The sequence below is a fragment of the Marinomonas sp. AWM4_232 genome, assembly GCF_056158325.1.
Map to the genome: position 1 here is coordinate 2,683,445 of NZ_JBSWTA010000001.1, position 115,343 is coordinate 2,798,787.

95 protein-coding genes, 1 other RNA gene and 1 pseudogene (1 of these 97 cut by a window edge) are annotated in these 115,343 nt (G+C 45.1%); 62 read left to right on the plus strand and 35 right to left on the minus strand.

Annotation, left to right across the window (positions count from 1 at the left end):
- The first annotated feature begins 77 nt into the window (after positions 1 to 77).
- Positions 78 to 353: a putative quinol monooxygenase gene (locus tag ACXAC1_RS12770; protein WP_475061870.1), complete on the plus strand. Its 276-nt coding sequence runs from the start codon at positions 78 to 80 to the stop codon at positions 351 to 353.
- Positions 354 to 425: 72 nt separating this feature from the next.
- Here ACXAC1_RS12770 and ACXAC1_RS12775 read toward each other — a convergent pair whose 3' ends face one another.
- Positions 426 to 1,304 carry a LysR family transcriptional regulator gene (locus ACXAC1_RS12775; RefSeq protein ID WP_475061872.1) on the minus strand — a complete coding sequence of 293 codons (879 nt, stop codon included), beginning with the start codon at positions 1,302 to 1,304 and terminating at the stop codon, positions 426 to 428.
- 95 nt (positions 1,305 to 1,399) lie between these two features.
- Here ACXAC1_RS12775 and ACXAC1_RS12780 point away from each other — a divergent pair, with 95 nt between their 5' ends.
- The 7 genes from ACXAC1_RS12780 to ACXAC1_RS12810 all read left to right on the plus strand — a co-directional run bounded on the left by ACXAC1_RS12780 (position 1,400) and on the right by ACXAC1_RS12810 (position 5,708).
- On the plus strand, positions 1,400 to 2,128 hold the full coding sequence (locus ACXAC1_RS12780; protein ID WP_475061874.1) for an NAD(P)-dependent oxidoreductase: 729 nt from the start codon (positions 1,400 to 1,402) through the stop codon (positions 2,126 to 2,128).
- A 105-nt stretch (positions 2,129 to 2,233) separates the two neighbouring features.
- Positions 2,234 to 2,713 carry a P-loop nucleotide/nucleoside kinase family protein gene (locus ACXAC1_RS12785; RefSeq protein WP_475061875.1) on the plus strand — a complete coding sequence of 160 codons (480 nt, stop codon included), beginning with the start codon at positions 2,234 to 2,236 and terminating at the stop codon, positions 2,711 to 2,713.
- Positions 2,710 to 3,408 (plus strand): helix-turn-helix transcriptional regulator, encoded by a 699-nt coding sequence (locus ACXAC1_RS12790; protein ID WP_475061877.1) that lies wholly within the window; start codon positions 2,710 to 2,712, stop codon positions 3,406 to 3,408. Before ACXAC1_RS12785 ends, ACXAC1_RS12790 begins: the two co-directional genes overlap by 4 nt.
- Before the next feature lie 76 nt (positions 3,409 to 3,484).
- Positions 3,485 to 3,850 (plus strand): VOC family protein, encoded by a 366-nt coding sequence (locus ACXAC1_RS12795; RefSeq protein WP_475061879.1) that lies wholly within the window; start codon positions 3,485 to 3,487, stop codon positions 3,848 to 3,850.
- A gap of 134 nt (positions 3,851 to 3,984) precedes the next feature.
- Positions 3,985 to 4,554 (plus strand): DJ-1/PfpI family protein, encoded by a 570-nt coding sequence (locus ACXAC1_RS12800; protein WP_475061880.1) that lies wholly within the window; start codon positions 3,985 to 3,987, stop codon positions 4,552 to 4,554.
- A 151-nt stretch (positions 4,555 to 4,705) separates the two neighbouring features.
- Positions 4,706 to 5,065 (plus strand): ribbon-helix-helix domain-containing protein, encoded by a 360-nt coding sequence (locus tag ACXAC1_RS12805; RefSeq protein WP_199462480.1) that lies wholly within the window; start codon positions 4,706 to 4,708, stop codon positions 5,063 to 5,065.
- Between the two features lie 214 nt (positions 5,066 to 5,279).
- Entirely contained in the window at positions 5,280 to 5,708 is a 429-nt protein-coding gene (locus ACXAC1_RS12810) for an MAPEG family protein (protein WP_133563136.1), read from the plus strand.
- A gap of 58 nt (positions 5,709 to 5,766) precedes the next feature.
- Here the strand turns inward: ACXAC1_RS12810 and ACXAC1_RS12815 are convergent, their stop codons facing one another.
- Positions 5,767 to 7,272 carry an adenylyltransferase/cytidyltransferase family protein gene (locus tag ACXAC1_RS12815; protein ID WP_199462479.1) on the minus strand — a complete coding sequence of 502 codons (1,506 nt, stop codon included), beginning with the start codon at positions 7,270 to 7,272 and terminating at the stop codon, positions 5,767 to 5,769.
- A 335-nt stretch (positions 7,273 to 7,607) separates the two neighbouring features.
- Between ACXAC1_RS12815 and ACXAC1_RS12820 the strand changes: the two genes are divergently transcribed.
- The 3 genes from ACXAC1_RS12820 to ACXAC1_RS12830 all read left to right on the plus strand — a co-directional run bounded on the left by ACXAC1_RS12820 (position 7,608) and on the right by ACXAC1_RS12830 (position 9,632).
- Complete coding sequence (locus ACXAC1_RS12820) at positions 7,608 to 8,009, plus strand: ASCH domain-containing protein (protein ID WP_475061881.1); 402 nt, start codon at positions 7,608 to 7,610, stop codon at positions 8,007 to 8,009.
- 135 nt (positions 8,010 to 8,144) lie between these two features.
- Positions 8,145 to 8,681: an NADPH-dependent FMN reductase gene (locus ACXAC1_RS12825; RefSeq protein ID WP_199462478.1), complete on the plus strand. Its 537-nt coding sequence runs from the start codon at positions 8,145 to 8,147 to the stop codon at positions 8,679 to 8,681.
- Positions 8,682 to 8,783: 102 nt separating this feature from the next.
- Positions 8,784 to 9,632, plus strand: a complete 849-nt coding sequence (locus ACXAC1_RS12830; RefSeq protein ID WP_199462477.1) for a CE1 family esterase — start codon at positions 8,784 to 8,786, stop codon at positions 9,630 to 9,632.
- A gap of 58 nt (positions 9,633 to 9,690) precedes the next feature.
- On the opposite strand, the gene ACXAC1_RS12835 is transcribed toward ACXAC1_RS12830, so the two are convergent.
- Both ACXAC1_RS12835 and ACXAC1_RS12840 read right to left on the minus strand, forming a co-directional pair.
- Positions 9,691 to 9,948 carry a hypothetical protein gene (locus ACXAC1_RS12835; protein WP_475061883.1) on the minus strand — a complete coding sequence of 86 codons (258 nt, stop codon included), beginning with the start codon at positions 9,946 to 9,948 and terminating at the stop codon, positions 9,691 to 9,693.
- A complete protein-coding gene (locus ACXAC1_RS12840; RefSeq protein ID WP_475061884.1) occupies positions 9,927 to 11,102 on the minus strand; it encodes an FAD-dependent oxidoreductase in 1,176 nt (391 codons plus the stop codon). The genes ACXAC1_RS12835 and ACXAC1_RS12840 overlap by 22 nt, the downstream gene beginning before the upstream one ends.
- A gap of 325 nt (positions 11,103 to 11,427) precedes the next feature.
- Between ACXAC1_RS12840 and ACXAC1_RS12845 the strand changes: the two genes are divergently transcribed.
- Both ACXAC1_RS12845 and ACXAC1_RS12850 read left to right on the plus strand, forming a co-directional pair.
- Positions 11,428 to 12,174, plus strand: coding sequence for a tetratricopeptide repeat protein (locus ACXAC1_RS12845; RefSeq protein WP_475061885.1), 747 nt, complete (start codon positions 11,428 to 11,430; stop codon positions 12,172 to 12,174).
- Positions 12,175 to 12,226: 52 nt separating this feature from the next.
- On the plus strand, positions 12,227 to 13,258 hold the full coding sequence (locus ACXAC1_RS12850; protein WP_475061887.1) for a DUF2157 domain-containing protein: 1,032 nt from the start codon (positions 12,227 to 12,229) through the stop codon (positions 13,256 to 13,258).
- 30 nt (positions 13,259 to 13,288) lie between these two features.
- On the opposite strand, the gene ACXAC1_RS12855 is transcribed toward ACXAC1_RS12850, so the two are convergent.
- Positions 13,289 to 14,194: a LysR family transcriptional regulator gene (locus tag ACXAC1_RS12855; protein ID WP_475063827.1), complete on the minus strand. Its 906-nt coding sequence runs from the start codon at positions 14,192 to 14,194 to the stop codon at positions 13,289 to 13,291.
- A gap of 133 nt (positions 14,195 to 14,327) precedes the next feature.
- On the opposite strand from ACXAC1_RS12855, the gene ACXAC1_RS12860 reads away from it, so the two are divergent.
- Both ACXAC1_RS12860 and fghA read left to right on the plus strand, forming a co-directional pair.
- Positions 14,328 to 15,446, plus strand: coding sequence for an S-(hydroxymethyl)glutathione dehydrogenase/class III alcohol dehydrogenase (locus ACXAC1_RS12860; protein ID WP_475063828.1), 1,119 nt, complete (start codon positions 14,328 to 14,330; stop codon positions 15,444 to 15,446).
- Positions 15,447 to 15,511: 65 nt separating this feature from the next.
- On the plus strand, positions 15,512 to 16,345 hold the full coding sequence (fghA, locus tag ACXAC1_RS12865; protein ID WP_475061889.1) for an S-formylglutathione hydrolase: 834 nt from the start codon (positions 15,512 to 15,514) through the stop codon (positions 16,343 to 16,345).
- Between the two features lie 109 nt (positions 16,346 to 16,454).
- Here the strand turns inward: fghA and ACXAC1_RS12870 are convergent, their stop codons facing one another.
- Entirely contained in the window at positions 16,455 to 18,077 is a 1,623-nt protein-coding gene (locus tag ACXAC1_RS12870; protein ID WP_475061891.1) for a methyl-accepting chemotaxis protein, read from the minus strand.
- Between the two features lie 164 nt (positions 18,078 to 18,241).
- Here ACXAC1_RS12870 and ACXAC1_RS12875 point away from each other — a divergent pair, with 164 nt between their 5' ends.
- On the plus strand, positions 18,242 to 19,075 hold the full coding sequence (locus ACXAC1_RS12875; RefSeq protein WP_475061892.1) for an SDR family NAD(P)-dependent oxidoreductase: 834 nt from the start codon (positions 18,242 to 18,244) through the stop codon (positions 19,073 to 19,075).
- A gap of 15 nt (positions 19,076 to 19,090) precedes the next feature.
- Here the strand turns inward: ACXAC1_RS12875 and ACXAC1_RS12880 are convergent, their stop codons facing one another.
- The 3 genes from ACXAC1_RS12880 to ACXAC1_RS12890 all read right to left on the minus strand — a co-directional run bounded on the left by ACXAC1_RS12880 (position 19,091) and on the right by ACXAC1_RS12890 (position 21,627).
- Positions 19,091 to 20,074, minus strand: a complete 984-nt coding sequence (locus ACXAC1_RS12880) for an alpha/beta hydrolase (protein ID WP_475061893.1) — start codon at positions 20,072 to 20,074, stop codon at positions 19,091 to 19,093.
- Between the two features lie 9 nt (positions 20,075 to 20,083).
- A complete protein-coding gene (locus tag ACXAC1_RS12885) occupies positions 20,084 to 20,371 on the minus strand; it encodes an HlyU family transcriptional regulator (protein WP_199462468.1) in 288 nt (95 codons plus the stop codon).
- A gap of 71 nt (positions 20,372 to 20,442) precedes the next feature.
- Positions 20,443 to 21,627, minus strand: a complete 1,185-nt coding sequence (locus ACXAC1_RS12890) for an MFS transporter (protein WP_475061895.1) — start codon at positions 21,625 to 21,627, stop codon at positions 20,443 to 20,445.
- Positions 21,628 to 21,801: 174 nt separating this feature from the next.
- On the opposite strand from ACXAC1_RS12890, the gene ACXAC1_RS12895 reads away from it, so the two are divergent.
- Complete coding sequence (locus ACXAC1_RS12895) at positions 21,802 to 23,157, plus strand: ribonuclease J (protein ID WP_475061897.1); 1,356 nt, start codon at positions 21,802 to 21,804, stop codon at positions 23,155 to 23,157.
- Positions 23,158 to 23,240: 83 nt separating this feature from the next.
- Here ACXAC1_RS12895 and argC read toward each other — a convergent pair whose 3' ends face one another.
- The 3 genes from argC to ACXAC1_RS12910 form a co-directional block, all read right to left on the minus strand.
- Positions 23,241 to 24,176: an N-acetyl-gamma-glutamyl-phosphate reductase gene (gene argC / locus ACXAC1_RS12900; RefSeq protein WP_133563112.1), complete on the minus strand. Its 936-nt coding sequence runs from the start codon at positions 24,174 to 24,176 to the stop codon at positions 23,241 to 23,243.
- 160 nt (positions 24,177 to 24,336) lie between these two features.
- A complete protein-coding gene (gene sbmA, locus ACXAC1_RS12905; RefSeq protein ID WP_475061899.1) occupies positions 24,337 to 25,608 on the minus strand; it encodes a peptide antibiotic transporter SbmA in 1,272 nt (423 codons plus the stop codon).
- 190 nt (positions 25,609 to 25,798) lie between these two features.
- Positions 25,799 to 26,221 (minus strand): NlpC/P60 family protein, encoded by a 423-nt coding sequence (locus ACXAC1_RS12910; RefSeq protein WP_475061901.1) that lies wholly within the window; start codon positions 26,219 to 26,221, stop codon positions 25,799 to 25,801.
- Positions 26,222 to 26,459: 238 nt separating this feature from the next.
- On the opposite strand from ACXAC1_RS12910, the gene ACXAC1_RS12915 reads away from it, so the two are divergent.
- On the plus strand, positions 26,460 to 27,803 hold the full coding sequence (locus tag ACXAC1_RS12915; protein WP_475058283.1) for an IS1182 family transposase: 1,344 nt from the start codon (positions 26,460 to 26,462) through the stop codon (positions 27,801 to 27,803).
- A 213-nt stretch (positions 27,804 to 28,016) separates the two neighbouring features.
- Here ACXAC1_RS12915 and ACXAC1_RS12920 read toward each other — a convergent pair whose 3' ends face one another.
- A complete protein-coding gene (locus tag ACXAC1_RS12920) occupies positions 28,017 to 29,237 on the minus strand; it encodes an aspartate aminotransferase family protein (protein ID WP_228189920.1) in 1,221 nt (406 codons plus the stop codon).
- Positions 29,238 to 29,288: 51 nt separating this feature from the next.
- Positions 29,289 to 34,106, minus strand: a complete 4,818-nt coding sequence (locus ACXAC1_RS12925; RefSeq protein WP_475061903.1) for an NAD-glutamate dehydrogenase — start codon at positions 34,104 to 34,106, stop codon at positions 29,289 to 29,291.
- A gap of 288 nt (positions 34,107 to 34,394) precedes the next feature.
- On the opposite strand from ACXAC1_RS12925, the gene ACXAC1_RS12930 reads away from it, so the two are divergent.
- The 5 genes from ACXAC1_RS12930 (at position 34,395) to ACXAC1_RS12950 (ending at position 38,643) form a co-directional block, all read left to right on the plus strand.
- Positions 34,395 to 35,420: a GlxA family transcriptional regulator gene (locus ACXAC1_RS12930; protein ID WP_475063829.1), complete on the plus strand. Its 1,026-nt coding sequence runs from the start codon at positions 34,395 to 34,397 to the stop codon at positions 35,418 to 35,420.
- Between the two features lie 125 nt (positions 35,421 to 35,545).
- Positions 35,546 to 36,313, plus strand: a complete 768-nt coding sequence (locus ACXAC1_RS12935) for an ABC transporter ATP-binding protein (RefSeq protein ID WP_133563104.1) — start codon at positions 35,546 to 35,548, stop codon at positions 36,311 to 36,313.
- 98 nt (positions 36,314 to 36,411) lie between these two features.
- Positions 36,412 to 37,167, plus strand: coding sequence for a transporter substrate-binding domain-containing protein (locus ACXAC1_RS12940; protein WP_475061905.1), 756 nt, complete (start codon positions 36,412 to 36,414; stop codon positions 37,165 to 37,167).
- A 65-nt stretch (positions 37,168 to 37,232) separates the two neighbouring features.
- The gene (locus tag ACXAC1_RS12945) at positions 37,233 to 37,922 is read left to right on the plus strand and encodes an ABC transporter permease (protein ID WP_228189922.1); all 690 of its coding nucleotides are present in this window, start codon (positions 37,233 to 37,235) and stop codon (positions 37,920 to 37,922) included.
- Between the two features lie 4 nt (positions 37,923 to 37,926).
- Positions 37,927 to 38,643 carry an ABC transporter permease gene (locus ACXAC1_RS12950; protein WP_475061906.1) on the plus strand — a complete coding sequence of 239 codons (717 nt, stop codon included), beginning with the start codon at positions 37,927 to 37,929 and terminating at the stop codon, positions 38,641 to 38,643.
- Between the two features lie 85 nt (positions 38,644 to 38,728).
- Here ACXAC1_RS12950 and glnK read toward each other — a convergent pair whose 3' ends face one another.
- On the minus strand, positions 38,729 to 39,067 hold the full coding sequence (glnK, locus tag ACXAC1_RS12955; RefSeq protein WP_055463653.1) for a P-II family nitrogen regulator: 339 nt from the start codon (positions 39,065 to 39,067) through the stop codon (positions 38,729 to 38,731).
- A 132-nt stretch (positions 39,068 to 39,199) separates the two neighbouring features.
- Between glnK and ACXAC1_RS12960 the strand changes: the two genes are divergently transcribed.
- The gene (locus tag ACXAC1_RS12960; protein WP_475061908.1) at positions 39,200 to 39,574 is read left to right on the plus strand and encodes a hypothetical protein; all 375 of its coding nucleotides are present in this window, start codon (positions 39,200 to 39,202) and stop codon (positions 39,572 to 39,574) included.
- A gap of 43 nt (positions 39,575 to 39,617) precedes the next feature.
- Here ACXAC1_RS12960 and hemE read toward each other — a convergent pair whose 3' ends face one another.
- From hemE to ACXAC1_RS12975, 3 genes are all read right to left on the minus strand, one after another.
- Positions 39,618 to 40,724 (minus strand): uroporphyrinogen decarboxylase, encoded by a 1,107-nt coding sequence (hemE, locus tag ACXAC1_RS12965; RefSeq protein ID WP_475061909.1) that lies wholly within the window; start codon positions 40,722 to 40,724, stop codon positions 39,618 to 39,620.
- Between the two features lie 123 nt (positions 40,725 to 40,847).
- Positions 40,848 to 41,609: a DUF2927 domain-containing protein gene (locus ACXAC1_RS12970; protein ID WP_475061911.1), complete on the minus strand. Its 762-nt coding sequence runs from the start codon at positions 41,607 to 41,609 to the stop codon at positions 40,848 to 40,850.
- Positions 41,610 to 41,649: 40 nt separating this feature from the next.
- Positions 41,650 to 42,183 carry an NUDIX hydrolase gene (locus ACXAC1_RS12975; RefSeq protein ID WP_475061913.1) on the minus strand — a complete coding sequence of 178 codons (534 nt, stop codon included), beginning with the start codon at positions 42,181 to 42,183 and terminating at the stop codon, positions 41,650 to 41,652.
- A 202-nt stretch (positions 42,184 to 42,385) separates the two neighbouring features.
- On the opposite strand from ACXAC1_RS12975, the gene astE reads away from it, so the two are divergent.
- From astE to ACXAC1_RS13035, 12 genes and pseudogenes are all read left to right on the plus strand, one after another.
- Positions 42,386 to 43,387: a succinylglutamate desuccinylase gene (gene astE / locus ACXAC1_RS12980; RefSeq protein WP_475061915.1), complete on the plus strand. Its 1,002-nt coding sequence runs from the start codon at positions 42,386 to 42,388 to the stop codon at positions 43,385 to 43,387.
- A gap of 92 nt (positions 43,388 to 43,479) precedes the next feature.
- Positions 43,480 to 44,559, plus strand: a complete 1,080-nt coding sequence (gene znuA, locus ACXAC1_RS12985) for a zinc ABC transporter substrate-binding protein ZnuA (RefSeq protein WP_475061917.1) — start codon at positions 43,480 to 43,482, stop codon at positions 44,557 to 44,559.
- An 89-nt stretch (positions 44,560 to 44,648) separates the two neighbouring features.
- Entirely contained in the window at positions 44,649 to 45,626 is a 978-nt protein-coding gene (locus ACXAC1_RS12990) for a KpsF/GutQ family sugar-phosphate isomerase (RefSeq protein ID WP_228189929.1), read from the plus strand.
- 22 nt (positions 45,627 to 45,648) lie between these two features.
- Positions 45,649 to 46,506 carry a 3-deoxy-8-phosphooctulonate synthase gene (gene kdsA / locus ACXAC1_RS12995; protein ID WP_475061919.1) on the plus strand — a complete coding sequence of 286 codons (858 nt, stop codon included), beginning with the start codon at positions 45,649 to 45,651 and terminating at the stop codon, positions 46,504 to 46,506.
- Positions 46,507 to 46,530: 24 nt separating this feature from the next.
- Positions 46,531 to 46,893, plus strand: a pseudogene (locus ACXAC1_RS13000) (DAHP synthetase I family protein); the annotation flags it as partial.
- Positions 46,893 to 47,480 carry a KdsC family phosphatase gene (locus ACXAC1_RS13005; protein WP_475061921.1) on the plus strand — a complete coding sequence of 196 codons (588 nt, stop codon included), beginning with the start codon at positions 46,893 to 46,895 and terminating at the stop codon, positions 47,478 to 47,480. The pseudogene ACXAC1_RS13000 and the gene ACXAC1_RS13005, both read left to right, overlap by 1 nt.
- A 2-nt stretch (positions 47,481 to 47,482) precedes the next feature.
- Positions 47,483 to 48,256, plus strand: a complete 774-nt coding sequence (kdsB, locus tag ACXAC1_RS13010) for a 3-deoxy-manno-octulosonate cytidylyltransferase (RefSeq protein WP_475061923.1) — start codon at positions 47,483 to 47,485, stop codon at positions 48,254 to 48,256.
- Between the two features lie 137 nt (positions 48,257 to 48,393).
- Positions 48,394 to 49,023, plus strand: coding sequence for a hypothetical protein (locus ACXAC1_RS13015; RefSeq protein WP_475061925.1), 630 nt, complete (start codon positions 48,394 to 48,396; stop codon positions 49,021 to 49,023).
- A gap of 187 nt (positions 49,024 to 49,210) precedes the next feature.
- Positions 49,211 to 50,506, plus strand: coding sequence for a conjugal transfer protein TraF (gene traF, locus ACXAC1_RS13020; RefSeq protein WP_475061927.1), 1,296 nt, complete (start codon positions 49,211 to 49,213; stop codon positions 50,504 to 50,506).
- 92 nt (positions 50,507 to 50,598) lie between these two features.
- The gene (locus tag ACXAC1_RS13025) at positions 50,599 to 51,747 is read left to right on the plus strand and encodes a paraquat-inducible protein A (RefSeq protein ID WP_475061928.1); all 1,149 of its coding nucleotides are present in this window, start codon (positions 50,599 to 50,601) and stop codon (positions 51,745 to 51,747) included.
- A gap of 1 nt (position 51,748) precedes the next feature.
- Positions 51,749 to 53,407, plus strand: coding sequence for an intermembrane transport protein PqiB (gene pqiB / locus ACXAC1_RS13030; protein WP_475061929.1), 1,659 nt, complete (start codon positions 51,749 to 51,751; stop codon positions 53,405 to 53,407).
- Positions 53,404 to 53,940 (plus strand): PqiC family protein, encoded by a 537-nt coding sequence (locus ACXAC1_RS13035; RefSeq protein ID WP_475061930.1) that lies wholly within the window; start codon positions 53,404 to 53,406, stop codon positions 53,938 to 53,940. Before pqiB ends, ACXAC1_RS13035 begins: the two co-directional genes overlap by 4 nt.
- Positions 53,941 to 53,967: 27 nt before the next feature.
- Here ACXAC1_RS13035 and ACXAC1_RS13040 read toward each other — a convergent pair whose 3' ends face one another.
- The 3 genes from ACXAC1_RS13040 to ACXAC1_RS13050 all read right to left on the minus strand — a co-directional run bounded on the left by ACXAC1_RS13040 (position 53,968) and on the right by ACXAC1_RS13050 (position 55,138).
- Positions 53,968 to 54,537, minus strand: a complete 570-nt coding sequence (locus tag ACXAC1_RS13040; RefSeq protein ID WP_475061932.1) for a 5-formyltetrahydrofolate cyclo-ligase — start codon at positions 54,535 to 54,537, stop codon at positions 53,968 to 53,970.
- Between the two features lie 6 nt (positions 54,538 to 54,543).
- Positions 54,544 to 54,721: non-coding RNA, 6S RNA (gene ssrS / locus ACXAC1_RS13045), on the minus strand.
- A 123-nt stretch (positions 54,722 to 54,844) separates the two neighbouring features.
- Positions 54,845 to 55,138: a cell division protein ZapA gene (locus tag ACXAC1_RS13050; protein ID WP_133563067.1), complete on the minus strand. Its 294-nt coding sequence runs from the start codon at positions 55,136 to 55,138 to the stop codon at positions 54,845 to 54,847.
- A gap of 142 nt (positions 55,139 to 55,280) precedes the next feature.
- Between ACXAC1_RS13050 and prfB the strand changes: the two genes are divergently transcribed.
- The 4 genes from prfB (at position 55,281) to ACXAC1_RS13070 (ending at position 60,990) form a co-directional block, all read left to right on the plus strand.
- Positions 55,281 to 56,376, plus strand: a protein-coding gene (gene prfB / locus ACXAC1_RS13055; protein ID WP_475061934.1) for a peptide chain release factor 2 whose coding sequence is annotated in 2 segments (ribosomal slippage) — positions 55,281 to 55,352 and positions 55,354 to 56,376 — 1,095 coding nt in all. Because the reading frame shifts where the segments join, the coding sequence is not laid out codon by codon here.
- A gap of 38 nt (positions 56,377 to 56,414) precedes the next feature.
- Positions 56,415 to 57,917: a lysine--tRNA ligase gene (lysS, locus tag ACXAC1_RS13060; RefSeq protein WP_475061936.1), complete on the plus strand. Its 1,503-nt coding sequence runs from the start codon at positions 56,415 to 56,417 to the stop codon at positions 57,915 to 57,917.
- 90 nt (positions 57,918 to 58,007) lie between these two features.
- Positions 58,008 to 59,063, plus strand: coding sequence for a histidinol-phosphate transaminase (hisC, locus tag ACXAC1_RS13065; protein ID WP_475061938.1), 1,056 nt, complete (start codon positions 58,008 to 58,010; stop codon positions 59,061 to 59,063).
- 436 nt (positions 59,064 to 59,499) lie between these two features.
- Entirely contained in the window at positions 59,500 to 60,990 is a 1,491-nt protein-coding gene (locus ACXAC1_RS13070) for an acetyl-CoA hydrolase/transferase family protein (protein WP_475061940.1), read from the plus strand.
- A 35-nt stretch (positions 60,991 to 61,025) separates the two neighbouring features.
- Here the strand turns inward: ACXAC1_RS13070 and ACXAC1_RS13075 are convergent, their stop codons facing one another.
- The 5 genes from ACXAC1_RS13075 to ACXAC1_RS13095 form a co-directional block, all read right to left on the minus strand.
- Positions 61,026 to 62,957, minus strand: a complete 1,932-nt coding sequence (locus ACXAC1_RS13075) for a sensor domain-containing protein (protein WP_475061942.1) — start codon at positions 62,955 to 62,957, stop codon at positions 61,026 to 61,028.
- A gap of 160 nt (positions 62,958 to 63,117) precedes the next feature.
- Complete coding sequence (locus ACXAC1_RS13080) at positions 63,118 to 63,816, minus strand: SDR family oxidoreductase (protein ID WP_475061944.1); 699 nt, start codon at positions 63,814 to 63,816, stop codon at positions 63,118 to 63,120.
- A gap of 145 nt (positions 63,817 to 63,961) precedes the next feature.
- Positions 63,962 to 65,845 carry a 1-deoxy-D-xylulose-5-phosphate synthase gene (dxs, locus tag ACXAC1_RS13085; RefSeq protein WP_475061946.1) on the minus strand — a complete coding sequence of 628 codons (1,884 nt, stop codon included), beginning with the start codon at positions 65,843 to 65,845 and terminating at the stop codon, positions 63,962 to 63,964.
- Positions 65,846 to 65,893: 48 nt separating this feature from the next.
- Positions 65,894 to 66,775 (minus strand): (2E,6E)-farnesyl diphosphate synthase, encoded by an 882-nt coding sequence (gene ispA / locus ACXAC1_RS13090; RefSeq protein WP_475061948.1) that lies wholly within the window; start codon positions 66,773 to 66,775, stop codon positions 65,894 to 65,896.
- Positions 66,772 to 67,014 carry an exodeoxyribonuclease VII small subunit gene (locus ACXAC1_RS13095; RefSeq protein WP_133563050.1) on the minus strand — a complete coding sequence of 81 codons (243 nt, stop codon included), beginning with the start codon at positions 67,012 to 67,014 and terminating at the stop codon, positions 66,772 to 66,774. Before ACXAC1_RS13095 ends, ispA begins: the two co-directional genes overlap by 4 nt.
- A gap of 170 nt (positions 67,015 to 67,184) precedes the next feature.
- Between ACXAC1_RS13095 and pomA the strand changes: the two genes are divergently transcribed.
- The 3 genes from pomA (at position 67,185) to dapB (ending at position 69,902) form a co-directional block, all read left to right on the plus strand.
- Positions 67,185 to 67,940, plus strand: coding sequence for a flagellar motor protein PomA (gene pomA / locus ACXAC1_RS13100; RefSeq protein WP_273103438.1), 756 nt, complete (start codon positions 67,185 to 67,187; stop codon positions 67,938 to 67,940).
- A 32-nt stretch (positions 67,941 to 67,972) separates the two neighbouring features.
- Positions 67,973 to 68,983, plus strand: a complete 1,011-nt coding sequence (locus ACXAC1_RS13105) for a flagellar motor protein MotB (RefSeq protein ID WP_475061950.1) — start codon at positions 67,973 to 67,975, stop codon at positions 68,981 to 68,983.
- Positions 68,984 to 69,098: 115 nt separating this feature from the next.
- Entirely contained in the window at positions 69,099 to 69,902 is an 804-nt protein-coding gene (dapB, locus tag ACXAC1_RS13110) for a 4-hydroxy-tetrahydrodipicolinate reductase (RefSeq protein WP_475061952.1), read from the plus strand.
- Positions 69,903 to 70,001: 99 nt separating this feature from the next.
- Here the strand turns inward: dapB and ACXAC1_RS13115 are convergent, their stop codons facing one another.
- The 4 genes from ACXAC1_RS13115 to ACXAC1_RS13130 form a co-directional block, all read right to left on the minus strand.
- Complete coding sequence (locus tag ACXAC1_RS13115; RefSeq protein WP_475061953.1) at positions 70,002 to 70,484, minus strand: MarR family winged helix-turn-helix transcriptional regulator; 483 nt, start codon at positions 70,482 to 70,484, stop codon at positions 70,002 to 70,004.
- 148 nt (positions 70,485 to 70,632) lie between these two features.
- Positions 70,633 to 72,042 (minus strand): cryptochrome/photolyase family protein, encoded by a 1,410-nt coding sequence (locus ACXAC1_RS13120; protein ID WP_475061956.1) that lies wholly within the window; start codon positions 72,040 to 72,042, stop codon positions 70,633 to 70,635.
- Positions 72,043 to 72,044: 2 nt separating this feature from the next.
- The gene (locus ACXAC1_RS13125; protein WP_475061958.1) at positions 72,045 to 73,025 is read right to left on the minus strand and encodes a YbgA family protein; all 981 of its coding nucleotides are present in this window, start codon (positions 73,023 to 73,025) and stop codon (positions 72,045 to 72,047) included.
- 9 nt (positions 73,026 to 73,034) lie between these two features.
- Positions 73,035 to 74,000 (minus strand): NAD(P)/FAD-dependent oxidoreductase, encoded by a 966-nt coding sequence (locus ACXAC1_RS13130; RefSeq protein WP_475061960.1) that lies wholly within the window; start codon positions 73,998 to 74,000, stop codon positions 73,035 to 73,037.
- A 108-nt stretch (positions 74,001 to 74,108) separates the two neighbouring features.
- On the opposite strand from ACXAC1_RS13130, the gene ACXAC1_RS13135 reads away from it, so the two are divergent.
- Together ACXAC1_RS13135 and ACXAC1_RS13140 are read left to right on the plus strand one after the other, a co-directional pair.
- A complete protein-coding gene (locus tag ACXAC1_RS13135; protein ID WP_475061962.1) occupies positions 74,109 to 74,972 on the plus strand; it encodes a MerR family transcriptional regulator in 864 nt (287 codons plus the stop codon).
- 98 nt (positions 74,973 to 75,070) lie between these two features.
- Complete coding sequence (locus ACXAC1_RS13140) at positions 75,071 to 75,304, plus strand: DUF2061 domain-containing protein (protein ID WP_475061963.1); 234 nt, start codon at positions 75,071 to 75,073, stop codon at positions 75,302 to 75,304.
- A gap of 53 nt (positions 75,305 to 75,357) precedes the next feature.
- Here the strand turns inward: ACXAC1_RS13140 and ACXAC1_RS13145 are convergent, their stop codons facing one another.
- The gene (locus tag ACXAC1_RS13145; RefSeq protein ID WP_475061965.1) at positions 75,358 to 76,707 is read right to left on the minus strand and encodes a sodium-dependent transporter; all 1,350 of its coding nucleotides are present in this window, start codon (positions 76,705 to 76,707) and stop codon (positions 75,358 to 75,360) included.
- A 452-nt stretch (positions 76,708 to 77,159) separates the two neighbouring features.
- Here ACXAC1_RS13145 and ectA point away from each other — a divergent pair, with 452 nt between their 5' ends.
- The 5 genes from ectA to ACXAC1_RS13170 all read left to right on the plus strand — a co-directional run bounded on the left by ectA (position 77,160) and on the right by ACXAC1_RS13170 (position 81,981).
- Positions 77,160 to 77,648, plus strand: a complete 489-nt coding sequence (gene ectA, locus ACXAC1_RS13150) for a diaminobutyrate acetyltransferase (RefSeq protein WP_228189951.1) — start codon at positions 77,160 to 77,162, stop codon at positions 77,646 to 77,648.
- Between the two features lie 58 nt (positions 77,649 to 77,706).
- A complete protein-coding gene (ectB, locus tag ACXAC1_RS13155) occupies positions 77,707 to 79,017 on the plus strand; it encodes a diaminobutyrate--2-oxoglutarate transaminase (protein ID WP_475061967.1) in 1,311 nt (436 codons plus the stop codon).
- Positions 79,018 to 79,085: 68 nt separating this feature from the next.
- Positions 79,086 to 79,475, plus strand: a complete 390-nt coding sequence (locus ACXAC1_RS13160; protein ID WP_133563026.1) for an ectoine synthase — start codon at positions 79,086 to 79,088, stop codon at positions 79,473 to 79,475.
- A 25-nt stretch (positions 79,476 to 79,500) separates the two neighbouring features.
- Complete coding sequence (thpD, locus tag ACXAC1_RS13165) at positions 79,501 to 80,430, plus strand: ectoine hydroxylase (protein ID WP_475061969.1); 930 nt, start codon at positions 79,501 to 79,503, stop codon at positions 80,428 to 80,430.
- Positions 80,431 to 80,538: 108 nt separating this feature from the next.
- On the plus strand, positions 80,539 to 81,981 hold the full coding sequence (locus tag ACXAC1_RS13170; RefSeq protein ID WP_475061971.1) for an aspartate kinase: 1,443 nt from the start codon (positions 80,539 to 80,541) through the stop codon (positions 81,979 to 81,981).
- A gap of 71 nt (positions 81,982 to 82,052) precedes the next feature.
- Here the strand turns inward: ACXAC1_RS13170 and ACXAC1_RS13175 are convergent, their stop codons facing one another.
- A complete protein-coding gene (locus tag ACXAC1_RS13175) occupies positions 82,053 to 84,266 on the minus strand; it encodes a bifunctional diguanylate cyclase/phosphodiesterase (protein ID WP_475061973.1) in 2,214 nt (737 codons plus the stop codon).
- A 616-nt stretch (positions 84,267 to 84,882) separates the two neighbouring features.
- Between ACXAC1_RS13175 and ACXAC1_RS13180 the strand changes: the two genes are divergently transcribed.
- Complete coding sequence (locus ACXAC1_RS13180) at positions 84,883 to 87,237, plus strand: sensor domain-containing protein (protein ID WP_475061975.1); 2,355 nt, start codon at positions 84,883 to 84,885, stop codon at positions 87,235 to 87,237.
- On the plus strand, positions 87,237 to 87,875 hold the full coding sequence (locus tag ACXAC1_RS13185; RefSeq protein ID WP_475061977.1) for an HD domain-containing protein: 639 nt from the start codon (positions 87,237 to 87,239) through the stop codon (positions 87,873 to 87,875). Before ACXAC1_RS13180 ends, ACXAC1_RS13185 begins: the two co-directional genes overlap by 1 nt.
- Here ACXAC1_RS13185 and ACXAC1_RS13190 read toward each other — a convergent pair.
- Together ACXAC1_RS13190 and ACXAC1_RS13195 are read right to left on the minus strand one after the other, a co-directional pair.
- Positions 87,865 to 88,314: a MarR family winged helix-turn-helix transcriptional regulator gene (locus ACXAC1_RS13190; protein WP_475061979.1), complete on the minus strand. Its 450-nt coding sequence runs from the start codon at positions 88,312 to 88,314 to the stop codon at positions 87,865 to 87,867. The genes ACXAC1_RS13185 and ACXAC1_RS13190 overlap by 11 nt on opposite strands.
- 59 nt (positions 88,315 to 88,373) lie before the next feature.
- Complete coding sequence (locus tag ACXAC1_RS13195; RefSeq protein ID WP_475061981.1) at positions 88,374 to 88,715, minus strand: Rieske (2Fe-2S) protein; 342 nt, start codon at positions 88,713 to 88,715, stop codon at positions 88,374 to 88,376.
- A gap of 226 nt (positions 88,716 to 88,941) precedes the next feature.
- Between ACXAC1_RS13195 and ACXAC1_RS13200 the strand changes: the two genes are divergently transcribed.
- Positions 88,942 to 91,122, plus strand: a complete 2,181-nt coding sequence (locus ACXAC1_RS13200) for a transglycosylase domain-containing protein (RefSeq protein ID WP_475061983.1) — start codon at positions 88,942 to 88,944, stop codon at positions 91,120 to 91,122.
- Between the two features lie 127 nt (positions 91,123 to 91,249).
- On the plus strand, positions 91,250 to 92,086 hold the full coding sequence (locus tag ACXAC1_RS13205) for a substrate-binding periplasmic protein (protein ID WP_475061985.1): 837 nt from the start codon (positions 91,250 to 91,252) through the stop codon (positions 92,084 to 92,086).
- A 61-nt stretch (positions 92,087 to 92,147) separates the two neighbouring features.
- On the opposite strand, the gene glgA is transcribed toward ACXAC1_RS13205, so the two are convergent.
- Positions 92,148 to 93,581, minus strand: a complete 1,434-nt coding sequence (glgA, locus tag ACXAC1_RS13210) for a glycogen synthase GlgA (protein WP_475061986.1) — start codon at positions 93,579 to 93,581, stop codon at positions 92,148 to 92,150.
- Positions 93,582 to 93,678: 97 nt separating this feature from the next.
- Here glgA and glgC point away from each other — a divergent pair, with 97 nt between their 5' ends.
- The 8 genes from glgC to ACXAC1_RS13250 all read left to right on the plus strand — a co-directional run.
- Positions 93,679 to 94,944: a glucose-1-phosphate adenylyltransferase gene (glgC, locus tag ACXAC1_RS13215; protein ID WP_475061988.1), complete on the plus strand. Its 1,266-nt coding sequence runs from the start codon at positions 93,679 to 93,681 to the stop codon at positions 94,942 to 94,944.
- Between the two features lie 250 nt (positions 94,945 to 95,194).
- Positions 95,195 to 95,776: an OmpA family protein gene (locus tag ACXAC1_RS13220; protein WP_475061990.1), complete on the plus strand. Its 582-nt coding sequence runs from the start codon at positions 95,195 to 95,197 to the stop codon at positions 95,774 to 95,776.
- 53 nt (positions 95,777 to 95,829) lie between these two features.
- Positions 95,830 to 97,410, plus strand: coding sequence for a TolC family protein (locus ACXAC1_RS13225; RefSeq protein WP_475061992.1), 1,581 nt, complete (start codon positions 95,830 to 95,832; stop codon positions 97,408 to 97,410).
- A gap of 3 nt (positions 97,411 to 97,413) precedes the next feature.
- On the plus strand, positions 97,414 to 98,151 hold the full coding sequence (locus tag ACXAC1_RS13230; protein WP_475061994.1) for an efflux RND transporter periplasmic adaptor subunit: 738 nt from the start codon (positions 97,414 to 97,416) through the stop codon (positions 98,149 to 98,151).
- Complete coding sequence (locus ACXAC1_RS13235; protein WP_475061995.1) at positions 98,148 to 98,657, plus strand: adenylyl-sulfate kinase; 510 nt, start codon at positions 98,148 to 98,150, stop codon at positions 98,655 to 98,657. The genes ACXAC1_RS13230 and ACXAC1_RS13235 overlap by 4 nt, the downstream gene beginning before the upstream one ends.
- 32 nt (positions 98,658 to 98,689) lie before the next feature.
- A complete protein-coding gene (locus ACXAC1_RS13240) occupies positions 98,690 to 99,526 on the plus strand; it encodes a sulfotransferase family protein (RefSeq protein WP_475061997.1) in 837 nt (278 codons plus the stop codon).
- A 64-nt stretch (positions 99,527 to 99,590) separates the two neighbouring features.
- Complete coding sequence (locus ACXAC1_RS13245) at positions 99,591 to 114,647, plus strand: DUF4347 domain-containing protein (RefSeq protein ID WP_475061999.1); 15,057 nt, start codon at positions 99,591 to 99,593, stop codon at positions 114,645 to 114,647.
- Between the two features lie 3 nt (positions 114,648 to 114,650).
- On the plus strand, positions 114,651 to 115,343 hold the 5' portion of the coding sequence (locus ACXAC1_RS13250) for an efflux RND transporter periplasmic adaptor subunit (RefSeq protein ID WP_475062001.1). The gene runs 654 nt beyond the window's last position; the window shows 693 of its 1,347 coding nt (coding positions 1-693); it begins with the start codon at positions 114,651 to 114,653; its stop codon lies beyond the right edge, outside the window.

The window sequence follows — 115,343 nt, forward strand, 5'->3', positions numbered from 1 at the left end:
TTATCTCGGATATGCAGTGGCCCGTTGCGCTCCATCTGTACCGGTCATTTACCACTTCACACTCCACAAGGAAGCCCATGTCAAAAGTAACATTAAAAGGTTTTATTCTAGTCCCTGAGTCGGATCTTGAATTAGTACAAACTGAATTGGTAAATCACACACGCCTTACACTCGAAGAAACCGGCTGTATTACGTTTAGTGTTATTCAAAATTCAGATAATCCTCTTCGTTTTGACGTTTACGAAGAGTTCGCGGATAAAGAATCATTTGAACTCCACCAGCAACGAGTGAAAGCATCCTATTGGGGGAAGGTGGCAGTATACGTTGAGCGGCACTATGAAATTCTAGGGTGAGTGTATTCATAGCTGTTCAACTCAGTGACTCGCTTCACCTTTTTAGTTTGAGAGCTGCTTGGCGTAAGGATGTTACGTAAAGTCTTCATTTAGTCCATCCGCAAGAAGATCAAATACAAAACGCACTCGAGGGTTGGTACGTAGCTCACGATGACTAACTAACCAAACTGGTAATTCAAGTAAAGGATTAGCAGTTCGGCGTATCGCTTTGAGTCCGAGGCGTTTTCCGATGTCTGTTGGCAAGATGATCAAACTGTTGCCTTGTTGTGCAAGTAACACATGGAGCCACTGAAAATTAGTGGTCACTTGAAAGTTCTCAAGACCCACTGACCAATCGCGCTGCTGCAAAATTTCAATCACTTTTTCTTGTTGATCAAAGCCAATTATTTGGACATTTTTATATCCGTTGCATTCTAGTTTGGATACGTATTCTGGTGTGCCAAATAAATCAATTGATTCCACGCCTATTTTGCGGGCGATCAAGTCAGTTTGTTCAGGGCGTTTATTACGTAATGCGATGTCGGCATCACGCGCCTTGAGGTTAGTAATGGCATTAGATACTTCAATATTTATTTGTAGCTCTGGTGCTTGTTTACGAATACGCTGCAATATCGGGGGCAAGCGAAAAGCTGCATCCAATTCGCTGACAGCTATGGTGACGGAGCCATACAAGCTTTCAGAGTGACCTTTTGCACTCAGTGATACTTGCATCGCTGCTTCTTGCATGACTTCGATGTGGTGAATTAATTGATACCCTGCGTCTGTTATTTGAATGCCTCGCCCCATGCGTGCGAATAAGGTAAGTCCGAGTTGGGTTTCTAGAGTGTTCATTTGTCGACTGAGAGTAGACTGGCTGAGATTAAGCGCTTCCGCTGCTGCGGTTAATGACCCTTTTTTGGCGACAGTAAGAAAGACTCGCGCGTGATTCCAATCGAATGTGTTTTTATTCATTCGTAAATGCATACCTTGTAGTTGTTTTTGCCATATATCTTTCATTTATGCATTTGTATAGTGGGCAAATCGCTATTAAGAGACAAGTGATTCGAATGAAAATTTTTGTTGCAGGTTTGACAGGCGCTACGGGGAGGTTGCTTGCTTCACAACTCCTTGCAAGCGGACATACGGTATTTGGTTTTGTTAGGACAATAGAAGCTTTGCCTGTATCAATTTTTTCTCATCGGAATATAAGAATTCAACAGGGGAGCTTGCTGGAAGTATCGGATAGTGAGCTGAGCTCGGTATTAGATGAAGTGGATGGTATGGCATGCTGTTTGGGACACAATCTAACACTGCAGGGTATATGGGGGCAGCCGCGGACTCTAGTTCGAGACGCAGTACAACGATTGGTTGAATTGACTCAACACAAGCCGATACGCTTAGTGTTAATGAGTAGTAATGGCGTGGTAAATGCTCGTAATAATGAGCAATTGAAGGGAGTGGACCGAGTCGTAATTTCAGTATTACGTAAAATTTTGCCGCCCCAGAGAGACAATGAACTAGCAGCCGCTTTTTTGCAAAACCAAACCTACCCGAATCTGACGTGGAGTATTGTTCGACCGGATAACTTGGTTGATCACGATGAAGTTACCAATTACAAAGTTTTTTCCTCACCTCAATTGGGTGTGATTATAGATACAGGCCAAACAAGCCGTATAAACGTAGCGCATTTTATGAGCACTTTGTTAACGGACGATATTGTTTGGAGTAACTGGCAAAACCAATGGCCTGTGTTGTATAACGCTACTGCATTGAATAAAAAATGCGGTTCGGCTTAATCGGTTTAATGAACTGAAGAGCAACTTTTGCATGGTTGGTTTTATTTTTAATCTAAGACAATATGCGAGCAAGGCGGTAAGTTGTTAAGAATGACTGGAGGAGAGATGGATAATCAGGGAGTGTTGTTTTTTTTCTGCGGTAAGATGGGGGCGGGCAAGTCCACGAAATCCAAAATTATTGCGGCTGAGAATCATGCTGTTCTCGTCTCAGAAGATGAATGGTTAGCGGCCCATTACCCTTCACAGATTAACACGTTTGATGACTACATTAAGTTCTCAAACCTCATCAAACCGTTTGTCAAAATGCACGTTCAAAGTCTGCTCAATCTTGGTGTGAATGTAGTTATGGACTTTCCTGCAAACACAGTGAAGCAAAGAGCATGGTTTGTATCGCTATGTCGCGAAGTGAATTGTCGCCACGAACTGTGGTTTTTAGACGTGACAGATGAGCAATGTTTGTCTCAAATTGCACAGCGTCGTATTGAATCTCCTGAACGAGCACAGTTTGACACGGAAAGCGTTTTTCATCATGTAACTCAGTACTTTGAAGCGCCGACGGCTGATGAAGGTTTAACGATAAAGTGAGTCGATCAAAGCGCTTGTTATTCTTACTGGACTTGTTACGTCAAAGTCGTCGTCCGGTCTCTGCAAGTCAACTCGCGCAGCGGCTCAATGTCAGTGTGCGCAGTATTTACCGCGATATTGCAACGCTGCAGGAGCAAGGGGCTCAAATCGAAGGCGAAGCAGGCGTTGGCTATCAAATGGTCTCGGGATTTTGGTTACCTCCCTTAAATTTCACATCGCAAGAACTAGAGGCACTGGTATTAGGCATGCGCTGGGTCACTCGTCAGGCGGATCCTGCACTGGCACAGAGTGCAGAGTCGTGTTTGGGGAAAGTGCTGTCTGAGTTGCCAGCCGATTTGGCAGATGAGGTGACACACAATACTCTCTTGGTTGGACCCACTGCGTCGCTTGGTGATGATATCAATGTGGCCCGTTTACGAGCTGCACTACAAGCTGAGTTCAAAGTCGAGTTTAAGTATCAAGATAAAGTAGGGCATAACAGCCAACGAGTGGTTTGGCCGATGGCATTGGGCTACTTCCAAACAGCACTCGTGTTGATTGCTTGGTGTGAGGTGCGCCAAGACTTTCGACATTTTCGCGTTGATCGATTAAACGAGTTAGTCATCAAGGATGAGGCACGTTATCCAACGCCCCGGCGTACTCTGATGAATCAGTGGTATGAGCAACAACAGATTTCTAAGCCGTTACCATTTTAATCAACCGCTACTGACAAAAACTGACGTACAGGTAATTTATGCTGGACTTCTTCTTAACACAGAATGGAGTTTCAGTATGATATTAAATGGCTTTGTGCTTTATGTTGCGTCCCTTTCAAAAAGTGTCACCTTATATAGCGAACTTCTAGAACAACCGCCTATCAGGCAGTCCGATGACTTCGCGTTGTTTGTCACGCCCAATGGGCAATCTCTGCGTTTGTGGCAACAGGATAAAGTTATTCCCTCAACCAATGGTGTGGTCGGTGGTGTTGAAGTAATTCTACATGTCGATAGCCTCGATGAGCTAAATACTCAATGGCTCCGCTGGCAATCACTCGATTTGCAGCCTATCCAACCCATTGAAACGTTGAGTTTTGGAGAGACCTTTACGGTGATTGATCACGATGGACATCGTTTACGCCTGATAAGGCTTTCTGTATGAGCGGGCGGTTCTGGATATAGAAGGTTAGCTCTCATCATAATACCTTCAACCCATGTAACAACCCGTTAATACCTCCCGCGCCACTCTAACTGTTACAACTTACCTCTGTTGGAAACACAATAAGAGGAAGCATTATGTCTAATAAGAAAATCTTAATGATCACGGGTGATTTCACGGAAGACTACGAAACCATGGTGCCGTTTCAGGCGTTGTTAAGTGTCGGTCATCAGGTGGATGCGGTCTGTCCTGATAAGAAAGCAGGTGACTCTGTTGCAACGGCGATCCATGATTTTGAAGGGGATCAGACCTACACCGAAAAGCCCGGTCACCGTTTCGCGTTAAATGCGACCTTTAGTGAGATTAAGGCGGAAGACTATGATGCTTTGGTGATTCCTGGCGGTCGTGCACCGGAGTATTTGCGCTTAAATAAAGACGTGATTGCCATGGTGCAGCATTTCTTTAAAGCGGATAAGCCAGTTGCCGCGATTTGTCACGGTGCTCAGTTGTTGGCGGCGGCGGGTGTGTTGGAGGGCAAGCAATGTTCCGCTTACCCTGCGTGTCAGCCAGAAGTAGAGCTTGCCAAAGGTGTCTACGCTGATATCCCAGTGGATCAGGCGGTGACCGATGGTAACTTAGTCACAGCGCCTGCGTGGCCAGCGCACCCTGCGTGGTTAGCGCAGTTTTATGTTTTGCTAAACCGCTAACCTGATCTTTACTCTGCGATGTTGGGGGAGTGGATAGTCACTATTGCGTAAATTAGTGCGCCATTCCTCTGACTTTCCGAAAAATTCAGCTAACCTATTTTGTCTGCGTTTGTTCTTTTGCGTTGTTAAGGGATTTTAACAGGATGATTTTATGTGCAAGCTGTTTGTGAACTCAGACCCCAGCCTATGGCAAAACGTCACGCGCTCTGTGCGTATTGATGGCATGGTCACCAGCATTCGATTGGAAAATATCTTCTGGTTTACCTTAGAGGAAATCGCTCAGCGGGATAAGCTATCGCTGGCGCAGATGATTGTGAAGCTTAACCATGAGGCATTGGCAGCGGGTCATGATTTGGATAATTTCACTTCTTTCTTGCGCGTTTGTGCCATGCGTTATCTGCATTTACAAACCATCGGTATGTTGCCTAACTCACCTGATATCAGCCTTGCTTCATTAAATAGCGAGCGCATTTTAGAGCAGGAAAAGCGTTACTTTGAGACGCATCAGTAGCGTTAATTAGTTGTTTGGCAGGAGCTTGAACGTGAAGGCAATTACAAGCTCAGACCGTGTTGTTTTGTCACGTCTCTTTAAACCTCCCCCAGCTTTGTTCAATAACCATGCAAAGCCTGCGTTAATCCTTTGCAGATGTCTTTTAGCAGAGTGCATGTAGCGCTTTGCTGTGCGACGTTATTCATATCACTCTAATGAAAAAGGAGAATATGTAATGGAATTAACGACGATATACGGCACTGCATTTTGGGGCATGTTTGTGATTCTTGTGACTTGGATGGCGCAGTGGTTTGTTGCAGCAATTTCTAAAGCACGTAAGGAAGGAGCTGTTCCAGGTAAAGTGGACGAGTCACTTGGGCATGAATCGTTCACATTCAGGGCACATCGAACGTTTATGAACTCGATAGAAAATGTACCAATCATGCTTGGTATGATTTTACTGGCTATCTTGATTGGTGCCGATGCCTTTTGGTTAATGATCTGTATTTGGAGCTTCGCTGTAGCGCGTATTATTCACATGCTGCTTTATTACGCAGTGGCGACTAACGAAAACCCAAGCCCACGAAGCTACTTTTTCCTAATGGGGCTTTTATCGAACATCGCATTACTCGCGTTGTGTGCTAAGACTTTAATTAATTTATAGTCCTGCATATAAAGTTAATGGTCACAATTTGGCAGCAGGTAGCTATACCTTCCCAAACCTAATGTTTCTTAGTGTCAGTTTGAGATATGACCTTTTGTTTAATTGAAGTAGTCGAAACTCCTTCTGTTTTTGGAGCATAGGTTACATCAATATTGTGGTGGGCAAGGGCTTTTTCTAGCTTCTGCCAACGCTCTGAGCCTTGCCACTCTTTACCACAAACAACTTTGTTGATATTGAGTGAGTGTATCCATTCCGTAGCGGCTTGAGTGTGTGATATGGGGTTGGCGACAAAATGGGTTTCATCAACGATCGATAGAGCAGTGATAAGCATTTTTCGCTGTGTTTCATTCATGATTGGTTGATAGCCTTTACTTTGCTGACAAAAGCTATCTGGAGCAATGCCCACGACTAATACGTCTCCCTGTTGCCGAGCGAATTCAAGGTAGTTCAAATGACCCTCATGCATCAGGTCGAAGTAACCTAGAGCCAAGATTCGCTGTTGGCTATTTTGTTGAGAAGATATTTGCTCAAACTGCCGCTTAATTTGATTTAGTACTTTGTCTTTTGGACGCTGAGCAAGGAGTACATCAAGGATACGTTTAGCTTTGGTTGTATTGCCTCTAAGCCATTGCCCATACAAACGTGAGTAGGCGTAACAATATGTGAGCCAAGAGAAATGTTTTAGATTCTGTGCGCAGATAATGGTATCGAAATCCGCGTCAGGGATACGCCAATCTTGGCCATACAGTGCATTTAACATCAATTCTGGTTGGCTTAAATACCATACTTCACCAGCAGGTGAAGGGCGGCTGGTTAGTTCGATTTTAGGAAAGACTGTAATGCGGTTCCAATGAAATGGTACGTCTTCGATCCATAGGCCGCAAATGGCTTCACCACTTTTACTATCGGTGCCAAAACCACATAGATCCAGCGTAATGCCTGTTGCCTTATGTTTTAAGCAACGTGGGTTGATTAAATCGTAGGAGCGTGACGCCTCGGCCCAACCGTTTTTTTCCAATACCTCAATGGCTTTATTCATTTGGAGCCAATCTATCCCAATATCCAAGTCTTTGTCATTGATAAGCAAATGACCTTCTCGCTCCAAGCCTAAAAGAGTGCCTGCACAAGCAAAAGCATAGACTTCATGCTGCTTTAGCAAAGATAAGGTTTGCCAAAGCAGAGCCTCGCCTTGATCAGGTTTAAGAGATGTTGTGTTCGGTTTAACACAAGAAGGAATCCCTTCCTGCTCTACTTGAAAGTAGGCGAGTGTTAATGCGGTATGAAACGTCGCTGCAGCTTGAGGTAGTTGCTTTGCTTGCTGCAGGCATTGCCCTAACACGTGGTAGGCTTCGTGGAAATGAGGTATCTGAATAATCAGTTCTTGCAGAGTAGCTATCCACTGTTCACCTTTTCCTGATAGGAGATCAATTTGAGCCAAATAGAGTTGCGCCATGACGAGTTCAGGAGCAGCTTTTCTGACTTCCTCCAATAAAGTCTTTGCATTGTCATAATGCCCCAAGTGGAATTGTTTGATGGCGGCGTTGAGTTGATCTAGCGGGGACATATGGCTCCAATCAGGCAATAAACTGAGCGAGTGTTATGCTCACGATTAGAACATTATAAATTGAGAATAACCAGGCTCTTGATGATACTTCTACCAAAGTGATTTTTCTGAGAACGCTTAAATAGAACAGCATAGAAGAGATCCGATCTCTGCGGCCTCTAGTTTTGACTTGGAAGCGTTAAAGGAAGTGTATTAAGATCAATATGCAACCAATACCATAGGCTGAAGACAAATCACCAAACGCATAAGTTTGATTTCATGTTTTGGCTTGCTAATGAATAAACGAGCATCTATCGCCTTAAAAGGCGGTTTTCTTAATCAAATTCGAGGTTTTCATGGAAGAAAGAAGTAGGGCCTATTTAGAGAGTTATCTGAACTCATTGCCACTTAAAACCGCAGAAAAATGTACTTCTTTCAGTTCAGATTATTTTTGCTCTGATGAGTACAACGCTAATGTTTGCGCTGAATTGATTCTTAGAGGTGAAAAACGGGCGTCCTGTAGCATGGAGTACTGGTACAGCCATGAAGGTGAAGAGCGTCCTGAAGTCGGTCATCTTCAAGTCGTCACGGATTGGAGTGGTAAGCCAGTCTGTATCATAGAAATCAGTTCAGTTTCTACGTGCAAATATAGGGATGTGAGTGCTGAGTTCGCCGCGGCCGAAGGTGAGGGCGATAAAACCTTATCGTGGTGGAGAAAAGCTCACTGGGCGTTTTTTCAAACGAGTGTGAAGAGTTAGGTATTACTCCAACTGAAGATATGTTGTTAGTTTTAGAGCATTTTAAGGTCGTTCATAAATAAAAAAGATGATCTCTGCTGCACGATGCTTGATACACATCAGTAACGTGAACTAGCCTACGACAAGGAATGTTTTATGAAGATTCTTGCTATCTCCGGTAGTGCCCGTAAGGCCTCGACCAATACAGCTTTGCTTTCGGCAATTCAATCTAGAGTGCCAGAAGGCGTTGAGGTGTTTATTTTTGATCAGCTCCATACGCTACCAGTGTTTTCTCCTGACTTAGAGGGTGAGTCGACCCCTCTTGCTGTACGTAATTTTATTGACCTCATTGCCACGGCGGATGGCATTATTATTTCAAGTCCTGAGTATGTTCGAGCGATTCCCGGTGGCCTTAAAAACGCGATAGATTGGATGGTGTCTCGCTATGAAGTGATCGGGAAAAACATTGCGTTGGTCCATGCATCTCATCGAGGCGATGATATGCTGGCTTCCTTACGACTCGTATTGGCAACGGTCAGCGAGAATTTTCAAGAAGATATTTTTTTACGGGTGCCTCTGATCGGCAAGTTACCTAAGGAAATTGACACGTTTATTCAGGAGACTGATTACGAGAAAGAAGTCATGACATTTATTAGTCGGTTTATGGATAGTGTTAGTGGTTTTGACCAATGATGCTCGAGCCTGTATTTCTTTCTGATCGAACTTTTGCCTAACATCGTACCGTTAGATTAAAGCTTTATTACGGTGATTCGCTTATAAGAGAGGGTAGGAATAATGCAGGGACTTTACCTCATTAAATGGCTACAGACATTGCTCTATTACCTGATAGGGAGTGGTGTTTGGCTGGCTTTGAGCTTGCCCGTACAAGCCGAGGGGCGTTATCAAACAGAGTCATTTAATGAGCGAGAATGGCTGCTTTATGTACCTGATCGGTTCTCTGAAAAGGCTCATCTATATTTGCTGATAGTCCTACATGGTGGTGCTGGTAATGCTCAGTTCATACAAAGAAAATTAGCGTTTGAGCAGGCTGCCGATCAGCTCGGAATGGTTGTAGCGTATTTAAATGGTAGTGCTGCCGCGCGTTTGGGAGGTGCTAAATTTAAAGCATGGAATGCAGGTAGAGGTTGCTGTGGTAAACCCTACCGAGATCAGGTGGATGACATAAGCTACATTTCTGAGGCGGTAGAAACTTTGCAATCGCGTTATCACGTCAGTGATGTTAATAAGTTAGCTGTTGGTCATTCGAATGGTGGAATGATGCTGCAGACAATGGTGTGTACGACCGAGACATTTCAAAAGGTGGTAACACTCTCAGCCACTTTAATGGTCGATCCCAAACAGTGTGCAAAGGCCGTAAATAACACCATTATTAATATTCATGGTGAGTTGGATGAAAATGTACCTATAGCCGGAGGGATAGGGGAAAAAGGCTTTTTGGACATTCCATTTACTTCGCAAAAAAATGCCCAGCATATTTTCGAAAGTGCTGGAGGACGCTATCAACTGGTGGTCTTACCAAAAGCAGCGCATTCACTCAAAGATCTAGATGGCTCGGCTCGGAAATTTAGAAAGCAGCCGCTGGTTGAGTTGATTTTAGAGCAATTCTCCCTGACTGCCCGGTAAATATTGGCAACCTTATTCTTAAGATTGATTAAGGTTGCCAGAGTGAGGGTGTTGTTCCTTAAGCGCCAATAACTTCTTCCACTGGTTTATCGTAAAGTTGCTTTGCTAACTCCCTAAGTGCCATGCGAACACCCTCTTCGATATTGGGGTGATAGAACGGCAAGCGTAGGATCTCGGCTATTTCGACATTAAGCTGATGAACCCAAGCCAGTTGATGCAGTAAGTGTTCACCTCGTGGGGCGATCATTTCACCACCAACCAAACATTTGCTGGTTTTATCAGCATAAAGGCGAATTAAACCCTCAAATTCCTGCATGACTCTTGGGCGACCGAGCATATTAAAGTTGTAGCTGCCGACCACAATTTTGTCAGGATCAAGCTTGTAAAATGTTTACCAAAGAAACCGATATTTGGATGAGTAAAGGCCATGCCAAGTTCGGTGCGTGCTTGGTAGTGTTTTGCTTCACCTTGTTGTAATCCTTGGATCACATTGTAGGCGGCGATACGCCCTTCATCCGCTGCTTCGTGGAGGATGGCTTTTTGTCCTGTAGCATCACCAGCGACAAATATCTCTGTGCCTTGGATACGCATGGTGCTGGGATCGATCTTTGGCATGCCTCGATGATTTAAAGCAATACCTGTATTGGCAAGGTTTAGGGTATCAAGGTTTGGGCGACGACCTAGAGCTGCCAATACTTGATCCACTTCGATGCTTTGCTCACCGAAGCTGACTTTTATGCCCTTGTCGGTTTGCTCCAATTGCGCCGCTTGCCCGAGATAAATTGGGAAATCATGGCCGATCAGTTCAAGAGCTTTGGTGCGAACTTCAGGGTCGCTAATACCTGCGATCGTATCGGCCATTTCAATACCCACGACTTCTACACCTAGTCTTGCCATCGCCTGCCCCAGTTCTAAGCCAATTACTCCTAAACCAATGACGGCTACTTTTTTTGGTAATGTAGTTTGCTCAAAGAAAGTATCCGATGTAACCACGCCTTTGATGTTTTGCCAAAGGTCGGGTAATACAGGGCGGGAACCAGGTGCGAGGATAATGTATTTCGCTTGCAGCTGTTCAGTATGACCATTCTCGTAGCTGATTTCTAAGGTATTCGCATCCACAAAGGCTGCGCGGCCATTTAAGTTTTTCTCCGCTGGAAGTTGCTGCCAAGGGGCAATGGTTTTCTCGACAAAGCCGTCGCGCATAGACTGTACTCGTTTCATCACGGTTTCACCATTTACTTGTGCTTGGGCTACCCCTTCGATGCCTTCTACGGGCAGCTTTTTCAAGCGGTCAAAATCATCGGCAATTTGAATCAGCACCTTCGACGGCATGCAGCCCACTTTGGCGCACGTCGTGCCATACCAACCTTCATTGATTAGCACATAATTATTGGTCACTTTTTTTATCAGTCCGAGTGCGGTTAAGCCCGCAGAGCCTGCTCCAATGATCGCAACATCTACTTGACGCATGATAAATCCTTAAATAATTATTAGATTTTTCTAATGTAATAAGCAGATGTTATTTCTGCAAGTAAGTAATGGATAGAAAGCGACTTAGATCAAATTAGAGAATGTAGAGGTATTTATTTGAGAAGTCTGGGGGAACTGGACTAGTCGCTAAGCGATTTAGACATGCGTCTTTTGTGTGATGTTTAACTATCTTGGTGCACTGCTTGATATTTAAAATATTCTTTGTTAAAAATAAAAATCATTCTCAATATAGTGAAAAAACGAAGAGAGAATGAAGCGATTTTTATTAGGATCTTATTGATCCCTTCAACAAGGATGTCCAATTATGAAAAGTCGAAGTGGCATGTATGCTGTGAGCTGGACTTTGTCTTACAAGCCTTCATTGAGTAATCTGAAACCTAAAATCATTGCCTCGTTGTTTTGTTTTTTTCAGTTTATTGCTAACGCTTCTTACGCAGAGATGTACGGTAATTACGATGTGAAGAAGATTTTAATCGTTACGGAAACTGAAAACGGTCAAAAGAAAGGCGTTGATTTACGATATTTAGATTCAATCATTAATGACCTTGGGAAACATGCGAGTGTTTATCCTCCTAGGTTTGACAATGCTGCGGACTTGCAACGTGCTAAAGCTGACGCACGGTCGCTTTCAGGAGTGATGGATATTCTTGTGGATACGCCGACAGTATCTACTGATCTTTTAAAACGCAGCAGCCTTATAAACAGTATTGGATTCATGCTAGATATTCCTGGTTCGGCGGATAAGGCGGATCGAGATTTTAGAAACCTACTTAATCAGATGCCAGATGATACCTTTGCAAATTATAGGTACGGTGTTTTCCTAGCTGATAGTAATCAAGGCAGCAAAGCATTGCCGTATCTAGAAAAATCAGCAAAAGCAGGGGTGAAGCAAGCTTACTATTCGCTAGGTATGGTCTATTTATCGCAGCAAAACATGGAGTTGGCTGTGAAAAATCTTGAGATCTACAAAGGCCTAACGCCCAATAATGGGCACATTGAAGATTTACTAGATGCCATCAAAAGCGGCAATGTAGAATTTAAAAAGCATTAACGCTTATTGGGTTACACTGCTTTATTTCGTTCCTTGGGTTTTGGGGTGTTAAATGGACGTAACAAAGAGACAACTGAAAGCCGCTGCGAACGAGGGGATTATTTCCACTGAGCAGTCTGAAGCATTGTATGAGTTCTTGTCGCATCAGTCGCAGAGCACTCCGACATTCAATTTCACAAATACCCTGTATTACCTTGGCGGTATGATGGCCATCGGGGCGATGTCGCTGTTTATGAATTTAGGGTGGGAATCCTTTGGCGATGCTGGGATATTCTTTATTTCACTCTTGTATGCTGTGCTCGGGCTTTGGGTATGCCATGTGTTCGCCACTAGAAACTTAAGTATTCCTGCTGGTATATGTGCGACCTTTGTGGTTTGTATAACACCGCTCGCGGTTTATGGGCTGCAAAAATGGTTAGGCGTTTGGCCTGATGAAAGCCTTTATAAAAGCTTTCATAGAACCATTAAATGGCATTGGATTTATATGGAAGTTGCTACTCTTGTCGTAGGTGGTTTGCTGGCTTGGAAGTATAAATATCCGTTTATGGTCATGCCCATCGCCGTCACGCTTTGGTATATGTCGATGGATGTTGCATTGATGCTAGCGGGGGATCGATCTGCCTATGAACTTAGAGCCTTAATTTCTATGTACGTTGGTTTGATTATGATTGTCTTGGCTTTTGTAGTTGACCTAAAAGCCCATAAAATCGCTGACTACGCATTTTGGCTGTATCTTTTTGGTGTCCTTACTTTTTGGGGGGGCATGAGCAGTCAGCATTCTGATGATGAGCTTTCTAAATTTATCTACTTCAGCATTAACCTGGTGATGGTTGGTCTTGGTGTATTGCTGATGCGGCGAGTGTTTGTAGTATTCGGAGCATTAGGCTGTTGCACTTATTTCGGTCATCTAGCGTCTAGTGTCTTCAAAGACAGCTGGCTTTTTCCAATGGCCTTGGTGTTGATAGGACTCGGTATTATTGCTCTTGGTGTGATTTGGCAAAAGAATGAGCAAAATATTTCGAGAGCCGCTAGGGAAAAAATGCCTTTACCGCTCAGAGAGTTATTGGAGTTTAGAGAGAGCTAACAAGCTTTGTTAGCTCTAGTTCGCTTAGTATCAAAGCTGTTTACTCCAATTTGCGAAGATATCTTCCTTCTCAAAGCGCTCAATCAAGTAATCGCAAACGGCTTTGAGTTTCGGTGACGGCTGTTGGGCGCGCGGGTAGACAAGCCAAACACCGGTATAGGGGTACTGATATTGTGGGAGCAATGAAATCAGTCGCCCTGACGCTAAGTCTTCTTTTACATAGTAATCAGGCAATTGCGCTATACCGAGGCCTCGGCGGATGGCGTCTAGCAGGGCTGGGCCTGAGTTACTGCGCCAATGGCTGGAGACTTTGACTTCTTTACGTTGGCCGTTTTGACTGAATACCCAGTGAGTTTTAGAACCCATTAAGCATTTGTGTTTGCTCAGTTCTGCTAGGGTGTGAGGCACGCCATGCTGGTCAACGTATTCCCGAGAGGCGCACAGATATTCGGCGCGATCACACAGCCGTCTTGATAACAGACTGGAGTCACGCAGTGCTCCCATGCGGATGGCGAGGTCATAGCCTTCTTCCACTAAGTCGACTTCGCGGTTGGTTAGATGAAAGTCTAAATCGACTTGTGGGTTTTGCATTAAAAAATCATTGAGCAAGGGCGCGAGGTAGCGCTCGCCAAAGGTGGTGGCGCAGGTAATACGCAGTGTGCCCATGGGGGCTTGGGTGAGGGCGCTGACGGCTTCTTCTGCGCTGGCGAGAGCATTCGGCAGTTCACGACAGTGTTGGTAAAACTTCTCGCCTGCTTCACTGAGTCGGATGCTGCGCGTGGTGCGAAATAACAGCGTGGTGTTTAAACGCTCTTCTAAATGGGTAATCAAGCGACTGATGTGTGAAGCCGAAACATTTAACCTGCTTGCGGCTTTGGAAAAGCTCCCCTGATGCACAACTTCGACAAAGGCTTCCATGGCTTCCCAGTGTTTCATGACGTTATTACTCACTATTGTTGCCGTATGACAATAATGATTTGTCAAAATGACTATTATCGCAATAGTTTTTTGCGTCTACACTTAGCCCACTTGTTTCATTAACGGTTATGTTAGAACGGAGTTCACTATGTTGAAATGTAAAGCAGCGGTCGCTTGGGGGCCAGGTCAGCCTCTTAAAATCGAAGAAGTTGAAGTACAAGATCCGCAGGCAGGTGAAGTGCTTGTGCGTATGGTTGCAACAGGTGTTTGTCACACTGACGCATTCACGCTTTCAGGTGAAGACCCAGAAGGTATTTTCCCGGCGATCCTTGGTCACGAAGGTGCTGGTATCGTTGAAGCCGTTGGTGAAGGTGTCACAACACTTAAGCCTGGTGATCACGTTATCCCTCTTTACACGGCAGAGTGTGGCGAGTGTAAATTCTGTAAATCTGGCAAAACGAACCTATGTCAGGCCGTTCGTGCAACGCAAGGTAAAGGTCTTATGCCAGATGGCACAAGCCGTTTTAGCATCAACGGTGAGCCGATCTTCCACTACATGGGCTGTTCTACTTTCTCTGAGTACAGCGTTGTACCTGAAATCTCTTTGGCGAAAGTCAATGAAGAAGCCGCTATGGACAAAATCTGTCTACTTGGCTGTGGCGTAACAACAGGTATCGGTGCGGTGCTTAACACGGCAAAAGTAGAAGCAGGCGCGACGGTTGCTGTCTTCGGTCTAGGTGGTATCGGTCTTTCTTGTATCCAAGGTGCGCGTCTAGCGGGTGCTGGTCGTATCATCGCGATCGACCTAAACGAATCTAAATTCGAAATGGCGGAGCAGTTCGGTGCGACGGATTTCGTCAACCCATCTAAATTCGACAAGCCAATCCAAGAAGTGATCGTTGAGATGACGGATGGCGGTGTGGATTACTCTTTCGAGTGTATCGGTAACGTCAACGTGATGCGCGCAGCACTTGAGTGCTGTCACAAAGGTTGGGGTGAGTCGATCATCATCGGTGTAGCGGGTGCAGGTCAAGAAATCTCTACTCGTCCATTCCAGCTAGTGACGGGTCGTGTATGGCGCGGTTCTGCGTTCGGTGGCGTGAAAGGTCGTACTGAACTTCCAGGTTACGTAGAAGATTACATGAGCGGTAAGATCGAAATCGATCCATTCGTGACGCACAAAATGAAGCTTGAAGACATCAACGAAGCTTTCCACCTAATGCACGAAGGTGAAAGTATCCGTACGGTTATCGAGTTCGACGCAAAATAAGCGTTAATCATCTTAAAAAGCCCATCTCTAGGATGGGTTTTTTTTACAGATACGAAGAGGGAATTATGGAACTTTTATCGAGCACGAAAGTAAGCGGCGGTTGGTTGAAGCGCTACCGTCACGAAAGTTTGTCTGTAAAAGGTGACATGGTATTTGCCATCTTTTTGCCAGCACAAGCTGAAAGCGCAAATGTACCTGTGTTGTACTGGTTGTCAGGTTTGACTTGTACAGACGAGAACTTCTCACAGAAAGCCGGTGCATTCAAAAAAGCGGCGGAGCTAGGTCTTGCGATCGTTATGCCTGACACGAGCCCACGTGGTACCGATTACCCAGCAGAGCATGAAAGCTACGACTTTGGTTCTGGTGCAGGTTTCTATGTGAACGCAACGGTGGCGCCTTACTCAAACACTTACCACATGTATGACTACGTGGTTAAAGAGCTGCCAACGCTGGTGGAAGAACACTTCCCAGTCACAGACAAGCGTTCTATCTCAGGTCACTCTATGGGCGGTCACGGCGCGCTAATTTGTGCGCTGAAGAACCCAGGCCGTTACCAATCAGTATCAGCGTTTGCACCGATCACGAACCCAACGCAATGTCCTTGGGGCGAGAAGGCGTTTGCAGGTTACTTAGGTGACGATCGTGAAGCGTGGAAAGCGTGGGATACCTGTGAGTTGATCGCGACAGCGGAAGAGCGTCTACCGTTATTGGTTGACCAAGGTGAAGCGGATAACTTCCTAGAAGAACAGCTTAAACCTGAAGCGCTTGAGCAAGCCTGTGAAAAAGCAGGTCATGAACTGACGTTACGTCGTCAGTCTGGCTACGATCACAGCTACTTCTTTATCTCTAGCTTCATAGATGATCATCTAGCGCATCATGCTAAAGCCCTAGGTCTATAATCTAGCGCGCATTGCAAATGCAGGATGTTAAAAAGGCGAGTGACCGTTTAGGTGACTCGCCTTTTTTGTTGTGATCGCTTTAGCTAATGGCTTGGGTTAAATGCAATATTTAGTTAAAACGGAATTGGTTGATTTGTACACGCAGGGCATCAGCCATTTTAGCGATCATTTCAGAGCCTTGTGAGACTTCGTCCGCTTCTTGTAACACGCGTTCAGAGACTTCACGAATGCCCATCAAGTTGCTGTTGATCTCTTCGGCGACTTGGCCTTGTTGTTCTGCGGCAGAGGCGATTTGTACGCTACTATCGGACACTTCATCCACTTGCTGAAGCATTTTGGCTAAGTTGTTGGCTGCATTGCGCATGCGCTCCGCACCTTTCTCGGCTTGTTCTGTGCTGGTCGCCATAGATTGCGAAGCATTAGAAGACTGCTGTTGAAGTTTTTCAATGATGTTACGAATTTCAACGGTTGAGCTTTGCGTACGGCTAGCAAGGGTACGAACCTCATCAGCCACCACGGCAAACCCTCGGCCCTGCTCCCCAGCACGTGCGGCTTCGATCGCAGCGTTTAGTGCAAGCAAGTTGGTTTGCTCTGAAATATCACCAATAACACCTAATACTGACTCAATTTCTTGGGTCTGGCTCAATAACTCAATGATAACGGTGTTGGCACCTTCAACATGATGGGTCAGCGTTTGAATGTTCTGATTGGTCTCGCTGAGATCTTTGCTAGAAGATCGAGTCGTTTCTTGCACTACTTGCGTTGCGTTGGCTGTGTCTTTGGCATTGTTTGCTACATCGCGAATGGAGTAAGACATCTCATTCATGGCAGTCGCCAGTTTTTCCACTTCGTTAAACTGAGCATCCATACCACCTTTGGTATTCGCAGTATTGGTACGCATCTGCAGTGACACGGCCTGCAATTCCTGAATAGCATTCGATACGCTACCTAAGGTGTTCCCCAGTGCCAGTGACATCTGGTTAGCAGAATCTGCGAGGATGCCCAATTCATCTTTGCGATTGAGCTCTAAATGCTGTGTCATGTCACCACTGGCGACGGTTTGAAGGTGAGCGGTGACGGCTTTTAAAGGCCTGACTATGCTACGCACTACAAAGCAGCTCACGGTGAGGGCGGCTAAAACCAATAGTGTTTCGATGATAAGTGATACTTTTACAATTGACCAAAACGCAGCCTTTACATCGGTGTAAAACACACCTGAACCAATGATCCAGTTCCAGTCTTTTAGGCCTTTAACGTAAGAGACTTTTTCTTCTGGTGTGTCGACTTGTGGGCCTTTGTATGTGTATTCCACAAAGCCTTCGCCTTGCTGTTTAACGGTTGTAACCATTGCTTGCCAGTGGTGATTGCCGCTAGCGTCGGTTTTGTTTGTAACATCTGATCCATTAAGCTGAGGCTTTAGTGGGTGCATCAAAAGAGTGTGCTGGTAATCATTGATCCAGAAATAGCCACCTGATCCATAGCGGAGTGCTGCGACCGCTTTCAGAGCTTGTTCTTTGGCTGTTTCTTCGCCGATCACCGAGGCTTGGTCGTGGTAGTATCGAATGAGAGAGTAGGCATTCTCGACCTGCTCTTTGACTTGTTGCTTTCGCGCCTTCAATGATTCGTTGTATTGATTGTAATAAGCGTCAAACTCAAAAATAACAAGCAAACTGACAAGAATCGCAATCAAGCCCCAAAGCTTGCGACTGACTTTTACATTGGTTAACTTCATTGGACTCCTCCTTGAATTTTAATAAGCAGGGATTATGAATGCTAGTGGCTGCCTTGGAACTGATTCAGGTCAATTTCTAGCCATACTGAGGCGTAATACTTTAGCCTTGGATAGAAGCGAAATTCTAAGTACTCATCTTTTTATTGTTTTGAATGGGAAACCCTATGCGTTATTCAGTTCTGATTACCGGATGTAGCAGTGGCATTGGCCTAGCTGCTGCGCTAACTCTGCAAACAAAGAACTTTCAAGTGGTGGCTAGCTGTCGTAAACCAGAAGATGTTGAACGCTTGCGAGAGTTAGGTGTTAAGCATGTCGTGCAGTTGGACTTAGCGGATCCTGAATCGATTGAGCGAGGTTTGGCGCAAACCTTGGAAATAACGGGAGGTAGTTTGTTTGCTTTGTTTAATAATGGAGCTTACGGACAGCCTGGTGCAGTCGAGGACTTACCCGTCGATGTGTTACGCAAACAGTTCGAAAGCAACGTGTTTGGTACACACGATTTAACCACGCGAGTGATTAAGCTGATGCTGGCGCAGGGTTATGGTCGTATTGTACAAAATAGCTCGGTATTAGGTCTGGTTGCGGCACCTTTCAGAGGCGCATACAACGCCAGTAAGTTCGCCCTAGAAGGACTAACGGATACCATGCGAATGGAGCTGAGTGATACACCGATCAAAATCAGTACCATTGAGCCGGGTCCTATCGAAAGCCGTTTCCGTGCCAATGCCTTAACCGCTTTAAAAGCTCATATTGATATAGAGTCGAGCCGTCATCAGAAAGGCTATCAAGAAGCGGTTGCTCGGCTGGAAAGCGTTGGTCCTGCTTCCAGTGGTACACTCCCAGCCTCTGCAGTGGTTGATAAGCTACTGCATGCATTGTCTTCAACACGACCAAAGCCTCGTTACTATGTGACTTGGCCTACTTATGCGGCTGGCTGGATGCGCCGTTTACTGCCAACCTGTTTGCTTGATCGAATAATGATTTCACGTGGCAATTAGTATGAAAAATAGATGTTAGAGGCGTGACGCTAGCCATTTATCTATGGCGGCCAGATAGTGTTGACGTGATGGAGGGGGGGATAAGTATAGGTCATGGAATCCTCCCTCAATGCGTTCGATTTGCAAATCTTTAAAGGTCTGCTGCGCCGCAAGAGTCATGCTTTCCACATCCAGTACACCATCCCCTTGCTTTATGCGCTCTAGGTCACGCTCGTGACGAGTAGTGGCGTTTGAGCAGCACATCAATGTGGGTAACGCGAGTCCCAGTTGTTTTACTTGTTTTTGTGCCAATAGAATTTGTTTGAGCCAATTAAAGGACAATGGAAAGCCTTTGGCTGGCTTCCAGTCTAGACGATATTCCCATTCACCACAGAAGTGCTTGTGCAATGTTTTTGCGTACAAGCTGATGTCTTTTTCTCTAATGGAATGAAAAGGCAGTAATGACACGGTGAGCCAAATGGGCCAACTGACACGTTTGGTCACTTCTGGGGAAAAGGGTAAGGCTAGAAAAGGACTGTTCAAAATAAGCCCAGTGACCTTTGCCATATCAAGCGTTGAGTCGGCTGTGCTATTTCTGGCAAGATGGGCTAGGAAATGCGAGGCGATCAATCCACCTGTGGAATGCGCCAACAGCACCACTTCTTCAATTCCTCTCTGTCTTAATTCACATAGTGCGATGCGCAAATCACCATGATATTGCGTCATGTTCTCACACCAATTAGGGCGACTATTAGGGCGAATAGAGCGACCATAGCCCTGCAGATCGAGTGCGTAAAATTGCCATTCTTGTTCATCGAAGTGTCGTGCTAGATCGGCTTGAAAGAAGTAATCGGTATAACCGTGCAGATATAAGATGGCACGTTTTTTCGGTGTGCGAGTCTCATATTCGACCAATGTTGTGACGACTTGAGTCGCCACACCTTGAAAAGCAAACGTATGCGCAATAAAAGGCGAACCAAGTAAATCTTCCTTACTATGTAAATGTTGCCAAGTCAGCACACATCGCTCCTAGAAGATCTGCTCGCCCATTTGATCAATGGTCATTTTGGCTTTGCGAACGGTTAATTCAATGCACTCATCGCGGCTGGCAACAAGGTCTGAGCGAATAAAATTGTGCTGCTTTTGTGTTTCGCCTTCGCCTTTTGTGATGATGGCGCAGACACGATATTGGCCTTGATCAGACTGTGGCGTAGGGGTAATGGTGAAGCCATTGTGCTCGACCGGATCGGCTGCTGGTGCGCTATTATCGGTGCCTGAACCAGAAAATAGATTGGCGATGCTTGAGAAAATACCCATGACAATAGAAGTCCTTGCTAAGAATGAATAACCTTCATTGTCATGGATTTTGGCGCTGAGTCAAATTTTGCTTACAAAGCCGCACGATTGGCAATGATCACCGCGCGTTTTTGACTCGACATCAATGTAAACATGGCCAGCATGACTGCTGGAATCATCAGTAAGTTTAAAATTTCCCAACCAAAAATAGAGTGCCAGTAGCCTGAAAGCAGGCTGGCTGCTGCAGCGCTGGTGAAAACGACCAAATCATTGAGCCCCTGAACACGCGCTTTGTCTACTGGTTCATAAGTTTTGGTCAAAAGTGCTGTGGCTCCGATAAAGGTAAAGTTCCAGCCAATGCCTAACAAGACTAAAGCACTAAAGAAGTGCCAGTAAGACACACCAAATTGATTCAAGAAAATACAGCCAAGCAACATGAGGCAGCCCAGTTGAATAATTCGGTAAGTACCGAATTTCATAATCAAACGACCAGTGAAGAAAGAGGGTAGGAACATGCCTAATACATGCCATTGGATGACAGAGGCTGTGCTACCAAAGTTAAAACCACAAGCCTGCATAGCAAGAGGTGTTGCCGTCATAATAAGAACCATCACGGCATAACCAATAGAGCCGGCAATGATGGCACCCATCAGATCAGGCTGCTGTAACAATGCTCGATAAGGCCTAGGAGTGCCTTGGCGCTCTTCTTCGCTAGGCGGTTTTAGCGGAAGTAGTGCAATCAAAACGGTATTTGCAACATACAGGGCAATCAATGCCACAAAGGCTCCAAGGTATTGAGTGTCAGGGGCCCAATGTTCAAACCATATTGCCATGTTTGGGCCTAGGACGGCAGCGATCACACCTGCGCCCATGATCATACTGATGGCTTGAGGTGCTTTTTCTTTAGCTACGTTTTCGGTTGCCGCAAATCGGTACTGTTGGCCGATGCCGATAGCCATACCTAACAAAAACGTGGCACAGCAAAAGAGCGGAAACATGCCATGTTTCACACCATAGTAAGCAAGAAAAGCTCCGAATACGCCAATAAGGTTGCCAATTAAGAAGCCTTTTTTTCGACCAAACCAGCCCATCAACAGAGCGGCTGGTAGGGTGACTCCCATAAGACCAATAAATTGTAAGGCAACTGGAAGCGTGGCCAAGCTGAAGCTCGGCGCTAAACTTTGCCCAATTAATGCTGTCACAGAAACCAATAGAATATTGCCTGTGATCAGTAATGCTTGTCCGAGCGATAGTCCCCAAACCGTTATATTAAGCATGCTAAATACCTTATCTAGCTTTCATAGTATGTCACGAGGCTATGGGACAACTCCGCTTCGCCAACATAGTAGTCGAGCAACTTGAACATTTATTGCATTAATATAGTGATCTCATGAACTAAGTTCAATTTGAATCGCGTAAAATAGGCAGGGTTAGACGAGAAGGAGAGATGTGTGGAGTTGTTGGTGCCAACGCGAAATGATCTGTGGTTTTTACCCTTAGGGGGCACAGGCGAGATAGGGATGAATCTGAATTTATACGGTCATGATGGGCAGTGGCTGATGGTTGATTGCGGCGTCTCGTTTAATGAGCCAATTGATGAAAATAGCGCCCGCACTCATGAGTTAGTATGCGCCGATCCCAGCTTTATCGCACAGCAGCGCCACCGCTTAGCCGGCATTGTTATTACTCATGCCCATGAAGACCACATTGGTGCATTACCTTTTCTTTGGCGCCGCTTCCAAGCGCCAGTTTATTGTACCCCTTTTACCGCTGAAATCTTGCGTCGAAAACTAGCGCAAGTCGGCTTATTAGGGGAGGTGGAAATTCATGAACTGAATATGGGCAGTCAGTTTCGAGTGGGGTGTTTTGATTTACAGTGGGTAACGCTGACTCACTCCATACCTGAGCCAAGTGGATTGATGATTGAAACTCCGGCTGGCAATGTCTTTCATACAGGTGATTGGAAAATTGATCACAGCCCAGTGATTGGTGAGCGTTTCTCACCAGCGGTGTTAACCACATTACGACAACGTAATGTTCAAGCATTGGTTTGCGACTCGACGAATGCGTTGAAGTTTGGTCACTCGGTATCGGAGTATGACTGTTATAAAGCCTTATTAGAGGTTATTAAGGACGAATCAGGGCGAGTGGTCGTAGGCTGCTTTAGCAGTAATATTGCCCGCCTAGTATCGCTTGCCAACATCGCTAAAGAAACAGGACGTTACCTAGCTCTGATCGGGCGCTCTTTACAAAATATGGTCAGCGCTGCGCGTGTAGCCGGTTATTGGCCTGAAGATGCGCCATTGATTGACTCGAGCCACTTAGGCTACTTGCCTGCAAATGAAGTGTTGGCAGTTGCCACAGGCAGTCAAGGCGAGCCGAGGGCTATGTTAAACCGCTTAGCTCGTGATGATTGCTTTGATTTAACCCTCGAAAAAGGCGACTTAGTGTTGTTTAGTGCCATGATTATTCCTGGCAATGAGATGGCCATTGAACGGTTGGTGAACGCTTTTAAAGCTCAAGGAATTCGAACGTTACAAAGTCATGATATTGATCTGCCTATTCATGTGAGTGGTCATCCTTATGCGGATGAACTGACAGCAATGTACGATTGGGTGAGACCGCAAGTGGCTATCCCAACCCATGGTGAGCCTGAGCATATGGCTGCTAATGCCCAGATTGCTAAAGAGGCTCATGTGCCGAGACAGCTAACAGGGTTAAACGGTGATTTGTTTACCATTGCACCAGAAGTTGGTGTGCGAAAAGGCGTGGTATCGGCTCGTCGTATGGCGATTGCCAGAAATTAACTCTCTGAGAAATTGCGCTTCTCATAAAAAAGCCCATGAGCATAAGATCATGGGCTTTCTAATCTGTTTACAACGGTTGAACGTTACAGAACAACAGCCGTATCTTCTGCACAACCAAGCATCAGGTTCAGGTTCTGAACGGCAGCGCCTGAAGCGCCTTTGCCAAGGTTATCAAGCTTCGCGGATAGAACAACAGATTGGCCGTCTTCTGAAGCGAACACAGCGAGCTCTACTTGGTTCGTGTTTTCCAAGCCATGAGGGGTTAGGAAAGGTGCATGACTGTCTTTCACTTCATTGAATGGATGAACGGTCACGAAGTCTTCTTCTTCGTAAGTTGAAGCAAGGGCAGCGTGAAGTTTCTCACCAGTCATAGCGCCTGATAAGGTCACAGGAATGCTAATCAACATGCCTTGAGCGAAATTACCAACACTTGGGATAAAGATTGGTGTGTTATCTAACTGTGACCATTTTTGGATCTCAGGGAGATGCTTGTGCTTGAAGTTTAGGCCGTAAGTGCCGTAAGTCGCAGCATCTGGGTTACCTTCGTACTTTTCGATCAGTTGCTTACCACCACCGGTGTAACCTGAGATCGCATTCACGGTGTAGTGGCCATCTTTTGCTAGCAAACCTTGTTCAACCAGTGGCTTGAGTAGCAAGATAATGCCTGTTGGGTAGCAGCCTGGGTTAGAAACAAATTGTGCTTCTTGGATTTGCTCACGTTGGCTAGCATCGAGTTCAGCCAGGCCGTATACCCAGCCTTCTGCCACACGGTGAACAGAGCTCGCATCCAGAACGCGGCAACCTTCTTCTTTCGCCAAGGCTACAGTGTCTTTAGCGGCTTCATCAGGTAAACAAAGAACCGTCACATCTGCTTCTTTCATCAGACGACGCTTTTCTTCCACATCGCGTTTTTTGGCTTCATCAATGCTGATGACTTCAATGTCAGGATGGTTTACTAGACGTTCGCGTACCTGCAGGCCTGTGGTACCGGTTTCACCGTCGATAAATACTTTTTTCATTCGTGTCTCCAAGCAACGGCCAACGTGATAGGGGGAGCAGCCGTTCATTCATAGTTCGGACAATCATAGCACTGGCAAATGCGAGAAAAAATAAGGCGCCCACTTAGAAAATGAAATATTTAAGTGGGCGCCCTATTTGAAAATCAAGAAGAGATGAGGATCAAGAAGAAATCTTGTCTTCTAATACGTCGTCTGGCACTTCAGCAATGGCGGACTCAAACGCTTTTAGACGTTTGTAGATGGAAAGCAGTTCAACAATGGTGGTCCAGGAGTTCACTAGGAACTGGAAAGAGCTTTCAACCTGATTAAAGGCATTGGAGATACGTTGCATCACGCCCAATGTAAATGCCCCCGCAACAATCGATGGGCCAAGTGCAATCAGCGGCACCAGCACACCTGCCTGCAGGTAACCGTAGCGTACCACGTTAAAATATAGGTAGTGGAAGTAAAGGCGGAAGTAGTTTTTTCGGACGTTATCAAACAGTTCCGCGAGTTTTACTGGTTCGGCACGGTCGGCGTAGTCTTCCCCATAAACAAGCTCTTTTCGGTAAGCTGCTTCGACTTTTTGGTTTTTGAACTCAAGACCAGGCAGTTTAATCCCTGCGGTTGCAAGCAAAACGGTACCTATAATCGACCAAAGAATGGCAACAAATACTAGTGCCTGAGGTACTTCACCAATTAATGGTAGCTCAGTGACGTAGCCAGACAGTCCCCACAATACCGGCAAGAATGCTAGCAAGGTCATGATCGAATCTAAGAAGCGCACACCAAGGCTTTCGACAATGCTGGCAAAGCGCATGGTGTCTTCTTGAATACGTTGCGATGCGCCTTCGATATGGCGTACTTTAGGCCAGATTGACGTGTAGTAGTTGTTCATGGCGGTACGCCAGCGGAAAACGTAGTGACTAACAAAGAAGTTGTTAAACACCGCCACGGTGATGGCAACCAGCGCTATGGTGGCAAAGGTTACAAGCTGGCCGTAGAACTCGCCAAGAGTGATGGTGTTGGGAGCGGTGAGGGCCTTTTGAATCAAGTCATAGAAGCTACCGTACCATTCGTTGATCATGACGCTGACTTGTACTTGGAACCAAGTAATGAACACAATCAGCGCAGATCCCATAACAGACCATTTTGCCCACTTTTGTCCGCCGTACATCATCCAAGCGCCGACGAAGAGTCCATAGCACACGAACATATATTGGTAGAGCCAAACGTCACTGGCAAACCCGTAGGACTCTTGATAGGCCATTTGTGCTGCTTGCTCAGCCCCTTCTGCCAATGGAGTAGGGAAATCGACGCCAAAGAATTGGCCTAGACTGAGGCTTGAGCCCAGATCCTGACCAAAGGTGTACCAGCTAATCACACAAGCAAGTGCCCAGAGGGCAAAGGTCAAAAAGAACAGTTTGGGTTTCGGGAAAAAGGATAAAAACACAGTTTATCTCTCTCTGTCAGATGTTGAGTAGATCGCAGCAGGACATTGATCTGAATGAAAAATTAGCAAAACTTTTTAGAGCTTAAACTAGCAAGGGAGCTTCGACAACGCGCTTGTCTAAAGGATCTTGCAAATAAATAGACAACCGTAATATTGCAATGGATTTGTTATTAAATAATGAATACGCCGTTCAATAAAGGCGACGGGCATGCCAGTAATGCTTTTTCCAGTAAACATTATCGAGCCTGGAGATAATAACGCCTTTTGATGTTGAGGCGTGTAGGAAACGTCCATCCTCAATATAAATACCCACATGACGTACTTTAGAACCGGTTTTGAAAAACACTAAGTCGCCAGCTTGAAGTTCAGAGGGTTCGATAGCATAGCCTGTTTCTGACTGCTTTAGCGTTGTTCTGGGAAGGTAAGCGTCAAACTGGTCTCTAAGTGTGATCATCACAAAACCCGAGCAGTCGACACCTTTGCGGCTCATTCCTCCCCAAGCGTAGGGGGTGTCGCGCCAAATGTTGTATTGATCATAAAGTCGTTGAGTAATATCAGATGCGCTCTCACTTGTTAGAGCGCTTGGCGAAAGTTGAATAGTTTGCTTCGGCACGCTGCTGCAGGCACTGAGTATTAGCGCCAGAAGGAGTGTTATAACGCGGATAATAATGGATGAGTGCAATGCAGATCCCGCCAATTTAGTTAGAGCCTTTATCTTAAGAGCTTTACCAAGAATTGACAAAATATTGGGATCAAAAAATGAATACAGATGAGCAAAAAAACCGCACATTGTGCGGTCAGACTGCTGATAAAGTCCTCGCCTTCGTGCGGGGACTTTTTATAATAACCTCATGCTAAAAGAACGCCCCCAAACCCAATCGACTCTAGAGTTTGTCTCCATTGATGAACTCGTTCCAAGTGATCATCTTCTTCGTAAGATTGATCGAACTATCGACTTTACCTTCCTACATGACTTAGTGAAGGAATTTTACTGTGCAGACAACGGTCGTCCTGCCCTTGATCCCACACTTATGTTCAAGTTGTTGTTCATCGGCTACCTCTTTGGAATACGTAGTGAGCGTCAGCTCATTCGTGACGTTCAAGTCAATGTAGCTTATCGTTGGTTCCTTGGTTTAGGTCTAACGGACAAAGTACCCGATGCTTCAACCCTGAGTGCCAATCGAACTCGGCGTTTTAAAGAGTCTGATATCTACCAAAAGATCTTTGATGAGATCGTTCTTCAAGCCATGAAAGAAAAACTCGTCAGTGGTCATACCTTCTACACCGACTCCACACACCTAAAAGCTAATGCCAACAAAAAACATTTTCAAAAAGTGTTGGTTGAGCAATCTCGTCAGGCGTATATGGATGAATTGGATCAAGCGGTTGAGGAGGACCGAATTGCTCATGGAAAAAAGCCTTTACCCCCAGAAAAGGCAAAAGATAAAACACGAGAGATAAAGCAGAGTACGACCGATCCTGAAAGTGGCTACATGGTACGTGATACTAAGCCGAAAGGGTTCTTCTATCTTGATCATCGAACCGTTGATGCGCGTTGCAACATCATTACCGATGTCCATGTCACAGCAGGCAATGTGCATGATGCCGTACCATATTTAGAACGGCTGGATCGAATGAAAGATCGCTTTAAGTTCTTCATCACATCGGTTGGTCTAGATGCAGGCTACTTTACTGCGGCAGTTTGCCATGGGCTCGAAGAGAGACACATTTATGCGGTGATGGGCTATCGACGGCCCACTCATAAAAAGGGCTTCTTCTATAAGCGAGAGTATCAATACGATGCTACGAATGATGTATATATCTGTCCACAAAGCCAGTCACTGATTTACAAAACCACATCGCGAGAAGGCTATCGTCATTACGGCTCAGACAGCAAAATCTGTCAGGGCTGCCCAGAGAAGAAGCGCTGCACAACCAATAAAGACTCCGTGAAAACCGTCACCCGGCATGTCTGGGAAGACAGCAAAGAGCGAGTGAATGCACACCGTTTAACACCTGCAGGAAAGATTATTTATGCAAGGCGAAAGGAAACAGTAGAACGAAGTTTTGCGGACGCGAAAGAACTACACGGGTATCGCTATGCGAGATTTAGAGGAATAGACAAGGTCTCTTCGCAGTGTCTACTGACAGCGGCTGCTCAGAATATGAAAAAGATCGCCCTAATGCTTAGTTAAGGGTCTATCTTGCTTAAAAAGCCGTTTGAAATGGACTTTAAGTGCTCCGACACCTCTCAGAGATGGATTAGAAGAGACACAGACTAAATCCAGCGATCAAGTGCTCGCTTTTAAAATTCAATGCCATAAAAACAAAACCCCAGCAAAAAACTGGGGTTTATCGATACTCTGAAACCGCGCAAGTTGCGCGGTTTCTTTGTAAGAACGAACGTTCTACTTTTTCAGGTCTGCTGCAGTTTTCGCTACTGCTCGCTCAAAGCGCTCGAAACCTTCTTTGATATCGGCTTCTGGAACGATTAGTGATGGCGTGAAACGGATAACATTAGGTCCTGCAACCAGAACCAATAAGCCTTCTTGAGCGGCATTTGCTAAGAAATCTTTGGCATGACCTGCCAATTCATCTTTCACTTCTGCCCCCACTAGTAAGCCCATGCCACGAATGTCTTTGAACACATCGTACTTTTCATTGATGGCTGTTAGGGCATCAACAAATAGCTGGTGACGCTTGTTAACACCTTCTAGCACTTCAGGTGTGTCAACAATATCGATAACTGCTTCAGCAATGGCAGCCGCCATTGGGTTACCGCCATAAGTGCTACCGTGTGTACCAAAAGCTAGGCTTTTCGCTACTTCTTCGGTTGCAATCATTGCGCCCACAGGGAAGCCATTACCTAATGCTTTCGCAGTAGTTAGGATATCTGGCGTCACGCCAGTTTGCTCGTAAGCGTAAAGCGTTCCAGTACGGCCTACACCGGACTGTACTTCATCGAATACAAGCAGTGCTTTATGCTCATCACACAGTTCACGTACCGCTTTGGCAAACGCTTTGTCTGCAGGAATGATACCGCCTTCACCTTGGATTGGCTCCATAACAACGGCACATGTCTTATCAGAAATAAGCGCTTTTAATGCTTCGATGTCATTGTAAGCACAGTGCTTGATGCCACCAGGAGTTGGCTCAAAACCTTCTTTGTACTTCGCCTGTCCACCAACGGATACGGTGAACAAAGTACGGCCGTGGAACGACTGGTAGAAAGAAATGATTTCATTCTTTTCTGGACCAAAGTGATCAAACGCGTAACGGCGAGCCAATTTGAATGCCGCTTCGTTGGCTTCAGCACCACTGTTAGCAAAAAACACACGATCAGCGAATGTTTTTTGTGTCAGTTTTTGTGCCAATCGAAGTGCAGGCTCATTCGTCATGACATTGGATAGATGCCATAGTTTGCCTGCTTGCTCACGCATTGTGTCAACCAAAACTGGGTGGGAGTGTCCCAATGCAGTCACGGCAATACCGCCTGCAAAGTCGATGTACTCTTTACCTTCCTGATCCCACAAGCGAGAGCCCTCACCGCGCACTGGGATGATTGCCGCTGGTGCGTAGTTTGGAAACATTACTTCGTCAAATGTTGCTCTCGTTACTTGTTCAGTCACTTTACTAATACCTCTTAAAATGGAGCGGCCCGAGTTGGGCCGCTCGGGGTTTTATATCAGATTTCTCAACTCTCGAATAGCAACACTTACCATAGATAGGGATAGCTCAGTTTCGGCTTTAATTTCCCCAAAAGTACTGTGGTAGTGGTTGATATTGTCTTGGTTGAGTTCTTGCCAATGAGCAAGACGTTTTTCCAGATCGTTAATCTCAATACTTGATTGAATCACTTCTTGAGTAATGGTGCGCAATGCGTTGTCGACTTCATCGCCAAGGCCTGCTTTGGCACGACGCTCCCACATATCGTCAGCTGGAAGCTTACGAATGCTTTGACGTAGCCAGTACAGACCAAGATCCATCTCTAGAGCGAAGTAAGTTTGAGCAGTATCCAATACTTCTTTCTCTGTGTTAGCTGCTACGCGGATAACATCCAATCCGTAGAATAGGAATGGTAGAGCGCACAACTTATCAGCGATTTCAGCCGGGACGTTTTGCTCTTGCAACTGTTGGCTAGTTTCAGCCAAGTAGTCACTGGTTGGTTTCGTCAATACCGCATCAAGGTTGCTGCGGATGATGTCGATACCAGGCTTGTACGTATCGGTCAGCTTTTGGATAGCCAATGCTTCACGAGTGTTACGAATCAGCCATAGCGTTGCTTTTTCAAGCAGGCTTTGGACCTGAATAAACAGTTGGTTTTGCAGGCTGTTTTCTACTTTGAAATCCAACTCGTTGATCGCATCCCATAGCGCTGGGATATCAAACATCTGCTCAGCGGCCATGTAGGCACGAAGAACGTTTAATGCTGATGCGCTAGTTTCTTCCTGCACGTAAGTAGTGAAGGTAGACCCCATGCGGTTGCCGACATTGTTCGTTACGTGTGCAGCAATGATTTCTTGCGCCAATGGGTGCTCGATCATGTGCTCAGAGAAACGTTGTACCAGCGGTTTCGGGAAGTAATCTTTGATTTGCGCACGCAAATCTGGATCTTCACCAATGCCGTCATCGACTAACTGCTCAGCAAACTTGATTTTTGAATACGCTAATAGCACAGAGATTTCTGGACGCGTTAGACCTTGACCTTTGCTCATGCGTTTTTTCATTTGCGCATCAGTTGGCAAGAACTCGATCTCACGGTTCAAACGACCTTCACGAACCAATGACAGCATTAAGCGCCAGTGATCAGCAATACGCTCAGGTGCACGAGAGTTCACTAGCGATAGCAGGTGGCTTTGACCTTCGTTGTGACGCAGTACTAGGTGTGCCACTTCATCTGTCATCTCTGCCAGTAGCTTATTACGTTGCTTCTCTGTCATGTCACCGTTTTCAACGATACGGTTCAACAGGATCTTGATGTTTACTTCGTGGTCAGAGCTGTCTACACCAGCAGAGTTATCGATGGCGTCAGTGCTAACCAAGCCGCCTTTTTGAGCGAATTCGATACGACCACGCTGTGTGAAGCCCAAGTTACCGCCTTCACCGATGATCTTACAACGAAGCTCTTTACCATTAATACGTAGTGCATTGTTGCCGTTATCGCCTACATCCGCATGCGTCTCAGACTCTGCTTTAACGTAGGTACCGATACCGCCGTTCCACAGTAGGTCAACAGGTGCTTTCAAGATGTGTGAAATCAGCTCTGTTGGCGCTAGGGACTTCACATTGCCTTCGATGTCTAGGGCTTTGCGAATATCCGCGTTAATTGGAATAGACTTCGCACTACGGCTAAAGATACCGCCGCCTTTAGAGATCAATTCTTTGTTGTAATCTTCCCAAGATGAACGTGGTAGATTGAACAAACGTTGGCGCTCTGCAAACGATGATGCTGCATCCGGTGTTGGGTCGATAAAGATGTGCATATGGTTAAACGCAGCGACTAGGCGAGTGTGTTTTGATAACAGCATACCGTTACCAAATACGTCGCCAGCCATGTCACCAATGCCGACAGCAGTGAAATCGGTAGATTGGCAATCAATGCCCATTTCTTGGAATTGACGCTTAACAGATTCCCAAGCACCGCGTGCTGTAATACCCATTTTCTTATGGTCGTAACCGTTTGAGCCACCTGACGCAAAAGCGTCTCCTAGCCAGAAGCCGTATTTCTCAGAGATGCTGTTGGCTAAGTCAGAGAAGGTAGCAGTACCTTTATCGGCTGCAACCACTAGGTACGGATCGTCTTCGTCGTAACGTTTAACCGCTGTTGGTGGCACAAGCTCTTGTTTCACCAAGTTGTCGGTAATGTCTAACAAACCAGAAATGAAAGTGGTGTAACAACGAACCACTTCTGCTTGCGTTTCCTCACGAGAAGACGCTTTCTTAAGCTGCTTAGCAACGAAGCCACCTTTCGCACCTGCTGGTACAATGACGGCGTTCTTAACCATTTGCGCTTTAACAAGACCCAGTACTTCAGTACGGAAGTCTTCCATACGGTCAGACCAGCGTAGACCACCACGAGCAACTTTACCGCCGCGCATGTGGACACCTTCTACCCATGGTGCGTAAACGAAAATCTCGAATTTCGGACGTGGTAGTGGCACCGCTGGAATCATGCTTGGATCAAGCTTGAACGATACGTAATCTTTGCTTTCGCCTTCTGGAGAAGGTTGGTAGAAGTTGGTACGAAGCATAGCTTGAATCACAGATAGGTAGTGTTTCAAGATTCGGTCTTCGTCCAAGTTAGCCACTTGATCCAATGCTGCTTCGATTTTCTCAAGTAGCTTCGCCACTTTATCTTCGCGTTTTGCTTCAAGGGCTGGATCAAATCGCTGTTCGAACAATTGCACCAACAGACGAGCAATCGGAGCATTTTTCTCCAGTGTTTGCTGCATGTACTGCAATGAGAACGGTACTTGTAGTTGCACCAAGTACTTAGTAATAGCACGTAGCATAGTCACTTGACGCCACGTTAGAGAAGCATCCAATACTAATGCGTTGAAGCGGTCGTTCTCGATGCGACGCTTGAAGACCGCGTTAAACGCGTCTTGGAAGTCATCACGGTAGGCTTTCTTATCAAGGTTCACGCTTGGGTTGATGCTGATGGCAAACTCTACCACCCAAGTGTTCGCTTGGCCGTCACCGTTCTGGTCTAGCTCGTATGGACGTGCTTCAAGTACACGTAAGCCCATGCATTCAAGGATCGGCAATACATCCGATAGAACCAAGGTCGTGCCCGCACCATATACTTTGAAGAAGTAATGGTTTTTCGATTGGCCAACTTGGCGGTAAAGGTGCGTGGAAATGTCACCATCGTTCGTTAGCTCGCTAAGACGTTCGATGTCCAACACGGCTGTGTTAGCAGAAAAGTCTTCGCGGTAGGCTGCTGGTAGGTATGGCGCGTATTCGTTGTAAAGCTTATTGCCGTTTTCTTCACCTTGGCTAGTGTGAAGTGCAGTCAGAAGCTTGTCGTCCCAAGATAACATCGCCTCTTGCATGCGACGTTGGATGTCGTCCATGTCGATTTGAGGGCTGTTTTCTGGGTCAGCGATTTGAATTGTGAAGTTAACACGAGCCAATACTTGCTGAGAGAACTGAACGTTGAACTCAGAGCTTGTACCGTTGCATGCTTGCATCAGAATGTCTTGCATCTTGATACGAAGCTCAGTGTTGTAACGATCACGAGGAACGTAAACTAGAGCGCTTAAGAAACGGCCATAGATGTCTTTACGTAAGAATACGCGTAACTGGCGTCGCTCTTGGATCGCAAGAATACCTTCGATGCTGTGGAACAATTCATCAACAGGCGCTTGTAGCATTTCGTCACGAGGGTAGCTGTTTAAAATGTGCTTAAGCGTTTTACCCTTATGGCTGTTCGGGTCTACGTTCATGCGATCGACTAGAATTTCTAGCTTCTTACGCAGTAGAGGTACGTCTTGTAGGCGTGCTACGTAAGCTGCAGAAGAGTACAACCCGAAGAAGCGCCATTCACCGATAACATTGCCTTTCTTATCAAAACGTTTGATGCCTAGGTAATCCAAGTGAACAGGGCGGTGCACTGTTGAAATGGCGGTAGATTTTGTTAGCACCAAAGAACTGTCGCGATCGTAAGCTAGTTTCGTTAGGTGATCGTTCAGAATAATGTCGTATTTTTCTTTCTTGGTTTTGCGGAACGTACCCAGCGCAGAATTCTCGACAAACTTAAGATGCGCTTGCTCGTCTTCTTTAACAAGGTCGTATTCGCGGAAACCAACGAAAGTGAAATGGTTGTTTTCAACCCAACGTAGGAAAGCCAAGTTTTCTTGGTGTTCATCGTTGTCTTTTAAGTGAGCAACTTGCTCAGACGCTTTGATGACTTCTGCCAGTTTGGTTTTCATTGCAGGCCAGTCGCTGACACATTGCTTCACGTCTTCTAGTGTATCTAGCAATGCATTTTTGATCTCGTCCATTTTGCTCAAGTCTGAGATACGGTCGATTTCAAATCGAATCAATGCTTCGTTAGCACCTTGAGGGTCGCGTTCTGCAATGTTGCTCAGTTCACCAGACTTATTGCGCTTGATTGCAATGATAGGGTGAGCGGTGAAGTGAATCGTGTGGCCTAGGCGAACCAGCGCCATGTTGAAAGACGATACGATGAATGGCATATCATCTGTAAGAACTTCAACCACGGTGTGTGTGGATTGCCAGCTGTGTTCTTCGAAGTTAGGGTTGTAAACACGTACTTTTGGAGTGTTCGCGTTACGTTGCTGGATGAAATCCCATAGGCAAATGCTCGTGCCGTAAAGATTATCGATGCTTTCTTGCTCCATATCTTCGATCAATAGATCTTGGAAGTAGATATGGGACAATTTGATGATGTCGTCGGCAGTTTTGCCGCCTACGCTATCTTTGATCTCTGCTTCAATACGAGTGATCAGTTCACTCTTTTTACTATTCGTCATGTTACTCATCCTTATGAGTGTTGGTGTCTATTGAAGATCTGCTTATAGTTTTTATTACGCTGTCTTCTCACCGCTTATTTAATTATTAAGAAAAAATAGCGGCTAAGATAGCTGGTGACTTTTCAAAATGCGACGTATGCTTCTTGGGAAGCGATCTAGGCGTCAAAAAAAGCTTGATGTCGATCTTAAAAGCCTCTGTTATTCATTCTAAACGATATAAAAATCTTTTGAATGTGCTTATCGTAGGATAATAATTTGTACAACACCGAATATGCATCACGTGAAATCATGCAAGCCAGTAAAAAAGTTCAAAAATACGGCTTTTTGCTGATGCCAAGCTTTTCCATGCTGGCTTTTTCCTCAGCAATGGAAACGATCCATATGGCGAACTGGGTCAGTGGTAAAGACTTATACCAGTTTTGTACGCTTAGCCATAAAACGAAAGTTGTACTTTCGAATTCTGGCGTTGCGACAACCACAGACTATTTAACCGACGACTTTCCTAAAGATTTAGACGCTATTATTGTTTGTGGCGCTTCCAGCGTTAATCAAGAGGATGACATTAGTTTAGACGCTTGGTTGTTAAGTTGCTCAAAACATGGCATTTCTTTAGGCGGAATTTGCACTGGTAGCTATGTGTTGGCGCGTGCTGGGTTGTTAGATGGTTATCGCTCCACGATTCATTGGGGGGATTTGGCCAGTTTGAGAGAAGCGTTTCCTGCTGTAATTGTTTCCAATCATCTATTTGAAGTGGATCGTGATCGCTTCACTTGCAGTGGTGGTACAGCGGCCATGGATATGATGTTGTTTTTGATTGGTAAACAGCATGGTATGACGTTAGCGAGTCATATTTCTGAACAATTTGTGTGTGAACGGATACGCACAAATCAAGATCCGCAAAGAATTCCACTGCAAGCGCGCATCGGAACTGGGCAACCAAAACTGATCGAGGCGGTGCAATTGATGGAAGCCAATATTCGAGAACCTCTGTCTTCTGATGACATTGCCTATCATGTCGGTGTTTCCCGTCGGCACTTAGAGCGTTTATTTAAGCAAAATTTAGAAACTGTGCCGTCACGGTATTACTTAGAATTACGCTTGAAACATGCTAAGCAACTGATAACGCAAACAGATAAGAGTATTTTAGAAATTGGGCATGCTTGTGGGTTTACCTCGGCACCACACTTTAGTACGACTTATAAAGGGTATTTTGGTGTGTCTCCGCGCGAAGAACGAAAGAATTTGTCGATAAAACATAACAATCCTGTCCATGCGGATAAGAAAACACGACAACTTTGGCGAAAAAAGTTTTAGAATAGGGGGATGTAGTTGGCGTGTTTTTTGATGCGTTCTACCTGAACCTAACATTGATGCGTAATATTTGAGCTTTATCGAGTTTATCCTTTGCGCAAACAGAGTCATAAAAAAAGGTAATCAGAATGTCTAAAGACCCTGCTTTAGAGCTAAAGGATATCCATAAAACCTTTGGGGATCATGAAGTATTAAAGGGAATTTCATTAGAAGCCCACGATGGCGACGTGATCTCGATCCTTGGTTCGAGTGGCTCAGGAAAGAGCACATTTTTGCGTTGCATTAATTTACTCGAGAATCCAACCCAAGGCAGTATCTGCTTTAACGGTGAAGCGTTGCAGCTTAAACCTGGTGCGACAGACCTTGTTGCTGCGGATATGAAGCAATTGACTCGTATGCGTCAGAAAATCGGCTTTGTTTTCCAGAGCTTTAACTTATGGCCGCATATGACTATCTTACAAAATGTCATGGAAGGGCCGCTGCATGTCTTAAAGCGACCTAAGCAAGAAGTGCTTGAGTATGCTGAGTATCTTCTAAACAAGGTAGGTATTGCAGATAAAAAGCATATGTACCCAAACCAGCTTTCGGGTGGGCAGCAGCAGCGTGTTGCCATCGCTCGCACGTTGGCGATGGATCCTCAAATTCTGTTGTTTGATGAGCCAACCTCAGCGTTAGACCCTGAATTGGTTGGTGAAGTCTTGGGTGTCATGCGAGGTTTGGCGGATGAAGGGAGAACGATGTTGATCGTAACCCACGAAATGAATTTCGCCCGTGAGGTTTCTAGTGAAGTTGTCTTCCTTCACCAAGGCCTAGTAGAAGAAAAAGGAACACCTGAGAAGGTGTTTGGCTCACCGGATTCAGAGCGTTGTAAAGCTTTCTTATCGACAGCATTTTAATCTGTTGCATAGCACAGTGATACTGGCCTACATTTGGCTGGAGTAATGCGATAAGGCGTACTATAAAAAAATTATCAATCCAACAAAAGGACCGACTAATGAGTATTAAAAAATTAGCACTAAGTTCTGCTGTCATGATCACAGCTGCGGCTGCGTCTCTTTCTGTAAATGCTGCCGATACTGTTCGTATTGCAACAGAAGGTGCTTGGGCGCCATTTAACTACATCGATGACAATGGCAAGCCACAAGGCTTTGACGTGGACATCGCTTGGGCGCTATGTGAAAAAATGGAAGCAGACTGTAAAGTCGTAACCCAAGATTGGGATGGTCTAATCCCTGGTCTAAAAGTACGTAAATTTGATGCGATCATTGCATCTATGTCGATCACTGAAGAGCGTCTAAAGCAAGTCGACTTCACTAACAAATACTACTCTGGCGGTCTTCGTTTCCTTGCGCCAAAGGGTAAAGAGTTCGATCTAGAAAAACTTGATGGCAAAGTAATTGGTGCACAGCGTGCGACGTTGGCTGCACAGTACCTAGAAGATAACTTCACAGGTAAATCAACACTGAAATTCTACGACACACAAGACAGTGTATACCTAGACCTTGTTGCTGGTCGTCTGGATATCGTGCTTTCTGATGAGCTACCGACTTACGATTGGCTGAAAACATCTGATGATGGCAGCAAATTTGAGTTCAAAGGCAAGTCTTTCCAGAAAGAAGACGAAATCGGTATCGCTGTGCGTAAAGGCGATGATCTGAAAGACAAATTCAACAAAGCGTTGGATGAGATCATGGCTGATGGTACTTACCAGAAAATTAACGCTAAGTACTTCCCATTCTCCATCTACTAAGATGTCAAACCGCAATACACCAGCATTTGCTGGTGTATTGTGACCACATAGACTGAGATAGCTTTATGTTAGATCTTCATGGTTTTGGTGATCAGCTTCTACAAGGGGCGAGCATCACCATTCAGTTGGCGCTGTCTTCTTTAGCCGTTGGGTTGATCCTAGGCTTGTTGGGTGCGTCAGCTAAATTATCCAATATTAAACCGTTGCAATGGATCGCAAATTTTTACACGACGATCATTCGTGGTGTCCCAGAACTTTTAACCGTACTGATTATTTATTTCGGTGCGACGACTGTTTTGATGTCGATTGCGAGTGTGTTCGGTTATGACGAGTACATCGAGATCGGACCTTTTGCCGCTGGTGTCACCGCATTAGGTTTAACATTTGGTGCGTATGCGACTGAGGTGTTTCGTGGTGCGTTACAGGCGATCCCTAAAGGTCAGCATGAAGCGGCCATCGTTTTAGGCATGCATCCCCGAAGAAAATTCTTCCGCATCATCCTACCGCAGGTATGGCGAGTTGCTTTGCCAGGTATTGGTAACTTGTTTTTGGTATTGCTTAAAGATACTGCATTGGTGTCGGTCGTTGGCCTTGAAGACATTATGCGTAAAGCCAATGTGGCGGTAAGTAATACCAAAGAGCCGTTCCTATTTTATCTCGTTGCCGCATTTATGTATTTGGCGCTGACTATTGTTTCAATGGTTGTCGTTCATTACTTAGAAAAGCGTGCAAGCCGCGGCCTAACTCGAGGATAAATACGTGGAATTAGATTTTTCTGTTGTTATTGAATACTTTCCACGTTTGCTAAGCGGCACGTGGATGACGATGAAGTTAGTGATCTTGTCGATTGTGTTGGGCGCTATTGTTGCCTTGCCGATCGCTTTGGCTCGAATTTCAAAGAACCCATTGATCAGTGGTGGGCCGTTTGCGTTCATCTTTTTCTTTCGTGGTACGCCGTTACTCGTTCAAATCTTCTTGGTTTACTATGGCGCGTCTCAGTTTGAGGCAGTGCGCGAGAGTTTTATATGGCCAGTTCTGAGAGAGCCTTTCTGGTGTGCGATTATTGCCTTTACACTGAACACTTCTGCCTATACCGCTGAAATTTTCCGTGGCGCGATTCAGGCGATTCCAGAAGGAGAAGTAGAAGCTTGTAAGGTTATGGGGATGACCAAGGTACAGATGTATCGCCGTATTTTGCTGCCGCGAGCATTTGGCATCGTATTACCCGCTTACGGGAATGAGATCATCTTGATGCTTAAAGCAAGTGCCCTGGCTAGTACGATCACTTTGCTAGACCTGACTGGGATGGCACGTACGATCATTGCTCGTACTTATACGCCTATTGAGATTTTCTTAGCCGCTGGTGCGATTTATTTGGTCATCAGTATCGCGGTTATTTATATCTTTAAGCTTGTAGAAAAGCGTCAGAATCGTTATTTGGGAACGTTATCGATCAAAGTGCCTGATAAAGGTTAGTTGCTCGTTTTAATGCTGAAGACGCTTACAAAAAAAAGGCGCTACCTCATAGGGGAAGCGCCTTTTTAGCATTTAGTTGTGCGAATTAGATGGCGTCTGCACCTGTTTCGCCAGTACGGATACGAATGACTTGTTCTAATGCAGTAACGAAAATTTTACCGTCACCAATTTTTCCAGTGTTTGCGCTTTTCTGGATGGCTTCGATGGCAACATCTACTTGGTCATCATCAATTGCTAGCTCAAGTTTTACTTTAGGTAAGAAGTCCACAACGTATTCCGCGCCACGGTACAACTCTGTATGGCCACGCTGACGGCCAAAGCCTTTTACTTCTGTAACAGTAATACCGTTAATACCGATTTCAGAAAGTGCTTCACGCACTTCATCAAGTTTAAAGGGTTTAACTATGGCTGTTACTAATTTCATAGAGTGTCTCCATTCAAGGCATTGTTTTGCTATAAATTACCACTCAAAGGCACAGCTCGCTACTAATTGCATAAATTTGTTCTACAGTTAATGGCAAATAATTAGATTCAAAAATCCGTTCTGGAGTAAGCCATGGAACAGCAAGGCATTATGGTTTTTGAGAAAGGTCTAGATGAGTTTCTATCTGACCTTAAATTGCGTTTGACGCGAAGTGAGAGTGTTCATGTCACTTCTCAATCTATGCCTCAATGTTTGCATACCTTAAAAGTAATAGATGAATCCCAGCGAGAATGCTATCTGCGATTAGTAGTGATTGGCTGCTGTGACCGCATGCTATTGGCTCGCTTATCTTGGTTAGACAATAGCGGAAAAGATCATGTTTGCTGTTATTTAAACGGTCAATTTGAAGCGGTACGCCGTAAGGCGAATGGGTTGTGGGTGCGAGAAAAGCTGACGCCTGAGGAAGTGTGTTTACAGAAGTGGGGGGCTCTTAGGTCACCGATCTAACTGCTTGAATACTTCGGTGAAAATTGCCCCCCCAGTTAAGACGCTATGACTGCTCTTCGTTTAGTGCATCAAGATCATCAAACTTTGGTTCATGATAAGGTCTACTTAACTCATGAACAGCATCAATCAAGTATTTAGGGCGTTCTGGGTCGACAAATTGGTGAATGCCATGGCCAAGGTTAAACACGTGGCCAGTACCATGACCAAACCCCTCAAGCACATTGGCCACTTCTCGTTCAATGACTTCTTTGTCTGCGTACAACACACAAGGATCCAAGTTACCTTGAAGTGCTACTTTATCGCCAACGCGCGCTCGCGCTTCGGCCATATCAGTCGTCCAGTCTAAGCCTAATGCATCAGGGCCTGTTGCCGCCATGTTTTCAAGCCATTGTCCGCCATTTTTGGTGAACATAATAACTGGGATTTTACGGCCTTCGTGCTCACGAATAAGACCATCCATAATTTGGCGCATGTACATCAATGAGAACTGCTGGTACATAGGGCCACTTAGTACACCGCCCCAAGTATCAAAGATCTGCACGGCCTGTGCTCCGGCCTTAATTTGGCCATTTAAATAGTCAGTGACCGAGATTGCCAATTTATTTAATAGGGAGTGCAATGTATCTGGATCTGAATACATCATCCCTTTGATGTGACGGAAGTCTTTGCTAGAGCCGCCTTCGACCATGTAAGTCGCCAAAGTCCAAGGGCTACCAGAGAAGCCAATTAAGGGTACGCGCCCGTTAAGTGCGTGACGTATTGTACTGACCGCTTTCATGACGTAATCAAGATCATTTGCCTTAGCAATGGGCAAGGCTTCAACGTCAGCAGCAGAGCGAATAACATGCTTGAACTTTGGTCCTTCGCCTGTCTCAAAGTAGAGCCCTAACCCCATCGCATCAGGAACGGTCAAGATATCTGAAAAGAGAATAGCGGCGTCTAGGTCGTAACGCTCTAGAGGTTGAAGTGTTACTTCACAAGCAAACGCATCGTTTTTACAAAGGCTCAAAAAGTCGCCAGCGTGAGCACGACTTTGACGGTACTCTGGAAGATAGCGGCCAGCTTGGCGCATCATCCAAACAGGAGTAGCGTCGACAGGTTGTTTCAGTAGTGCACGCAGAAAACGGTCGTTCTTGAGTTCTGGAAACATTCAATTTCTCCGAGTGTGTGTTCAAGTTGCTGGGCATTTTACCTAACTTGAGAGAAAAAAAAGATGTAATAACCAGAATTTATGACATTGGTTAATAAAAAGAGTAAAAATACTCTATCAAAACTAGTCACCAAGATAAGTTTTAAGGCTTCCTTCTTGGACTCGTTTCGCCGCATCATCAATTGTACCGCGATAAAACATATCGTTTATCGTGTCATCTAATACTTGTTCAACTTGTCTTACGTTCATACCCGCCTGCAATCTAGGTGAGTAAAGAATTTTCAGTAAAATATAGTCAAGAGGTGATAAGTAGATATCTGAACTCACGTCATTAAAAATTGATGGGTAGACGTCATCTGAGTCATTGGGGAGACCCATTAGTTGGGTGATTTCTTCAACAATGCAATCTAGAAAGCGTGCATTTTGACGTGCGTAATTAACTGGGATAATAATGATGCCCCGTTGAATTTCGCCTTTGCGGTTGACGCCAAAATTACCAAGACAAATCGCTTCATCAAGTGCTTGGCGGATATCGTCAGGATTACCGATATAGCGCCAGACTTTTTCTTCCATCTGATCTTTGCTAGTAAAAGAAACGATAATATTAGAATGCTTTATATTTTTAGTAAAACTTATAGGAACGCCCGTTATATTCGATAAGTGTTGAGTGTGCACACTTAACAGTTTTGCTTGTAGGTAACGATCACCAATATCGCTTTCAAAAAAAATTCTAATGGGTTTTTGCCATCGAACTAATCTTGGAGTCTCTGATTGCGCGTATTCTCGTTGTAGAGCAATACGTAAGAAACTATCGTAAATATACTGATATTGTTGCCAATGTTGAGGATGACTAGCGTATGAGTCGAATGATAGTACCCACATCATGAACACGATAGGCATGATATGGTAGAGGCGGTAAGTTCGCTTAAGGAACATTATCATAAGTTTGCAGCGTATTATTTATATAATGAAGTAGTGCATCATAAGAGTCTGGTGTAAATGGAAGGTTTTCTGGGTTGTTTATGATGTCTTGAATTTGCATCTCCAGAACCTCCGCCACTTCTTTTTCTTGTAACGCAAGTGGGCCGTCTAGTGAGCCGTTGTAATGACAAGTATACACTTTCCCCCAAATTCTAAATCCTTCACCCTCTGTAAAGAATAAGCCTTGAGCTGTCAGGGGTAAAGTCAGTCCTAATTCCTCTTCGAGTTCCCTTTGTGCACAAAGATCATAGCTTTCACCAGCGGCGACCACTCCGCCAGTTGTGACACCGTAGTAGCCAGGGCAGAACGCCTTATTCTCCGTCCGCTTTTGCAGTAACAAGGTCTCTGGTCCTGTGAACACTAAAACAAAAGTGACTCTGTGAATATCGTCTTTGAAATTCATTTGACGGCGCGGGATATCACCGATGACTTGGTTGTTACGGTTTACAAGAGTAATGATTTCATCGGATTCTGACATTGGAGTAGTCTTAAATTACACAAAAAAAGAAGGGTAACGATTTGCCCGATATTTTTAAAGGATTAATCTTATGAAAGAAGGGATTCCGTTACTTTCGTCATCGCGACCTTTAGTTTTGTTCCAAAAATGTTGTGCATTGCAAATCGCACCTAACAATCGGAATTGCGATAGCATAACTAGGTTTTTTGATTTGGAGTGTTTTATGTCGATCCCGAATAATGATTTATTGGCTTTTACGCTAGCAAATCCTTCTTATGATAAGACCATGATGTGGTCATTTAGGGGAGGGAAGGCTTACTTAGAGCGTTCAGGAATTTTGCATCTTGAACCTGAGCAAACACCCAAACACAGTGTGGTTCTTTCTGCAGGGATACATGGAAATGAAACGGCCCCCATTGAATTGATAAACGCTCTGGTACAACAAATTTTAGCGGGTGAACTGGAGCTAAATGTTCGCTTGCTGGTGATATTGGGACATCCCCAAGCCATGATCGAAGGCACTCGTTTCTGCGATGTAAATCTAAACCGTTTATTTTGCGGTGCTTGGCAGCGCTATGAAGGCATGGAAGTGGAGCGAGCGAAGCATTTGGAGGCGTCAGTAAAGCGCTTTTTTGATGCTCACCTCGTCGGTGAGAAATTTCATTATGATCTTCATACGGCGATCAGAGGATCACAATATGAAAAGTTTGCGGTACATCCTTTTACCAATGGCAAATCTTACAGTCTAGCTCAATTTGCTTTTCATGCGGCTTGTGGCATTGAAGCCGTACTGTTATCACACCAGCCTGCAACGACATTTTCTTATCACTCCTATGCAACCCATGGTGCTCATGCAGCGACGGTTGAGTTAGGCCAGGTTAAGCCTTTCGGGGAAAATGATTTAACTCGACTGAGTGCTATTCGTGATTCATTAGTGGCTTTATTAAATAAAGCTGAACTGGCGGAAAAGTCAGTAGAAGATATGAAGCTATTTGAAGTGATTGATGTGTTAACGAAAGACAGTGAGGATTACCAACTGAATATCCCCAGTGATTTGAAGAACTTCACAGGCTTTGAGGCGGGATTTGTTTTAGCAGAGTCGAGTCTAGGGCAATATGTGACTGAGCAAGAAGGGGATGCCATTGTCTTTCCTAATACTCAACTTCCAGTCGGTCAGCGTGCGGGATTGGTCGTTAGGGTAAAAGACTGGTCTGAATTTCAATAGGTCTGCTAAGAATTTGTGTTGATGGGATTGAGTCTTATCTAGAAAGTTGTTACTGTTATGTTATAACATCTTTTATGGTTGGACCCGATCTCATGTTAAAGTACGCTTTACCTGCCTCTTTATTATTGTCTGTTTCTGCATTCGCTCAAACACAAGTTGTTACCTCTATTAAGCCTGTTTCCATGATTGTCACGGCCATTGGTGGCGATGAAGTCAAGGTTGAGCAGTTAGTGAATAACCAAGCATCGCCCCATGACTACGCCATGCGTCCATCGGACCTACGTAAATTGGATCAAGCGGATTTGGTTGTTTGGGTGGGGGAGTCACTGGAAACCTTCCTTGAAAAACCATTAGCAAATCTTTCTAGCAAAAAAGACATCGAATGGATGGCTTTAAGTGGTACTTACCTTCGCGAATTTGGTGAAGAAGGTCATGATCATGGCCACGAAGAACATGATCACGAAGGTCACGACCATGAAGAGCATGAAGGTCACGACCATGAAGATCATGACCATGAAGAGCATGATGGTCACGACCATGAAGATCATGACCATGAAGAGCATGATGGTCACGACCATGATGACCATAAAGATCATGCTCACGAAGAGCATGAGCACGAAGCTCACGATGAACATGGGCATGAAGGCCATGATCATACGGGTACTGACCCACATGTTTGGTTAGATCCTGCTAATGCTAAAGTTCTAGCGCACAATGTAATGGAGCAGTTAAGCAAACTTGATCCTGAACATGAGCAAGAATTTGCTGCTAACTATCAAGCCTTTGTAGGGGCTCTAGAAACTGCCGACAATAATGTGAAAGCTACATTGGCTCCTATTAAAGATGTGCCATACTTTGTGTTCCATGAGGCATATGGCTACTTCGAAGGTCATTATGGTCTGAATAACAAAGGTGCAGTGACACTCAGCCCAGAGCGCAAGCCGGGGGCAAAGACTGTTGCAAATATCCGTACAGAGATCGAAGAACACAATGTGGCTTGTATCTTCAGTGAGCCGCAATTCAGCCCAGCTATCGTTGAAACCTTGATTGATGGAACAGATGTAAAAACGGCTGTTCTTGATCCACTTGGCGTATCATTGAAGCTGTCAAATGATAGCTACCCAGCTTTCCTTGAAGCGTTAGCGGGTCAATACGCGACTTGTCTTAAGTAAAACAAAATGGAACGCCTACCTTGCTTTGGTAGGCGTTCTGCTTTTGCCTCTGTATAATGGCGCCACTATTTACGAATTCGAGTTGGCCCATGAGCGAAACCCAGTCTACTTTGTCTTGTGATTCACAAACACTGATCACCAGCGCTAAAACCACTCTTACCACTCAAGCACAGGCTCTGATGGGCTTGGCCGATAGAGTGGATACGCAATTCTCCCAAGCCGTGACCATGATGCTAAACACCAAAGGTCGTGTGATCATCTGTGGTATGGGCAAGTCTGGCATCGTTGGCAAAAAGATTGCTGCGACTCTTGCCTCAACTGGCACGCCGTCTTTCTTTATGCACCCAGGTGAAGCGTTTCATGGTGACCTTGGCATGGTACAGCAGGACGATTTGCTCATCTTGATCAGTTATTCAGGTGAAACCGAGGAAGTTATTCGCTTATTACCCTCCTTGCAAAGCTTTGGTAATCAATCGATTGCGATTGTAGGCAACTCCGCCTCGACATTGGGACAACACTGCGATTGTGTATTAGACATCGCCATTGACCGTGAAGTGTGCCCGAACAATTTAGCACCAACGACTTCTACAACCATGACTATTGCCATGGGGGATGCCTTAGCCGTAGCGTTAATGCAATGCCGTGATTTTCAACCGCAAGACTTTGCCCGCTTTCACCCTGGAGGCAGCTTAGGCCGTAAGTTGCTGACTCGTGTACGTGACCTAATGCACAAGGACAACTTGCCGTTCTGTTCACCTGAAACTTCTCTACAAGATGCCATTGCGGTGATGACTCAAGGCCGTAAAGGGGTGGTGTTGATCAAAGAAGGGGAGCGCTTAGCGGGTATTTTTACGGATGGTGACTTACGTCGTGCCATGCTTAAAGATGCGGCTGGAATGCTCAGTAAAACCATGTCAGAGCTTATGACTGCCAACCCGAAAACGATTTCCCAAGATACTATGATTGTCGAAGCAGAAGAACGTATGCTGCGCGACAAAATTACTTTACTCGTAGCAGTAGACGACAACAAAAACGTAGTTGGCCTGCTTGAAATTTACGACCGTTAAGATTGATAGGACAGACACGACTATGTCAGAAACCAGCAAAATCATCCGTATTGGTAATTCTATTGAGGTGGCTAACCACCTTCCGTTTGTCTTGTTCAGTGGTGTGAACGTGCTGGAGTCACGAGACCTAGCAATGAAGGTTGCAGAAGAGCACGTGAAGATTACTGAGAAACTGGGTATCCCTTACGTTTTCAAAGGCTCGTTTGATAAAGCCAACCGCTCTTCAATCAATTCTTTTCGTGGCCCAGGTCTTGATGGCGGCCTGAAAATCCTTCAGGAAGTGAAAGATACCTTCAATATTCCTGTGATCACAGATGTCCATGAGAATGATCAATGTGCACCGGTAGCAGAAGTTGCCGATGTGATTCAATTGCCTGCGTTCTTGTCACGTCAAACGGATCTTGTGGTGGAAATGGCAAAAACGGGTGCTGTGATCAACATCAAGAAAGCACAGTTCTTAGCACCCCTTGAAATGAAGCACATCCTGACCAAATGTGAAGAAGCGGGCAACAGCAACTTAATGTTGTGTGAGCGTGGCACTATGTTTGGTTACAACAACCTAGTGGTCGACATGCTAGGCTTTGGTGAAATGAAGAAATTCGACTACCCAGTGATGTTTGATGTGACTCACGCACTACAGCGCCCCGGTGGTCGTTCAGACTCGGCGGATGGTCGTCGAGCGCAAGTCACAGAACTTGCTCGTGCAGGTATGTCTTTAGGCCTTTCTAGTATGTTCTTGGAAACGCACCCTGATCCAAACAATGCGAAATGTGATGGGCCGTGTGCTTTGCCTTTGAACAAACTTGAGCCATTCCTAAAGCAAATTAAGCAGCTGGATGAGTTGGTTAAAACCTTTGAAACGCTAGATACGAGTGCCTAATGGACGTTGCCTTTTTAGAACTTTATCATGCTATGTGAACGTGGCACTATGTTTGGTTACAACAACCTAGTGGTCGACATGCTAGGCTTTGGTGAAATGAAGAAATTCGACTACCCAGTGATGTTTGATGTGACTCACGCGCTACAGCGCCCAGGTGGTCGTTCCGACTCAGCGGACGGTCGTCGTGCTCAAGTTACAGAGCTTGCTCGTGCTGGTATGTCTTTAGGTCTTTCTAGTATGTTCTTGGAAACGCACCCTGATCCAAACAATGCAAAATGTGATGGGCCGTGTGCTTTGCCTTTGAACAAACTTGAGCCATTCCTAAAGCAAATTAAGCAGCTGGATGAGCTGGTGAAAACCTTTGAAACGCTAGATACGAGTGCCTAATGGACGTTGCCTTTTTAGAACATTACCAAGAACTCGTGAACGGTAACCTTTTGATGAAGAAGTTGCCGTTTTTGAAATTGGTTATCTTTGATGTGGACGGCGTACTCACCGATGGCGGCCTGTACTACGGTGCAGATGGCGAAGCGGTGAAACGTTTCAATGTCAAAGATGGCGTAGCGTTGAAGCTTCTACCAAAATGGGGAGTCGATGTAGCGGTTATCACCGCGAAAGATTCTGCACCACTACGTAAGCGCATGGAAGACCTTGGTGTGAAGCATGTCTATTACGGTTGTCATGATAAGGCGGCGGCGTTTGATGAATTGATGCAAACCCTGACCCTAGAGCCAGAGCAAGTGGCGTACATTGGCGATGATGTGATCGACTTACAAGTCATGCCTAAAGTCGGTATTTCACTGTGTCCTGCGGATGCTCATACTTTGTTGCTACGTCACTGTGATATCACTTTGAAACGCTCCGCAGGACAGGGCGTGGCGCGTGAAGTGGCTGATCTGGTTCTGGCGACAAGAATGCCGTTAGAAAAGGCATATGAACTGGCTAAGCGCCCAGAATTTGAGAAGAAAGGTTGATTATGACTAACTTACCTGCGTTTCATATTGTGATTCCGGCACGCTTTGCTTCCCAGCGTTTCCCCCAGAAAATGCTGGCCAATCTCGCTGGTAAGCCGGTGGTGCAATGGGTCTACGAATTGGCACTAAAAGCGGGTGCTGAGTCAGTCACCATCGCCACAGATCACGAGGATATTTTCAACGCCGCAGAAGAGTTTGGTGCGGATGTGGTGATGACTCGTACAGACCATGAAAATGGTACGGAGCGTCTAGCAGAAGTGGCGACCATTAAAGGCTGGTCAGGCGATGAAATCGTCGTCAACGTGCAGGGTGATGAGCCTTTGCTGCCAATTGGCTTGATCCATAACGCTGTACAAGCCTTAGCGGACGACAAAGAATCCGAGATGGCGACCGTGGCGTGCCCAATCCATCGTGAAGAAGACATCTTCAATCCAAGTGTGGTGAAAGTGGTATGCGATGCCAAAGGCCGTGCGCTGTACTTCAGTCGTGCCACCATGCCATGGGATCGTGATGGCTTTGCCCAATCGCCCAAGCAAATTGCCGAAGACTACCCAGCTCTTCGTCATGTGGGGTTGTACGTGTACCGTGTGTCTTTGCTTGGTCGCTACGCACAAATGCCGATGTCACCACTAGAGAAGTGGGAAAAGCTTGAGCAACTGCGATTCCTTCACCAAGGCATTAAAGTGCAAGTGGCGCTAACCAAAGAGCTACCACCGCACGGTGTCGATACTCCAGAAGACCTTGAAGCTTTGACGAAGAAGCTCTCGGTTCAGTAGAGGCTATAATGGGCCGGAAATCATACATAGGGTTAAGCGCATTTCTCATATTCGTTCTTACCCTATTATGTCTGGCCTGTTTACCGCTCCAAGTATGGTCGAAGCAGATTCAGACTGTTTTGCCAAAGAGCGTTAAATTGCGGGAGATTTCTGGCCATTGGTGGGCTGGTCAGGCTCTTATTGACGCTAAGGGAGTAACAGACCCCTTGCAGTTTTCTTGGTCTAGGGCTTCTTGGTTAGGACCTTTCAACTGGCATGTATCGCACCCTCTGGTGCTAGGTAGTGGACAATTCCAGCCGTCTTTTAGAACCCTTTCAATATGGACCAATGCTCTTAGTATTGATGTTGGGTTGCTAAATCCTATTTTTGAGACCAAAAAAGTGTTGTTATTAGGTCAGCCAATCCAGGTAAAACGTAGTTTTGCTGTCTATGACTACAAACAAAACCAATTTAATGCATTTCACATGCAGGTAGATTGGTCGGGTGGGGAAGTCCGTTTCCAGCAAAAAGATCAATCCACTCTGGCTAAAGTTGACAACTGGCGCTTAGAAGGCTCTTTGGATGAGCCAGAGGCTGCTTCAAAACCGTTGCCCACTATGTCGCTTAAGAATGCACTGGGCAGCTTGCTACTGGAGCTGAAATTTCGTTCCCCTCAATTATTAGAAATGATGGTAATGCCTGATTTTTTAGAAGCTTTCGGTTTACGTTGGACAGGTCACAAATCTTATCCAGCTTTTGTTGTTGTTCAGCCTATCTCTAAAATCTGATAATCAAAGCTTACTACCAAAATAAATGTTTAATTGTGCAGCCAATATACCAAAAGTAAAAAAAAAGTGTAAGCTGTGTAAGTTTTGTGTAAGATTGATTTATTCGAATCGGCGTTTCATGGAAGTAAACGTGCCCAAGTTTTACATGGTTGCTTCCTTTATTTGATTTTCAAAGATGAGGTAAGTAATGAAAAAATCGCTTGTTATTGCGAGTAGTTTAACTTTTGGTGCCGCAGTCGCTGCCCCAGTCTCTCAACCATTCGGTTCTAGCTTTACACTTGGCTCAAGTGCCAATCCTGCGTCTTTAATGACATCTCTAGGTAACCCAGCCGCATCCTACTTTATGGTCAATAGTGAGGGAGGAGATAACTTCCGTACAGGTATTGTTGGCCCAATTGGCTTTGGTTACGAAGTGGGTGAAGTTGACTCACTTGAAGATAACATTGATGATCTTGATGCGTTGTTAGACCGTCAGTACAACACGGTTGCTGAAGCGCAATCAGCCTTGAGTGAGGCGAACGGTATTATTGCTCATCTTGGCGAAGACGCTAACTTGAAGCTGATGTTAGGAGCACCAGTACCTATTTTCCCTATTATTTATAAAACGGATAACGGTGGCGCTTTCCTATTCGATTTATCGGTCTCTGCTGTAGCAAGTGGACGTTTTCTGGATGATTCTGTGACGGTGAATCAGCAGACACTTGAATTAGAAACGGATTCCTCTTTCTATGCGAAAGCTGGTACAGACTTAACGTTTGGTGTTGGCTACTCAACTGATATTTACAGTAGTGATGCAGGTACCTTAGTGCTGGGTACAAAATTGAGTGCGCACAGCGTTACCTTAGGTAAAGCATTGGTTGTATTGGCCTCTTCTGAAGAAGACACCGACGATGCTTTCTCTGATGCGTTTTCTGATCAGCAAGAGACGTCGACCGATGTGAGCTTAGATGTTGGTGCGATTTGGGCGTCAGAACATTATCAATTAGGCTTCCAAGCAACCAATCTAAACGAGCCATCATTTGCTTACGCTGAACTACCAAGTAACTGTGCTTCTGTGACGCCAATTAATCAGGTTAGCTGTGCTGCAGCGATTAATTTTGATGCTAACGGTGACCTTGAGCTAAAAGAAGAGTTCACAATGGAGCGTCAGTTCACTGTTGAGGCATCTACTTTTGTCTTCGATCGTCAACTAGCGTTAGCTGCAAGTTACGAGCTTAATGAAGTTGAAGATATAGTGGGTGATCAATACAAATGGGCAACAGTATCAACTTCATATTATAGCAATAGTTCATTTATCCCAGCTATTCGCTTAGGTTATAAAAAGAACATGGCGGGTTCGGAGCTAAGCTATGCGATGATTGGTGCAACCTTGTTTAAACGTTTAAACTTGGATTTAGCATACGGTCTTGAAAAAGTTGAAATTGATGGGGATGAGGCTCCTAGAAGTTTGTATTTTAGTATGGGTATTGAAAGTGCATTCTAAAAAGATTCTTTAGCCTTACTCATTGTTTGGTACCTAAGAAACGCGCTATAAATAAAGTGCGTTTTTTAGGTGGTAAGGGCGGCATAGTTTGTATGGGTAGTACTTCGATAATTTCGCAAGGTAGTAAAGAAAGCCGAGTTATCGCTTGCAAAGTCTGTGGCCTAGAGTCTTTCTTGCTGGCGCTTGAGCCAAACCAAACAGCTTTTTGCTCACGCTGTGGTCACAAGTTAACAACTTTGAAACATAACTGGGTTGATAAGGTTTTGGCCCTTAGCCTGTCTAGTTTGGCTCTTCTGGCTTTATCATTGTTTTTCAGTTTTCTCTCTTTTTCTACCAACGGATTACATGCCTCGATTAGTTTAACAACAGAAATTGAAACGCTAGTGCAGCAAAACCATATTGCTTTAGCGAGTATTGTACTGTTTGTCTGTATCTTATTACCTGCAGCCGTTCTGTTGTTGCTTTGTCTTTGGATGGTTTCCATCAAGCTGGGGATTGGTCGCCACGCGACAAAAAACCAAATTGATATCTGCTTTAATTTCATTATTTGGTGCATGCCTGAAGTATTTATGGTGGGTGTGCTAGTAAGCATGGTTAAAATAACGGATATGGCTGATGTGACATTCGGTCCGGGCTTCTATTTCTATACGGGTTTTATGGTGCTTTATGTTCTCGCTCTCATGTACTTAGACAGGTTTCAATTAGAGTTATTGATAGTGAAGAAAAGCAGTAAGGCGACTGGCTTAGAAAAGCAGCGTAAACGGACGCAGTGGACTTGGGCGCTACTAGTCACCGCGGTTTTGTTATATATACCTGCGAATATTTTGCCAATCATGACTACACGGTTTCTGGGGGCTGATACCCCTTCAACGATTGTGGGTGGTGTCGTGACGCTTTGGCAGCATGGTTCATATTTGATTGCATCGGTTATATTTATCGCCAGCATATTGGTGCCAATGTTCAAAATGCTGGCGATAGGCTATTTAAATTTTTCGGTACAAAGTAATAGCCGAGCAGGAATAAGACATCGGTATTTTCTATATCGAATGACTGAAATGATGGGGCGCTGGTCTATGATTGATGTGTTTGTCGTAGCTGTTTTGGCAGGTTTGGTTCAGCTTGGGAGTACGATGAGTATTTTTCCAGGTGCGGCGATTATCGCTTTCTGTGCGGTGGTGATATTAACCATGTTGGCGGCGATGTCTTTCGATAGTCGAATGTTATGGGAAAGTGAGCAATAGCATGAGCGAGTCTTCAAGAGAATCACAAAAACAAGCTGTTGCTCCGGCAGTTATCAAATCTAATAGCGGTATTTCTAAAATATGGCTTATTCCATTAATTACCTTAATGGTTGGTGCATGGTTTGTGCTTCAGGAAATCAATAGCCGAGGGGTCAATATTGAGATTGAGTTTGAAACAGCATCTGGTTTAGAAGCTGGCAAAACTCAGATAAGGATCCGTGATGTAGTTATTGGGCATGTTGATAAAATTGAGTTGAATGACGATTCGACAGGAGTATTAGTAACGGCTGTTTTGGATAAAGAAGCGGAGAAGTATTTGCGCTCGGATAGCCGCTTTTGGGTGGTGTCTCCTCGTGTTTCACTCGCTGGAGTCTCTGGGCTACAAACATTGTTATCTGGTTCATATATAGATATGGCTCCAGGTATTAGTGAGCAGACAACCCGGTATTTTGTTGCACTGAATGCGCCCCCTGTAACGCCTATTGGGACTCCTGGTATTCGTTTATTTTTAAACAGTGAAAAATCTTTTACAGCACAAGTTGGGGATCAAGTTATTTACCGAGGCTTGGCTGTAGGACGTATTGAAACGGTAAATTATGATTTAGAAAAGCGTGTGGCTCGTTACAGTGCCTTTATTGAAGCGCCTTTTGATAAATTAATCACGACCAATACACGTTTTTGGAATTCTAGTGGTATTGAGCTGGAGTTGGGGGCTGATGGGGTAGGGGTAACGACACCGAATCTAGAGTCTCTTATTGTTGGGGGGATCACCTTTGATGACCCAGAAGGCATGCCTGCTACTCACCCATTTAATCGCAACAAAGTGTTCCAGATATATCCCTCTTTTAAAAGTGCTATGTCCCATCGCTACACTGAGAAAGTGTATTTTCTCTTACTGATTGAGAGTTCGGTTCGTGGCTTGAAGGTTGGTGCCCCAGTTGAATATCGTGGTCTTCAGATTGGTCAGGTGGAAAATATCAATGTTCGTTTGGCAGAGCATAAGCTTGAGGTGGACGAAGCTTCTTATAAAATTCCAGTGCTTATATCTGTCCAGCCAGGACGGGCGAATTTGAGTGACGATAAATCGGGGCGTGATTTTATCAATCAGCAATTCGAGCTCTGGTTAAAAAATGGTCTAAAAGCCTCTCTTAAGACCGGGAGTCTTTTAACGGGGGCGGTCTTCGTTGATCTAAGGCATGATCCAAAAGACAATAATTCGAGTGTCCAGCACATTGCTGGCTACCCTGTGATTCCGAGTATGCCTGATGAAATTGTTCAATTTACGGATCAGCTTAGTACTACATTAGATAAGATCAATGATTTACCTCTACAAGGTGTGGCACAAGACTTGAGGTATTTGCTGCAGGATTTGTCGAAAAGTGCGAATGCTTTCAACCAAGCAAGCGCTTCTATTAGCTCCAAGTTAACCGAGTTTGATATGGTTCAGATGAATGAAACGCTTGGCAATTTAAATCTATTACTCGATAGATTTGCAACAGAAGATAGCGGTGTTTCCTCTATTAGTCAGACTATGATTGAGATTCAGAATACGATGCGAGAGTTGACGCCATTGCTACAAAAAATGAATACATCACCTAATAGCCTGATCTTTAAAAGCCAAGTCACCCCAGATATAGAGCCTCGTGGAGCTAACCGATGAGAGTGTTGTTACTGATTTGTTTGGGTTTGATGGTGGGTTGCTCTTCCTCAACATTGCAACCACCTAAATATTATGTCTTAAACGGAACACCTACCTATGTAATGCCGATTGAGGCTGAGCAGAGTCATGCACTTATTAACATTCGCTCTGTCGTGTTATCGGATTATTTGAAAAGTTCGAATATTGTTTTACAGGTATCTAATCATGAGCTCTTCTTCTCATCGAACAATTTATGGGCAGAGCCGCTTCAAGTGGGTATTACAAAGGTTTTAGAAAATGACTTGCCCAGAGCTGTTGAGGCAGAAAAATCCTACCAACTGGATTTGCAAATAGACTATTTTCATATCATCGACCAGGACGCTGTTATTTTAGCGGGGAGTTATACGTTAGAAGAGTCACGAAGTGGTCGATTGTCTAAACAGCGTTTTGTTTTAAGGGAGCCCTTGGATGACTCGGGTTACGAGTACGCTGTATCTAAGATGTCTTCTGTACTGAGGAGGCTCAGTGTTGATATCGCTTCTAGGGCTGAATAAATCAGCCCTAGAAGCGGATGTGTGAACTTACTCACACTTAATATAGCGACTTGGTGTCAACATGCCGCTTAGAGGCACGTCCCATGACTCAATAGGTAAACTGTCAACTTCTTGGCAATCGTGTGCTAAGCCAATTAAGTGTGTTCGTTCAGTCTTGTTCTCAAACGTACGATCGTAAAAACCACCGCCCATACCTAGGCGTCCGCCTTGGTCATCAAAGCCAACTAACGGCATCAGTACCATGTCCATATCAGCGCCTTTTAACGGTGCAGGGTCAACAGGTTCTAAGATGTTGAAGCTGTTTTTTTGCCATTCACAGTCTTGTGTATAGCGAGCAAAGACAAGTGCTTTGCCGTCTAAGACAGGGAGGTAAACATTGACACTGTTTTGCCAACACCATTCACAGATGGCTTCAGGCGAAATTTCACCATCATTGGTAAGGTAAAGGGCAAGATTGGATTCAGATGAAAGTGATGAAGCGAGAGCAGATTGAAAAAGCTTTAGCAGTTTGGTTGCTGCGGCCTGTTGTTCTGTGTCGGAGAGTTGTTTGCGTTTTGCGCGCAATGACTGGCGCAAGCTTTGACGATCTAAAGACATAAAAAAGTGTTTCCCAAGTTGCCGTTTCGGCTATTGGCCTTGAACCCAGTGGTTCAAGGTGGAAATAGCTGAAGTTCTTTAGGCTTTCCGTCGCACGGACATGCACACCAAACTTGCAGCATCTTTCCGGGTATTTGCTCATAGGCTCAAGGGCGTTAAGCCGCTTCGAACAACCCAGGAAACACCGCCAGTATAGGGGAGAAGATGAGAAAAATCACCCTAGAAATCTTGGGGGGTATCGGGCTACTTGAAGAATTTTCGTGACTAAAACTCTTGCTAAACGCCGCGAAGTCTATCTAAACAATGACTATCCAACTTTGCTTTGCTGCCCCAGAGCTGAGTCCAGCTGAGAGGTTAGCTCTCGTAGCTGCTGTTCATTTGAACGTGCGTAGCGACGGCTCGATAGCAAATCATGGGTAATGTTTAAAGCGGTAATAATGGCAATTTTTTCAAGTCCGACCGCTTTACCGCTTGCACGAAGTTCGCGCATTTGATTATTGAGATATTCTGCGGCTTCTTTTAATTCTGCCTCATGACCTTTCGGGCAGTTGATATTGAAAGACTTGCCCAGAATGTCGACAGCAACAGTTGGCTTTTCCATAGTATCTCCGACAGCTAGATAAGCGTTATGTAAGGTGAATTTCCATTATTTTCGCAACGAATAACATTTTATGCCGCAGGTAAATTCGTTACAATTGGCGATTCGTTAAATCCACATAAATTTATAGCAAATTGACGTAAAAATGGAAATTAATCCGATCATTTCGAAGATAAAAGACCTTTCCGAACGTACCCAAGTGCTTCGGGGGTATCTTTGACTACGAGTCAAAGAGTGAAAGGCTAGAAGAAGTTAACCGTGAACTAGAAGATCCAAACGTTTGGAACGACCCTGACTATGCTCAGAAATTAGGTCGTGAACGTTCTTCTCTAGAAGCGGTTGTAGCGACCATTGATAGCATGGAATCAGGCGTTGAAGACGCTCAGGTTCTGTTGGATATGGCGGTAGAAGAGAACGATGAAGATTCTGTAGAAGCCGTTCAGTTAGAGCTTGATGAGCTTGAAAAGCAACTTGGCGAACTTGAGTTTCGTCGCATGTTCTCGGGTGAAATGGACCCTAATTGTGCTTTCTTGGATATCCAATCTGGTTCAGGTGGTACAGAAGCCCAAGACTGGGCCAATATCCTATTGCGTATGTACCTTCGCTGGGGTGAAGACAAGGGCTTTAAAGTTGAGCTAGTCGAAGTGTCAGCGGGTGATGTGGCGGGTATTAAATCTGCGACAGTACGCTTTGAAGGTGAATACGCTTTCGGTTGGTTGCGCACAGAAACAGGCGTTCACCGTCTTGTTCGTAAATCTCCATTTGATTCGGGTAACCGTCGTCATACGTCATTTGCGTCAGTATTTGTTTCTCCTGAAATCGATGACAACGTTGAAATCGATATCAATCCAGCAGACCTTCGCACGGATACATACCGTTCATCCGGTGCCGGTGGTCAGCACGTAAACACCACCGATTCCGCGGTACGTATTACCCACGTACCTTCTGGTATCGTGGTTCAGTGTCAAAGCCAGCGTTCACAACACGCGAACCGTGACTTTGCCATGAAACAGTTACGTGCCAAGTTATACGAAATGGAAATGCAGAAGCGTACGGAAGCGGCTCAGGCTTTAGAAGACACTAAGTCTGATATCGGTTGGGGAAGCCAAATCCGTTCTTATGTATTGGATGCTTCTCGTATTAAGGACTTGCGTACGGGTGTGGAAAGTTCCAACACGGGCGCGGTGCTTGATGGCAACCTAGACCAATTTATTGTGGCGAGCCTTAAACAAGGCCTTTAATGCACTAAAACCTTTTGACAAGAGTAACTTACAAAATCATGTCTAACGAAACTCAAAACGAGACCAGCGTAAATTCTGACGATAACCGTTTAGTTGCAGAGCGCCGCGCTAAGTTGGATGCCATTCGTGAGCAAGGTGTTGCGTTTCCTAATACGTTCCGCCGTGACGCTTACGCAGCGGATCTACAAGAGCAATTTGGCGAGCTTGAAAAAGCTGAGCTAGAAGAGAAAAACCATGTTGTTAGCATTGCTGGTCGTATCGTACGTAACCGTGGTGCGTTCATGTTGCTACAAGACATGTCGGGTCAAATTCAGGCTTACGTAAACCGTAAAGCGCTTGATCCTGAATTGCTGAAAGACATCAAAACTTGGGACCTAGGTGACATCATTGGTGTGACTGGCCCAGTGCATAAGTCTGGTAAAGGCGATCTTTACGTGGATATGCAGTCAGTTGAGCTGCTAACGAAGTCTCTTCGCCCGCTGCCTGATAAGCACCACGGCTTGGCTGACATGGAAATGCGTTACCGTCAGCGTTACGTTGATCTCATCGTAAACCAAGAATCACGTAAGACATTCGAAATTCGCTCAAAAGTGATTTCTACCATTCGTCGCTTCCTTGAAGATCGTCGTTTTATGGAAGTGGAAACGCCAATGCTGCAAACCATCCCTGGTGGTGCATCAGCGCGCCCTTTCGTAACGCATCACAATGCGATGGATATGGACATGTTCCTACGTATCGCACCTGAACTTTACTTGAAACGTCTAGTAGTGGGTGGTTTTGAGCGAGTTTTCGAGATCAACCGTAACTTCCGTAACGAAGGTGTATCGACGCGTCACAACCCAGAATTCACTATGATTGAATTCTACCAAGCGTACGCTGATTACAAAGACCTTATGGATCTTACCGAAGAGATGCTTCGCACTGTGTCTGAGCAAGTGTTGGGTACCACAAAAGTCCCTTACCAAGGTGAAGAGTTTGACTTCGGTGCGCCGTTCATTCGTATGACAATGCTTGAAGCAATCTTGCACTACAACCCTGAGCTAACGGCTGAAGATCTAGATACGGTTGAGAAAGCAACGGCTGTTGCTAAGAAACTTCACATCGACGTTCAGCCAATTTGGGGTCTAGGTAAACTTTGGACTGAGATTTTTGAAGAAACAGCGGAAAGCAAGTTGATTCAACCAACGTTCATCACTGAATACCCAGCAGAGGTATCACCACTAGCACGTCGTAACGATGACAACGAGTTCATTACTGATCGTTTTGAGTTCTTCGTTGGTGGTCGTGAGATTGCTAACGGCTTCTCGGAGCTTAACGATGCGGAAGACCAAGCGGCACGTTTCCGTCGTCAGGTTGAAGAGAAAGACGCAGGTGATGACGAAGCGATGCACTACGATGCGGATTACATCAACGCTCTAGAATACGGCCTTCCACCTACTGCAGGTCAAGGTATCGGTATCGACCGTCTAGTTATGCTGTTCACGGACTCTCCATCGATCCGTGATGTACTACTATTCCCTCATATGCGTCCACAAGACTAATTGGGGCATTATCGCGTATTACACGTTTGATGAATTATAAGGCCTCTTTATGAGGCCTTATTTGATTTGATTTAAAACAGAGAGAGTAATATGAGCCGTTTTTGGACTGACAAAATCGCTTCTCTTGACCCGTATGTGCCAGGGGAACAGCCACAAGATAAGCAATACATTAAGTTAAACACAAACGAAAGCCCTTACAGCCCATCTCCTAAAGCCCTTGAGGCGATGCATGAGCAAGTGAGCGAGAAGCTACGCTTGTACCCAGACCCAAACTGCCAAACGTTGAAAAATGCGTTGGCGAAAAGTTATGGTGTTGAAGCCAGCCAAGTATTTGTCGGCAATGGTTCAGACGAAGTGCTAGCGCTTGCGTTTATGGGCTACTTCGCGGGTGGCAAGCCTTTAGCGTTTGCTGACATCACTTACAGCTTCTACAAGGTATACGCAAATTTATACGGTATTGAGCCTAAGATTATTCCGTTAACGGAAAGCTTTGATATTGATCCTACGGATTACGAAGATCTGGATGTCTCAGGTGTTGTGATAACTAATCCCAACGCGCCAACGGGTAAAGCTCTGCCTCTTTCGGATATTGAGAAAGTGTTAAAAGCGAATCCAGATGTGGTTGTATTAGTGGATGAAGCTTATGTTGATTTCGGTGCGCAAAGCGCTGTGTCATTGGTGAATCAATATCCGAACCTAATGGTCGTTCAAACCTTTTCGAAATCTCGTGCACTAGCGGGTATTCGTGTGGGCTACGCCATTGCACAGTCTGAGTTGATTGATGGACTTGAGCGCTTGAAGAACTCGTTCAACTCATACCCAATTGACCGCATTGCGCTAGCAGGTGCAACGGCGGCGGTAGAGGATGCGGAATACTTGCAAGAGATCTGTGACAAAACCATCGCTACACGCGAGTGGACCGTTACAGAGCTTGAAAAGCTTGGTTTTGAGGTGTTGCCATCGGCGACGAACTTTGTCTTTGTTACGCACCCTGAGAAAGACGCTGAGAATTTGTACTTGAGCTTAAAAGAACGGGGCATCTTAGTTCGTTACTTTGGTAAGAAGCCACGCATTGGTGAATACCTACGTATTACGATAGGCATCGACGTAGAAATGCAGGCATTGATTGAAGCTTTGTCGGTTTAATTATTAAGTTCACTACCTAGAAAGGGGCGGTTGCCCCTTTTTTATCGATTTTATTGCGTAGACTCCCATCTTTCTAGCGTGCACAGTGTGATTATTTTCTCTTAGTAATCACATTAAGTTTCCAATCTTTGTAAGAATATCATTAGAGTAGATTTTCAATTTATAGTTGTACCTTTTGGCTATTATTAAAAACACTCAAATGCATTGTATTTACTCTTTCTGAGAGCTTATTTTAAGCTCATAAAGCTCACATAATTCATCTAATACTTTGGTCCAGATTACGCTTCCCTTAGTAATTTTTATACTGTGCGCACTTTAATCTTTGGCGTCAGTATCTTTTATCCTGTGCAGCACTTTCGTGCGCGCTCACATGAGCGACTGCTCTGAAAAAGTTTAGCTGACGTTTGCCAGATAAAATTAAAATAAAGGTTCTAAGATGAGTTTAGAGAGAATAAGAAACAGTGGTTTGCACGAGAAAGTCATGTCTGCTGAGCAGGCTTGTACGTTTATTAAAGATGGCATGACCGTTGGTATGAGTGGCTTTACTCGGGCAGGAGAAGCCAAAGCCGTACCGAAGGCGCTAGCGGAACGTTGTAAACAACACCCGATTAAAATCAACCTAATGACCGGCGCTTCGCTTGGTAATGATTTAGATAAGATTTTAACGGAGTCTGGTAGCCTTGCCCGCCGTATGCCTTTTCAAGTGGATACAACCTTGCGAAAAGCCATTAATACTGGTGAGGTCATGTTTATTGATCAGCACCTTTCTGAAATGGTAGAGCAATTACGCAGCCATCAATTAACACGGCCTGATGTGGCGATTATTGAGGCGGTTGCCATTACGGAAGAGGGCCATATTGTGCCAACGACTTCTGTCGGTAACTCGGCTAGCTTTGCCGTCTTTGCTGACAAAGTAATTGTAGAAATTAACGCTCTACACAGTGAAAAGCTGGAAGGTCTGCACGATATTTATATACCGACCTATCGTCCAACGCGTACACCATTACCACTTGTTAAAGTGGATGATCGCATTGGCACTACCGCGATTCCTATTCCTCCTGAAAAGATTGCAGGGATTGTCTTCACTAGTACACCGGATTCTTATTCAACCGTTTCGGATCCTGATTCTGAAACGGCGTCTATCGCTCGTCACTTAGTCAGCTTTTTAAAAGAAGAAGTTGCCGAAGGTCGTTTGCCAAATAACCTTGGCCCACTGCAAGCGGGGATCGGTAATATTGCCAATGCGGTGATGATGGGCTTGTTAGATTCAGACTTTGAAGATCTGACAATGTACTCAGAAGTGCTACAGGATTCGACTTTTGATCTGATCGACGCGGGTAAAATGAAATTTGCGTCAGGTTGTTCAGTCATCTTGTCTGAGCGCATGAACTCAAAGGTATTTGATAATATTGAGGCGTACAAAGATAAATTAGTACTACGCCCACAAGAGATGTCTAACCATCCAGAGCTTGTACGTCGTTTAGGTATTATTGCTGTTAACACCGCGTTGGAATTTGACCTATATGGCAATGTCAATTCAACCCACGTCTGCGGCACTAAAATGATGAATGGCATTGGTGGTTCAGGTGACTTTGCCCGTAATGCCAATATGTCTATCTTTGTGACAAAGTCGATTGCCAAAGACGGTGCTATCTCTAGTGTTGTGCCAATGGTGAGCCATGTAGATCACACGGAGCACGATGTTGATATTCTAGTGACTGATCAAGGGTTAGCGGATTTACGCGGCCTTGCACCTCGAGAACGTGCTGTGCGTGTTATTCAGAATTGTGCACACCCTGACTATCGTTATCAGTTGATGGATTACTTTGAGCGAGCCTGTGTACGAGGTGGTCATACACCGCACTTAATGGAAGAAGCATTTAGCTGGCATGTTGGCTTAGAGCAGAACGGAACAATGAAACGCTAAAATCAAGGCGGCTAGCTATATTGCAATAAGATTAGCTAGTCGCACAAATTTCTTTTTGTTTCTAGTGCTTCTATAGGTGCTGGGATAGCGTAATAAAAACCTTGCCGGTAGTGGATGCCGATTTCATCTAGCATTTTTTTCTGTTGTAGCGTTTCAACACCTTCTATTAAGCAGTTTAAATTTAGACCTTCACATAGCTCTTTAATACACTTAAGAGTTAGTGTCGATTTAGCTATGTCTTTCAGGAACGCTTTGTCGATTTTGACAAAGTGGGCGGGGATTTGATCTAAATAGGCAAGTGAGGAATAGCCGGTTCCAAAATCATCGATTGCAATAGAAAAGCCCTGTTGAAACATATTGTGCAGTACATTATGTTCTGTTTCCAAAGCGCTTACTAGAACACTTTCGGTTAACTCAATAACAATGTCTTGTGGCTGGCAATTCATTTCTTTAAGTGCTTTATTAAGGTCATCGAGAAAGTTGGCTTGAGACAAGTGAGCGCCTGAAATATTGACACCGACAGTAAATTGATTTCCATACAGTTTTTTTAGGCGTGGTAGGTCGGCACAAGCTCGTTTGATTATCCAATCCTCCAGAATAGATATTTTTCCTGTTTGTTCTGCCGCGATAATTATCTCAATTGGGGGGATCAACCCAAGAGTAGGGTGTTGCCAGCGAAGAAGCGCTTCTGCGCCAACTATATGGTCTGATTCATGCTTGTATATAGCCTGATAATACAGTGTAAGCTGGTTCTGGTTAATTGCCTCATCCAACCCTTGAATGATGGTGGATCGCCTAAGTAGCTGATCTTCCATGCCTGCTTCATAGATCACATAACGATTTCGTCCAGTATTCTTTGCTGTATACATGGCTGCATCTGCGCAAGTAATCATGTGTTCAGGGTTCTTGATTCGTGATGAGTTAGAGACCACACCAACACTTGCCGAAATAAGTATTCGATGTATAGAGTCAATTTGAATGGGCGAAGACAACTGGGATACGATTTGCTGCGCAATGGCATTGATCTCATCGGTTTTGTAATCTGAAACGATAAGAATAAATTCATCCCCCCCTAGGCGGGCGATAATTGCATCGTCCTGAGTGCAGGATCGGATACGACGAGCAACTTTTTTGAGAACTAAATCTCCTACTGCATGCCCATAGCTGTCGTTCACAGGTTTGAAGCCATCTAAATCGATGTACAGCAGAGTATGATGTTGACCACTTAGTGGTTGAAGTGTCTCTAATACTCCACGCCTATTTAATAATCCTGTTAGGGAGTCTGTTCTTGAGGCGTGCTCGTGCTTTAATTCTGTTAGCTTTCTTGCGTGAATGTCAGTTAGAGTAACAATAACTCGCTCGGATTGTTGCTCTCTATCTAGTTCAAGACGATGCCAGCGTTCCCCTGCAAGTGTCACCATTAAATGGTCATTTTCGTAATGGGATTGATCAGTAGATAGGAGTTGTTTAATAGCGGTTGTTGGGGTTAGCAAGCAGCTAAAATTGTCAATACTAGTACCAAACTGATCTTTAAAAGATGGATTAAAGCTCAGCAATTTTCCTTGAAATGAAAAAAGAGCTAATAATAAACTTTTCCCCATCTCTCCTAACGAGCGATTTAAGAGTTCAGAATGTGTACCTATTACAAGTAATGCAATACTTCCGTCTTCTATTTGAATGCTACTGAAGCTGAGAAAAACATGCTTGGTTATATTATTCGGTGTAAGTCGCCACCAGCATTCGATGGTTTGCCCCTTACCACAATCTTTTAGATAGCCAAGTAGCTTTTGCTGGACCGCATCTGAGGTTTTTGACCTCAAATCTCTTTGCTGCAGTTCTACGAGAGTGTCTGCTTCCCAGAGATTTATTGCAGCATCGTTGGCCCAATGGATTTGGTAGTTCATCACATCATAAATCCAAACGGGTTGTCGTAAATTCTCGATGTTTAAACTTCTCAAACTTTGCAAGCCAAGCTCCTTTTCCACAGTGCATTAAATGAAACAATACTCTTTCGCTATAGGAGTTGGAAGAGGGGGCTCACAATGATTGGCTTCTATGAGCTTTAAGGGAGGTGGTTTATTTGAATTGGCTTGATAGCCGGATAGAAATCTATCCGGCTATCAACGTTCAGGAGAAGATTGTTTCGATGGAAGTGTTTCCATTAAACAGTTCGAGAACTTTTACTTTGGATGATTCTCGTGCAACGCAGCAACAAATAGCTTCAGCAACATCTGCTCTTGCGATGCTGGCATCAGCTATTGATTCAGGGCGCTGGGTACTGCATGTGCCACTTGGTATATCGTTATTTAGCTTACATGGACGAAGGATTGTGTAAGGTAAGCTGGACGCAGTTAAATACTCATCAGCAATATGCTTGGCAATAATATAGGGTTTAATATCAGCATCTATTTCTTCTGGATCATCAGCAATATGCTTGGCAATAATATAGGGTTTAATATCAGCATCTATTTCTTCTGGATCATCAGCACCATAGGTGCTAAGCAAAATAAAGTGGTCTACGGATGGCTCTTCTTCCGCGTAATCGATGGCTCTTTTAGCTGACCACAGGTCAATTAAGAGTGTTTTGTCGTAACCTGTTTCCGATCCAGAACCAGCAACAAACACTACTTTTTTGACGCCATCGAATGCCTCACTAAAGTCGTTTTCCAGATCGATGACAATAGTCTCCAGCGAGGGATGATTGAGTTCATCTGAGAAGCTAGTGTCGCGAACAAGAGCGCGTACGGTATAGCCTTTCTGTAGTAGCGAATGACAGACTTTTTGGCCGATTTGACCGCTTGCGCCGATTACCAAAATTGTACTCATGGTTATAGGCCTTTGATTGAGAATTTATACAATCCTATGCTACAACTTAGCAGCTAATATGAACGAATAACTGTTTTCAGAGGAGTTTGTAGAGGTTTCTGTATGTGGGAAAGGCGGTCATCTAACCGCCTTTTATATCTGGGGCTTAAAGTGACAGGAGTTTGTTCTCAATAGCATTAAGGATACCTTGCTCATCAATGCCAACACGTTTTAGCATTGCTGAATGACTGGCATGCTCTTCATATCGGTCAGGAAGCCCTAAGTGCAAAACAGGTACGTGAATATTGTTGTCATTTAGGAATTCACTTACTGCCGAACCAGCACCACCCATGACAGCGTTTTCTTCTATTGTCACAATCAGTTTGGCGTCCTTATGAGAGAGCAGTGTTTCTTCATCCAGAGGCTTAACAAAACGCATATCCAATAGTGTTGCATCGAGCTTTTCTGCAGCGAGCAATGCATCATAAGTTGGACGGCCAAAACCGCAGATAACGACACCAGAGTGGCCCTCGTGTAGCGTGCGAGATTGTCCTAATTTAATGCTCTCTAGCTTATCGTTTACCGTGATGCCTCGACCTGTGCCTCTAGGGTAGCGAACGGCAGCAGGACCGGAGTACTCATACCCTGTGTGCAGCATCTTGCGACACTCATCTTCATCAGCTGGTGCCATGATAACCATATTGGGGACACAGCGAAGATAGCTTAGATCGTATGCACCGGCATGAGTTGGGCCGTCTTCACCGACTAGGCCTGCTCGGTCTATGGCGAATAAAACGTCGAGGTTTTGCAGTGCTACGTCATGAATTAATTGATCGTAAGCTCGCTGTAGGAACGTTGAGTAAATGGCAACAACTGGTTTTAAGCCATCGCAAGCCATACCTGCAGCCAGTGTCACAGCATGTTGCTCAGCGATGGCTACATCGAAATATCGATCTGGATATCGCTCTGCAAATGCAATTAAATCTGATCCTTCTTTCATTGCGGGAGTAATTGCAACTAAGCGTTGATCTTGCGCTGCGGCATGGCATACCCAGTGACCAAAAATGTTACTGTACTTGGGCAATGAAGGCTTGGTGGGTTCGGTAGCAGGCTTGTCATCAGGTTCTACTTTATTAATGGCATGATAACCAATTGGGTCTCCCTCGGCGGGTTCAAAGCCTTTGCCTTTTTTGGTGATGACATGAAGAAACTGAGGGCCTTTACGATCTTTCAGATTGCTTAGCGTTTGCGTTAACAGTTCAATGTCGTGGCCATCGATTGGGCCAATATAGTTAAAACCAAGTTCTTCAAAAATAGTACCCGGAGCAACCATGCCCTTCATGTGCTCTTCTGCTTTGCGTGCAAGCTCAAGGGCTGTCGGTAAACCAGAGAACACCTTGCGGCCGCTTTCTCGAATATTTTCGTATGTTTTACTTGCCCAGATACGCGCTAAAGAGCTGGAAAGGGCGCCGGCTGGCTTGGAAATGGACATTTCATTGTCATTGAGGATGACCAGCATATCGGCTTTGACATCACCAGCGTGGTTCAATGCCTCAAAAGCCATGCCTGCGGACATGGCACCGTCACCAATGATCGCTACAGCTTTACGTGACTTCTTGAGCTGTCGTGACGCCAGTGCCATGCCAAGTGCAGCGCCAATCGATGTACTGGAGTGGCCAACTCCAAAGGTGTCGTAGTGGCTCTCTTCGCGTTTTGGAAAGCCCGAAATGCCGCCTTCTTGTCGAATGCTAAGTAGGGCATCTCGACGTCCAGTTAAGATTTTGTGAGGATAGGCTTGATGACCAACGTCCCATACTAGGCGGTCATCAGGGGTATTAAAAACATAATGAAGTGCCACTGTTAACTCTATAACACCTAGTCCCGCGCCAAAGTGCCCACCTGTCTGTCCCACGCTATAAAGCATGTATTCACGTAGTTCTCTGACAAGCAATGGAAGCTCTTTCTTCGACAATTGGCGTAGATCGGCTGGGCTGTCAATTGTGTCGAGTAATGGCGTCAAAGGACGCGATGTTGGAATCGTTTCGAACATGGGCACCGGGTGGTCACTTATTCAGTCTTAAAATAGCGGGGCATTATATCAGTGATTACGAGCAATAATATAGTTAGCGAGCTCGACTAATGGTTCCGCCTTTGGACCAAAAGGTTCTACTTGAGCAACGGCTTCATCGTGTAATCGTTTAGCCAGTGCTTTGGCGCCATCCAACCCTAATAATTTTGGATAAGTTGGCTTGTTGGCATCAGCGTCAGAAAACTGGGTTTTTCCAAGCGTTTCAGTATCGCTAGTGATGTCTATAATGTCATCTTGAACTTGGAAGGCTAGGCCAATGGCAGAAGCGTAAGCATCTAAAGTAGCTAGGGTCTCGGTATCGCTTACACCGACACTTTGTGCCCCCATTTTAACAGCGGCTCGGATCAGCGCGCCGGTTTTATGGCGGTGCATTAACTCTAATTCTGCTAAGGACATGCCTTTATCCACATTGGATAAATCGATCATTTGTCCTGTGATCATTCCGTGCCTGCCACTTGCGCTATGCAGCGTTTGGATCAAAGCCAGCTGTATTGAAGCTTGCGCAAAGTTGGATTGACTTAATAGTTCAAAAGCAAACGTCTGCAAGGCATCTCCAGCAAGAATAGCTGTGGCCTCGTCGTACTGAATATGGCAAGTTGGTTTGCCGCGGCGTAAATCATCGTCATCCATGGCAGGTAGGTCGTCGTGAATCAATGAATAGGCATGAATGGACTCGACTGCAGCGGCACTGGCATCGGTCAATTCATTTGCTTCAGAGAACAGCTGTGCGACGGCGTAAGTTAGCATTGGGCGCACGCGCTTACCACCATTAAATAGACTGTAGCGCATAGCTTCTTGTAATCGATTGGCAGGTTCATAATCTGATAAAGCGTTGTCTAAGTAACGGTTCACGCGCTCACAAGCATACTGCGAAAATTGCTCTAGGTTCACTGTTCGGATTCCGGGTCAAAAGTTTCAAGGCGTTCTCCGTCATGCTTTTCAAGTAGGATTTGTACCTTTTGCTCTGCTTGAGTCAGTACAGATTGGCAGTCTTGACTAAGTTTGACGCCTTTTTCAAAGGCTTTAAGGGCGTCTTCAAGAGACAGCTGATTGGATTCAAGTTGCGCAACAATCGTCTCCAGTTCGGATAGATTTTCTTCGAAGTGGCGCACGCTAGTTTTTCGAGACATAATGACTTCTCTTTTGATAACCTACAATTTGTAACAGAATTCCGCATTATTCACGAGTGATGTCACTCTAAAATTACAAAATAGTATCGTGACGGTAAGACGAATCGATACGAATTGTTTAAAATGGATATTCTTGAGTCGCATTATAGCTTTATTCGTAGGAGACGTGTGTGGATATCGCAACGTTATTAGGTTTAATCGGTGCTTTTGTAATCGTTCTGATGGCCATTTTATTGGGCGGTTCTGCAGGGATGTTTATCGACCCTGCCTCGATTCTGATTGTATTGATTGGTTCTACCTTTGTTGTTCTGATGCAATACCCCTTAGGACAATTCCTTGGGGCCGGCAAATCTGCTGCGAAGGCATTTATGTTTAAAAGTGTCCCACTAGACACTTTGATCGACGAAATCTATGGATTAGCAGACGAGGCTCGTAAGGGCGGATTGCTTTCCTTAGAAGGTAAAGAAGTGAGTCATCCTTTCTTATCAAAAGGGATTCAAATGCTGGTTGATGGCCATGATGGCTCTGTGGTTAGAGCGCAACTGTCAAAAGACATGAACCAAGCGTTTACCCGGCATGATAACGGAGCCAAAGTATTTAAGGCCTTTGGTGACACGGGCCCCGCAATGGGGATGATCGGTACCCTAGTCGGTTTGGTACAGATGTTGGCAAACATGGATGACCCAAAAGCGATCGGCCCAGCGATGGCGGTAGCACTTTTGACAACTCTTTATGGTGCCATGTTAGCGAACATGGTTTGTCTACCGATTCAGGCAAAACTTTCAAACCGTGCGAACGAAGAACTGTTGTGTCAACAGCTAATTTTGGATGCATTGTTAGCGATTCAAGCAGGACAGAACCCACGAGTGTTGGATGGGGCTCTGAAAACCTACATTGCGGAAGGCAAGCGAACTGAGCGTGAATAACGCTTTTGTCAGTTGTAATTGGATAGTATGTCATGAGTGCTGAAGAAGACGAAAACGATTGCCCCGAATGTATAGAAGGCCTTCCGGCCTACATGGGAACCTTTGCCGACTTGATGTCGCTGCTGATGTGTTTCTTCGTATTGCTTCTGTCTTTTGCCGAAATGGATGTTTTGAAGTTTAAGCAGCTGGCGGGTTCGATGCGAGAAGCCTTTGGTGTACAAAAGCAGATAGAAGCTGAGTCTATCCCAATGGGTACTTCTATCATTGCCCAAGAGTTTAGTCCTGGTCGTCCTGAGCCAACCCCTATTAATGAGGTGCGCCAAAAAGCGGACGACACTCCAGAAAATACATTAGAAGTGATGTGTAAGCCAGATGCGGCTCAATTAAATGAGCAGGATGGTGCTGGTCAACCATCCCCAAATACCACAGTGGACATGTCTCAAGCGGATATGCAACGTGAGCAGCAGATTCAGCAAACGGAAGAAACGGCTCAACAAGTTGCCTCGGTAATGCGTGAAGAGATTTCCAAAGGTACTGTTGAAGTAGAGACTCAAGAGAATACCATTACAATACGTCTAAAAGATCGAGGATCATTTCAATCCGGTTCTGCGGAGCTTAACTACGACTTTATCCCTATCATTGACATGGTACGCGATGTATTGGTTGGATTAGATGGTAGCATTGCGGTTGAGGGCCATACGGATAATATTCCGATTGATAGTGCTCGTTTTCGGTCGAATTGGCAGCTGTCATCTGCCCGAGCAATTTCAGTGGCTGAGGAGCTTTTTTCAACAGGTCAGCTAGAGCAAAGCCGCTTTTCTGTTACGGGTTTTTCTGATACTCGTCCACTTGTTCCAAATGATACGCCTCAGAATCGAGCCACAAATCGTCGAGTAGAAATTGTCATTCGTCAAAATGACTTGGCGCGTAGGAATGTAATCGAACCAGAATACCCTCCAGGTATTGATGGTGATCCAGACACCAATGATTTATTTACTGAAGGTGATGGTGGATTTGATCTAAATCCAAATGAAATTTTCTAACGCAATTCTATAGAGCATCAGAATCAGCGGCCTTCGGGCCGCTTTTTTAGTTCTAATAATGCGTAAAAGAGGGAATTTTGGTATGGTTCTCAACAAATTAATTTGAGGATAAAAAATGATGCGTATAGCGGTTATTGGCGCTGCCGGGCGTATGGGCAAAAACCTTATTCAAGCGACAGTCGATGCAGAGGGTGTTGAGTTGGGAGCAGCCATTGTTTCCCCGAACAGTTCATTGTTAGGCGCTGATGCAGGGGAAATAGCTGGCGTAGGCAAGCTAGGTGTAAGTTTAGTCAGTAGTTTAGCAGACTGTGTTGCGGATTTTGATGTGCTGATTGATTTTACGACACCTGCTTTAACAGTAGCGAATGCCGCTTTTTGTGCAGAGCATAATAAAGCGATCGTAATCGGTACCACAGGCCTAGACGACGAGCAGAAGTCAGCACTGATGGTTGCCGCAGAGAAAACTCAGGTGGTCTTTGCCCCTAACATGAGTGTAGGGGTGAACCTAACTCTGAAGCTTTTATCGTTAGCAGCGGAGATTCTTGGTGATGAATACGATGTTGAAGTGGTAGAAGCGCATCACCGTCATAAAGTTGATTCACCTTCTGGTACTGCTTTACGCATGGGTGAAGTCGTTGCTGAAGCCCTTGGCCGTGATCTGAAAGAATGCGCGGTATATGGCCGTGAAGGTCAAATTGGCCCTCGTACGCAAAAAGAAATCGGCTTTGAAACCATTCGAGCTGGCGATGTTGTAGGTGAGCACAGTGTGTGGTTTGCAACTGAGGGTGAACGTATCGAGATCGTTCACAAGGCGAGTAGCCGTATGACGTTTGCCAAAGGTGCTGTGCGAGCGGCGGCTTGGTTGAAAGACCAACCAGCAGGTCTATTTGATATGCAAGATGTTTTGAGCCTTAAGTAGTACGCCAACTATCCAATCTTCGAAACATAAAAAGGCTGCATATGCAGCCTTTTTGCTTTTGGGGGGCATGCCCTGAATAAAGTTTGTATTCAAAACGTATTATTGTGCCGCTGGAGAGTTAATATCGAGCAGTGGCGCGGCGTCAATGTTCTCGGCATCCATCATTAGAGCAACACGTTGTAATGAAGATAATATTTGTGTCTGTTCCCAGCTTTCAAGTGAACCGAATTCAGAGATGAACTTTTCATGTAAAAGTGGCGGAGAAGTTAGCAGAACGTTGCTGCCTTCTTCTGTAAGACGTGCATTGACGATGCGTTTATCTTTTTGAGCGCGCACTCGTTCAACCAGCTTACGCTCTTCTAGCCGGTTCAAAATAGTCGTCACAGTGGCCTGGCTTAAAGAAACGTTATCTGAAATTTTGCGTACAGTAACATCCCCTAATTCCTCAATTGCACGCAAAACCATGATTTGCGGAATAGTCAAACCACAGGCTTTAACTATGCGTTTTGATTGGAGGTCGGTCGCTCGTATAATGCGGCGTAAATGAACGAGAACGTCGTGTAAATGTTGTTGGTCTGCCATAGAAATCGCTAAAGTCTAAATGTCATTTTTGAGCGCGCATTATAGGCAGAACTCACATATTGATGAAGCCCCTATTACCTATCTGCACAAAATTTATTATTTAGACTTCAAAATAATGCCATAACTCTAAAATGTCAAACGAGTGCCTTTAAGTGGTTTGTCCTTTTAGATCATCGAACGCAGCGATGGCATACTGACGCGCTTTTTTATAGTCAATAATGGGTTCTGGATAACCACATTGTTTTCGTTGAAACTGATTGGGGTCGTGAATACTTTTCCCTGAGAGTATTTTTAGCTCTGGTACAAATCGTTTGATGAAAACGCCATCTGGGTCAAATCGCTCCGATTGTCTTGTCGGATTGAAGACTCGGAAGTAGGGGGCAGCGTCGCAACCTGTCGAGGCGCTCCATTGCCAACCACCATTGTTGGCGGCAAACTCACCATCAATGAGATGTTCCATGAAGTAGCGCTCACCTTCACGCCAATCAACAAACAGTAATTTGGTCAAAAAGCTTGCGGCAATCATGCGTAAGCGGTTGTGCATCCATCCAGTCTGATTAAGCTGACGCATAGCGGCGTCTACAATAGGAAAACCGGTATTACCTTCACACCAAGCTTTAAAAGCGTTGGTATTGTGGTTCCAGACTAGGTGTTGGGTTTCAGGCTTAAATGGCAGGGACTTTGATAAGTCAGGAAAGTGCCCCAAAAGCTGTTTATAAAAATCTCGCCAGGCAAGTTCTTTTAACCAAACACTCCCATGCCAATCCCGTTCATTGTTTCCTGAGGTGTGGATAATAGCCTCTAAGCATTCTCTTGGACCGATTGCCCCTAATGCTAAATAGGGTGACAGTGTGCTGGTATTTGGTTTTGCAGGAAAGTCTCGTAGTTCATCGTAGTCGGCTTCTTTGTGATGACAGAAATGCCAGAGCTTTTCCTTAATAATCTGATAGTCTGCTGGCCACAAGTCTTGGCGATAAGAGTCATCCATGTCGTAGCACTTGAACTCACTGGGTAATGACGTAGGGGGCTCTTGGTTGTTAGGGTATTCATAAGGTGGCGTAATGTTTGCGCTTAACGTGCTTAACCAGCGTTTATAAAAGGGCGTAAACACTTTAAATGGCTGCCCCTGCTGATTGAGTACAGGCTCTGAGACGATAAGGTCTGGTGCAAATCGTCGTGTTGTAACGCCAATCTTGTCGAGATGTTTTGCAGTACGCTCATCCCGTTGTGCTTCGTGAACAGGTAGCTCATTTTGCCACCAAACAGTTGTATAGTGGTGTTCAAGACACAAGTCAGCAATGGCTTCAGGGCAATCAGAAAAGCGTTTTAGCTCAAGTATATGGCAAGGAATGCCCAACTTATGAGCTTGTTGTTGCAGCTCTGTGATGAGCTCAAAGCGAAGCGCATTTTTCGCAGGAGATTCATTATGCTCTTTCCACTGCTCAGGCGTTAAGCAAACGATCAGAGCAATGTCATCATCCTGCTGCGCAAGGTTGATAGCTGGGTGATCGTTGAGACGAATGTCATTACGTAGCCAAACCAACTGTGAAATAGCCATAATTAAACTGTATTCCTAATACCGAGAGCTTGCGGGTACGGGGCAAAGTAGCGTTGTTCTTTTACATATTCGCTGCCGTACAATTTTAAATAGTGGTAAAGAAGAGTGGTCGGTGTCGTGAGGTTTACTTCACCACGACGATATTGTTCGACTACATCGAGAATATCTTGGCGTACTGATGAATCCACTTCGCGCTTGAGATAGCCCACCAGATGCATCAATACATTACAGTGATTCTTACGTTTTGCTGGTCGAGAAAGGGCTTGCATGAATTGTGTAAAGTATTCTTCGGCAAGTGAGTCTATAGATCTTTTCTCTTGTCCAGATAACAAGCGACCAAGCGACTTATAGAATGGTTGTGAGTGTGCCATAACCACATATTTGTAACGGCTGTGATAGTCGATTAAATTTTTCATGGTGAGATCGTTTAAAACGGTATTTCGGAACTCATGATGAGCAAATACTCTTAATAAGAAGTTCTCACGCAGTAACGGATCGTTCAGGCGACCGTCTTCTTCAATGGGCAATTGAGGAAAGCGATCAATAAGTGATTGGGTGAATAAACCGCGCACTCGCTTCATATGCGGATGCCCATTCTCCTGATAAACCTTGATGCGCTCAAAGCCGCACGATGGAGAGTTTTTCATCACAATGTAGCCGTCTAGCTCAGGTAAGTTATCTAAATAACGCTCATTTGAGTTCACTAATTGATCAGTGATCACGACGTCACGTTTGTTTGAAAAGACTAATCTTGGTTGATCAGGATTACCCTCTAATCGCATGGTCGGCCTTGGTGTACCAAAACCTGCGGCCATTTCAGGGCAAAACTGCTTGTAGTCAAAATACTCTGATAAGGGGCCTAGGCAGTAGGTTGAACGACTGTGCCCACCGTTGAAACGGACGTTTTCTCCAAGTAAACATGAACTGATGCCCACAGGTATTTTGCGAGAAATATGATTTGGGTGGCATTCATTAACGGTCATACTAACCTCCTAAACCTGATCGAATGGGTACGCCTTGCTAATGGTTTCAAAAGCATGTTTCGCACTCAACATTGCTCCTTCAGCATCCCCTTGACACAGCCAATCACCAATAACACCAATTTTAAGTGTGTCATCCCAGAGATACGGTTTTGATGAGAGCGCCATGGCTTGGCGTCCTAGTAGCCAGCGATGGGGCTCCCCTGTGTTTAAAACTTCTATCCCGACTTCTTGTTCAAAAGCCTGAATCAAGTGAGCAAGAACCTCCGCCTTAGGTGTGTCGATGTTGTCTTGACTCCATTGACTCGTAGCTTGAATTACCCAGGTGTCAAATTCATCTGTGTGACGGCCAGGCTTGTCAGAATCCTTGATGATGGTTTCCAGTATAGGATGATTACAGGTCATTAGTGCAGAACTCTGAGTTTTGCTCGTGGTAACCCATAGTGCCCACTGTGGACGTGTTTGGCTGATTGCTTGATTGGCATGTTGTAGCAAGCCATTGGCATTAGGGATCGTCGCTAACAGCATAGCGGCTTGTGTCGCAGGTGCCGCTATGATGAGTGTGTCAGCTAAGCAGACAGCCTGATATCGTTCATCTCGAAGCAACCACTGATCCTGGCGACGCTCTAAATGATGAATTTTGGTGTCAGTGTAAAGTGGAACATCTTGCAATAAGAATCGTGTGATTGCTGACATTCTTGGCACGCCAACGTATGCACTTTGCCAGCGAGCAATAATATTTTCCTGTAGCAAATGCTCACGCAAATCACTGATAGACTCATCGCTGAAGCTAATTAAGCTTGCCCCGAGATCTGCGCTGCCATGTGGAAGGCGCTTGCTGCCTGCACGTCCACCCGTGCCTCGGGATTTGTCCAGCACAATACATGGATGGGTTTCTAGTTGTGCATAATAGGCGAAAGTCGATCCAGCTACACCTGCGCCAATCACGGCAAACCGTGCTTGTGGGATATCACTCATTGTTCATGTCCGTCGCTGATTGATCTTTTATAATCTTATACACAAAATAGCTTTGTATAAGATTATTTTTGTACATAAACTGTAATTGTACAAGTTTGAGTATTTTGAATGAGCCTTACGAACGATTTAGATCAAGTGGATTACTTCCCAATTAGAATTCTTTCAGAGCAAACTGGCGTCAACTCCGTCACGCTTAGGGCATGGGAGCGGCGCTATGGTTTGCTTAAGCCTTATAGAACTGAAAAAGGGCATCGTTTGTACCAGCCTCAGGATGTTGACCGTGTTAAAAAGATACTTTATTGGGTACATCTTGGTGTACCTGTTGGAAAGGTCAAATCACTGCTTGAATCCAGTCAGGATGCCGAGCTGGAAGTGCAACACGAAGATGCTTGGCAAGCTTGGCAGCAGCAATTTATGGATGCTGTTATCGATCTGCGTCAGAGCAAATGGGAGCCGATGTTTCGTGAGGCTAGTAAACAGTATCCCGCAAGTGTGCTTTTAATGAGAGGCGTTCTGCCTGTCTTAGAGCAGTTGAGAAACCAATCCTCTCGTTTAGTTTCCCGTTTAGCATTGCAAAGCGCGCTGTCAGATGTGGTGATTTCAATGACGGATTTGTCCGGCGGCAATTTGCTTCAGAGCGATGCTCTGGTGATTAATCTCGATAATTGCGCACTGATGTCTAGGTTGTTGTGTTGGCTAAAAGCGAACAGTTCAGAACAGTTCTTTTGTATGGATGGTGTTAGAAGCTTTGTAGATATTGTGACTCTTTATGATGCGCTTGCTCCTAAACGTATTGTTTTCGTTGCCGAGGATATGTCACAAGTTGAGGCTGAGAAGTGGTTGCAGCAGTGGTCAAGTGTTCCTTGCGATGTTTGTTTTATCGGCACAGGGTTATGGCTTGCGAGTCAGGCTTCGAATGATCTAGATAAGACCTGGCGGTTCTTTTCAGATTTGGCGGCTTATTTGAATTAGGTTTAGTCTATTAAAGTTATTGTGTTTATTGATTTTTTATAATCAATAGATTGTTTTAATCTAAATGCATCCACAGAACGAAACGAGAGGTGCTTTACATGGTTAAGACAATAACATTTGCGGTGATGCACTTTAGCGTTGCATTTACAGTAGCTTATCTGATTTCAGGTAGTTTTTTAGTGGGTGGCTTGGTGGCGACAATAGAGCCTGCGATTAATACTGTTGCTTACTACTTCCATGAAAAACTTTGGCAAAAAGCCAGTTCAGATCGATTTTCAGCACTATTAGAAGTTTTGAAAAGCCCCATAGAGAATTATGCAATGAAGTCATAAACGAAAAAGCCCTGCAATAAGCAGGGCTTTAAACATAGTAATTTATCTAAGAATTAAAGATTCAAGATAAATACTACGCCAACAGCAACTGGAGCAATAAACTTCACGACAAACAACCACAGGTTGAATAACCCTTCAGATTTAAGGTTGATTTCATCAGAAGCGTGTTTTTTCTTAACCACCCAGCCAGCGAACAGAGCGATAAAGATACCTCCAATTGGCAACATGATGTTAGCGGTAATGTAATCAAGGAAGTCGAATACGTTTTTACCGAACAGTGTCACATCGGACATGAAGTTGAACGAGCCAAGACACAAAATACCTACAGCCCAAACAATCACGCCTAGAGCAATGGTGGCAGTTGAACGTTTTAGATCAAATCGCTCAACAAGGTAAGCAACGGTCGGTTCTAGTAAAGAAATAGCAGAAGTCCAAGCCGCTAGGCCTATCAATACAAAGAATAGGGTGCCGAAGAATTGACCACCAGCCATTTGGCCAAATGCAACAGGTAATGAAATAAACATTAGTCCTGGGCCTGCCGCTGGATCCATGCCGTTCGCAAAGATAATTGGGAAAATAACGAGACCTGCAACCAAAGCAACAAGAGTGTCTAGGAAGCCGATGGCAAGGACAGTCGAACCAATTGAAGCACGCTTTGGCATGTAGGAACCGTATGCCATGATCGTTCCCATACCCAATGATAGGGTGAAGAATGAGTGACCCACAGCAACAAGAACAGCATCCCACGAAAGCTTGCTGAAGTCGAAGTCAAACATGAAGCTCCAACCCGCACCAAAGCTATCAGTGCTCATACCGTAACCTAGCATCACAAATAACAGTACAAATAAAGCTGGCATCATGATGCGGGTTGCACGTTCCAATCCAGCGTTAACACCGCCGATTACAACGCCAACAACCATAATAGTGAATATAGTGTGCCACAGAAGAAGTGTGCCAGGGTCAGCCAAAAGGCCACTAAAAATCTCACCAGCTTGTTCTGATGTCACGCCGTTTAGTGAACCATTAGCGGTAGAAACAATGTATTGAAGTACCCAGCCAGCTACAACTGAGTAGAAGGAAAAGATTAGCACACCTGCTAATAATCCCATTACACCGATTAGGCTCCACTTTGTGCTTTTGCCAGACTCTTCTGCTAAGTCAGCTAAAGCGTTGATTGGGCTTTGTCGAGCACGGCGACCAACAAATACTTCAGCAACCATGATTGGAATACCCACTAGTGCGATACATAGAAGATACACAAGCACGAATGCGCCACCGCCATTTTCACCCGTAATGTAGGGGAATTTCCAGATGTTACCAAGACCTACAGCAGATCCTGTCGCTGCTAAGATGAATACCCAGCGGCTCGCCCAAGAGCCGTGGATGGACTTTTTCTCTTGCATAAGATTCTCTTTTTTCTAAGCAAACAACACGAACCTTTTGGGAGCGTGTTTGAGAGGTCACTGATGGGTGACGGTCCGTACTGCTATATCGGCTCTCTTGCTTCTTGTTAATGGAAGAACTGCTTTCAGAAACTAAACAGGTCGACCTTCCCACAGAGGGCCGCTGTCTGTGAATGTTCAAAAACATCACAAAGTTCTCTGATTTGGCGGGCGATTCTGCAAATTTTGTTCATCTTTTTCAAGTTAATTCTGCCAATTTGGTCAAAAACAGACCATAAAACATAGGTTTAGAGGTGAGTATAAATCTTGTGAATGATTATTAAATGAGAAAGAGCTAAATGATTTGGTTGATATAAATATTTAGACATGTAATTATTTTTATGGTGAATTTGAGCATTGCAACGGATTTTATTGCTTTTTTTTAATTTTTAGTTATTAGAGATGTAAAATTTATGGTTGAAAGTAACATCAAACTTCGTAAGCCTGTGACAGAGGATGGCGTGGCCCTGTTTGATTTGGTGAAACGCTGTTCACCTTTAGACCAAAACTCTGCTTACTGCAATTTGCTGCAGTGTAGTCACTTTGCTGAGACAGGTATTGCAGCTGAGTTGGATGGAGAGCTGGTTGGTTTTGTTTCCGGCTATCGTGTTCCCGCTCAACCTGATGTGCTGTTTGTTTGGCAGGTGGCTGTTGATGCAAAAGCAAGAGGGCGTGGTCTGTCCAAAAATATGGTGTTGGAGCTGTTAAAACGTTCATCGTTGAGCGGTATTCAATACATTGAAACAACAATAACCCCAGATAATGAAGCTTCTTGGGGGCTGTTTCGCAGCCTTGCAAAAGCATTGAACGCTCCATTTGAATCATCGATTCATTTTGATGAAGCAGAACATTTCCATGGCCGACATAAGACCGAGCACCTAGTCAAAATAGGTCCGTTCTAGCCACTGACGTTGTCTGCGATCCACACAGAATTATTTATAAAGATAAGAGGAATTATTTATGAAAATTTTTGAAGAAATTGAATCTGAAGTTCAGTCCTATGCCCGCTCATTTCCGCGTATTTTTAACAAAGCTCAAGGTTGCTATCTGTTCGATGAGGAGGGCAATAAGTACCTAGATTTTTTAGCCGGTGCAGGCACACTTAATTACGGTCATAACCATCCAATCCTCAAAAAGAAACTCGTCGAATACATTATGGAAGATGGTATTACCCATGGACTTGACCTTCACACTAAAGCGAAGGGGGAATTCATGGAGACGTTCAAAGAGCACATCCTTGAGCCTCGCGATCTTGAATATGTGATGCAGTTTACAGGGCCTACAGGAACCAACGCCATTGAAGCGGCTATGAAACTTGCGCGTAACGTCACTGGTCGCGAGAACATTATTACATTCACCAATGGCTTTCATGGCTGTAGTTTAGGTGCATTGTCTGCAACAGGTAACTCGCATCATCGCGGAGTAGCGGGCACGTCATTAGGTGGTGTAAGTCGAGTGCCATACGATGGCTACCTTGGTGATGGTATTGAAACCACGGAATACCTAGACAAAGTTCTGGCTGATTCATCAAGTGGTATTGATCATCCGGCAGCGGTACTGGTTGAGACAGTACAAGGTGAGGGCGGTATTAATGCTGCAAGCCTAGATTGGCTCAAGAATTTAGATACTGTTTGTAAGAAGCACGATGTATTGCTGATCGTGGATGATATCCAGGCTGGTTGTGGTCGAACCGGGACTTTCTTTAGCTTTGAGCCTGCGGGTATTAAACCAGATATTGTGACACTTTCTAAATCCATCTCAGGCTATGGTTTGCCATTTGCGATCGTACTATTTAAACCTGAACTGGATCAATGGAAGCCAGGTGAGCATAACGGTACTTTCCGAGGTAATAACTTAGCTTTTGTTACTGCGAAAGCAGCCATTGAAACCTTCTGGAAAGACGATGCCTTTGCTAAAGAGGTGCGACGTAAAGGGCAATATATTGAGGACCGCTTGCAAGCGATCGTTGATGAACTAGGTGAAGGTAATTTCACTGTGCGTGGACGTGGCATGATGCGCGGCATTAACTGTGTGAGCGGCGAGCTGGCAAGCAAAATTACTAAGGCGTGTTTTAAGCAAAATCTAATGATTGAAACATCCGGCGCTGACGATCAAGTGGTCAAGTTCCTATGTCCATTGATTATCACAGACGAACAACTTAAGCATGGCTTGGATATTGTTGAGCAATCCATCCGAGAAGTTTGCGCGAAGACTGATGAAATGCCTGAAGAGAAAAGCTACTTCGACGAAAACTACGACATCGCTGTATAAGTTATCTGACTACTCGTTGGGCGCTCGTGCGCCCTTTTTTAACACGTTTTACTGAATAGGATTTCCAAATGATTGTTAGAGATTTACACGAATGCGAACAAACGGAACGTAAAGTTGTATCACCTGATGGTAAATGGCAAAGCGTTCGTATGCTTTTAAAAGGCGATAATATGGGGTACTCGTTCCATATTACGACTATCTTTGCTGGTGAAGAGTGTCAATTTCATTATCAGAACCACTTTGAGTCCGTGTTCTGTATAGAAGGTGAAGGGGAGATTGAAAGCCGAGAAGACGGCAAAGTGTACCCAATTAAACCTGGCACCTTGTACAACCTAAATGAGCATGACCGACACACGTTGCGAGCCTTTAAAGAATTGAAGCTGGCATGTGTCTTTAATCCGCCAGTAACAGGTCAAGAAGTTCACAATAAAGAAGGTGCTTACGAACTAGTTGATTAATTCAAAAAGAGGGAGATAAAAGGTTATGGCAGAGTTACAGACTTTACAATATGACACTGAAGATATATATCCTTCACGCTTATATGCAAAGCCTGTCAGTATTCCTCGCCAGGATCCTGTTGTTTACTCTAAGGCAACTGATGATGCGCCGCTGACTGCGGCGCAAATTGCAGAGTATGAAAAAAAAGGCTTCTTGTTTCTTGATGATATTTTTACTCAGTATGAATTAGATGAAATGATCTCCGAGATGCATCGAATGCGCGAAGATTCGTCTATCAAGCAAAGAGAGGAAAGTATCACAGAGCAAGAGAGCGGCGCAGTTCGTTCAATTTTTTCATTGCATACACTAAGTGATGTGTTTGCAAAATTGGCTCAAGACCCTCGTCTTGTTGCTATTGCAGAATACCTTTTAGGTGAGCGTGTCTACATACACCAAAGTCGGCTTAATTATAAACCAGGATTCAGTGGTAAAGAATTCTATTGGCACTCCGACTTTGAGACATGGCATACGGAAGATGGGATGCCACGGATGAGGGCACTCAGTATGTCGATTGCATTGACTAAGAATGAATCTCAAAATGGCCCGCTCATGTTAATTCCAGGGTCTCATAAGCGATATGTTTCATGTGTCGGCGCAACACCTAAAAATCACTATCTCTCTTCCCTGAAAAAACAAGAGTTCGGAGTACCTGATGAACAGTCATTAACTCAATTGGTAAGGGAAGGTGGTATTGAAACTGCGACTGGGCCATTAGGCCGAATTACCCTATTCGATTGCAATACAATGCATGGCTCTAATGGCAATATTACGCCTTATCCAAGATCCAACCTATTTTTTGTATTTAACGGTCTTAGCAATCGTGTTGTTGAGCCCTTTGCGAGTTCAGAAACTCGACCAGAATACATTTCCGCTAGGGACAAAATAAAGCCCCTTGAAACGGTCATATTTAATTAAGAATTCTGTAATTCATGCTTAATATTTGAGCTTCCTTATGACAAACTACACGCGGCGCTCACAAATAGGTTGAGGTTCCCTTACCCCTACAAGAAATTCGGAAAGAAAATGGGACTACATACAGTTGATAAAATCGGCGGAACGTCCATGAGTGACTACCGTTCGGTAAGAGATAATATAATTTTTAAACCAGCAGGCACAGAAGACCTGTATCAGCGAATCTTCGTGGTATCAGCTTACGGTGGTATTACCGATAAGCTGCTGGAACATAAGAAAACCGGTGATGCGGGTATTTATGCTCATTTCGCCAAAGACCGCAATCAAAGTGGCTGGCGTGAAGCGTTTGATGAAGTTCGCAAAACCATGTTGGGAATCAACCGTGATCTATTTGGTGAGAGCGAGTTGCTGGATGAAGCGAATACATTTTTAATTGCTCGTCTTGACCAGGCTCAAGAAGCCCTTGAAGACCTCAGTCGTCTCTGTTCTCACGGCCATTTTGCGATCGGCGAACACCTTGCAACCGTTCGTGAAATGTTGGCTAGCTTAGGTGAGGCACACAGTGCGTGGAACATGGCGAGCTTGCTACGACGTGATGGCGTAAATGCTGTTTTTGTGGACCTAACAGGCTGGAACGCAAGCACTCATATGTCTTTAGATGAACGTATTGTGGAATCGTTCAAAGACATTGATTTAGCAACGCAGCTGCCAATCGCAACTGGCTATGCTCACAGTGAAACAGGTCTAATGACAACGTTTGATCGCGGCTATTCTGAGATGACATTTAGCCGTATTGCAGTGTTAACTCAGTCTCGTGAAGCCATCATCCATAAAGAGTTCCATTTAAGCAGTGCGGATCCTCGTTTGGTTGGTGAAGACAAAGCGGTACCAATTGGTCGAACTAATTATGATGTTGCCGATCAGCTTGCTAATTTGGGTATGGAAGCGATTCACCCGAAAGCGGCTAAAGGCCTTCGCCAAAGTCGAATTGCGTTGCGCGTGAAGAATACTTTTGAACCCGAGCACAGCGGCACGCTCATCACCGGTGACTATGTATCAGATGCACCATGTGTTGAAATCATTGCCGGCAGCCGTGGTGTATACGCTGTTGAGCTATTCGACCAAGAGATGGCGGGCGAAATCGACTCCTTTGATATGGGCGTATTAAAGATTTTGAAAAAATTGGGTGCGCATATCATTGCCAAAGATATTAATGCGAACAGCATTACACATTATCTTGCGGCGAACTTAAAAACCCTAAAACGTGTGATTCGTGTGTTAGGTGAAGAGTTCCCAGAAGCCGAGATTACACAGCGCAAAGTTGCTATCGTCTCTGCAATTGGCTCTGATATGAAGACAACAGGTATGCTGGCGAGTGCGGTAAAAGCAATTTCAGAGCAAAATATCAACGTCATTGCTATGCACCAGTCAATGCGTCAGGTAGATATGCAGTTTGTTGTTGATGAAGAAGACTACGAAGTGGCGATTCGAAGCTTGCACAAAGAGCTTGTAGAGTCTCACAACCACGGTCGAGCTATTTGCTTAGCATCTTAAAAACTGTCGGTTGCTCTTTAAAAAAGCCAGCTTCATGAGGCTGGCTTTTTTGTCTGCCGAAAAAGGTATTGTTAGGCGTCCAATAAGTCATTGAGAGTGATGGATTCTGGGAAGTCATTAAATTGCTCTTGAGGAATCGGGCGGCTGATAAAATAGCCTTGGCCCAAATCACAATGAAACTCTCTTAACATGTTCAGTTGAGCATTGCTTTCCACACCTTCCGCAATCACCATGATGTCTAGCTTATGAGCCATTGCAATGATAGCTTCAACAATCATACGATCATCTTTATCACGTTCTAAATCCCACACAAAACTACGATCAATTTTTAGCAAATTAACGGGAAGGTTCTTCAGTTGCCCCAATGAAGAGAAGCCTGTTCCAAAATCATCAATAGCAATACAGATGCCCAGGGACTTTAACTCCTCTAGAGTCTCTTTGGCGTGATTAATATCTGTAAGTAATGTTGTCTCAGTGATTTCAAAACCAATGTAGTGACCAGGTATGTTGTACTTTTGTACCATACTTTTAACAAAGGGCACTAAATTGGGGTCGTTTAGTTGTAGAGAGGACAGGTTAATATGAAGTAGGATTGGATAAAGTCCAAGCGCTTCCCGATACGCTAAATATTCGAAACTCTTTTCAATGACTCGATTGCCGAGTGCCAAAATCTGTCCAGATTGTTCCGCTAATGGGATAAAACTATCTGGGTATACGAGGCCTTTCTCTGGGTGCTGCCAGCGGACGAGTGCCTCTGCGCCCAGTACCTTATTTAGGCTTAGGTCAAACTGTGGTTGAAAGTGGAGAACCAGCTCATCTCGCTCTAATGCTCTGGCTAAAGCCATTTCTTCATTGTGAGTGTCAACCGACTGTTTGTGCATGGAGTCATCGAAAATCACATACTGATTCTTTCCTCGACGTTTGGCTTCATATAACGCCACATCCGCGTATTGCATTAATTCAAGTACTTGGGTGCCGTGATCAGGAATAAGGGTAATACCCAGTGAAGTGCTTTGTTTAAAATCCCGATGACGAATGCTAAGGCTCTGTTGCGTGTTATGCAAAATGGCCTCGGCTTTTCTTTTCAGCTCTTCATGAGAGACAAGACTTGGAACGATGATGGCGAACTCGTCGCCACCAAGACGTAGAACGATATCATCACGATCTTTATTGCGCTCTAGACGATCGGCTATGGAGGTTAGCATTTGATCTCCGACATCGTGCCCTATGGTGTCATTGATGGATTTAAAGTTGTCTAGGTCAAAATAGATAAATGCCCCTAAGGATTTATTGGCCACAATTTCTTTGATGATGTTCGGAAAATGATCGTTTAGGAAACGTCGATTCGGGAGGCCTGTTAGTGGGTCTTTGAAAGCTAGCTCTTTTAGTTCAAGCGTTTTTGCATTGACCTCTTTCTGGAGTCGAATTGGGCGAATTAAGATGTTGTATAGGCTTAATGAGCATATGCTGCTAAGCAATAAGGCTACGAATAACATATTCAGAGTTCTTGTATGAAGAACGCTAGTGATGTTGCGAGAGAGAGTGAGAGTCCAAGCACCTGTAGGCAAAGTTATATCTGCTTCGACTGCAGCATTTTTGTCCAGTTCAGTGGGAGATTGATAAAAGTCGAAAGTTTGTTTTGAGTCCGTATGACGGCGCTGAATGTGGATTGTATAGCCTTCTTCTTCCAGCTGATGAATGCCAGTCTTCTCGAGTAGAGGGGTTAGCATGATTAATGCGGATGCAAATCCCCAGAATTGCTCATTGCCATTTGATGTCTTGGTAAAAATGGGGGTTCTACTGATCACAGCGATATCGCCTTGAACTAGCTTCACGGGACCAATGACGATCATTCTTCTTTCTGCGATAGCGAGTTGCGCCGCTTCGCCATATTTAGGATGATTTAGAATATCTAGCCCAAGAGCAGATTCATTGCCTTGAAGAGGGTAGATGTAACGAATAATGCCTTCTGGTGCCAGTTGAATGCTGCTAATACCTTCAAAGGATTGCATGATGGTCTGTGCATAGCTTTCAAAATGATTGACTTTCTCATAATCAATACTTATTTGATGCGCTAATATCTGCGTAGACGTTAATGATAAGCTTAAATTTCGTTCTATTTCAGCGGCTTGAGAGCGTGCCATGCCACTTAACAGTAAGCGCTGGTTTTGCTTAAAGTTTGTGTTGGAAAGGCTAATGAAATAGAGGCAGGCACAAAATATCGTGATAAAAATGCCAACGGAAACCAGCAAAGGACGATTTTTTTTAATCCGCAGATCCAGCATTTAAAGAGACTCCATACATCACTAAAGACAAATGTGCTCGTTGTCAGAACGGGTTTAACATAAATGTATCAAGTTAAAATGGTTTAGATAGCTGTATATTTAAGGACAAATAAAAGTCTAAGTAGATATTTGATTTAAGTCTCTATACCTTAAAATAATCTTTAAGGTCTTACTCAAAGTAACTTACGATTGCGATCCATCTCTATAAAGCCAAAGTGAAATATAGCATATTTGGCAGCTATGCTGTTGAAAAAAGAATGATTTCTTACTTCAGTGTTTTATCAATAATGAGCAGCTACACTGCAACAAGAAACTGATTTTATTGTGAAGCTGTTTGATGTTCATTACATGACATGAGGCCTATATTCCCGTTGTGATAAGCTTGCTAGCCTTTGGTATCGCTGGAGAGAACACTGACTATTTCTTCGAATGTGAATGATAAGATTGTTTGTGATGTACATTTAAGTCAGAGCAAAAATAAAAGTGCAAAACCTAATGATAGGGTGACCAAGGAATGTTCGTTAGATTCGTATGTGCAATTTGTATTTGTTTTTCATCCTATTCTTTTGCGGATAAAACTAGCCTTTCTCTTGCAATACTTTCGTACAATCCTGATATGAATACAGTTGTATTGTACCAATCCATCTTATATGGCGTTTATGGATTTGCTCCTCCATTGAGCTACATGCCCGGCGAAGGCGCTTTAAAAGCACTTGATGTCCCACCCTATGACGAAGCACCACTAAGTCGTTGGCGAGTATTTTCCCAATATATTTGGTATTTCGGTTTAGTAATCGCTGCCGCATGTGCATTAGTCTATTTGTCGTTAAACACATATCGTAAAAATCGGCAATTAACCGTCTTAGTAAACCAAGAGAAAGAAGCACAAGCGTTGCTCAGTAAAAGTCACCAACAGCTGGACGAGTTGCTGGGAAGTAGTCCTGCTGTAATTTATTCTCTTGATCCAGAGCACTATCGACCTACATTTGTCAGCAGCAATTGTTTTCAGCTCTATCATAAAAGTGCTGAAGAGGTAAAAAACACTCCGAACTGGTGGAAGTCATCGGTTCACCCAGATGACTTGGAGGAAACTCTTAAGTTGTTTCAACAATGGCGCCATGGTCATAACCGTGACACCTTGGTCCTTACCTATCGACTTGCTTGTGGTGACCACTGGGTTTGGGTTGAAGATCGTCTTCAAGCAATACGTAATGAAGACGATGAGGTAACCCTGCTGGTGGGCGCGCATTCTGATATAACAGATCGACACTTGAGTGAGGAGCAGCTAGAGCTTTGGGCAAGTGTATTCGCTAACGCACGAGAGGGGATTGCGATTACCAATCCTTATGGGAGCATTTTAGACGTTAATGCAGCTTTTTCTCGTATTACGGGGTATTCGCGAGCGGAAATATTGGGCCAAAATCCTCGCATTCTGAACTCTGGTCGACAGAGTAAAGAGTTTTACCAACAGATGTGGGAGCAAATCCTGACCGCTGGTTTTTGGGAAGGGGAGATATGGAATAGAAGAAAAGACGGTAACATTTACGCTCAGAATTTGACGGTTGTTGCTGTAAATGATTCAGAGGGGGAGGTTAGTCATTACATTTCTTTATTTTCAGACATTACCCGCCAAAAGCGCAATGAAGAGCAGTTAGAACATATTGCTTATTTTGATGCATTAACTGGGTTGCCTAATCGAACTAACTTAACCAATACATTGGATATTAAAATCCAAAATGCGTCAGTTTATGGAACGCACTTTGCGCTTTCTTTCTTGGACTTAGATGGCTTTAAGGAAGTGAACGATACGTTTGGTCATGAGACGGGAGACCTGCTACTAGTCAGTGTTGCTCAACGCATGAAGGCAACCTTAAGTGAGGATTCTGTTGTAGCAAGATTTGGAGGAGATGAGTTTGTCCTAATTCTCCCCATTTCAGGTGAGCGAACAGAAGTCGACTCTCGACTGCAGGCTCTCTTGGTCGCTTTAGCAGAACCTTTTAAAGTATCTGGTGTAACGCTTCATATAAGTGCCAGTATTGGTGTGACGTATTATCCGCAAAAGCGCGTAGTAGAAGCTGATCAACTGATTCGACAGGCAGATCAGGCTATGTACCAGGCGAAAATAAGCGGTCGAAATCGACTAAAAGCCTTCGACCTAAGCCAAGAAGATATTTTAGTTGAGCAGCACCGTTTTTATGATGAATTACAAAGCGCTTTTGATCAGGGGCAGTTACGTTTGTACTATCAGCCGAAAGTGAATATGCGTACCCAAGAAGTAATCGGTTATGAAGCATTAATACGTTGGCTACATCCTGATCAAGGGGTGTTGCCTCCCACTGCGTTTCTTCCTGCCATGACAAATCAGGCGCTTGAATTAAAAGTGGGTTTTTGGGTTATCCAAACGGCATTAGAACAAATGCAGGCTTGGGGCTCATTAGAAATTTGCCCATGTGTTAGTGTAAATATTGCGGGTTATCAGCTACAGCAGACTTCTTTTATTCCTGAGTTGCGCGAGCTACTAGGACAATTCCCGAAAGAAATCGTGATGCGGCTAGAGCTGGAAATATTAGAAACCAGTGCCATTGAAGATCTAGCTAAAGTATCTGCTGTGATTGAGGCTTGTAAAGTGTTGGGTATTCGTGTGTCGCTGGATGATTTTGGTACGGGGTACTCAACTTTGAGTCATTTAAAAGAGTTGCCGGTTGATGTACTTAAGATTGATCATGGTTTTGTCAGGGATATGCTAGAAGATAAGAGCGATTTAGCCATCATTAAAGGGGTAATAGGCTTCGCAGAGGCTTTCTCCTTAGATGTGATTGCAGAAGGGGTAGAGACATATGAGCACATGGAACGACTGATTCATTTAGGCTGTGAGCTTGGCCAAGGGTATTATATTTCTCGACCGATGCCAGCAGAGCAAGTGCCGCAATGGTATGATCAATGGATCGAAGCCAACACTGAGACCATATAATGTTAACCTTAGATACGTTAGAGCAAGCGTGCAAAGTTTATTTAGTTGATGAGATGGAGCAGGATAGCGCTCATGATCTGGCGCATCTGGGGCGAGTGGTGCATCAGAGCAAAAAACTTGCACTACAAGAAGGGGCGGATGTTCTCATTGTTGTGGCGGCTGCATGGCTACACGACCTAGTAAATTATCCAAAGGATGACCCTAAAAGAGCGCAAGCATCGTTTGACTCAGCGACAAAAGCAGAGCCGTTTCTAAAACAGCTGGGGGTTGATAGCGCTAATATTTGTGCCATTCAACATGCCATTGTTACCCACAGCTACAGCGCACAAGTGACCCCTCGAACGCTTGAAGCAAAGGTGGTTCAAGATGCTGATCGCTTGGATGCTCTTGGTGCGATCGGTATCGCTAGATGTATGATGGTGGGTGGACGCCTTGACCGTAGTCTCTACGAGGCATTGGACCCTTTTTGCGTAGAGCGTGAGCCTAATGACCTTCTTTATACAATCGATCACTTTTACAAAAAGCTTTTGAATTTAGAGAGTACATTTCAAACTTCGAGCGGCCGTCAAGAGGCGCAGCGCCGCACCCAATTTATGCGAACTTTCCTCGATCAATTGGCCTCAGAGATCAGTGAGTAGATTTTTGGTACAAGCTTAAGTTCTCACTCATAATGTTAGCAATGTCTAAGAAGTGCTGAAGTTGCTCGTCAGTTAAGCCATGAGTCATGGCTTCTAATGCATCGATATCATAACGTTCTAACGTTCCAAAGCAGGTTTTGCCTTGTTCTGTTAAACGAAGGAAAAAGCTGCGTTTGTCTTCGGGGTTTGGGAATCGTTCTACCATGGACTGCGACTCTAGCTCTTTGACCAAACGAGTGACTTGCCCTTTATCTCGTCCACAGCGATGAGCAATGAGCATCGGTGTACAGTTAGGGTGATCATGAATCATCTTAAGAATAATAAAATACAAAGGCGACAGGGGAATGTCGCTGTCGTTCATGGCATATCTCATTGCATGCTTTAAGCCGGAAATGATACCAATTAATGCTGTTTGTATATCGCGTTCAAATTTTGCCATGGTTTTATTTATTGTTTTGTCTAGTATAAATGGATTGAATCGGAGCCTTTAAGGAGTTCTCAATGCTCTGGCCTTGATAAAAAGAGCTCACCATCCTGCTTAATGAATTGGTATCGTTCGAGTTTGTCGCCCAGGCATGGTCCTGAAACACAGGTACCAGATGAAGGTAAAAACTGTGCGCCATGTAATGGACATTCAATGAGTGAAAAGGTTTCATCAAAACAGTGTGACTGATCAGTGAGCAGTTTTTTGTTTTGATGCGGGCAGCGGTTTCGAAAAGCAAACCGTTGACCATGAAGGTTAAATATAACCAGCTTCAGACAGGCGACCTCAATAGCAATGCATTGGCGATCTTTAAGCGCATTGATGGTATCTGACTGTAACTGACTTAATTTCCACAAAGTGCTCGTCCTTTTTTATATTTTATAACGTTAAAGTGTATCGATTTTGAAAATAAAGTCATAGGTTAGTCTTCTTGAATTGCTGATAGCGTTGATGCTCTTTATACTCCGCCCTATGACTAAAAAAGCCTCCTCAAAAACTTCCAAAAGCGTCTCTACTCAACGTAAAAACAAAGGGAAAAAGCCCTCGTTCCTAAAGCGCTTGAGTAAATGGCTGTTACTACTAGTGATACTATTCAGTATCCCTTTCGCCGTTTGGATATGGTGGCTAGATAAACAAGTTGTGGCGCGCTTTGAAGGGCAGAAATGGCAAGTGCCTTCCGAAGTGTACAGTGCGCCACTGGTTTTGTTAGACGGAGCCCCATGGCGTAAGCAAGACCTTGAACAAGTATTGATGGATTATGGTTATCGCTTCGGAAAAAATAGCCAGAAAATAGGTTGGGCAGCTAGAAGTCAAACCAAGGTCAGTGCTCATCTTCGAGATTATATGGACCATACGGGGTATCACCCAGCCTCAAGGCGTATATTCTCCTTTACCAATGGCACACTACAGATTCAAGATGTTTCGGGGAAACGCTATCGTACCGCCACACTTGAACCTCAAAAGATCGGTTACTTGTATGGTGGTAACACTGAAAACCGAGACATACTGGTCTTTGAAGAAATCCCGAAAAGTCTGATTGATATTTTGACCATTACTGAAGACCGAGAGTTTTTTTCCCACTTTGGCATTTCTTTTACTGGCATTGCGCGAGCAGCCTGGGTCAACTTGAGCTCAGGAAGTCGACGTCAAGGTGGTTCAACGCTGACGCAACAATTGATCAAAAATATGTTTCTGACGTCAGATAGAACCTATTCCAGAAAAATTACAGAAGTGTTCATGGCGTTGCTACTTGAGTACCGCTACAGCAAAGAAGACATTATTACTGCCTACATCAATGAAGTGTATTTGGCTCAAGAGGGTAGCAGTGCATTGCACGGCTTTGCCGCAGCCAGTGAGTATTTTTATGGTCGCCCACTAGGAGAGCTAAACCTTGCTGAGCAAGCATTGCTAGTGGGAATGGTGAAAGGCCCTTCGATTTACAATCCGCGTCGACACCCTGAAAGAGCTAAGCAACGACGAAATGTGGTGCTTGACTTGTTGTATGAGCAAGGACGATTGACGCAAGGCAATGCAAACGCACTAAAACAGCTGCCATTACGAGTGACCAAAGAAGGCAAACGCCGTTCGGTGTTTGGTGACTACTTGGATTTGGTGTCCATGCAGTTAGAGCGAGATTTCGACGCTTCAGCGTTGGCGACTGAGAATTTAAAAATTTATACCGGTCTTGATATTCGAGCACAAAAAAATGCGCTGGCCGCAATGCAAGGACGCGTGAGTACTTTAGAACAGCAGAAGACTGTGTTACGCGGTCTGCAAGGGGCAATGGTGGTGACGGATCGCTTGTCAGGACAGGTTCGTGCTGTAGTCGGGTCTTCCGATAAACTTTATAGCGGCTTTAATCGAGCTTTGGGAGCTGTTCGACCCATTGGCTCATTGGTGAAACCTTCAATATATTTAACGGCGATTGCAACAGGTCGCTTCACATGGTGGGATCGATTAGAGGATGTACCGCAACAGTTCAAGGTGGGTAACACTTTATGGCAGCCGCAAAACTATAGCCGCACAAGTCATGGTGAGGTGCCTATGTACGAAGCGTTGGCTAAATCCTACAACTTGGCAACGATTGATCTAGCGAGTCAGCTTGGCTTTGACCGAGTGGCGCAAACACTTAAAGATTTAGGTGTGAAAAGACCATTTACCATGTATCCGTCCGTTGCGTTAGGTTCATTAGAGCTATCCCCGTTTGAGGTGGCAAGACTGTATCAACCGTTAGCTTCAACAGGCCAAAGCGCGGAGTTAGGGGTGGTTTTATCTGTGATGGACCAAAGTGGTAAGGTGTTGAAGCGTTTTGATCAGTCCAGTTCTGTTCCGTTTACCAAAGAAGCTTTGGCGGTCACTTTGGCTGGTATGACTAAGTCCCCTGAGATTGGCACAGCGAGGGCCGCTCAAGCTCAGCTTCCTGGGCTTCGATTCGCTGCCAAAACGGGAACGACGAATGACCAGAGGGATAGTTGGTTTGTCGCTATTACGGGAGATTATTTGAGTACCGTGTGGCTTGGGCAAGACGATAATGCTCCTATGAATATTACTGGTAGCTCTGGGGCGCAATGGGTTTGGATAGATTTCGCTAAAGCCCTACCGCAGCAGTCATTACCTAAAGCATTGCCTTCTGGTGCGGCTTACTACCAAGTAACAAAAGGTGAGTTTGAAATCGCAGCAGACCGATGTGATGAAAAAGTCGAGCTGGCATTTATAGAGGGGACCCAGCCTAGATCGAGCACTTCTTGTATTTGGCCATTTTAAGCTGAGTAATTCTTTTAAGCCTGTAATTAACTGATATGCATAGCATTATGTGTAAATAGTTTTGCAAAATATGCATTTATTTGGTCTTATTTGTAAATAAATGGTTAGAAAGTGATGTGCTTAAAAAATGGCTCGGATAAAAATATCTAAAGGCACTGCTGTTCAGTCCTTGCTTACATCTTTCATTATTGTTGGTCTGTTTTTGGGCTCTATAGTGCCTGCCTACAGTCAGGATGGCCTTTGCGCTTCGCTTAAAGCAACAGGTAACCCAGAGTACCCTCCTTTTTTATGGCAAGTTGATCAAAGCACACAATTGCATGGCGCCGTTGCTAATTTAATGGCTGAAGTCAGCAAAAGAATCGAGATTCCTATAGAAACCATTTATGTCGGCCCATGGTCCCGCTCTCAACAAGAAGTTCGTAGCGGAAGGGTTGATTTAATGGCGGGCGCTTTTTATACCTCAGAAAGAGCCGATTACATGGAGTACTTTACACCTGCCATGATGTTTACCAAGAGTGTAGTTTGGCAATCTTCAGCCTCTCTTTTTGATTATCAAATGTGGAGTGATTTGGAAGGGCGCTGGGGGGTAACAGTAATTAATAATAGCTTTGGTCAAGAGTTTGATGAGTACGCCAAACGAAATTTGAATTTGCTTACTGTCGCCAGCTTAGAGCAAGCCCTTTCTATGCTGAATGCTGGTAGGGCGGATTATGTTTTATATGAAAAAAACCCCGCTACTGCGTATGTTCAAAAACTTGGCTTTGAAGGCCTTGTATTACCCATGGAACCTGCATTAAGTAGTGAGGGATTATTTTTAACCATTTCAAATATGTCACCTTGCAACACCCCAGAAATCAAAGCGAAAATCTCCGCAGCGCTTCGTGACATAGTGGATAAAGGAGTGCCTGAAAAAGTGCTAATGGATGCATTAACAGAATGGCGCGAAGGATCAAGCAAACTTTAAGTGATTTCGCTTATCTGAGTCATGTTTTAAGGCCGCTATGTGTATAGCGGCCTTTTTCATTTTAAGCGTTTAATAGTGACTGGTATAAGTTAATCCAAGTCGCCGTTGCTCGGTCCCAGCTATGATCTTGTGACATGGCTTGAACCTGTTTTATGCGCCATCCTTCAAGGTCATTGAAAGCTACCAATGAGCGTTCGATGGCGGATTTCAAATCTTCAGTGCTGGCATGCTGAAATACAAAACCATTTGCATGCTGTCCTTCCTCAAATACGGTATCAGCAAGTCCGCCGGTGCTGCGAACAATTGGCAGAGTGCCGTATTTTAAAGCGTACAGCTGGGTGAGTCCGCAGGGTTCAAATCGAGATGGAATCAACAGTATGTCGATACCTGCTTGGAGCCGATGAGAGTAGGCTTCATCGTAGCCAATTCTAATGCTGACTTGATCTGGGTATCGTTCCTGTAAAGCTAAATACTGTTGTTCTAGTGCTTTGTCACCAGAACCAAGCAAAATGAACATTGCACCCTTTTCTAGAGCAGACTCAATAGCGTCGGGAATGAGATCTAATCCTTTTTGCTCGGTTAGTCGGCTCACCACGCCAAATACCGGAGCCTTAGGGTTCTCAGGAAGGACATTTTCACGTTGCAGCGCTAGCTTGTTGTGCAGCTTTTGGTCAATGCTGTGAAGGTCATAGTGAGTAGGAATGTATGGATCAATGCTTGGAGACCACTCGTTGTAATCCACACCGTTTAACACGCCAGACAGTTTGTGGCGGATTGCTCTTAGTGTGCCATCTAAGCCATCGCCATAGGTAGGAGTTAGGATTTCATTGGCATACGTCGGGCTAACTGTTGTGATGGCGTCGGCATAAACTAGGCCTGCTTTCAGGGCTGAGTAGCGTCCATAAAACTCCATGCCATGTAGGCTCAATAAATCATGTGGCAGTCGAACACGATCAAACTGTTCAATCGGAAAGCTGCCGTTGTAGCGAAGGTTATGGACGGTGGTTACGACAGGAGGATGTTCTAGGCGCCAAGCAGCAAGGTACGCAGCCGCAAAGCCGGTTTGCCAATCGTTCAAGTGCAGAATGTCAGGTTGCCAGTCGATCAAGTGGCCATACTGAGTGATCATCGCGCACACCCAAGAGAATGCAGCAAAGCGGATGTCATTATCGGCAAAATCGTTTCCGTGCGAGTCGAGGTAGGGGCCTCCTTCACGCTCAAATAAGCTTTGGCATTGAACTAGGTAAATAGGCGTGTTGTTATCTGGTAGATAGGTTTCTAAAAGAATCAAATCACCAACCGAGAATGGGTTACCTAAATTACGGCGGGTTTGTACCGGTGGTAATTTTTCTAAAATGCCACTATAAGCTGGCATGATCAGCTTTACGTCGATGTTTTTGGCTCTCAAAGCAATGGGGAGTGCGCCTGCAACATCTGCAAGCCCGCCAGTTTTTATTAATGGGTGAATTTCAGATGAAGCAAATAGTACTTTCATAATTTAGCTTTCGTATTGATTTAGTAATATGACCAGAGTATACCTAATAAATGCCTAATGTAGTGTGAGGCTCGGATAAAAATAGTAAGGGTGATATATGGATTTGAATGCCGCGCGTATGAGTACTCTCTCGCTTATTTTAGCGGGAGGTCGGGGATCACGACTGAAACATCTCACTAACCACCGTTCGAAGCCAGCGGTTCCTATTGCTGGTAAGTATAAAATAATCGATTTTCCGCTTTCGAATTGCATCAACTCAGGGATGAGAAAAATTGCGGTCCTCACGCAATACCGATCACATACTTTGAATCAACATGTTCAGCGCGGCTGGAACTTTTTGCGCTCTGATTTCAATGAATTCATAGAGTTATGGCCTGCACAACAGCAAACAGGAGAAGACTGGTATCGTGGTACGGCTGATGCTGTCTATCAGAATTTTAAAATGATCGATGAGCTAAACAGCGAGTACATATTAATTTTAGCGGGTGACCATGTTTACCGTCAGGATTACAGTGTGATGCTCAAAGAACACATTGAAAATCAAGCAGATGTGACGGTGGCTTGCATTGAAGTACCGGTTAAAGAAGCGGACCAATTTGGCATAATGCATGTCGATGAAAATGATAATATCATTGCCTTCGAAGAAAAGCCTTCCAATCCACCGACCATGCCTGGCAATCCAAACGTCTCTCTTGCGAGCATGGGGATCTACATTTTTAGCACGAAGTTCTTGAGAGAAAATCTCATGAGTGATGCACAAGATTGTGATTCAAGTCATGACTTTGGTAAAGACCTTATTCCTATGTTTGTTGGGCGTTCAAAGATAAAAGCTCACCATTTTGCTAACAGTTGTATTCCTAATGATAGTTACCCTGATAAACCTTATTGGCGTGATGTGGGGACTTTGACTGCGTACTGGGAGTCCAATATGGACTTAACCAAACTGGTGCCGGAATTAGACTTATACGATGAGTCTTGGCCTATTCGTACGACGCATTATCAGCGCCCTGCGGCGAAATTTAACTACAACTATGAAGAGCGTATTGGCACGGCTTTAAATTCGGTTGTGTCGGCTGGTTGTATTGTCTCAGGTTCAACGGTTGAGCAATCTATTTTGTTCAACAATGTTCGAGTGAACTCGTACTCTCACGTTAATAAGTGCGTCATTTTGCCACGATGTGATATTGGCAGACATTGCCAGCTGACGAACGTTGTTGTGGACTCCGATACGAAAATTCCGCCTAACACTATTATCGGTGAAGATCCTGTTGCGGATGCAAAGCGTTTCTATCGAAATGATGATGGGATTGTTTTGGTTACCCAAGAAATGCTCGACAATCTGGAGCACACTACTAGCGCTTGATCCATTTTTTTATATCAGTCGTTTTCTAATAAAAGCTCTTTGATAGGGCTTTTATTGTTTTTGTACTTTGGAAAGTCTCTAACAAAAATGTTCTGTGATTTTGCTATTAGAGTTTTTTATGAGGCTTAGCCGATACTGATCATCTTTTTTTCTGCAAAGTTATTGCTTAATTGCTCTTATTTATCTAAATTAATCTTTTTTGTAAGGGAATAGTAAGTTTGTCTAATTATTCCAAAAGGTAAAATTAGATATGGAATTTCGATTTAAGGCAATTGTGGGTAAGACTGCTATATGCTTGGCAAGCATTGCAATCATAACGGGCTGCAGTACCTCCAAGAAAAACGATGTCGCTGCACTGGATTGTAATAAACAATACACAAGTTGTGCCGCGGCTTTGCCTGAATACTCAGGAAGCATCGCCACCGCTGAGACGCTTTCAAACTCAGAAGAGTCAGTTGATGAATTAGTCGACTCCTTTCCTCTCGTTAACCCAATCCTATTCGGATTTTCTGAGTTCTCCACTGCAGATATTAATTTATCTTCTATCGTAGATTATTTACTGGATCATTCGGATGTCCAAGTCGCCTTGCATGGATACACGGACCCTATTGGTTCAAATAGCTTTAACCTTAATTTATCTAAGCAACGAGCTAGTTTTGTAAAAGCGCGCCTCATGTCATACGGTGTGGATCCAAGTCGAATCACTGTGTACGCCCATGGTGAGGAAAACTTGAAGGTAGCAGAACCCCCGTCAAGCCAACAAATGTCATTGGCTTCCTTGAAAGAAATATACCAGCCAAATCGTCGTGTGACATTGGAGTTCACTCAATAGGTTTGGCTTCAATAACAGAATTATTTTAAAGCAGTTTTCATGAAGGAGATGTCATGGCTATTCGCCCAGTTCTAGGCAAAACACTCATCGCTGTATTGGTGGCTGCAACCGTAGCCGGATGTTCAGTTTCACCTAACCGCCTTACAGAGCAGGACGTTATGGCGAATGCTGAGGAAAATAATGACCTGCTTGCTAGAGATTATGCCCCGGTTACACACGCCATCGATTTAAACGAAGCATTTGCTCGTACTATTAAATATAACCGTGACGCACGACTAAAGGCCTTTGAAGCGGTGGTTTCACAAGGTCAATTGGCTGTTGATAAGTTTGATATGCTGCCTCAGCTAGCAGTTCAAGCAGGCTATGCTTATCGTAACAACTACGCTGCTTCAGCATCCGTAAGCTTTACTGATGACGAGCCGGATGAATTAGGTGCAAATCCGAGTTACTCTGTGTCCTCCGATAAACGCAACGTTAATGCGAACATTGGTGCCACCTGGGATGTGTTAGACTTCGGACTTTCTTACTACCGATCAAAGCAACAAGCAGACCGTTTCCTTATTGCCAAAGAGCGTGAGCGTAAGGTGGTTCATACCATCATGCAGCAAGCTCGAAATGCCTATTTTAGAGCGGTTTCAGCTGAGCGATTATTAACAAAAATCGAGCCACTGATCATCAAAGCCCGCACTGCACTAGCGGACTCAGCGCGAATCGAACAAATGCGTGCCCAGTCACCAATGGATGCACTGACTTACCAGCGCTCCCTGCTTGAAACTTTGCGCACTTTGCAAGATCTACGAAAGGACTTAATGCCAGCCAAGGCTGAGCTTGCCACCCTGATGGGCCTTAACCCTGCAGAGGAGTTTGAGTTAGCGGATGTGCACTCTCCTGATTTTCAAATCCCTGAGTTTAACTTAACGATCGAAGATATGGCGCGTACAGCTCTTGTTCGTCGCCCAGAAGTACTTGAAGCGCAATATAAAGAGCGTATTACTAAAGACGAAGTTGATTCAGCCTTCCTAACATTGTTTCCAAGTCTCAGCTTAAATACAGGTGTCTACTATAACGACTCAGATTATTTGAGAAATAACGACTGGGTCAGTGCTGGTATGGGGGTCAATTGGAACCTGATGAATGTGTTCCGCTATGGCAAGCTTGAGAAGTTGAACGACTTAAAAATGGCGGCATCAAAGCAACAAGCTCTTGCGACTTCTATGGCCGTTGTCTCTCAAGTACACATTGCCAATATTGAGTTCTCAGAGGCTCAACAAGGTTATGACTTAGCCTTGTCATACTTAGATGTAGCAAGCCGCATTCAAACTCAGATGGATGCTAGTCGCGCTTCACAAAGTGTTGGCGAGTTAACCGTCATCCGTGAGGAACTTAACACGCTATTGGCTGAGCTTCGCCGCGATGTTGCCTACGCAGATTTGCAAAATGGCTTTGGTAAAATTCTTGTTTCAATGGGACTTGACCCACTACCAAGTGGCTTTGGTGCCATGGATATTGATTCGTTATCCCAAGCTTTTGAAACCATGTTTGACCAGTGGGAGCAAGGCAATGTTGAGACAATTAGTGAAGAAGCCATGCAATCTGCTTATATGGCCAAACAAGCACAAGAGAGCGAAGGTTAAGCCATGTTGGGCATACACCGTCATGCTTTCGCTGTAACTGCTTTATGTGGTGCTTTATTGCCATCGGGAGTTTACTCCGCTGAAGATGTGAGCGCTCGTGGCATTTTGGTTGCTTCGCATAAAGCAATGCTTTCAACTGAGCTGGCAGGAAAAGTGATCAGCGTACCCAAAAAAATGGGAGAGAGTTTTCGCGCAGGTGAAACACTGCTGGCCTTAGACTGCCGTTTGTTTGAAGCGCAAACCGATAAAGTCGCAGCGGAAGTCCAAGTCGCGCAGATTCGATTGGATAATACCAAACAGCTCAACCAACTGCGTTCCATTGGTACCCTAGAAGTCGCCATCGCTGAAGCGGAATTAGCGAAAGTCCAAGCTGAACATCGTATCGCCAAGCTCAATGTAGAGCGCTGCAAAATCAAAGCTCCTTTTGCGGGCTTTGTAGAACAACTGGATATCCAGAATTACGAAGTGGTGCAGCAACAACAGCCGTTGCTCACCATTGTCGATAAGCGCCAACTGCAAGCGGACATCATCGTCCCAGCAGAATGGATGGCGTGGTTACAAACCGGCAAAGCGGTGACACTAAAAGTGGAAGAAACGGGGCAAACCTTACAAGGGACCTTGACCCATATTGGCCCTAGCATCGACCCCACCAGCCAAACCCTACAGCTCAAAGCCGCCGTAAAAAGCGTGCCAGATAAAGTGCTACCGGGGATGAGTGTGGTGGCAGGGTTTGGACGATGACAAAGCCATTTTGCCTTTGGTTTTATGGCTTATCGGGTGCGGGTAAAACCACGCTTGCCAATGGCGTTAGCAATATTCTCCACGAGCGCGGCATTGTCCATATCACACTAGATGGCGACGAGTTTCGCAAGGGAGTGTCCAGAGACTTGGGCTACAGCGAACAAGATCGACGAGAAAATATTCGCAGGGCAGCGCAAACCTGTCGCCTTTTACTACGACAGAATATCATTGTTTTAGCCTCTTTTATGACGCCTACTGCGCTGGATCAGCAGTTCGTAGAAAGTGTCTTAGGAGAGGATGTGATGATGATTTACGTGAACACGCCTCTTCAGGTGTGTCAACAACGAGACAGTAAACAAATTTACAGTACACCAACCGCTAACGTGAGTGGCTTAGATTTACCGTTTGACGCTAACAGAGCGCATTTTTCGGTGAATGGTACCGATGCCGTGGATACATTGGTGCAACAGATCCTGCACAGCGTCCCTCAGTTACATGGGCAATAGCGATTGGCAACGAATATCTATGGACAAACATTATGACTAAACAGTATCACTTTATATCCGGCTTACCCCGTTCAGGCTCGACCTTACTTGCAGCAATTTTGCGTCAAAACCCCCGTTTTCACGCATCCATGACCAGTGGTTTGGGCTCCCTAGTAAACGGTACGATGCAAATGATGAGTCCCGGTAGTGAAATCGCCCTGACGTTAGAAGATGGTCAACGTGAAGCTGTGCTGGGTGGCTTGTTCGACTCCTTTTATGCCGGTAATGAGAAGGAAGTGATTTTCGACACCAACCGTGGCTGGACGACTAAAATGCCGCTGCTCAATGCGCTACATCCCCAAGCCAAGGTTATTGCTTGCGTGCGGGAACTGCCGTGGGTAGTGGATAGCTTAGAGCGCAAGTCTCGAGATAACCCTTATCACTTTACTCGTTTATTCGGCCAAGGTACCGGTTCCGTTTATAGTCGCGCCGAAGCCATGATGCAGCATGAAGGCATTATTGGTCGTGCTTATACCGGACTGAAAGAAGCCTTTTACGGCGAGCAAGCACAAAATCTATTGATTGTGGAATACGAGCTACTGGCAAAAGCCCCGGAGAAAATCTTGCCATTGATTTATGAATTTATCGGCGAACCCTACTTTGAGCACGATTTCAACAATGTGGAGTTTGATGCGCCGGAATTTGATGAAGCGCTTGGCGCAAGTGGACTTCATAAAGTCCGTCCGAAAGTGGCGATTGAAAGCCGTCGCACCATTTTACCACCGGACTTGTTTAAGCGTTTCCAGGGAATGGACTTCTGGCGGGATTTAGGCGCCAGTCAGGCCAACGTGATCGCGGCAAAGCGGGCCACGGATCAAAGTGACGCCTGAGCCAACTGAGTTAAACAGACAGCACCATTGCAAAGCATAAAGACAGCCAAGTAGAGGCATCATCATGAGTAAAAGAAACCATAAACCATCTGTAAAAAAAATCGCGCGTAAGTCACTTATTACCGCATTGGAACAGAGATTACTGCTTGATGGTGCCGCTGTCGCCACAGCAACGGCTACTTTGACGGACAATGACTTCCGCGAGTTAACGAAAACCCAAATCGCCGAAGCCGTAGCCCCAACTACTACCACCAAAGATACCAGTCGTGACCGCCATGAAGTCGCTGTGGTCGATACCGGCATCGCTGACTACCAAACACTAGTCGATGCAGCTACCGATGCGGGTATGGAAGTGGTGCTACTGAGTGGCAGTCAAGGGGATGGCTTGGATGAACTGGCCAACCTGTTAAAAGATATGCAGCCCATTGACGCCTTGCATATCCTCTCCCACGGCTCAGAAGGGGAAGTGTACCTAGGTACCGACACGCTTAACTCCGATACTCTCGATAGCTTCAGCCAGGCCCTTGAGCTGATAAAAGGTAGCCTAACCACCGAAGGGGATATCCTGCTGTACGGCTGTAATGTTGCGCAAGGGGATAATGGCTATCAATTTATTGAAGACTTGGCGATAGTGACTCAAGCCGATATTGCCGCCTCCGATGATTTAACGGGGAACGCAGAATTTGGCGGGGATTGGGATCTTGAAAAAAGTTATGGTTCAATCGATTTTAACTTCTTGGGAATTGCTTCTGATTTTTCACCATTTGACGGTACGTTAGGTACATTAACGTTTACTGGGGCTGATCAAACTTTTTCGACTGGTGATACCTATAGGGGCTATACCCTTACCATTGCCGCAGATGCCGAAGCTTATATAAAAGATAATGCTTTTGTAATAAAAAATAACAATACTGCTAATAATGGCAGAACAAATGTTATTTTTACGAGCTCAACAAGTTTTACATGGACTGGTTGGACAACAAAGGTCGTTGATAATGGTATCGCACAGCCATTGTTGTCATGGAATAACGGAAGTTCGTTGGCCTTTGGCGATGATCCAACAACTTTTTCTTATACAAATCTTTATAATGCTATATATGGTCCTAATTCTAGTTCGGGTGTAGGTCCGACTACGTCCGTAACAATCAATTTTGGTAATAATTTTGGTACGTCAGGCGTAAGTAAATTATACATTCAATCATTTAACTTACCATCAGGAGTTAATCCTGAGCCTGCTGCGCCATCAAATGCTGCGCCCACCTCAAATGCCAATACTGGTTCTAGCCTAAATGAAGGCGCAACCGATACGATTACAGCTTCCGAGTTGGATTTTAATGATGATTCGGATGCAGATACAGCTATTACCTATACCGTTACCTCTGCCTTATCGAATGGTCAATTAGAAAATACCGATAATTCAGGTTCTGCCATTACCAGCTTCACTCAGCAAGATATTAATGACGGCAAAATCGTCTATATACACAACGGCGGCGAAACCACCAGTGATTCTTTTGGGTTTAAAGTCGCTGATAGTGAAGGCGCAGAAACCACTGGGCAAACTTTTAATTTCACCGTTACGGCTCAAAATGACGCACCTACAGTCGCCACCAATACTGGCCTCACCGTCAATGAAGGCGCAGCTGGCACCATTGCAAACACTCTACTTAACACCACCGACCCAGATGATTCCGGTACTGGGCTAACGTACACCATCACTTCGGGCACCTCCAATGGTTCGGTGTGGATCGACGCGGATAATAGCGGCACGATCAACAACGCCGAATCTGCGTTGGCTATTAATGGCATATTCACCCAAGATGACATCAATAATAACCGAGTTAAATATCTACATGATGGCTCAGAAACCACCAGTGACAGCTTTGGGTTCAGTGTTCAGGATGGCTTAGAAAATAGTGTTTCGGCGATTACTGGCCAATCATTTGCGATTACCGTCACACCGCAAAATGATGCACCAACTGCCACCGGCATACCAACCGATATTACCGTGACCGAAGACACCGCTTCCAATGTGGATTTGTCTGCCATCACTTTTGCTGATGCCGAGAATAGTAACCTCACAGTCACCTTAACCGCTTCTGCTGGAACACTGGCCGCTACCTCTGGCGGTGGTGTAACAATCGGTGGTTCTGGTACGGCAGCGCTAACCCTTGCTGGTAGCGCCGCCAACATCAATACCTATCTGGATACAGCTTCAAATATCAAATATACCGGTGCAACTAATGCCAATGGAGATAACGCTGCAACCTTAACCATTAATGCTAACGATGGCACGGTTAACCCAACATTAGGTACGGTGAATATTGATATCACCGGAGTGAATGACAAACCAACTATCTCGGGGTTAGGGGATATCGGCCAGGTCGAAGGCTATCCCATTTACGTAGCCAACAGCTTTTCTTTTGCAGATGTTGATGCTCCAGCGAATTACAACGGCTTTATTTTTGAGGTCGTTGTTGCTAGTAGGCAAGCAGGAGACTATTTGTCTGTATTTGGTACATATGGACAGCATGATGTCGCATATAAAGGTGATGAAGGTATTGTTTACCGTTGGAATGGTTCGGCTTATGAGGCAATCGCTACTACCAATTGGGATGAAGCGAATGCCAAAATGGAGCTAGTATTCCACAATGGCGTGGTAACCAATCCAGGTAATTATTCTGATGGAACTCAAGTTACGTTTTATGCAGACACGGCGACCAAAGTTCAAGACGTGATTCGTCAAGCGGTCGTTTGGACAGGTTCCGACAATCCAACTACAGACAATAGTACTTTGAATACTCGGAATATCACGTTCCGTTTAAGTGATGGCACAGATTGGTCTGATACCACCACCCAAAGCTATACCATTTACCCAGCCAATGATTCGCCAACTTTAACGGTGACTGGTTCTAATGCAACCTTTACGGAAAACGGTACGGCAGTCAGTCTATTTTCTGGTACTGCGATCGATGTAATTGAAAGCGCAGACGCGGTGAAAGGGTTAACCTTTACAGTGACCAATGTTGTCAATGGTGCAGATGAAACTGTGGGAGTCGATGGCTCTAGTATTGCACTAACAGATGGTTCGACTGGAACGACCACGACTAATGGCATGAGTTACTCTGTCTCGGTTTCAGGAACAACGGCAACGGTAACCTTAACCAAAGCGGCAGGTATCACCCCGGCTAATGCTCAAACACTGCTAGATGGCATGACTTATACCAATAGCAATGACGACCCAACCCAGTCCGGGGCAACGACGCGCGTATTTAGCTTGACCCAAATTCAAGATACTGGCGGTTTAAGTACTTACAGTTCAACAAACTATGGTGTCGATACCACTAATTTAACTGGTCAAACATCAACGGTTACCATTACCGCTACCAATGACAGTCCAACAGCAATCGCGTTGAGTGATAGTACTGTCTTGCATAAAGACGGTGTGAATGGGGTAGTGGGTACCCTAAGTACTACCGATGCTGACTCTGCTGATAGTCATACCTATTCTTTGGTGGCAGGTACTGGCGATACCGATAATGCTTCCTTCAATATCAATGGTAATGAGCTACGTGCCAATGATCCAACACAGCTGGCTAACGGCACGTATTCTGTACGTGTGCAAACCAGTGATGGTAATGGTGGTACCTTTGCCGAGACTTTCTCCATCACCGTGGATGCGGCACCAACCCTAGCTAGCTCCATTCCTGCTGATGGGGCGACCAATATCGCCCCAAGCAGTGATCTGTCCTTGACCTTTAGTGAAGCCATTAGCAAAGGCACGGGCAATATCACCTTGATTAATACTACTACCGGTAACACGGTGGAAACCTTTGATATCGCCTCGTCTGACAAGGTGAGTATTTCTGGTTCGACGCTGACCATTAATCCGACAGCAGATTTGGCTGAAGCCACTGGCTATGCTATTCAAGTAGAGAATACGGCGATTTTAGATAGCGTCGGCAACGCCTTTGCCGGTATTAGTGATAACACGACTCTGAACTTTACCACCGGCGTAACCGACTCCGCTGCACCGACCTTCTTGTCGATTCAGCGAGTTGACGACAATGTGATCACCGGCACAACGACCAGCTTTACCTTGACCTTTAATGAAGCGGTCAATGCAGTGGCGGGTGACTTTGAGCTGAATACCAGCGGCACAGTAGCGGGCACGATCGGCACCATTACTGGCTCTGGCACGAATAACTTGACGGTTAATGTCACCGGTATTTCGGGTGTTGGCACCCTAGGGCTTAACTTGAAGTCCGATCATGCTGTCACCGATTTGGCGGGTAACGCCCTTGCGACCGCAGAGCCAGCGGATGATGAAGTGTACTCTGTCGATACAGTAGCACCAACACTGATTTCTATGAACCGCCTAGATAGCGCCACTACTAACGCGGACTCCGTGCAGTTTATGGCGGTATTTAGCGAGACCGTAACTGGCCTATTAACCGATGACTTTGAATTAACTGGCACTGCCGCGACGGGGGCAAGTATCGCCAGCGTGACAGGTACCGGCAATGGCTATGTGATTACCGTGAATGGTGTCGCTGGTGATGGCACATTGGGTGTGCAACTGAAATCCGCTGCGACGGTAACCGATAGTGCCGGTACAGCGTTAACGGCAACGACTGCGAGCGCCGTCGCTGAGCAATACACCATCGACAACACAGCACCGACTGCCACGGCCATTATTCGTACCAATGCGGCGCTTAGTACCGCCGATACCGTGACCTTTGATGTTACCTTTGGCGAAGCCGTTGCAAATGTCAGCGTTGAAGACTTTGCAATCTCTGGCGATGTGACCGGAACCATTACCGGCGTGACCGGCTCTGGCTCGTCTTACACAGTCACCGTCGGCAGCATTACCGGCGATGGCGCACTGGGTCTCAACTTCAAGTCTGGACAAAATATCGCCGATACGGCGGGCAATAGCTTTGCTGGCACTGAGCCAAGCGTGGATGAAAGCTACACCATCGACAATACCTTGCCGACGGTTGCCAGCATTAGCCGTGGTATGGTTAACCAAGTGAAAGCGGGTACTGCCACTGACGTGGTCTTTACCGTGGTCTTTAGTGAAACCGTATCCGGCGTGGCGACAACTGACTTTGAAGTCACCGGCAATGCCACCAACACCGGCGTAAGTAGCGTTTCCAGCGCCGATGGTAAAGTCTTCAAAGTCACTGTAGGTGGTGTGAATGGCACCATCGGTCAAACCGTTGGTTTGAATTTCACTGGCTCTGCAACCGATGCAGTTAGCCAAGCATCGACAGCACAATTTACCTCTGGTGATAGCTATACCATCGCCGGCACCTTGCTAAACGAAGGGGCTCTGACCCAAGCACAACTTGATGCCATTATAGACTTGAACCGTGAAGGCACCTTGCTAGAACAATCCGTTGCCGATGCCACACAGGTGATCATTGTGGATTCCCGTATACCGGGCTTAGTGGAACACGCACAAACTGCCAACCCAGAGGCGGATATCTGGTTGCTAGATGGTTCCCGTTCGGCGGTGGAGCAAATCAGCGAAATCCTTGCTAACTATAACGATTTAGATGCGTTGCATATCCTTTCCCACGGTGGTGTAGGGGAAATCTACCTTGGCGCGGAAACCGTTTCTGCCGATGCCCTTAACCAAAATAGCGCCACCTTTGCGGCGTGGAGCAATGCCCTTAGCGACAACGGCGACATCCTGCTTTACGGCTGTAACGTCGCCCAAGGTGACACCGGCATCGCCTTTATCAACCAACTTGCCCAAGTTACCGGTGCGGATATCGCCGCATCGGATGACCTGACCGGCTCGGCTGAGCTTGGTGGGGATTGGGTGTTGGAAGTTACGAGTGGGACAATTGAGAGTGTCGTATCACTCGATTCATTCAAAGGCACTTTGGCGGAAGATCAAGTAACTACTCGATACCTCTATGTACATCCTGGACAAGATAGTTATCACTTCACTTGGGGTGAGGACCGGGCTTATAACGGTACGTCTTGGGAATACGGTCAGATAACAGAGATCGCTTTATGGGATGCTAGTACGGCAAATGGATATCTACAATATTCATCAGATAATGGAGCTAACTGGTCTACTTATAATATTGCCTCGAGTTCTGTGAATTACATATCGGTAACTGGAAAAATATGGAAGTGGGTGTCAACGACTACGAATGACCCTAGTCAAAGTATCAAATTTGGATACAAAGTCGCCTCAGTATCATCGAATAATGTTGGTACTACCTTCTTTATGAAAATCGATAATTATCCGACAAGTTTGGGGTTCGATAATACGAGTGGTGTTCTTGCCTCAGATACACCAAATGGAGGCTACGTTGGGAGTGCTTCTATTACCGATACTGGCATTCGCGCAAACTATGAATTAACTAGTCAATCTCACTCTGGTCTCTTCGCATTGGATGCATCTTCGGGTGTTATCACTATTACTGACACTTCTCTCATACCAGCAGAAGGTGAAACAGTTTCCATTACTGTCTCTTATGCAGATGTATATCAGAGGAACAGCGATGGTAGCGTTATTACAGGACAGGGACTTGAGGAGACATTTAGTTTTGTCGTCAAAGGGGCGTCAGATGATCTAGGATTTGAAGACGAGGTAAATGTCAACAGCATTGTATCGGACGTTGTTAATCAGGACTATTCTGATGTGACTCAGTTATCCAATGGAAATGTAGTTGTCGTTTGGAATGATAATAGCAATGGAGGTATCTATGGACAAATCTACGACTCTGTTGGGAGTAAGCAGGGTAGTAGTTTTACTATAGATAACGATATTACCTTGAAGCCTGAAGTTAGCGCTCTTTCTGATGGTAAGTTTGTTGTTTCATACGTTGATACGTCCAACAACATATTCGCTGTTGTTGTTGATGAAAATGGTAGTGTAGGATCAGAAATTTCGGTCGCAAGTGGTGAGTATGACAATTACTCTCCTTTAGACATTCGTTCAAGTAGCGATGGCAGTAAATTTACTATTACTTGGAATCTCAATGATTATGAGACGCTAAAAAAAGCGGTATTTTCTTCTGATGGAAGTCAGGTCGGTGCAACGAGTACTTTTTCCTCAAAAGGTTACTCTCCAGTTTCTACAATACTGACCTCAGGTCAGGAAGTCGTAGCAGTTGGTGATGCTAGTACGTGGGAAGGTATTAATATTATTATTGATGGCGCGCCGGTACAAAGCACGTTTGATACCCCTATTGGAGACACAGCTACTTTCCATTCTATTGCTTCGTTGAGTAACGGTGGTTTTGTGTTGGCTTGGGCAGATTCAAATCAAGAGAGAATATACACTCAAGAGTTCAACGCCGATGGAACAAGTAGTGGTACTGCTACTGTCACGAATACAACGGTAAGTGGTCAGTATAGTGTTGACACTCCTAAAATATCTGTTTTATCAGATGGAAGTTATATTGTTACTTGGTCTCAGGGAAATATTGATGGAAGTGGAACATCCGTCCAAGCAATGCGTTTTGATACAAATGGTGATCGTATAGATTCAGAGCAGTTCCAGATAAACCAGTATCGGTATGGGAATCAAAGTAATGAAGCTATAACTGAACTAGAGAGCGGCGGGTTTGTTACGACATGGACAGATTCATCGTCCGAAAAAGCTTCTGGGGCAGATATTGAATTACGATTTTTAAATGTGGCAAGTAACGCAGCCCCGACGATTTCCGGCGCACCAACTTTTATCACTACAACAGAAGATACGGCATCTAATATTGATCTTTCAGCCGTGACTTTTGCCGATGGTGACAATGACGCTTTAACGGTCACCTTGTCGGTGAATAATGGAACTTTCTCTACACCTGCTGATGGTTCTAGCGTTGGCGCGGGAGTAACTGAGACACTGGTCAATGCAACGACTATCACTTTAGTAGGTAGCGCAGCGGATATTAATACCTATTTAGATACGGCTTCGAATATTCAATATACCGGTGCGACGAATGCTGCCGGTACCAATGCTGCCACATTAACCATTAGTGCTAGCGATGGCACGGCGAATCTAGCATCTACCCCAACGGTGAATATTAATATTACCAATGTGAATGATGCACCTACGGTAGCCAATGCTCCATCAACCATTACGGTTACGGAGGACACGGCCTCTAACATAGACCTTTCTAGTGTGGTATTTGCGGATGTAGATAATGACAATCTGACAGTGACCCTGTCTATCGACGATGGTAGCTTCTCATCGCCGGTTGATGGCAGCGGTTTTGGAAGTGGCGTCACCGAAACCTTGGTCGATAGCAAAACCATTACGTTGTCTGGTTCTGCTACAGCTATCAATACTTACTTAGACACCGCCTCAAACATTCAATATACCGGCGCGAATAATATCAGCGGTAATGGTGCTGCAACCCTAACTATTAGTGCTAGCGACGCGAATTCAGCCTCCTTGGCTTCTAACCCAACGGTTAGTATCAATATTACCAGCGTAAATGATGCGCCAACCATTACTGGCGCATCAGCCAGTCAAGCCGTCAATGACTCTGCCACTGCGACGCCATTTAGTAATGTGGTTTTGGACGATGTGGATAGTACTAATGTATCGGTGACGGTGGCATTGGATACGGCGGCGAAAGGGGCCTTTACTGCAGCTTCATTGACGGGGTCTGGTTTTACTGATGCGGGCAGTGGTTCTTATATATTAGCTTCTACTGATATAGCGTCTGCTCAAGCGGCGTTACGTCAGTTGGCATATAACCCAGCGGATAATCGTGTTGCTCCCGGCTCAACCGAGACCACGACCTTTACCATTACGGTAAACGATGGCACCGCCAATGGTACGGATAACACCACCACGGTGGTAAGTACCTCAGTCAACGATACACCGACGGATATTAGTCTATCGGATGCGGCATTTAGCCATTCCGAAGGCTCTACTAATGTGGTGGTTGGTAGCTTCTCGGCTACCGATGCGGATACGGGGGAGAGCTTTACGTACTCCCTAGTTGCGGGCACTGGTGATACGGATAACGGTAAGTTTAATATTGATGGCGCCAACCTGCGTGTGACGGACCGTGCGAATGTGCCTGCTGGCAATTACAGCATCCGTGTACAGGTGAACGATGGCGATGCCACCTATGAGAAAGCCTTCACTATTACGGTAACCGATGGTCAGGCTCCAACGATTTCTACCGTGGTGCCAGCGGATGGCAGTACTGGAGTATCGGTGGCAGATTCCATCGAGATCACCTTTGATGAAAATGTCACTTTAGGTAGTACGGGTACTATTACCTTGTATGATATTACGGGGAATGGCGCGAATTCGGTTACCATTGATGTGACCAATCACGCCAGTCAGCTTTCCGTTTCGGGCAATAAGCTAACCATTAATCCATCCGCGAATTTAATCGCTACCAATCAGTATGCGGTGCAGTTAACCGCAGGGGCGTTGAAAGATAGCGCTGATAACGGCATTGCGGCGGTGAACGATAACACGACTTACAACTTCACCACCGGCACCGTGGATACCACTGCACCGACGGTTGCTATTGTGGATGTGGCGGATCCTACTCAGCCGAATGCGGGTACTGTCACCATCAACTTTAGTGAGCAAGTCACTGGTGTAGATATCAGTGATTTCACGTTGACGCTAGGTGGTGTCAACGCGGATATAAGTGGTTTAACGGTTGCAGGTAGCGGTAGTGCTTATACGTTGGACCTATCCACGGTGACTGCGACGGCGGGCACTTATGTGTTGACGTTGAATACCTCTAACATCACAGATACTTCTGGCAACGCACTGACAGCCGGGGATAGCGAAACCTTTATTATCGATACCACAGCACCAACGGGTGTGGCGATTGTTCGTGCTGGCGCGGATAGAATTAATGGCAGTGCAGCGACCTTTACCGCTGTATTTAGCGAAGCGATAACCGGTGTGGATGCGGCTGACTTTGCCCTAACCGGCACCGCAACGGGCGGTTCGATTGGTAGCGTCACCAAGGTGTCGGATTCGGTTTACACCGTCTCGGTGACTGGGTTGAGCGCAGATGGCACCGTGGGCGTGGATCTGAACAGCACAGGCACGGGGATTACGGATATCGCTGGCAATGCCATTAGTAGTGGTATAACTGGGCAGCAAGTTACCCGGGATACAGCTGGGCCAAGTGTGACTGCGATCAACCGCGATGGTGCGGAAGTAATCACAGCAGATACCGCTACCTTTACGGTTAGCTTTGATGAAGCAGTGAAAGGTGTTGACCTCAGTGATTTCAGTGTGTCTGGTGGAACCGGCACCGTGGCATCGGTTATCGGTTCAGGTACCACTTACCAAGTGACAGTGAATAGTATTTCTGGGGACGGCAATTTGCGTCTCGATCTAAATGCGTCCGGTACGGGAATTACTGATGCCGCGGGTAATGCCAACGGCACAGGATTTACTTCGGGTGACAGCTTAATTATTGACAATACCGCCCCTGTTGTTACCGCTTCTCAGAGCTTTAATCTGGATGAAGGTATGGCGACCGGTACGGTTATCGGTCAGGTCAAAGCCACCGACGCCAATGGCGTGAGCGGGTTCAGTATTCAATCCGGTAACGAGTCGGGTTACTTTGCTATCGATAACAACGGAGTATTAAGTTTAACTAGCGCTGGCGCAGATGCGCTCGATTATGAAACGGTGACCGCTTACACCCTGAATATCGTAGCGACCGATGTAGTCGGGCAGGCATCTAGTGATGTGGCTGTCACTATCGCGGTACAGGATATTAATGATAATGATCCTGAAATTAGCTCATCAGCTACGGCATCGTTGGCTGAAAATACAGACAGTACAGAAGTTGTATACGATGCTAACGCTGTTGATGCTGATATCTCGGCATCATATAACACCATCATATATTCACTTAAAGCCACCGGGGATCATGACGCATTCACTATTGATGCTAATTCCGGTCAAGTGGAACTGAAAGCCTCAGCAGATTACGAAGTCAAGTCCTCTTACAGCTTTACCGTGATCGCATCCGATGGCATGCGCAGTGACGAGCAGGCTGTAACCTTGTCCATCACTGACGTGAACGACAACACGCCAAGCTTTACTTCTGGTGAAACGGGTAGTGTGGCCGAAAATGCGGAAATCAGCACGGTGATCTACGCGGCGACCGCAACCGATGCGGATGGCACTGCTGCCAACAACACCATTAGCTACAGCCTAACAGGTACAGACGCTAATCTGCTGAATATTGATAGCAGCACAGGGGAAGTAACTCTAAAAACCAGCTCCGACTACGAAACCAAATCTAGCTACAGCTTTAATGTGGTGGCGTCTGATGGCAAAGCGGGTACCAGTGATGCTTCTCAATCCGTCACGGTGAGCGTAGTCGATGTGAACGAAACACCAGTGGCGAATAACGACACGGGCTCGGCTACAGAGGCGGGTGGCGTAAGCAACGGCACTGCCGGTAGCAATGCTACGGGAAATGTACTGACCAACGATACTGACGTGGATGCAACGGATACCAAAACGGTATCCGTAGTGAAATTTGGTAGTACTGCTGGTACGGTTGGACAAGCGTTGACTGGTAGCTACGGCTCCCTAACATTAAATTCCGATGGTTCTTACACCTACGTCATCGATAATAGCAATACCACAGTCCAGGGCTTGCAGGCAGGCTCTTCCATAACTGACACCTTTACTTACACCCTGTCTGATAAAGGCGCTTTAACGGATACCGCATCTTTGGTGATCACTATTAATGGTGTCAATGACAATCCAACACAATCTTCCAATGATCCATCTGGTATGACTGAATCCGCCGATGCTTCTGCTCAGGATCTAAGCTCTTCTGGTAGCGTTTCCTTTGAAGATGTTGATGCTGCGGATGTGGTTGACGTGACTTTCGTCAGCGATAACAACATCGCTTGGTCTGCTGGTACGATTGACAGCACGTTAGCGTCACAACTAGTGGCAGGCTTTGATGTTACTGGTACTAATGAAACTGCGCCGGGAGCGGTAAACTGGTCGTACTCTGCGAACGATGCCAACCTAGATTTCTTGGGGGCGGGTGAAACGATCACCTTTAGCTACACGGTTACTGTGACCGATAGTCAAAATGCCACAGCCACCGATACAGTTACTTTCACCATTACCGGCACTAATGATGCTCCAGACGTCACGGCGACAGCAGCAACCTCTATTACCGAAGTGGGTGATTCCTCGGCTCAGGTTTTGTCGGACACAGGTACGGTGAGCTTTACCGATATTGATGATACGGATGTGATCAATGTCACCTTTGCTAGCGATAACAACATCACTTGGTCAGCTGGCACAATCGATAGCACATTAGCCTCTCAATTAGTAGCAGGCTTTAATGTTGGTGGTACTGGTGAAGCTGCACCAGGTTCAGTTAATTGGTCGTACTCGGTGAACGATGTCAACCTAGACTTCTTGGGGGCGGGTGAAACGATCACCTTTAGCTACACGGTTACCGTGACTGATAGTCAAAATGCCACAGCTACCGATACGGTGAGCTTTACTATTACTGGCAGCAACGACACGCCAGTGATTACGGTTGTCGATGTGGATGCTGCTATTACCGAAGGCTCCGTGCTTTCTGATACCGGCAGCATTAGCTTCGCGGATCTGGATCTTACCGATCGCCCAACCGCTGCGGAAGCGACCAAGTCTGTAACGGCTAAAGCGCAAGACGGCACGACGGATCTAACGTTAACGGCTACTCAGAAAGCAGCGATTGAAGCGGCATTCAGCATTGAGAACGTCAACACTAATACCAATGACGGAACGGTGAACTGGAGCTACAACATCGCGGAAGCTGATCTCAACTTCTTGGGTAAAGATGAGGTGGTTACCGCCGTCTTCACTATTACGGTGACCGATGATGAAGGTGAGACAGATACTCAAGATGTCACCGTGACCATCACCGGCAGCAATGATACGCCAGTGATTACGGTTGTCGATGTGGATGCTGCTATTACCGAAGGCTCCGTGCTTTCTGATACCGGCAGCATTAGCTTCGCGGATCTGGATCTTACCGATCGCCCAACCGCTGCGGAAGCGACCAAGTCTGTAACGGCTAAAGCGCAAGACGGCACGACGGATCTAACGTTAACGGCTACTCAGAAAGCAGCGATTGAAGCGGCATTCAGCATTGAGAACGTCAACACTAATACCAATGACGGAACGGTGAACTGGAGCTACAACATCGCGGAAGCTGATCTCAACTTCCTTGGTAAAGATGAGGTGGTTACCGCCGTCTTCACTATTACGGTGACCGATGATGAAGGTGAGACAGATACTCAAGATGTCACCGTGACCATCACCGGCAGCAATGATACGCCAGTGATTACGGTTGTCGATGTGGATGCTGCTATTACCGAAGGCTCCGTGCTTTCTGATACCGGCAGCATTAGCTTCGCGGATCTGGATCTTACCGATCGCCCAACCGCTGCGGAAGCGACCAAGTCTGTAACGGCTAAAGCGCAAGACGGCACGACGGATCTAACGTTAACGGCTACTCAGAAAGCAGCGATTGAAGCGGCATTCAGCATTGAGAACGTCAACACTAATACCAATGACGGAACGGTGAACTGGAGCTACAACATCGCGGAAGCTGATCTCAACTTCCTTGGTAAAGATGAGGTGGTTACCGCCGTCTTCACTATTACGGTGACCGATGATGAAGGTGAAACAGATACTCAAGATGTCACCGTGACCATCACCGGCAGCAATGATACGCCAGTGATTACGGTTGTCGATGTGGATGCTGCTATTACCGAAGGCTCCGTGCTTTCTGATACCGGCAGCATTAGCTTCGCGGATCTGGATCTTACCGATCGCCCAACCGCTGCGGAAGCGACGAAGTCGATAAGCTATTTAGCCGCTGATGGAATCACTGGTTTAGTACTAACGCCAGTTCAACAAACGATATTTGAAAATGCTTTTAGTATCACGAATGTTGTTGGTAATACTAATACTGGTGCCGTTAATTGGACGTATGAGTTGGCGGAGTCAGACATCGATTTCTTGCGTCAAGGAGAGACAGTAACCGCTGTATTTACAATTACTGTTACGGATGATGAATCGACTAGTACAAGTCAGGATGTGACTGTTGTTGTAACGGGTAGCAATGATACGCCAACGGTTGAAAATAGCATTCCTAATGCTGAGGGGACATTGAGCTTACGCTTTGACCCGATTACGTTACCTGCGAATTTATTTGCCGATTTAGATCATGGTCAAACTGATAGTTTGAATTGGACGGTTGCCAATTTACCTCGTGGTTTAAGCTTCGATGCTTCAACTCGTCAGATTTCAGGGGTTCCAACTGCTGGGGTGGGAACGAGCGTTATTACGGTGACGGCAACAGAAGCTGATGGTGGTGCAGTGAGTACTGCTTTTAATATTGTATTGGAACCAGCTCCAGTAAGTACCTCAGTTCCTGCCGTCACTCAAACCGCTTCAACGAGTGCTCCTTCGACTGGTTTTGAGGCACCTGACCCTGATATTAATATAGGGCAATTGCCTGCAGGAACGGTCGTAGACCAACAATCAGCTAACAGTGGTTTTGTGAGTGAGAACGCTGAAGTTACCGAGCCTGTCGTAACACCTTTTCAAGCTGTAACTGCGCCTGTTGCAGCTCAACCAGCTCAGTCCACAAATACAGCTGATGCGTCGCTAAATCGTATCTCAGTGAATGTAAACCAAACTGGCGAAGTTGTTTTCAGTAATGATTCTACACTTAGTTCATCTTCTTTATCGATTGCGACGTTAACGACACAGGCCGAAGTGATCAATATTTCTATTTCGGATGATCTTGGCGCACTGAATTACTCTGCCACACTTGCAGACGGTAGCGTTTTGCCAGAATGGGTTACGGTCAATGCTGCGACCGGAGAGATTTCGATCAATCCACCTGCGGGTGAAACACGAGTAAATATAAGAATCAGTGCTCACGACGTAAATGGTGATACTCGCGTTCTTGAGCTTGATCTTGACTTAACCGAGCTGAATTCTAGCTCTGCTGAACAAAATGACACCTCGACCCAAGCCTATTTAAATCTTGATGAGCAGCTAGAGCTAGAAGCTCAGCAGTTAGATGATTATGGTAGCGAATTAATGAAGTTGCTGGTGTCATAAAGTATGTCGGATCAGGCGATTGCTCAGCTTTTACAGCTTGAGCAGCAAGTTAGAAAAAGTGAAACAAAGACCGAGCTGGCGTATGTCATGGTGAACATGACTCGCTCGCTCGTTGCCTACGAACAAGGAGTATTGTTATTAGGAGGAGAGCACGAAAAGCTTAAGACCTATGCGATAAGTGATATTACCTTGGTTGATAGAGCCACCCCTTTTTGTGCTTGGTTTGAGCAAGTTGCTCAATATAACACTGCAAAGAGCCACTCAAATGATGCGTATGTAATCGATAGCCAATCGCTACCGGAAGAGCTTAGAGCAGATTTCTCTGACTTTTCTCCGCCTAACATGCTCTGGCTTCCTGTTGGGATTCCATCAAAGAATAACGAACGCTTGGGAGTCATGTGTTTATCCAAATCAACCGCTTGGACAGAGCGAGAGTTGGGCTTGTTGAAACACTTAGCGTCAAGTTATGGCCACGCATTGCAGCTATTTAGACAAAGCTCTGGTATGAGACGTTTGTGGGATAAGCTTGCGAACCGACGAATAGGTATAGGGTTAATAATCATTATCGCTGCGGCAGGTTTTATACCAATAAACCTCACCGTATTGGCACCAGGAGAAATCATTGCAAAAGATCCTGTGCTTGTAACGGCACCTATCGTTGGTTCTGTTAAAGAGGTGCTTGTTAAACCTGGTGAT

Bases quoted from the DNA above. Each gene is read 5' to 3' on its own strand.
- ACXAC1_RS13120 (WP_475061956.1), bottom strand. From the start codon at position 72,042: ATGGCTATTTCACAGTTGGTTTGGCTACGTAATGACATTCGTCTCAAC.
- ACXAC1_RS13225 (WP_475061992.1), top strand. From the start codon at position 95,830: ATGGCTATTCGCCCAGTTCTAGGCAAAACACTCATCGCTGTATTGGTG.
- ACXAC1_RS13220 (WP_475061990.1), top strand. From the start codon at position 95,195: ATGGAATTTCGATTTAAGGCAATTGTGGGTAAGACTGCTATATGCTTG.
- ACXAC1_RS13040 (WP_475061932.1), bottom strand. From the start codon at position 54,537: ATGTCTTTAGATCGTCAAAGCTTGCGCCAGTCATTGCGCGCAAAACGC.
- ACXAC1_RS12845 (WP_475061885.1), top strand. From the start codon at position 11,428: ATGAAAAGTCGAAGTGGCATGTATGCTGTGAGCTGGACTTTGTCTTAC.
- hemE (WP_475061909.1), bottom strand. From the start codon at position 40,724: ATGTTTCCAGAACTCAAGAACGACCGTTTTCTGCGTGCACTACTGAAA.
- ACXAC1_RS12820 (WP_475061881.1), top strand. From the start codon at position 7,608: ATGGAAGAAAGAAGTAGGGCCTATTTAGAGAGTTATCTGAACTCATTG.
- ACXAC1_RS13230 (WP_475061994.1), top strand. From the start codon at position 97,414: ATGTTGGGCATACACCGTCATGCTTTCGCTGTAACTGCTTTATGTGGT.
- glgA (WP_475061986.1), bottom strand. From the start codon at position 93,581: ATGAAAGTACTATTTGCTTCATCTGAAATTCACCCATTAATAAAAACT.
- ACXAC1_RS12925 (WP_475061903.1), bottom strand. From the start codon at position 34,106: ATGACGAATAGTAAAAAGAGTGAACTGATCACTCGTATTGAAGCAGAG.
- ACXAC1_RS12855 (WP_475063827.1), bottom strand. From the start codon at position 14,194: ATGAAACACTGGGAAGCCATGGAAGCCTTTGTCGAAGTTGTGCATCAG.
- dxs (WP_475061946.1), bottom strand. From the start codon at position 65,845: ATGTTCGAAACGATTCCAACATCGCGTCCTTTGACGCCATTACTCGAC.
- fghA (WP_475061889.1), top strand. From the start codon at position 15,512: ATGGAACTTTTATCGAGCACGAAAGTAAGCGGCGGTTGGTTGAAGCGC.
- ACXAC1_RS13105 (WP_475061950.1), top strand. From the start codon at position 67,973: ATGAGTGCTGAAGAAGACGAAAACGATTGCCCCGAATGTATAGAAGGC.
- ACXAC1_RS13130 (WP_475061960.1), bottom strand. From the start codon at position 74,000: ATGAGTGATATCCCACAAGCACGGTTTGCCGTGATTGGCGCAGGTGTA.
- ACXAC1_RS13135 (WP_475061962.1), top strand. From the start codon at position 74,109: ATGAGCCTTACGAACGATTTAGATCAAGTGGATTACTTCCCAATTAGA.
- ACXAC1_RS12890 (WP_475061895.1), bottom strand. From the start codon at position 21,627: ATGCTTAATATAACGGTTTGGGGACTATCGCTCGGACAAGCATTACTG.
- ACXAC1_RS13235 (WP_475061995.1), top strand. From the start codon at position 98,148: ATGACAAAGCCATTTTGCCTTTGGTTTTATGGCTTATCGGGTGCGGGT.
- hisC (WP_475061938.1), top strand. From the start codon at position 58,008: ATGAGCCGTTTTTGGACTGACAAAATCGCTTCTCTTGACCCGTATGTG.
- ACXAC1_RS13170 (WP_475061971.1), top strand. From the start codon at position 80,539: ATGGGACTACATACAGTTGATAAAATCGGCGGAACGTCCATGAGTGAC.
- ACXAC1_RS13245 (WP_475061999.1), top strand. From the start codon at position 99,591: ATGAGTAAAAGAAACCATAAACCATCTGTAAAAAAAATCGCGCGTAAG.
- ACXAC1_RS13050 (WP_133563067.1), bottom strand. From the start codon at position 55,138: ATGGAAAAGCCAACTGTTGCTGTCGACATTCTGGGCAAGTCTTTCAAT.
- ACXAC1_RS13160 (WP_133563026.1), top strand. From the start codon at position 79,086: ATGATTGTTAGAGATTTACACGAATGCGAACAAACGGAACGTAAAGTT.
- ACXAC1_RS12805 (WP_199462480.1), top strand. From the start codon at position 4,706: ATGTGCAAGCTGTTTGTGAACTCAGACCCCAGCCTATGGCAAAACGTC.
- ACXAC1_RS13115 (WP_475061953.1), bottom strand. From the start codon at position 70,484: ATGGCAGACCAACAACATTTACACGACGTTCTCGTTCATTTACGCCGC.
- ACXAC1_RS12885 (WP_199462468.1), bottom strand. From the start codon at position 20,371: ATGGGTATTTTCTCAAGCATCGCCAATCTATTTTCTGGTTCAGGCACC.
- ACXAC1_RS12825 (WP_199462478.1), top strand. From the start codon at position 8,145: ATGAAGATTCTTGCTATCTCCGGTAGTGCCCGTAAGGCCTCGACCAAT.
- lysS (WP_475061936.1), top strand. From the start codon at position 56,415: ATGTCTAACGAAACTCAAAACGAGACCAGCGTAAATTCTGACGATAAC.
- ACXAC1_RS13180 (WP_475061975.1), top strand. From the start codon at position 84,883: ATGAATACAGTTGTATTGTACCAATCCATCTTATATGGCGTTTATGGA.
- ACXAC1_RS13035 (WP_475061930.1), top strand. From the start codon at position 53,404: ATGAGAGTGTTGTTACTGATTTGTTTGGGTTTGATGGTGGGTTGCTCT.
- ACXAC1_RS12785 (WP_475061875.1), top strand. From the start codon at position 2,234: ATGGATAATCAGGGAGTGTTGTTTTTTTTCTGCGGTAAGATGGGGGCG.
- ACXAC1_RS12915 (WP_475058283.1), top strand. From the start codon at position 26,460: ATGCTAAAAGAACGCCCCCAAACCCAATCGACTCTAGAGTTTGTCTCC.
- ACXAC1_RS12975 (WP_475061913.1), bottom strand. From the start codon at position 42,183: ATGTCAGAATCCGATGAAATCATTACTCTTGTAAACCGTAACAACCAA.
- argC (WP_133563112.1), bottom strand. From the start codon at position 24,176: ATGAAAAAAGTATTTATCGACGGTGAAACCGGTACCACAGGCCTGCAG.
- kdsA (WP_475061919.1), top strand. From the start codon at position 45,649: ATGTCAGAAACCAGCAAAATCATCCGTATTGGTAATTCTATTGAGGTG.
- ACXAC1_RS13145 (WP_475061965.1), bottom strand. From the start codon at position 76,707: ATGCAAGAGAAAAAGTCCATCCACGGCTCTTGGGCGAGCCGCTGGGTA.
- ACXAC1_RS12815 (WP_199462479.1), bottom strand. From the start codon at position 7,272: ATGTCCCCGCTAGATCAACTCAACGCCGCCATCAAACAATTCCACTTG.
- ACXAC1_RS12835 (WP_475061883.1), bottom strand. From the start codon at position 9,948: ATGCAGGAATTTGAGGGTTTAATTCGCCTTTATGCTGATAAAACCAGC.
- ACXAC1_RS12945 (WP_228189922.1), top strand. From the start codon at position 37,233: ATGTTAGATCTTCATGGTTTTGGTGATCAGCTTCTACAAGGGGCGAGC.
- glgC (WP_475061988.1), top strand. From the start codon at position 93,679: ATGGATTTGAATGCCGCGCGTATGAGTACTCTCTCGCTTATTTTAGCG.
- ACXAC1_RS13240 (WP_475061997.1), top strand. From the start codon at position 98,690: ATGACTAAACAGTATCACTTTATATCCGGCTTACCCCGTTCAGGCTCG.
- ACXAC1_RS12795 (WP_475061879.1), top strand. From the start codon at position 3,485: ATGATATTAAATGGCTTTGTGCTTTATGTTGCGTCCCTTTCAAAAAGT.
- ACXAC1_RS12870 (WP_475061891.1), bottom strand. From the start codon at position 18,077: ATGAAGTTAACCAATGTAAAAGTCAGTCGCAAGCTTTGGGGCTTGATT.
- thpD (WP_475061969.1), top strand. From the start codon at position 79,501: ATGGCAGAGTTACAGACTTTACAATATGACACTGAAGATATATATCCT.
- ACXAC1_RS12960 (WP_475061908.1), top strand. From the start codon at position 39,200: ATGGAACAGCAAGGCATTATGGTTTTTGAGAAAGGTCTAGATGAGTTT.
- ACXAC1_RS12970 (WP_475061911.1), bottom strand. From the start codon at position 41,609: ATGATGTGGGTACTATCATTCGACTCATACGCTAGTCATCCTCAACAT.
- traF (WP_475061927.1), top strand. From the start codon at position 49,211: ATGAAAAAATCGCTTGTTATTGCGAGTAGTTTAACTTTTGGTGCCGCA.
- ectA (WP_228189951.1), top strand. From the start codon at position 77,160: ATGGTTGAAAGTAACATCAAACTTCGTAAGCCTGTGACAGAGGATGGC.
- ACXAC1_RS13125 (WP_475061958.1), bottom strand. From the start codon at position 73,025: ATGACCGTTAATGAATGCCACCCAAATCATATTTCTCGCAAAATACCT.
- astE (WP_475061915.1), top strand. From the start codon at position 42,386: ATGTCGATCCCGAATAATGATTTATTGGCTTTTACGCTAGCAAATCCT.
- ACXAC1_RS13080 (WP_475061944.1), bottom strand. From the start codon at position 63,816: ATGAGTACAATTTTGGTAATCGGCGCAAGCGGTCAAATCGGCCAAAAA.
- ACXAC1_RS13205 (WP_475061985.1), top strand. From the start codon at position 91,250: ATGGCTCGGATAAAAATATCTAAAGGCACTGCTGTTCAGTCCTTGCTT.
- ACXAC1_RS13185 (WP_475061977.1), top strand. From the start codon at position 87,237: ATGTTAACCTTAGATACGTTAGAGCAAGCGTGCAAAGTTTATTTAGTT.
- ACXAC1_RS12990 (WP_228189929.1), top strand. From the start codon at position 44,649: ATGAGCGAAACCCAGTCTACTTTGTCTTGTGATTCACAAACACTGATC.
- ACXAC1_RS13025 (WP_475061928.1), top strand. From the start codon at position 50,599: ATGGGTAGTACTTCGATAATTTCGCAAGGTAGTAAAGAAAGCCGAGTT.
- ACXAC1_RS13005 (WP_475061921.1), top strand. From the start codon at position 46,893: ATGGACGTTGCCTTTTTAGAACATTACCAAGAACTCGTGAACGGTAAC.
- kdsB (WP_475061923.1), top strand. From the start codon at position 47,483: ATGACTAACTTACCTGCGTTTCATATTGTGATTCCGGCACGCTTTGCT.
- ACXAC1_RS12780 (WP_475061874.1), top strand. From the start codon at position 1,400: ATGAAAATTTTTGTTGCAGGTTTGACAGGCGCTACGGGGAGGTTGCTT.
- pqiB (WP_475061929.1), top strand. From the start codon at position 51,749: ATGAGCGAGTCTTCAAGAGAATCACAAAAACAAGCTGTTGCTCCGGCA.
- ACXAC1_RS13095 (WP_133563050.1), bottom strand. From the start codon at position 67,014: ATGTCTCGAAAAACTAGCGTGCGCCACTTCGAAGAAAATCTATCCGAA.
- ACXAC1_RS12940 (WP_475061905.1), top strand. From the start codon at position 36,412: ATGAGTATTAAAAAATTAGCACTAAGTTCTGCTGTCATGATCACAGCT.
- ACXAC1_RS12875 (WP_475061892.1), top strand. From the start codon at position 18,242: ATGCGTTATTCAGTTCTGATTACCGGATGTAGCAGTGGCATTGGCCTA.
- ACXAC1_RS12930 (WP_475063829.1), top strand. From the start codon at position 34,395: ATGCAAGCCAGTAAAAAAGTTCAAAAATACGGCTTTTTGCTGATGCCA.
- ACXAC1_RS12850 (WP_475061887.1), top strand. From the start codon at position 12,227: ATGGACGTAACAAAGAGACAACTGAAAGCCGCTGCGAACGAGGGGATT.
- ACXAC1_RS13175 (WP_475061973.1), bottom strand. From the start codon at position 84,266: ATGCTGGATCTGCGGATTAAAAAAAATCGTCCTTTGCTGGTTTCCGTT.
- ACXAC1_RS12770 (WP_475061870.1), top strand. From the start codon at position 78: ATGTCAAAAGTAACATTAAAAGGTTTTATTCTAGTCCCTGAGTCGGAT.
- dapB (WP_475061952.1), top strand. From the start codon at position 69,099: ATGATGCGTATAGCGGTTATTGGCGCTGCCGGGCGTATGGGCAAAAAC.
- ACXAC1_RS12810 (WP_133563136.1), top strand. From the start codon at position 5,280: ATGGAATTAACGACGATATACGGCACTGCATTTTGGGGCATGTTTGTG.
- ACXAC1_RS13190 (WP_475061979.1), bottom strand. From the start codon at position 88,314: ATGGCAAAATTTGAACGCGATATACAAACAGCATTAATTGGTATCATT.
- ACXAC1_RS12935 (WP_133563104.1), top strand. From the start codon at position 35,546: ATGTCTAAAGACCCTGCTTTAGAGCTAAAGGATATCCATAAAACCTTT.
- ACXAC1_RS12840 (WP_475061884.1), bottom strand. From the start codon at position 11,102: ATGCGTCAAGTAGATGTTGCGATCATTGGAGCAGGCTCTGCGGGCTTA.
- glnK (WP_055463653.1), bottom strand. From the start codon at position 39,067: ATGAAATTAGTAACAGCCATAGTTAAACCCTTTAAACTTGATGAAGTG.
- ACXAC1_RS12830 (WP_199462477.1), top strand. From the start codon at position 8,784: ATGCAGGGACTTTACCTCATTAAATGGCTACAGACATTGCTCTATTAC.
- ACXAC1_RS13070 (WP_475061940.1), top strand. From the start codon at position 59,500: ATGAGTTTAGAGAGAATAAGAAACAGTGGTTTGCACGAGAAAGTCATG.
- ACXAC1_RS13140 (WP_475061963.1), top strand. From the start codon at position 75,071: ATGGTTAAGACAATAACATTTGCGGTGATGCACTTTAGCGTTGCATTT.
- ectB (WP_475061967.1), top strand. From the start codon at position 77,707: ATGAAAATTTTTGAAGAAATTGAATCTGAAGTTCAGTCCTATGCCCGC.
- ACXAC1_RS12775 (WP_475061872.1), bottom strand. From the start codon at position 1,304: ATGAATAAAAACACATTCGATTGGAATCACGCGCGAGTCTTTCTTACT.
- znuA (WP_475061917.1), top strand. From the start codon at position 43,480: ATGTTAAAGTACGCTTTACCTGCCTCTTTATTATTGTCTGTTTCTGCA.
- ACXAC1_RS12800 (WP_475061880.1), top strand. From the start codon at position 3,985: ATGTCTAATAAGAAAATCTTAATGATCACGGGTGATTTCACGGAAGAC.